This window comes from Synechococcus sp. CC9605 (assembly GCF_000012625.1).
Lineage (GTDB): Bacteria > Cyanobacteriota > Cyanobacteriia > PCC-6307 > Cyanobiaceae > Parasynechococcus.
In genome coordinates this window covers 829522-940095 of the sequence record NC_007516.1, presented here as the reverse complement: position 1 = coordinate 940095, position 110574 = coordinate 829522, and the positions used below count along the sequence as shown (strand labels likewise).

Annotated in this window: 122 protein-coding genes, 5 tRNA genes and 2 pseudogenes (1 of these 129 only partly in view); 60 read left to right on the top strand and 69 right to left on the bottom strand. The window is 58.8% G+C overall.

Annotation, left to right across the window (positions count from 1 at the left end):
- The 8 genes from SYNCC9605_RS04960 to SYNCC9605_RS04925 all read left to right on the top strand — a co-directional run.
- Nucleotides 1–951 carry the 3' portion of a calcium/sodium antiporter gene (locus tag SYNCC9605_RS04960; RefSeq protein ID WP_011363966.1) on the top strand. The gene continues 135 nt to the left of window position 1, outside the view, so only the last 951 of its 1086 coding nucleotides appear in the window; its start codon lies off the left edge, out of view; it ends in the stop codon at nt 949–951.
- Nucleotides 952–1062: 111 nt separating this feature from the next.
- Complete coding sequence (locus tag SYNCC9605_RS04955) at nt 1063–1563, top strand: DUF2231 domain-containing protein (RefSeq protein ID WP_041435545.1); 501 nt, start codon at nt 1063–1065, stop codon at nt 1561–1563.
- A complete protein-coding gene (locus tag SYNCC9605_RS04950) occupies nt 1560–2180 on the top strand; it encodes a DUF2231 domain-containing protein (protein WP_011363964.1) in 621 nt (206 codons plus the stop codon). The genes SYNCC9605_RS04955 and SYNCC9605_RS04950 overlap by 4 nt, the downstream gene beginning before the upstream one ends.
- Nucleotides 2177–3112: a cytochrome c oxidase subunit II gene (locus tag SYNCC9605_RS04945; RefSeq protein WP_011363963.1), complete on the top strand. Its 936-nt coding sequence runs from the start codon at nt 2177–2179 to the stop codon at nt 3110–3112. Before SYNCC9605_RS04950 ends, SYNCC9605_RS04945 begins: the two co-directional genes overlap by 4 nt.
- A gap of 3 nt (nt 3113–3115) precedes the next feature.
- Nucleotides 3116–4804 carry a cytochrome c oxidase subunit I gene (locus SYNCC9605_RS04940; RefSeq protein WP_011363962.1) on the top strand — a complete coding sequence of 563 codons (1689 nt, stop codon included), beginning with the start codon at nt 3116–3118 and terminating at the stop codon, nt 4802–4804.
- A gap of 4 nt (nt 4805–4808) precedes the next feature.
- Entirely contained in the window at nt 4809–5405 is a 597-nt protein-coding gene (locus tag SYNCC9605_RS04935; protein WP_011363961.1) for a cytochrome c oxidase subunit 3, read from the top strand.
- 4 nt (nt 5406–5409) lie between these two features.
- On the top strand, nt 5410–6918 hold the full coding sequence (locus tag SYNCC9605_RS04930) for a GMC oxidoreductase (RefSeq protein WP_011363960.1): 1509 nt from the start codon (nt 5410–5412) through the stop codon (nt 6916–6918).
- A gap of 53 nt (nt 6919–6971) precedes the next feature.
- The gene (locus tag SYNCC9605_RS04925; RefSeq protein ID WP_257929950.1) at nt 6972–7244 is read left to right on the top strand and encodes a hypothetical protein; all 273 of its coding nucleotides are present in this window, start codon (nt 6972–6974) and stop codon (nt 7242–7244) included.
- A gap of 118 nt (nt 7245–7362) precedes the next feature.
- Here SYNCC9605_RS04925 and gorA read toward each other — a convergent pair whose 3' ends face one another.
- The gene (gene gorA / locus SYNCC9605_RS04920; protein WP_011363958.1) at nt 7363–8721 is read right to left on the bottom strand and encodes a glutathione-disulfide reductase; all 1359 of its coding nucleotides are present in this window, start codon (nt 8719–8721) and stop codon (nt 7363–7365) included.
- A 114-nt stretch (nt 8722–8835) separates the two neighbouring features.
- Between gorA and SYNCC9605_RS04915 the strand changes: the two genes are divergently transcribed.
- From SYNCC9605_RS04915 to SYNCC9605_RS04905, 3 genes are read left to right on the top strand one after another with little or no spacing between them, the layout of a single operon-like run.
- Complete coding sequence (locus SYNCC9605_RS04915; RefSeq protein ID WP_041434546.1) at nt 8836–9081, top strand: hypothetical protein; 246 nt, start codon at nt 8836–8838, stop codon at nt 9079–9081.
- Nucleotides 9056–10288, top strand: coding sequence for a glutathione S-transferase family protein (locus SYNCC9605_RS04910; RefSeq protein ID WP_041434543.1), 1233 nt, complete (start codon nt 9056–9058; stop codon nt 10286–10288). Before SYNCC9605_RS04915 ends, SYNCC9605_RS04910 begins: the two co-directional genes overlap by 26 nt.
- Before the next feature lie 23 nt (nt 10289–10311).
- Nucleotides 10312–10980 carry a ParB/Srx family N-terminal domain-containing protein gene (locus SYNCC9605_RS04905; protein ID WP_011363956.1) on the top strand — a complete coding sequence of 223 codons (669 nt, stop codon included), beginning with the start codon at nt 10312–10314 and terminating at the stop codon, nt 10978–10980.
- Here SYNCC9605_RS04905 and dnaA read toward each other — a convergent pair whose 3' ends face one another.
- On the bottom strand, nt 10981–12378 hold the full coding sequence (gene dnaA, locus SYNCC9605_RS04900; protein WP_041434542.1) for a chromosomal replication initiator protein DnaA: 1398 nt from the start codon (nt 12376–12378) through the stop codon (nt 10981–10983).
- Between the two features lie 83 nt (nt 12379–12461).
- Between dnaA and SYNCC9605_RS04895 the strand changes: the two genes are divergently transcribed.
- The 3 genes from SYNCC9605_RS04895 to SYNCC9605_RS04885 are packed head-to-tail and all read left to right on the top strand — an operon-like array spanning nt 12462 to nt 14909.
- A complete protein-coding gene (locus tag SYNCC9605_RS04895) occupies nt 12462–13589 on the top strand; it encodes a trypsin-like peptidase domain-containing protein (RefSeq protein ID WP_041435543.1) in 1128 nt (375 codons plus the stop codon).
- A 1-nt stretch (nt 13590) separates the two neighbouring features.
- Entirely contained in the window at nt 13591–14232 is a 642-nt protein-coding gene (locus SYNCC9605_RS04890) for a TIGR04282 family arsenosugar biosynthesis glycosyltransferase (RefSeq protein WP_041434541.1), read from the top strand.
- Complete coding sequence (locus tag SYNCC9605_RS04885; RefSeq protein ID WP_011363952.1) at nt 14220–14909, top strand: TIGR04283 family arsenosugar biosynthesis glycosyltransferase; 690 nt, start codon at nt 14220–14222, stop codon at nt 14907–14909. The genes SYNCC9605_RS04890 and SYNCC9605_RS04885 overlap by 13 nt, the downstream gene beginning before the upstream one ends.
- Before the next feature lie 9 nt (nt 14910–14918).
- Here the strand turns inward: SYNCC9605_RS04885 and SYNCC9605_RS04880 are convergent, their stop codons facing one another.
- Genes SYNCC9605_RS04880 through hisG form a run of 3 tightly spaced genes read right to left on the bottom strand, consistent with a single transcriptional unit; the run spans nt 14919 to nt 17847 of the window.
- Nucleotides 14919–15404 carry a GNAT family N-acetyltransferase gene (locus SYNCC9605_RS04880; RefSeq protein ID WP_156782998.1) on the bottom strand — a complete coding sequence of 162 codons (486 nt, stop codon included), beginning with the start codon at nt 15402–15404 and terminating at the stop codon, nt 14919–14921.
- Nucleotides 15405–15418: 14 nt separating this feature from the next.
- Nucleotides 15419–17197 (bottom strand): ABC transporter ATP-binding protein, encoded by a 1779-nt coding sequence (locus SYNCC9605_RS04875; protein ID WP_011363950.1) that lies wholly within the window; start codon nt 17195–17197, stop codon nt 15419–15421.
- Nucleotides 17197–17847: an ATP phosphoribosyltransferase gene (hisG, locus tag SYNCC9605_RS04870; protein ID WP_011363949.1), complete on the bottom strand. Its 651-nt coding sequence runs from the start codon at nt 17845–17847 to the stop codon at nt 17197–17199. The genes SYNCC9605_RS04875 and hisG overlap by 1 nt, the downstream gene beginning before the upstream one ends.
- A gap of 40 nt (nt 17848–17887) precedes the next feature.
- Between hisG and gloB the strand changes: the two genes are divergently transcribed.
- From gloB to SYNCC9605_RS04850, 4 genes are all read left to right on the top strand, one after another.
- Nucleotides 17888–18637, top strand: coding sequence for a hydroxyacylglutathione hydrolase (gloB, locus tag SYNCC9605_RS04865; RefSeq protein WP_011363948.1), 750 nt, complete (start codon nt 17888–17890; stop codon nt 18635–18637).
- 31 nt (nt 18638–18668) lie between these two features.
- Entirely contained in the window at nt 18669–19094 is a 426-nt protein-coding gene (locus SYNCC9605_RS04860) for a RidA family protein (RefSeq protein WP_011363947.1), read from the top strand.
- Between the two features lie 45 nt (nt 19095–19139).
- Nucleotides 19140–19367, top strand: a complete 228-nt coding sequence (locus tag SYNCC9605_RS04855; protein ID WP_011363946.1) for a DUF3136 domain-containing protein — start codon at nt 19140–19142, stop codon at nt 19365–19367.
- Between the two features lie 274 nt (nt 19368–19641).
- The gene (locus SYNCC9605_RS04850) at nt 19642–19854 is read left to right on the top strand and encodes a hypothetical protein (RefSeq protein WP_011363945.1); all 213 of its coding nucleotides are present in this window, start codon (nt 19642–19644) and stop codon (nt 19852–19854) included.
- Between the two features lie 150 nt (nt 19855–20004).
- Here SYNCC9605_RS04850 and SYNCC9605_RS15670 read toward each other — a convergent pair whose 3' ends face one another.
- The 3 genes from SYNCC9605_RS15670 to grrA form a co-directional block, all read right to left on the bottom strand.
- Nucleotides 20005–20466, bottom strand: a complete 462-nt coding sequence (locus SYNCC9605_RS15670; RefSeq protein WP_041434540.1) for a hypothetical protein — start codon at nt 20464–20466, stop codon at nt 20005–20007.
- A 30-nt stretch (nt 20467–20496) separates the two neighbouring features.
- Nucleotides 20497–20643: a hypothetical protein gene (locus SYNCC9605_RS14560; protein ID WP_156782997.1), complete on the bottom strand. Its 147-nt coding sequence runs from the start codon at nt 20641–20643 to the stop codon at nt 20497–20499.
- Between the two features lie 156 nt (nt 20644–20799).
- On the bottom strand, nt 20800–21195 hold the full coding sequence (grrA, locus tag SYNCC9605_RS15785; protein ID WP_011363943.1) for a GrrA/OscA1 family cyclophane-containing rSAM-modified RiPP: 396 nt from the start codon (nt 21193–21195) through the stop codon (nt 20800–20802).
- A 255-nt stretch (nt 21196–21450) separates the two neighbouring features.
- On the opposite strand from grrA, the gene SYNCC9605_RS14555 reads away from it, so the two are divergent.
- On the top strand, nt 21451–21798 hold the full coding sequence (locus tag SYNCC9605_RS14555; protein ID WP_156782996.1) for a hypothetical protein: 348 nt from the start codon (nt 21451–21453) through the stop codon (nt 21796–21798).
- Nucleotides 21799–22174: 376 nt separating this feature from the next.
- Here SYNCC9605_RS14555 and SYNCC9605_RS04820 read toward each other — a convergent pair.
- Nucleotides 22175–22277: transfer RNA gene (locus tag SYNCC9605_RS04820), tRNA-OTHER, on the bottom strand.
- Between the two features lie 122 nt (nt 22278–22399).
- On the opposite strand from SYNCC9605_RS04820, the gene SYNCC9605_RS04815 reads away from it, so the two are divergent.
- Nucleotides 22400–22648: a hypothetical protein gene (locus tag SYNCC9605_RS04815; RefSeq protein ID WP_156782995.1), complete on the top strand. Its 249-nt coding sequence runs from the start codon at nt 22400–22402 to the stop codon at nt 22646–22648.
- Between the two features lie 314 nt (nt 22649–22962).
- Nucleotides 22963–23622: a tyrosine-type recombinase/integrase gene (locus SYNCC9605_RS04810; RefSeq protein ID WP_156782994.1), complete on the top strand. Its 660-nt coding sequence runs from the start codon at nt 22963–22965 to the stop codon at nt 23620–23622.
- 49 nt (nt 23623–23671) lie between these two features.
- Here the strand turns inward: SYNCC9605_RS04810 and SYNCC9605_RS04805 are convergent, their stop codons facing one another.
- Nucleotides 23672–24100 (bottom strand): hypothetical protein, encoded by a 429-nt coding sequence (locus SYNCC9605_RS04805; protein ID WP_041434532.1) that lies wholly within the window; start codon nt 24098–24100, stop codon nt 23672–23674.
- Between the two features lie 273 nt (nt 24101–24373).
- On the opposite strand from SYNCC9605_RS04805, the gene SYNCC9605_RS04800 reads away from it, so the two are divergent.
- From SYNCC9605_RS04800 to SYNCC9605_RS04770, 10 genes are all read left to right on the top strand, one after another.
- On the top strand, nt 24374–24709 hold the full coding sequence (locus SYNCC9605_RS04800; RefSeq protein WP_011363939.1) for a hypothetical protein: 336 nt from the start codon (nt 24374–24376) through the stop codon (nt 24707–24709).
- A 61-nt stretch (nt 24710–24770) separates the two neighbouring features.
- Nucleotides 24771–25016, top strand: a complete 246-nt coding sequence (locus SYNCC9605_RS04795) for a DUF3104 domain-containing protein (RefSeq protein ID WP_011363938.1) — start codon at nt 24771–24773, stop codon at nt 25014–25016.
- Between the two features lie 12 nt (nt 25017–25028).
- Nucleotides 25029–25337, top strand: a complete 309-nt coding sequence (locus tag SYNCC9605_RS04790) for a hypothetical protein (RefSeq protein ID WP_011363937.1) — start codon at nt 25029–25031, stop codon at nt 25335–25337.
- 129 nt (nt 25338–25466) lie between these two features.
- Nucleotides 25467–25766 (top strand): DUF3303 domain-containing protein, encoded by a 300-nt coding sequence (locus tag SYNCC9605_RS04785; RefSeq protein WP_156782993.1) that lies wholly within the window; start codon nt 25467–25469, stop codon nt 25764–25766.
- A gap of 92 nt (nt 25767–25858) precedes the next feature.
- On the top strand, nt 25859–26041 hold the full coding sequence (locus tag SYNCC9605_RS04780) for a hypothetical protein (protein ID WP_041434529.1): 183 nt from the start codon (nt 25859–25861) through the stop codon (nt 26039–26041).
- Between the two features lie 6 nt (nt 26042–26047).
- Nucleotides 26048–26179, top strand: a complete 132-nt coding sequence (locus SYNCC9605_RS15370; RefSeq protein WP_257929948.1) for a hypothetical protein — start codon at nt 26048–26050, stop codon at nt 26177–26179.
- Between the two features lie 1437 nt (nt 26180–27616).
- Nucleotides 27617–27865, top strand: a complete 249-nt coding sequence (locus SYNCC9605_RS04775) for a DUF3104 domain-containing protein (RefSeq protein WP_011363933.1) — start codon at nt 27617–27619, stop codon at nt 27863–27865.
- Between the two features lie 139 nt (nt 27866–28004).
- On the top strand, nt 28005–28151 hold the full coding sequence (locus SYNCC9605_RS15060; RefSeq protein WP_198002476.1) for a hypothetical protein: 147 nt from the start codon (nt 28005–28007) through the stop codon (nt 28149–28151).
- A 214-nt stretch (nt 28152–28365) separates the two neighbouring features.
- Nucleotides 28366–28575, top strand: a complete 210-nt coding sequence (locus SYNCC9605_RS14285) for a hypothetical protein (RefSeq protein ID WP_083757061.1) — start codon at nt 28366–28368, stop codon at nt 28573–28575.
- Nucleotides 28576–28595: 20 nt separating this feature from the next.
- Nucleotides 28596–28808: a hypothetical protein gene (locus SYNCC9605_RS04770; protein WP_041434527.1), complete on the top strand. Its 213-nt coding sequence runs from the start codon at nt 28596–28598 to the stop codon at nt 28806–28808.
- 6 nt (nt 28809–28814) lie between these two features.
- Here the strand turns inward: SYNCC9605_RS04770 and SYNCC9605_RS14550 are convergent, their stop codons facing one another.
- Both SYNCC9605_RS14550 and SYNCC9605_RS04765 read right to left on the bottom strand, forming a co-directional pair.
- Nucleotides 28815–29012, bottom strand: a complete 198-nt coding sequence (locus SYNCC9605_RS14550; RefSeq protein ID WP_156782992.1) for a hypothetical protein — start codon at nt 29010–29012, stop codon at nt 28815–28817.
- Nucleotides 29013–29598: 586 nt separating this feature from the next.
- Nucleotides 29599–30015, bottom strand: coding sequence for a hypothetical protein (locus SYNCC9605_RS04765; RefSeq protein WP_011363931.1), 417 nt, complete (start codon nt 30013–30015; stop codon nt 29599–29601).
- 588 nt (nt 30016–30603) lie between these two features.
- Here SYNCC9605_RS04765 and SYNCC9605_RS04760 point away from each other — a divergent pair.
- Complete coding sequence (locus SYNCC9605_RS04760; RefSeq protein WP_257929996.1) at nt 30604–31149, top strand: tyrosine-type recombinase/integrase; 546 nt, start codon at nt 30604–30606, stop codon at nt 31147–31149.
- A 271-nt stretch (nt 31150–31420) separates the two neighbouring features.
- Here SYNCC9605_RS04760 and SYNCC9605_RS04755 read toward each other — a convergent pair whose 3' ends face one another.
- From SYNCC9605_RS04755 to SYNCC9605_RS14540, 5 genes are all read right to left on the bottom strand, one after another.
- Nucleotides 31421–31651, bottom strand: a complete 231-nt coding sequence (locus tag SYNCC9605_RS04755) for a hypothetical protein (protein WP_041434525.1) — start codon at nt 31649–31651, stop codon at nt 31421–31423.
- A 644-nt stretch (nt 31652–32295) separates the two neighbouring features.
- On the bottom strand, nt 32296–32736 hold the full coding sequence (locus tag SYNCC9605_RS04750) for a VapE domain-containing protein (protein ID WP_071813012.1): 441 nt from the start codon (nt 32734–32736) through the stop codon (nt 32296–32298).
- The gene (locus tag SYNCC9605_RS15055) at nt 32630–33238 is read right to left on the bottom strand and encodes a VapE domain-containing protein (protein WP_041434521.1); all 609 of its coding nucleotides are present in this window, start codon (nt 33236–33238) and stop codon (nt 32630–32632) included. The genes SYNCC9605_RS04750 and SYNCC9605_RS15055 overlap by 107 nt, the downstream gene beginning before the upstream one ends.
- Entirely contained in the window at nt 33228–34241 is a 1014-nt protein-coding gene (locus SYNCC9605_RS04740) for a hypothetical protein (RefSeq protein WP_041434519.1), read from the bottom strand. The genes SYNCC9605_RS15055 and SYNCC9605_RS04740 overlap by 11 nt, the downstream gene beginning before the upstream one ends.
- A gap of 831 nt (nt 34242–35072) precedes the next feature.
- Nucleotides 35073–35141, bottom strand: a tRNA-Ala gene (locus tag SYNCC9605_RS14540).
- A gap of 191 nt (nt 35142–35332) precedes the next feature.
- Between SYNCC9605_RS14540 and SYNCC9605_RS14535 the strand changes: the two genes are divergently transcribed.
- Nucleotides 35333–36538: a hypothetical protein gene (locus SYNCC9605_RS14535; RefSeq protein WP_041434517.1), complete on the top strand. Its 1206-nt coding sequence runs from the start codon at nt 35333–35335 to the stop codon at nt 36536–36538.
- Between the two features lie 619 nt (nt 36539–37157).
- On the opposite strand, the gene SYNCC9605_RS04730 is transcribed toward SYNCC9605_RS14535, so the two are convergent.
- Nucleotides 37158–37556, bottom strand: coding sequence for a hypothetical protein (locus tag SYNCC9605_RS04730; RefSeq protein ID WP_156782990.1), 399 nt, complete (start codon nt 37554–37556; stop codon nt 37158–37160).
- 1280 nt (nt 37557–38836) lie between these two features.
- Between SYNCC9605_RS04730 and SYNCC9605_RS13775 the strand changes: the two genes are divergently transcribed.
- Nucleotides 38837–39313 (top strand): tyrosine-type recombinase/integrase, encoded by a 477-nt coding sequence (locus SYNCC9605_RS13775; protein WP_257929947.1) that lies wholly within the window; start codon nt 38837–38839, stop codon nt 39311–39313.
- 217 nt (nt 39314–39530) lie between these two features.
- Here the strand turns inward: SYNCC9605_RS13775 and SYNCC9605_RS14530 are convergent, their stop codons facing one another.
- The 11 genes and pseudogenes from SYNCC9605_RS14530 to ftsH all read right to left on the bottom strand — a co-directional run bounded on the left by SYNCC9605_RS14530 (nt 39531) and on the right by ftsH (nt 48415).
- Entirely contained in the window at nt 39531–39692 is a 162-nt protein-coding gene (locus SYNCC9605_RS14530; RefSeq protein ID WP_156782989.1) for a hypothetical protein, read from the bottom strand.
- A gap of 306 nt (nt 39693–39998) precedes the next feature.
- Nucleotides 39999–40331, bottom strand: coding sequence for a hypothetical protein (locus tag SYNCC9605_RS15365; protein WP_257930045.1), 333 nt, complete (start codon nt 40329–40331; stop codon nt 39999–40001).
- Nucleotides 40332–40358: 27 nt separating this feature from the next.
- Nucleotides 40359–41267 (bottom strand): annotated as a pseudogene (locus SYNCC9605_RS15780) (VapE domain-containing protein); the annotation flags it as partial.
- A 269-nt stretch (nt 41268–41536) separates the two neighbouring features.
- A complete protein-coding gene (locus tag SYNCC9605_RS14525; protein ID WP_156782988.1) occupies nt 41537–42169 on the bottom strand; it encodes a hypothetical protein in 633 nt (210 codons plus the stop codon).
- Nucleotides 42170–42277: 108 nt separating this feature from the next.
- Nucleotides 42278–43234, bottom strand: a complete 957-nt coding sequence (locus SYNCC9605_RS04695) for a hypothetical protein (protein WP_011363917.1) — start codon at nt 43232–43234, stop codon at nt 42278–42280.
- Between the two features lie 924 nt (nt 43235–44158).
- A tRNA-Ala gene (locus tag SYNCC9605_RS04685) sits at nt 44159–44231 on the bottom strand.
- A gap of 60 nt (nt 44232–44291) precedes the next feature.
- Nucleotides 44292–44915 carry a transcriptional repressor LexA gene (lexA, locus tag SYNCC9605_RS04680; protein WP_011363915.1) on the bottom strand — a complete coding sequence of 208 codons (624 nt, stop codon included), beginning with the start codon at nt 44913–44915 and terminating at the stop codon, nt 44292–44294.
- Nucleotides 44916–44982: 67 nt separating this feature from the next.
- A complete protein-coding gene (locus SYNCC9605_RS04675) occupies nt 44983–45207 on the bottom strand; it encodes a hypothetical protein (RefSeq protein WP_011363914.1) in 225 nt (74 codons plus the stop codon).
- A gap of 11 nt (nt 45208–45218) precedes the next feature.
- Nucleotides 45219–45542 (bottom strand): hypothetical protein, encoded by a 324-nt coding sequence (locus SYNCC9605_RS04670; RefSeq protein WP_083757057.1) that lies wholly within the window; start codon nt 45540–45542, stop codon nt 45219–45221.
- On the bottom strand, nt 45539–46495 hold the full coding sequence (gene argF, locus SYNCC9605_RS04665; RefSeq protein ID WP_011363912.1) for an ornithine carbamoyltransferase: 957 nt from the start codon (nt 46493–46495) through the stop codon (nt 45539–45541). The genes SYNCC9605_RS04670 and argF overlap by 4 nt, the downstream gene beginning before the upstream one ends.
- 45 nt (nt 46496–46540) lie before the next feature.
- Nucleotides 46541–48415: an ATP-dependent zinc metalloprotease FtsH gene (gene ftsH / locus SYNCC9605_RS04660; protein WP_011363911.1), complete on the bottom strand. Its 1875-nt coding sequence runs from the start codon at nt 48413–48415 to the stop codon at nt 46541–46543.
- Nucleotides 48416–48499: 84 nt separating this feature from the next.
- Between ftsH and SYNCC9605_RS04655 the strand changes: the two genes are divergently transcribed.
- Complete coding sequence (locus SYNCC9605_RS04655) at nt 48500–49156, top strand: SOS response-associated peptidase (RefSeq protein ID WP_011363910.1); 657 nt, start codon at nt 48500–48502, stop codon at nt 49154–49156.
- 48 nt (nt 49157–49204) lie between these two features.
- On the top strand, nt 49205–49933 hold the full coding sequence (locus SYNCC9605_RS04650) for a potassium channel family protein (protein ID WP_011363909.1): 729 nt from the start codon (nt 49205–49207) through the stop codon (nt 49931–49933).
- Between the two features lie 2 nt (nt 49934–49935).
- On the opposite strand, the gene ribD is transcribed toward SYNCC9605_RS04650, so the two are convergent.
- Nucleotides 49936–51000 (bottom strand): bifunctional diaminohydroxyphosphoribosylaminopyrimidine deaminase/5-amino-6-(5-phosphoribosylamino)uracil reductase RibD, encoded by a 1065-nt coding sequence (gene ribD / locus SYNCC9605_RS04645; protein WP_041434508.1) that lies wholly within the window; start codon nt 50998–51000, stop codon nt 49936–49938.
- Nucleotides 51000–51488, bottom strand: a complete 489-nt coding sequence (locus SYNCC9605_RS04640) for a DUF3122 domain-containing protein (protein ID WP_041434507.1) — start codon at nt 51486–51488, stop codon at nt 51000–51002. Before SYNCC9605_RS04640 ends, ribD begins: the two co-directional genes overlap by 1 nt.
- A 224-nt stretch (nt 51489–51712) precedes the next feature.
- Between SYNCC9605_RS04640 and SYNCC9605_RS13760 the strand changes: the two genes are divergently transcribed.
- Complete coding sequence (locus tag SYNCC9605_RS13760) at nt 51713–51970, top strand: helix-turn-helix domain-containing protein (protein ID WP_156782986.1); 258 nt, start codon at nt 51713–51715, stop codon at nt 51968–51970.
- Here SYNCC9605_RS13760 and SYNCC9605_RS04630 read toward each other — a convergent pair.
- The 3 genes from SYNCC9605_RS04630 to SYNCC9605_RS04620 all read right to left on the bottom strand — a co-directional run bounded on the left by SYNCC9605_RS04630 (nt 51889) and on the right by SYNCC9605_RS04620 (nt 55778).
- Nucleotides 51889–54387 carry a GH116 family glycosyl hydrolase gene (locus SYNCC9605_RS04630; RefSeq protein WP_011363906.1) on the bottom strand — a complete coding sequence of 833 codons (2499 nt, stop codon included), beginning with the start codon at nt 54385–54387 and terminating at the stop codon, nt 51889–51891. The genes SYNCC9605_RS13760 and SYNCC9605_RS04630 overlap by 82 nt on opposite strands.
- Before the next feature lie 79 nt (nt 54388–54466).
- A complete protein-coding gene (locus SYNCC9605_RS04625; RefSeq protein WP_011363905.1) occupies nt 54467–54709 on the bottom strand; it encodes a hypothetical protein in 243 nt (80 codons plus the stop codon).
- 130 nt (nt 54710–54839) lie between these two features.
- Nucleotides 54840–55778 (bottom strand): sulfotransferase family protein, encoded by a 939-nt coding sequence (locus SYNCC9605_RS04620; RefSeq protein WP_011363904.1) that lies wholly within the window; start codon nt 55776–55778, stop codon nt 54840–54842.
- Between the two features lie 32 nt (nt 55779–55810).
- On the opposite strand from SYNCC9605_RS04620, the gene SYNCC9605_RS04615 reads away from it, so the two are divergent.
- The gene (locus SYNCC9605_RS04615) at nt 55811–57070 is read left to right on the top strand and encodes a bifunctional cobalt-precorrin-7 (C(5))-methyltransferase/cobalt-precorrin-6B (C(15))-methyltransferase (RefSeq protein WP_011363903.1); all 1260 of its coding nucleotides are present in this window, start codon (nt 55811–55813) and stop codon (nt 57068–57070) included.
- A 7-nt stretch (nt 57071–57077) separates the two neighbouring features.
- Here SYNCC9605_RS04615 and SYNCC9605_RS04610 read toward each other — a convergent pair whose 3' ends face one another.
- Genes SYNCC9605_RS04610 through SYNCC9605_RS04600 form a run of 3 tightly spaced genes read right to left on the bottom strand, consistent with a single transcriptional unit; the run spans nt 57078 to nt 59110 of the window.
- Complete coding sequence (locus SYNCC9605_RS04610) at nt 57078–57521, bottom strand: DUF192 domain-containing protein (RefSeq protein WP_011363902.1); 444 nt, start codon at nt 57519–57521, stop codon at nt 57078–57080.
- A gap of 6 nt (nt 57522–57527) precedes the next feature.
- The gene (locus SYNCC9605_RS04605) at nt 57528–58205 is read right to left on the bottom strand and encodes a winged helix-turn-helix domain-containing protein (protein WP_011363901.1); all 678 of its coding nucleotides are present in this window, start codon (nt 58203–58205) and stop codon (nt 57528–57530) included.
- Nucleotides 58202–59110 (bottom strand): NAD(+) kinase, encoded by a 909-nt coding sequence (locus SYNCC9605_RS04600; RefSeq protein ID WP_011363900.1) that lies wholly within the window; start codon nt 59108–59110, stop codon nt 58202–58204. Before SYNCC9605_RS04600 ends, SYNCC9605_RS04605 begins: the two co-directional genes overlap by 4 nt.
- A gap of 180 nt (nt 59111–59290) precedes the next feature.
- On the opposite strand from SYNCC9605_RS04600, the gene SYNCC9605_RS04595 reads away from it, so the two are divergent.
- Nucleotides 59291–60280: a hypothetical protein gene (locus SYNCC9605_RS04595; protein WP_011363899.1), complete on the top strand. Its 990-nt coding sequence runs from the start codon at nt 59291–59293 to the stop codon at nt 60278–60280.
- A 9-nt stretch (nt 60281–60289) separates the two neighbouring features.
- Here the strand turns inward: SYNCC9605_RS04595 and SYNCC9605_RS04590 are convergent, their stop codons facing one another.
- From SYNCC9605_RS04590 to SYNCC9605_RS04570, 7 genes and pseudogenes are all read right to left on the bottom strand, one after another.
- Nucleotides 60290–61297, bottom strand: coding sequence for a flavin monoamine oxidase family protein (locus tag SYNCC9605_RS04590; RefSeq protein WP_257929946.1), 1008 nt, complete (start codon nt 61295–61297; stop codon nt 60290–60292).
- 20 nt (nt 61298–61317) lie between these two features.
- Entirely contained in the window at nt 61318–61584 is a 267-nt protein-coding gene (locus tag SYNCC9605_RS15355; protein WP_257929945.1) for an FAD-dependent oxidoreductase, read from the bottom strand.
- A gap of 82 nt (nt 61585–61666) precedes the next feature.
- A complete protein-coding gene (locus tag SYNCC9605_RS04585; protein ID WP_011363898.1) occupies nt 61667–63220 on the bottom strand; it encodes a DUF1254 domain-containing protein in 1554 nt (517 codons plus the stop codon).
- Nucleotides 63221–63262: 42 nt separating this feature from the next.
- Nucleotides 63263–64812 (bottom strand): annotated as a pseudogene (locus SYNCC9605_RS04580) (DUF1254 domain-containing protein).
- A 183-nt stretch (nt 64813–64995) separates the two neighbouring features.
- A complete protein-coding gene (locus SYNCC9605_RS15350) occupies nt 64996–65286 on the bottom strand; it encodes a hypothetical protein (protein WP_257929944.1) in 291 nt (96 codons plus the stop codon).
- Nucleotides 65287–65307: 21 nt separating this feature from the next.
- Nucleotides 65308–65853 (bottom strand): DUF1254 domain-containing protein, encoded by a 546-nt coding sequence (locus tag SYNCC9605_RS15345; protein WP_257929943.1) that lies wholly within the window; start codon nt 65851–65853, stop codon nt 65308–65310.
- Between the two features lie 333 nt (nt 65854–66186).
- Nucleotides 66187–67215 (bottom strand): hypothetical protein, encoded by a 1029-nt coding sequence (locus SYNCC9605_RS04570; RefSeq protein WP_011363897.1) that lies wholly within the window; start codon nt 67213–67215, stop codon nt 66187–66189.
- 645 nt (nt 67216–67860) lie between these two features.
- Here SYNCC9605_RS04570 and SYNCC9605_RS04565 point away from each other — a divergent pair.
- The gene (locus SYNCC9605_RS04565; protein WP_257929942.1) at nt 67861–69741 is read left to right on the top strand and encodes a hypothetical protein; all 1881 of its coding nucleotides are present in this window, start codon (nt 67861–67863) and stop codon (nt 69739–69741) included.
- Nucleotides 69742–69788: 47 nt separating this feature from the next.
- Nucleotides 69789–70709, top strand: coding sequence for a hypothetical protein (locus tag SYNCC9605_RS04560; protein ID WP_011363894.1), 921 nt, complete (start codon nt 69789–69791; stop codon nt 70707–70709).
- Nucleotides 70710–70735: 26 nt separating this feature from the next.
- Here SYNCC9605_RS04560 and SYNCC9605_RS04555 read toward each other — a convergent pair whose 3' ends face one another.
- Nucleotides 70736–71347, bottom strand: a complete 612-nt coding sequence (locus SYNCC9605_RS04555; protein WP_011363893.1) for a ferric reductase-like transmembrane domain-containing protein — start codon at nt 71345–71347, stop codon at nt 70736–70738.
- Between the two features lie 111 nt (nt 71348–71458).
- Nucleotides 71459–72466, bottom strand: coding sequence for a phenylalanine--tRNA ligase subunit alpha (pheS, locus tag SYNCC9605_RS04550; protein WP_011363892.1), 1008 nt, complete (start codon nt 72464–72466; stop codon nt 71459–71461).
- A gap of 71 nt (nt 72467–72537) precedes the next feature.
- Here pheS and surE point away from each other — a divergent pair, with 71 nt between their 5' ends.
- Nucleotides 72538–73347 carry a 5'/3'-nucleotidase SurE gene (gene surE, locus SYNCC9605_RS04545; RefSeq protein ID WP_011363891.1) on the top strand — a complete coding sequence of 270 codons (810 nt, stop codon included), beginning with the start codon at nt 72538–72540 and terminating at the stop codon, nt 73345–73347.
- On the opposite strand, the gene SYNCC9605_RS04540 is transcribed toward surE, so the two are convergent.
- A complete protein-coding gene (locus SYNCC9605_RS04540) occupies nt 73332–73892 on the bottom strand; it encodes a DUF3611 family protein (protein ID WP_011363890.1) in 561 nt (186 codons plus the stop codon). The genes surE and SYNCC9605_RS04540 overlap by 16 nt on opposite strands.
- Before the next feature lie 54 nt (nt 73893–73946).
- Between SYNCC9605_RS04540 and SYNCC9605_RS04535 the strand changes: the two genes are divergently transcribed.
- From SYNCC9605_RS04535 to SYNCC9605_RS14520, 5 genes are all read left to right on the top strand, one after another.
- Nucleotides 73947–74888, top strand: a complete 942-nt coding sequence (locus tag SYNCC9605_RS04535) for a bifunctional riboflavin kinase/FAD synthetase (protein WP_011363889.1) — start codon at nt 73947–73949, stop codon at nt 74886–74888.
- A gap of 134 nt (nt 74889–75022) precedes the next feature.
- On the top strand, nt 75023–76081 hold the full coding sequence (locus SYNCC9605_RS04525) for a thiamine phosphate synthase (RefSeq protein ID WP_011363888.1): 1059 nt from the start codon (nt 75023–75025) through the stop codon (nt 76079–76081).
- A gap of 3 nt (nt 76082–76084) precedes the next feature.
- Entirely contained in the window at nt 76085–76303 is a 219-nt protein-coding gene (gene thiS, locus SYNCC9605_RS04520; protein WP_011363887.1) for a sulfur carrier protein ThiS, read from the top strand.
- Nucleotides 76304–76321: 18 nt separating this feature from the next.
- Nucleotides 76322–77281 (top strand): DUF1517 domain-containing protein, encoded by a 960-nt coding sequence (locus tag SYNCC9605_RS04515; RefSeq protein ID WP_011363886.1) that lies wholly within the window; start codon nt 76322–76324, stop codon nt 77279–77281.
- 98 nt (nt 77282–77379) lie between these two features.
- The gene (locus SYNCC9605_RS14520; protein WP_156782983.1) at nt 77380–77538 is read left to right on the top strand and encodes a hypothetical protein; all 159 of its coding nucleotides are present in this window, start codon (nt 77380–77382) and stop codon (nt 77536–77538) included.
- Nucleotides 77539–77542: 4 nt separating this feature from the next.
- Here SYNCC9605_RS14520 and larB read toward each other — a convergent pair whose 3' ends face one another.
- The 6 genes from larB to era form a co-directional block, all read right to left on the bottom strand.
- Entirely contained in the window at nt 77543–78217 is a 675-nt protein-coding gene (larB, locus tag SYNCC9605_RS04510; RefSeq protein WP_011363884.1) for a nickel pincer cofactor biosynthesis protein LarB, read from the bottom strand.
- Nucleotides 78214–78594, bottom strand: a complete 381-nt coding sequence (locus SYNCC9605_RS04505; protein ID WP_156783160.1) for a TIGR03792 family protein — start codon at nt 78592–78594, stop codon at nt 78214–78216. The genes larB and SYNCC9605_RS04505 overlap by 4 nt, the downstream gene beginning before the upstream one ends.
- Before the next feature lie 63 nt (nt 78595–78657).
- Nucleotides 78658–79863, bottom strand: coding sequence for a tRNA (guanosine(37)-N1)-methyltransferase TrmD (gene trmD, locus SYNCC9605_RS14270; protein WP_011363882.1), 1206 nt, complete (start codon nt 79861–79863; stop codon nt 78658–78660).
- A gap of 6 nt (nt 79864–79869) precedes the next feature.
- Nucleotides 79870–80331: a phycobiliprotein lyase gene (locus SYNCC9605_RS04495; protein ID WP_011363881.1), complete on the bottom strand. Its 462-nt coding sequence runs from the start codon at nt 80329–80331 to the stop codon at nt 79870–79872.
- A 21-nt stretch (nt 80332–80352) separates the two neighbouring features.
- Nucleotides 80353–81255: a phytanoyl-CoA dioxygenase family protein gene (locus SYNCC9605_RS04490; RefSeq protein WP_011363880.1), complete on the bottom strand. Its 903-nt coding sequence runs from the start codon at nt 81253–81255 to the stop codon at nt 80353–80355.
- A 38-nt stretch (nt 81256–81293) separates the two neighbouring features.
- Nucleotides 81294–82229: a GTPase Era gene (era, locus tag SYNCC9605_RS04485; RefSeq protein ID WP_011363879.1), complete on the bottom strand. Its 936-nt coding sequence runs from the start codon at nt 82227–82229 to the stop codon at nt 81294–81296.
- 75 nt (nt 82230–82304) lie between these two features.
- On the opposite strand from era, the gene SYNCC9605_RS04480 reads away from it, so the two are divergent.
- Complete coding sequence (locus SYNCC9605_RS04480; RefSeq protein WP_011363878.1) at nt 82305–82826, top strand: hypothetical protein; 522 nt, start codon at nt 82305–82307, stop codon at nt 82824–82826.
- An 86-nt stretch (nt 82827–82912) separates the two neighbouring features.
- Here SYNCC9605_RS04480 and SYNCC9605_RS04475 read toward each other — a convergent pair whose 3' ends face one another.
- From SYNCC9605_RS04475 to SYNCC9605_RS04455, 5 genes are all read right to left on the bottom strand, one after another.
- Nucleotides 82913–83644 carry a Bax inhibitor-1/YccA family protein gene (locus tag SYNCC9605_RS04475; protein ID WP_011363877.1) on the bottom strand — a complete coding sequence of 244 codons (732 nt, stop codon included), beginning with the start codon at nt 83642–83644 and terminating at the stop codon, nt 82913–82915.
- A gap of 68 nt (nt 83645–83712) precedes the next feature.
- The gene (locus SYNCC9605_RS04470) at nt 83713–84708 is read right to left on the bottom strand and encodes a PhoH family protein (protein WP_011363876.1); all 996 of its coding nucleotides are present in this window, start codon (nt 84706–84708) and stop codon (nt 83713–83715) included.
- Between the two features lie 8 nt (nt 84709–84716).
- Nucleotides 84717–85124 (bottom strand): 30S ribosomal protein S16, encoded by a 408-nt coding sequence (gene rpsP / locus SYNCC9605_RS04465; RefSeq protein ID WP_011363875.1) that lies wholly within the window; start codon nt 85122–85124, stop codon nt 84717–84719.
- 78 nt (nt 85125–85202) lie between these two features.
- The gene (gene ffh / locus SYNCC9605_RS04460) at nt 85203–86681 is read right to left on the bottom strand and encodes a signal recognition particle protein (RefSeq protein ID WP_011363874.1); all 1479 of its coding nucleotides are present in this window, start codon (nt 86679–86681) and stop codon (nt 85203–85205) included.
- Between the two features lie 68 nt (nt 86682–86749).
- Nucleotides 86750–88741, bottom strand: coding sequence for an IMS domain-containing protein (locus tag SYNCC9605_RS04455; protein WP_011363873.1), 1992 nt, complete (start codon nt 88739–88741; stop codon nt 86750–86752).
- 101 nt (nt 88742–88842) lie between these two features.
- Here SYNCC9605_RS04455 and pdhA point away from each other — a divergent pair, with 101 nt between their 5' ends.
- On the top strand, nt 88843–89928 hold the full coding sequence (gene pdhA / locus SYNCC9605_RS04450) for a pyruvate dehydrogenase (acetyl-transferring) E1 component subunit alpha (RefSeq protein ID WP_041434499.1): 1086 nt from the start codon (nt 88843–88845) through the stop codon (nt 89926–89928).
- A gap of 45 nt (nt 89929–89973) precedes the next feature.
- Here the strand turns inward: pdhA and SYNCC9605_RS04445 are convergent, their stop codons facing one another.
- Both SYNCC9605_RS04445 and SYNCC9605_RS04440 read right to left on the bottom strand, forming a co-directional pair.
- Nucleotides 89974–90912: an RpoD/SigA family RNA polymerase sigma factor gene (locus SYNCC9605_RS04445; protein ID WP_011363871.1), complete on the bottom strand. Its 939-nt coding sequence runs from the start codon at nt 90910–90912 to the stop codon at nt 89974–89976.
- Between the two features lie 179 nt (nt 90913–91091).
- Nucleotides 91092–92615: a bifunctional ADP-dependent NAD(P)H-hydrate dehydratase/NAD(P)H-hydrate epimerase gene (locus SYNCC9605_RS04440; RefSeq protein ID WP_011363870.1), complete on the bottom strand. Its 1524-nt coding sequence runs from the start codon at nt 92613–92615 to the stop codon at nt 91092–91094.
- A gap of 51 nt (nt 92616–92666) precedes the next feature.
- On the opposite strand from SYNCC9605_RS04440, the gene mnmA reads away from it, so the two are divergent.
- Entirely contained in the window at nt 92667–93818 is a 1152-nt protein-coding gene (gene mnmA / locus SYNCC9605_RS04435) for a tRNA 2-thiouridine(34) synthase MnmA (RefSeq protein WP_011363869.1), read from the top strand.
- Here mnmA and SYNCC9605_RS04430 read toward each other — a convergent pair.
- Nucleotides 93770–95185, bottom strand: coding sequence for an apolipoprotein N-acyltransferase (locus SYNCC9605_RS04430; protein WP_011363868.1), 1416 nt, complete (start codon nt 95183–95185; stop codon nt 93770–93772). The two genes, mnmA and SYNCC9605_RS04430, sit on opposite strands and share 49 nt — an antisense overlap.
- A 53-nt stretch (nt 95186–95238) precedes the next feature.
- Between SYNCC9605_RS04430 and SYNCC9605_RS04425 the strand changes: the two genes are divergently transcribed.
- Genes SYNCC9605_RS04425 through sodX form a run of 4 tightly spaced genes read left to right on the top strand, consistent with a single transcriptional unit; the run spans nt 95239 to nt 97118 of the window.
- Entirely contained in the window at nt 95239–95568 is a 330-nt protein-coding gene (locus SYNCC9605_RS04425; RefSeq protein ID WP_006850663.1) for a phasin family protein, read from the top strand.
- Nucleotides 95569–95619: 51 nt separating this feature from the next.
- Nucleotides 95620–96219 carry an FKBP-type peptidyl-prolyl cis-trans isomerase gene (locus SYNCC9605_RS04420; RefSeq protein WP_011363867.1) on the top strand — a complete coding sequence of 200 codons (600 nt, stop codon included), beginning with the start codon at nt 95620–95622 and terminating at the stop codon, nt 96217–96219.
- A 42-nt stretch (nt 96220–96261) separates the two neighbouring features.
- Nucleotides 96262–96735 (top strand): superoxide dismutase, Ni, encoded by a 474-nt coding sequence (gene sodN / locus SYNCC9605_RS04415; RefSeq protein ID WP_011363866.1) that lies wholly within the window; start codon nt 96262–96264, stop codon nt 96733–96735.
- A gap of 50 nt (nt 96736–96785) precedes the next feature.
- Complete coding sequence (gene sodX, locus SYNCC9605_RS04410) at nt 96786–97118, top strand: nickel-type superoxide dismutase maturation protease (RefSeq protein WP_011363865.1); 333 nt, start codon at nt 96786–96788, stop codon at nt 97116–97118.
- Here the strand turns inward: sodX and SYNCC9605_RS04405 are convergent.
- The 6 genes from SYNCC9605_RS04405 to SYNCC9605_RS04380 all read right to left on the bottom strand — a co-directional run bounded on the left by SYNCC9605_RS04405 (nt 97101) and on the right by SYNCC9605_RS04380 (nt 101411).
- Nucleotides 97101–97769 carry a hypothetical protein gene (locus tag SYNCC9605_RS04405; protein WP_011363864.1) on the bottom strand — a complete coding sequence of 223 codons (669 nt, stop codon included), beginning with the start codon at nt 97767–97769 and terminating at the stop codon, nt 97101–97103. The two genes, sodX and SYNCC9605_RS04405, sit on opposite strands and share 18 nt — an antisense overlap.
- Before the next feature lie 53 nt (nt 97770–97822).
- Nucleotides 97823–98710, bottom strand: coding sequence for an indole-3-glycerol phosphate synthase TrpC (gene trpC, locus SYNCC9605_RS04400; protein ID WP_011363863.1), 888 nt, complete (start codon nt 98708–98710; stop codon nt 97823–97825).
- Between the two features lie 40 nt (nt 98711–98750).
- Nucleotides 98751–100193, bottom strand: a complete 1443-nt coding sequence (gene lpdA / locus SYNCC9605_RS04395) for a dihydrolipoyl dehydrogenase (RefSeq protein WP_011363862.1) — start codon at nt 100191–100193, stop codon at nt 98751–98753.
- Nucleotides 100190–101020, bottom strand: coding sequence for a TrmH family RNA methyltransferase (locus SYNCC9605_RS04390; protein ID WP_041434497.1), 831 nt, complete (start codon nt 101018–101020; stop codon nt 100190–100192). Before SYNCC9605_RS04390 ends, lpdA begins: the two co-directional genes overlap by 4 nt.
- A 26-nt stretch (nt 101021–101046) precedes the next feature.
- Nucleotides 101047–101295, bottom strand: coding sequence for a hypothetical protein (locus tag SYNCC9605_RS04385; protein ID WP_011363860.1), 249 nt, complete (start codon nt 101293–101295; stop codon nt 101047–101049).
- Nucleotides 101296–101327: 32 nt separating this feature from the next.
- Nucleotides 101328–101411, bottom strand: a tRNA-Leu gene (locus tag SYNCC9605_RS04380).
- 151 nt (nt 101412–101562) lie between these two features.
- Between SYNCC9605_RS04380 and murA the strand changes: the two genes are divergently transcribed.
- The 5 genes from murA to SYNCC9605_RS14510 all read left to right on the top strand — a co-directional run bounded on the left by murA (nt 101563) and on the right by SYNCC9605_RS14510 (nt 105713).
- Nucleotides 101563–102864: a UDP-N-acetylglucosamine 1-carboxyvinyltransferase gene (gene murA / locus SYNCC9605_RS04375; RefSeq protein ID WP_011363859.1), complete on the top strand. Its 1302-nt coding sequence runs from the start codon at nt 101563–101565 to the stop codon at nt 102862–102864.
- A 413-nt stretch (nt 102865–103277) separates the two neighbouring features.
- Nucleotides 103278–104390, top strand: coding sequence for a hypothetical protein (locus SYNCC9605_RS04370; protein WP_156782982.1), 1113 nt, complete (start codon nt 103278–103280; stop codon nt 104388–104390).
- Nucleotides 104391–104411: 21 nt separating this feature from the next.
- Nucleotides 104412–104493 (top strand) — tRNA-Leu (locus SYNCC9605_RS04365).
- A 458-nt stretch (nt 104494–104951) separates the two neighbouring features.
- Nucleotides 104952–105149: a hypothetical protein gene (locus SYNCC9605_RS14515; RefSeq protein ID WP_156782981.1), complete on the top strand. Its 198-nt coding sequence runs from the start codon at nt 104952–104954 to the stop codon at nt 105147–105149.
- A gap of 237 nt (nt 105150–105386) precedes the next feature.
- A complete protein-coding gene (locus SYNCC9605_RS14510) occupies nt 105387–105713 on the top strand; it encodes a hypothetical protein (protein ID WP_011363856.1) in 327 nt (108 codons plus the stop codon).
- 2642 nt (nt 105714–108355) lie between these two features.
- On the opposite strand, the gene SYNCC9605_RS15340 is transcribed toward SYNCC9605_RS14510, so the two are convergent.
- Nucleotides 108356–108535, bottom strand: a complete 180-nt coding sequence (locus SYNCC9605_RS15340) for a hypothetical protein (RefSeq protein WP_041434495.1) — start codon at nt 108533–108535, stop codon at nt 108356–108358.
- 121 nt (nt 108536–108656) lie between these two features.
- On the opposite strand from SYNCC9605_RS15340, the gene SYNCC9605_RS13740 reads away from it, so the two are divergent.
- Nucleotides 108657–108947 (top strand): hypothetical protein, encoded by a 291-nt coding sequence (locus SYNCC9605_RS13740; RefSeq protein WP_011363854.1) that lies wholly within the window; start codon nt 108657–108659, stop codon nt 108945–108947.
- Between the two features lie 420 nt (nt 108948–109367).
- On the opposite strand, the gene SYNCC9605_RS14505 is transcribed toward SYNCC9605_RS13740, so the two are convergent.
- A complete protein-coding gene (locus tag SYNCC9605_RS14505; protein WP_011363853.1) occupies nt 109368–109826 on the bottom strand; it encodes a hypothetical protein in 459 nt (152 codons plus the stop codon).
- Nucleotides 109827–110574 lie beyond the last annotated feature (748 nt).

Genomic DNA, 110574 nt, shown 5'->3' with positions numbered 1-110574 from the left:
ACGGTGGTTTCCCTGGGCACCAGCGCCCCGGAACTGTTCGTGAGTCTGAACTCAGTGCTGCAGGGGGCTGACACCCTCGCCGTGAGCAATGTGGTGGGCAGCAACATCTTCAACGTGATGGTGGTGCTGGGCAGCAGCGCCCTTGTGCTGCCGTTGCGCGTCGAAAGCCGTCTGGTGCGGCGCGATGTTCCTCTGATGATTGCCATCTCGGCGGCGGTCTGGGGCATGGCCTCCGCAGGACGGGTCACCTGGCAGGCGGGCCTGGCCTTGCTGTTGGGGCTTGTGATCAACACCATCTGGGAGATCCGCACCGCCCGCGAACAACCAGACGACAGCGGCAGCGCTGAACCCGAGATCGAAGAGGACGCGGCGAGCGGCGGCTGGACCCTTGCCATCCTGCGGCTGATCGGAGGGATTGGAATCCTCACCATCGGATCCCGGGTGCTGGTGAGCGGCGCCACAGCAGCAGCCACCTACCTCGGGGTGAGTGAGGCGGTGATCGGTCTGACGATCGTTTCCGCCGGAACCTCAATGCCGGAATTGATCACCTCCCTGGTGGCAGCCCTGCGCGGGCGCACCGATCTGGCCATTGGCAACGTGGTGGGCAGCTGCCTGTTGAACCTGCTGCTGGTGCTGGGTGGTGGAGCCTTGGCTGCCGCTGGTCGTGGCCTGGAGGTCAGCCCCGAATTGATTCAGGACGACCTACCTGTGATGTTGCTCACCAGCCTGGCCTGCATGCCGATCTTCTGGACGCGCGGACGGATCAGCCGACTCGAAGGTGGACTGTTGCTGGGCTTGTACATCCTCTACATCGTTGACAACGTCCTTCCCCGAACAACCCTCGCCAGTTGGTCGGACGAGTTCAGGCTTTTGATGCTCTGTTTTGTACTGCCGGTGGTGTTGATCGTGATCATGACCCAGGCGTTGGTGTTCTGGCGCACCAAGACCTAGCGGCATCTCTAGTGCAACCCGTGATGAGACGAATGGAGTTGCAATTGCACATCTGGTGATGACCGTCTGATCCAGCGTGGTCATCCTTGGTGGGTGTCGATCGGCTTGCCGATGCTTGAGCTGCTTCCACCGCTCAACGACAAAAATCTGCCCTGGCTCGACGTCATCCATCCGATCGTCGTTCACTTCGTGATCGCCATGGCCCTGATCACGGTGGTGTTCGACGTCATCGGTGTGATCAGTGGCAAGAAGAATCTGTTTGAAGTCAGCTTTTGGAACCTGATCGTCGCCACCGTGGCGATCTTTGTGGCGATCATCTTCGGCCAGGTGGAGGCCGGTCTTGCCAATCCCTATGGCGCCTCGCGGGACATCCTCAACATTCACAGCACCATCGGTTGGTCCCTGGCCGGCGTGCTGGCCCTGCTCACGGGCTGGCGCTACGTCGCCCGGCAGAAAGATCCGGCGAACTTGCCCAGGGGCTTTCTGGCCCTTGATGTGGTGCTGGCGGGGCTTGTGATCACGCAGGTGTACCTCGGCGACAAGCTGGTGTGGGTTTACGGGCTGCACACGGTCCCCGTGGTGGAAGCCATCCGTCAGGGGGTGGTGTCGTGATCCACTTCGCCGCGATCGCATCGCCGATCAACGACATCGCCGACTCCCTCGGCGCCAACAACCTTCCCTACGCGATTCCGCTGCACCCCAACCTGGTGCACCTCACCATCGGCCTGTTTGCGATCGCCATCGCCTTCGACGTCGCCGGTGCGTTCTACCCGCTGGAAAAACGGGTGTTCCGCTACTTGGCTCTGCCGGTGACCCGCAGCGGCTTCCACGACGTGGGCTGGTACAACCTCGTCGCCTGCAGCGGCATCAGCTTTTTCACCGTGGCCGCAGGGTTCTACGAAATGCTGCTGGCGGTGCCGTTGCCAGGCATCCGCAGCATCCTCGGCCAGACCGCCATCGACACCATGCTCTGGCATGCCATCGGTGGCGTCGCGATCCTGCTGGTGATCGTGGCCATGACCATCTGGCGTGGTTACCAACGCTTTGTCTTGCGCAAGGACCTGGGCCGTCAAGTGAGCTGGCTGTATCTGCTCTGCGGCATCGGCATGCTGCTGTTGATGGGGCTGCACGGAAGCCTCGGGGCGTGGCTCGCGAGCGACTTCGGGGTGCACATCACCGCAGACCAGTTGCTGGCCGCTGGTGCCGATCTGCAGGAGGCATTGCCATGACCAGCACAGCCCCCAAGAAAGGCCCCAACATCGGCTCCATTGTGGTCATCAGCATCGCGATCGCGATCAATCTCGCCATCGCCAAACTGATGGCGACGTGGTCATACAGCTGGTTTCCGCCGCAGGCCTCCAGCGCAGCGGCCTACGTCGACGATCTGTTCGCCCTGGAAACCGGCATCGGCTCCTTTATCTTCTTCGGCTGCACCGGCGTGATGGGCTGGGTGCTGCTGTTCAACCGGGCCGGTAAATACGACGAAAGCGACGGGGCACCAATTGAGGGCAACACCAGATTGGAGATCATCTGGACGGTGATCCCTCTGCTGCTGGTGTTCGCCATTGCCTTCACATCGATGAAGGTGAATGACAGCTTGAACGCCTTGGGGCCGAAGCAGAAGTACGCCATCGGTGCCGACACCAGCGCACTGCTCTCGGCCGATCCCTTGGCGCAGGTGGGACCGATCCAGGTGATTGCACGGCAATGGAGCTGGGAATTCCGATATCCCGATGGCGTTCGCAGTTCAGAACTGCACCTCCCAATCGATCAAAGGGTCAACCTTCAGCTGCAATCCGAGGACGTGATTCACAGCTTCTATGTGCCGGCCTTTCGGCTGAAGCAGGACATCGTTCCCGGCAGCCTGATCTCCTACAGCCTCACGCCCACCCGGGAGGGGCGCTTCCGCCTGCGCGACGCCATGTTCAGTGGCGCCTACATGTCGTTGAATCAATCGAACGTGATCGTCGAATCGGAGCAGGCCTACTCCGATTGGCTGAAGCGTTCGGCCAAGCAAGCCCTGCAACCCGGCCTCGACCCCGGCCGCGTGCTCTACGACCGTCGCATCGCCCGTGGTGACAAAGGCTGGGCCACGGTGCCACCGGCTCCTGCCCCGATGGTGAACGACCCCGGAGATCCCTCCATCCCGCACGACGCCTGAGCCATGACCACCACCAACTACGACCCACGCATCCTCAAGGCGCCGCACCCTGTCCCCGGTGCCCCGGACAACTGGAAGCGCTTCTTCAGCTTCAACACCGATGCCAAGGTGATCGGGATTCAGTACATCGCCACCTCGCTTTTCTTCCTGCTGGTGGGTGGATTGCTGGCGATGATCGTGCGCGGAGAACTGATCACACCGCCGGCGGATCTGGTGGATCCGAGTGTTTACAACGGCCTCTACACCATGCATGGAACAGTGATGCTGTTCCTGTTTCTGTTCCCGATTCTCAACGGCTTCAACAACCTGTTGATCCCCACGATGATAGGTGCGCCGGACATGGCGTTTCCCAAGCTGAATGCAGCCGCCTTCTGGTTGGTGCCGCTGTTCGCGGTGGTGTTGATGGGGAGTTTCTTCGCCCCCGGGGGTCCGGCGTCATCGGGGTGGTGGTCCTACCCACCGATGAGCCTGCAGAACCCCCTGAACCACTTCATCAACGGTCAGTTCCTCTGGATTCTGGCGGTGGCTCTTTCAGGGATTTCTTCGATCATGGGCGCCGTCAATTTCGTGACGACGATCATCCGGATGCGGGCCCCTGGCATGTGCTTCTTCAAGATGCCGATCTTCGTGTGGACCGCCTGGGCCGCTCAGACCATCCAGCTTGTGGGCCTGCCCGCTCTGACCGGTGGTGCTGTGATGCTGCTCTTCGACCTCAGCTTCGGCACCAGCTTTTTCAGGCCTGAAGGCGGCGGTGATCCCGTGCTGTTTCAGCACTTCTTCTGGTTCTATTCGCACCCCGCCGTGTACGTGCTGGTGTTGCCGGTGTTCGGCATTTTTTCTGAGCTCTTCCCGGTTTATGCCCGCAAGCCCCTGTTCGGCTACCGCTTTGTGGCGATCGCCTCCTTCGGCATCACCTTCCTCAGCCTGATCGTGTGGGTGCACCACATGTTCTATTCGGGCACACCGATGTGGATGCGCAATCTGTTCATGGCCACCACGATGCTGATCGCCGTTCCCACTGGCGTGAAAGTGTTCGCCTGGCTGGGAACCCTTTGGAAAGGCAATCTGCGCCTCAGCACCCCGATGCTGTTCTGCCTCGGTGGCCTGTTCAACTTCATCTTCGCCGGCATCACTGGCGTGATGCTGGCCACCGTGCCGATCGACGTGCACGTGGGAAACACCTACTTCGTGGTGGCCCACTTCCACTACGTGATCTTCAACACGATCGGCTTCGGTGTGTTCGCCGGGATCTACCACTGGTTCCCCAAATTCACCGGCCGCATGTATTACGAGGGCCTAGGCAAGGTGCACTTCGCACTCACCTTCATCGGCGCCACCCTCAACTGGTTGCCCCTGCACTGGGCTGGGTTGCTGGGGATGCCGCGCCGGGTCGCCTCCTATGACCCTGAGTTCGCCATCTGGAATGTGATCGCCAGCATCGGTGCATTCATGCTCGGCGTCGCCTCGATCCCCTTCATTCTCAACATGGTGAGCTCCTGGGCCCGGGGGCCTCAGGCTCCTCCCAACCCCTGGCGGGCCATCGGCCTGGAGTGGCTGCTGCCCTCGCCGCCACCGGCTGAAAACTTCGAGGACGACATCCCCACCGTGATCAGCGAGCCCTACGGCTATGGCCTGGGCCACCCCCTCGTCGAAGACGAGGAGTTCTACGTGCGACGTTCCCAGGAGGCCTGAGCCAATGACCAGCGTCAATCCCGATCTACAGCTGAATCACACCCCCGGCCATGTGAAGCACGACGGCCACAACATGACCGGTTTCGTGATCTTCCTCTGCTCCGAGAGCGTCATTTTTCTGGCCTTCTTTGCCGGCTACGCCGTGCTCAAGCTCACAGCCCCCCAATGGCTACCGGACGGCGTCGAAGGGCTGGAGGTACGCATGCCGCTGATCAACAGCGTTGTCCTGGTGAGCTCCAGCGTTGTGGCCTATTTCGCTGAGCGCTATCTGCACAAGGGCAACCTCTGGGGCTTCCGTGCTGTGTGGTTCCTCACCATGGCGATGGGCTCCTATTTCGTGTACGGCCAATACATCGAATGGTCGGAACTCACATTCAGCCTCAGCAGCGGAGTGTTCGGAGGGATGTTCTATCTGCTCACCGGCTTTCACGGCCTTCACGTGATCACCGGCATCCTGCTGATGGGCCTGATGTTGGCGCGTTCGTTTGTTCCCGGGAACTACGACAAAGGCGAGATGGGCGTTGCTGCGGTGAGCCTGTTCTGGCACTTCGTTGATGTGATCTGGATCCTTCTGTTCCTTCTGATCTACGTGTGGCAGTAATTCCATGATCATCGACGACAACCACTACGACGTGATCGTGATCGGCAGCGGTGCCGGAGGGGGAACCCTGGCGGGAGCCCTGAGCCGCAAGGGCAAGACCGTGCTGGTGCTGGAGCGCGGCGGAGCGATGGCCCTTGAAGACCAGAACGTCGCCGACGTGGATCTGTTCCGCAAGGATCGCTACCACCCCAAGAGTGAACGCTGGTTCGGCCCTGACGGCGATCCCTTTGCCCCGCAAACCACCTACGCCCGAGGTGGCAACACCAAGATCTGGGGCGCGGTGCTGGAACGCATGCGCGAAAGAGATTTTGAGGAGGTTGCGCTTCAGGACGGCATCTCACCGGCATGGCCCCTGGATTACGCCGAGCTAGAGCCCTACTACCACCAGGCCGAACAGCTGTATCGGGTGCATGGCGAAGCGGGGGTTGATCCCACCGAACCCAAACGCAAGGGAGATTTCCTGGCTCCACCCAAGCCCATCGAACCCTTTCTCGAACCCCTGCGTGGCGCCCTTCAGCGTCAGGGCTGCCAGCCCTACGAGATCCCGATCAGTTGGTCGGACGACGCTGACGATCCCAGCGGTGATGCCCAGCTGTTTGGGCTGCAGGTGGGTGAACCCAAACGGCTCAACGTGCGTGACAACGCACGGGTGTTGCGCCTGCACGTGAATCCCAACGGCCGAGCCATTCGGGGTGTGGAAGCGGAACTGAACGGCGATTTCTGGCTGTTCAGTGCCGATTTGGTGGTCCTTGCTGCCGGTGCCATCAACACGCCGGCCATCCTGATGCGCTCGGACAATGCCCACCATCCCAAGGGCATCGGCAACGGGTCTGATCAGGTGGGCCGGAACCTGATGAATCTGCAGCTCACCTCAATCCTGCAGCTGGCCACGGAACGGAACAGCGGCCGCTACGGACGTTCACTGGGAATCAACGACTACTACTGGGGAGACAAGAACGTCAGTTTTCCACTGGGCCACATTCAGGCCGCCGGTGGCGTGCTGCAGGACGCACTGTTTGCCGAGTCACCACCGGTGCTCTCGCTGGTGACCAAGCTCATCCCCGACTTCGGTTTGGAGCGCCTGGCCTCCCGCTCGGTGGCCTGGTGGGCCATGACCGAAGTCCGACCGGATCCCCACAACAAGGTGTGGCTCAACAACGAGCAGATCAGGATCAACTACATCCCCAACAACCGCGAAGCCCACGACCGGCTGGTGTATCGCTGGATCGACACCCTTAAAGACGTGGAAAACGACCCGATCACGAAGGTTGTGCTGAAGGCTCCCACCCATGCCCGAGGAGAAGCCCCGCTCAGCGTGGTGGGCTTTGGCTGCGGCACCTGCCGCATGGGTGAAGACGCCGCCAGTTCCGTGGTGGACCCTCAGGGCAAATGCCATGAATTGGAGAATCTCTACATCGCCGACAGCAGCGTGTTTCCCAGTTGCCCGAGCGTTGGCCCTGGCCTCACGGTGATTGCGTTGGCGCTGCGGCTGGCCGATCACCTTTGCGGCTAGCGACTCCTGCAGAATTCCTTTCTGATCAAAGGATGCACCGTGATCCGATTTGTTTGTCCACTTCGTTAGGGATTGGCCTGGCCACCGGACTTGGCCTGCTGGGGAATGCTGCTCTCTCTCAAATCTGGGTCAACAACGTCAACGCCATCCACGAGCTGTACAGCGAAAATCAGCTCGCTGTAAAAAGCGAATACCACAATCAATTCGCGATTGTTGATGGTCGTGTGGACCGCATTGACAGCAACGATCTGATCATCGAGGGCTACAGCGAGTTCGGCAGACTCTTCTGCAAATTCAACAGTGACGACACCAACAAAATCCTGTAGTTAAGAGAAGACGATCGTGTCAGAGTTCAGGGAACCTTGAAAATCAGAAGCTTCCTTTTCGGCATGCGTCCGTATATGAATGACTGTCGGGTCCTCTAGATCAATAGGACCAGAACTTTTACATCGTCACGAACTCTTCGGAGACGGAGGGATGCAGCGCCATGGTGCGATCGAAATCAGCCTTGGTGGCGCCCATCCCCACGGCAATCGCCGCCATCTGAATAATTTCCGCAGCATGCTCACCCACCATGTGGCAGCCCAGCACCCGATCGGTGTGCTTCTCCACCACCAGCTTGAGCAGACAGCGGGGACCCGAGGCGGGCAGGGCCCTCGCCATGGAACGGAAGCGGGCGCGATGCACAACAACACCATCCACACCGTGGCGTTCGATGGCCTGTTCTTCCGATAGGCCAACGGTCGCCAGCTCTGGATCGCTGAACACGGCACAGGCCACCAGATCGTGGTTCACCTGGCGCTGACGCGAACCAAAAACGCTGTCGGCGAAAGCACGACCTTCATCAATGGCCACAGGCGTGAGGTTGACCCGGTCGGTGACATCGCCGACGGCATGGATGTGGGCAACCGAAGTGCAGGAGTTGGCGTCGACAGTGATGCGGCCGTTGTCCAGCGCAACGCCAGCAGCGTCCAGCCCAAGATCCGAAAGCCAGGGGCGACGCCCGGTGGCCATCAACACTCCCCCGCAGTCCAAGGACTGACCATTCCCCAGACGAGCCGTCAGCGAACCGGGCTCACCCTCCACAGCCACCACCGTTTGCCCCAGAAGCACGTCGATGCCCTGTTCACGCATGCCATCAAGCAACGTGTCCGCCAACTCGGCATCAAATCCCCGCAGCAAGCGCGTACCACGCACCACCTGAGTGACCGCAACACCGAGGCCTCGCAGGATGCAGGCGAACTCACAAGCGATGAAACCGGCCCCCACCACGACCATCGCTGGAGGAAAATCCTCGCGCAGGAACATGTCATCACTGACCCAGGTTTTTTCAGTGCCTGGAATGTCCGGACGCTCCGGACGACCACCAACCGCCACCAGAAACCGCGGGGCCGTGAGTTCCTCCCGCACGGGCCCACCACGTTGATCGGAAATGCCGATGCGATCTGGTGCCGTGAAGCGTCCCCAACCGGAGAGCAACTGAACGCCGGCCTTCTCCAAGAATCCGAGATGGAGTGCATTGAGCCGATCCACCTCGGCGCGAACCCGACGCAGGAGATCAGGCACATCCGAACGCACCGCACCGATCTCAAGGCCATAGGCCGATGCATCCGCCAATTGATGGCGGGCCTGGGCGCCATACACCAAAAGCTTCTTGGGAACACAGCCGCGGATCACGCAGGTGCCGCCGACGCGATCTCCCTCCACGATCGCGACACGAGCTCCATGACGGGCCGCACGTTTCGCAGCGGCCAGTCCACCGGACCCCGCCCCGAGAACAACCAGATCTAGATCAGCGCCCATAACGGCAGAGTGCCAAAGACGACGGGCGTCATCGTAAAGATGGCGTTATGGTCCGGGGAAGAAGGCCGTAAAGCCCAAGACGAGTCGGTCGTACTTCAACCGCGTCCTTAGACCATGAACCGTTCTTCCAAGCGCCGCAGGCAGCCGCCTGAACCCGAGCTGCGCCTCAAACGATCACAACGCCGCGAGATCGTGATGATGATCACCAGCGACGACATGAAGCTGCGGCTCAAACAGCTGGCTGATCAGGGCCGCCAGCAGGACTGTCTGGCACTGATGCACGAATTGGGCGACTGGCAGTCCTATGGACGGGCAACGCTTGCGCCAATCCTGCATGCCCCTTTCATCGGAATCAGCTGAACCCCTGAGTTGGTCGGAACTGGCCAGCCTGGCAACGCCGGAACCGAATCGGATTGAAGGGCCGACCAGTGCCCAGGCCACGTTGCGCCTGTTCGGACAGCCTGAATCCAAGGTGATGGTGACGCTGTACCGCGACCACCATGCCTGGTGCCCCTACTGTCAAAAAATCTGGCTCTGGCTGGAGTTCAAGCGCATCCCCTACAGGATCCGCAAAGTCACCATGCGTTGCTACGGCTCGAAGGAGCCGTGGTTCCTGGAGAAAGTGCCTTCGGGAATGCTGCCGGCTTTGGAGCTCAACGGGCGGCTGATCACCGAAAGCGACGACATCCTGCTGGCCCTCGAACAGCAGTTCGGCCCCATGGGCATGGCAATGACAGCACCGGAAGCTCTTGAACTGCGCCGTCTTGAACGGCTGCTGTTTCAGGCCTGGTGCATCTGGCTGTGTTCACCACGGCTGAGCCGGAGGCAACAGGTTCTGGCCCGAGAGCAGTTTCATGGCATCGCCCAGCGCTTTGAAAGCGAGCTCACACGCATGGAAGGCCCATGGCTACGGGGACCGGAGCCACAGACCGTGGATCTGATCTTTGTTCCCTACGTGGAACGGATGAATGCCTCGCTGGCCTACTACAAGGGATACCGGTTGAGGGCTGAGCATCCAGCCATTGACCACTGGTTCCGTGCCCTGGAGCAACTGGGGACCTACCGCGGCACCCAAAGCGACTTTCACACCCATGCCCATGACCTGCCTCCCCAGATGGGCGGCTGCTGGTCGGACGATTGTGAAGAAGCGAAGCGCCTGGCCGAACGGATCGACAGAGGTGATGGCCTTGACGAGGACGAAGCCTGCTGGGATGCAGACCATCAAGCCGATCCGGCCATCATCGCCCTGAGCCGGGTGCTGCGTCACCAGCAGCGGCTGCGCGCCGTGAACCCCATGGGTTCTGCAGCCTTTGACCAGCCCCTGCGCTGCGCCCTCACCCGGTTGGTTCGCAACACACCCTGCCCGCCTCCAGCGGGGAGTGCCGCCGGGCTGCGCTATCTGCGCGATCGCATCTCGGTTCCAAGGGATATGCCACTCCCGGCAGCGCGACTGCTGCGTCAGGCCCTCGAAGCCACCGCCCAGCTGGATGGTCCTGAGCAGGCCAATCCCTTGCCGGTGAGGGATCGCTTTGATCAGGATCCCCGACCCTTCTTGATTGGGTCATAGTGCGGGGGCGCCAAGAGTGAGTCGTGCCCCTGCGGCTGCCCGCCTACCAACCGATCCCAGCCCCCGATCGGGGAACTGAACTGATCGAGGTGTCTGCATCGCAGCTGCGGCCTACCCAGTGGTGTGTAGGGCTGGCGGAAATCTGGTCGCGCGAAAAAGATTTCGCCCAGGACACCCGTCAGCAGCGTCTTGACTACCTGCGCGGCAAACCGGTCCCATTGATCCGATCTGCCGATGGCGCCATGTGGATGCTGGACCGGCACCACCGGCTGCGAGGCCTGATCGGCATTGATCCAGGTGCCACGACCTGGGCTTACGTGGTGCAGGACCTCCCAACAGCCGACCGAAGCAGTGTGCTGACCTATCTGCACAACCAAGGCTGGCTCTACCTCTACGACGGACGCGGCAACGGTCCGCGCCCTGCCGAGCAGCTGCCCATGAGCCTGCTGGGGCTGGACGACGATCCCTACAGGAGCCTTGTGTGGAAGCTGAAGCAGGAGGGTTGGATCAAACCTCAGCCCCTGATCCCGTATCACGAGTTTCGGTGGGGTGCCTGGCTGCGCAGCCGCCCACTGCCCCCCTTCAGCTCCAGGCGACTGGAACCAGCTCTAGCAGCAGCACGCCAACTGGTGTGCTCTGCCGCTGCACAAGACATGCCGGGCTGGAAAGGCGACAAGAAAGCCTGCCGCTGATCAGCGCTTCTTACGGGAATCGATCTGCAGCAGATCTTTCACCTTCTGCACCTGACCGGCGAGCTGGGGGTCGGAAGCCAGTTTTTTCTCCACCTGCTCGATCGCATACATCACCGTGGTGTGGTCCTTTCCGCCGAAGTTGTCGCCGATCCTCGGCAGGCTGAGGTCGGTGCCCTGGCGCATGAGGTACATCCCCACCTGACGGGCCTGGCTCACGGCGCGGCGACGGGTGCTGCTGCACATCTCCTCTGCCGTGACATCAAACACCTCAGAGACCTTGTCGATCACCTGTTGCGGCGTGACCTCCACCCCCTGACCTGTGGGGTCGAGCATCGGTGCCACCGATTCCACGGTCATCGGCAAGCCCGTGATGGAGGCGAAGGCCACGGCTCGGGTCAGGGCCCCTTCCAACTCGCGGATGTTCGAAGTGAAGCGGCCGGCGATGTACTGGATCAGATCACGGGGCAGCGACATGCGCTCCTGCTCCGCTTTCTTCTGAAGAATCGCCATGCGTGTCTCCAGGTCAGGCGACTGAATGTCAGCGATCAGGCCCATCTGGAACCGGGAGATCAGGCGCTGCTGCAACCGCGGTATCTGACTGGGGGGGCGATCACTGGCGATCACCACCTGACGTCCTGCCTCGTGAAGAGCATTGAAAGTGTGGAAGAACTCCTCCTGGGTGTACTCCTTGCCTTCGATGAATTGAATGTCGTCCACCAGGATCAGATCGGCGGCGCGGTAGCGATCGCGGAAGGCCTGCATCCCGTCCTTGCGGATGGCCTGAATCAGGTCATTGGTGAAGGTTTCTGTGGAGACGTAGGCCACCCGAGCCCCGGGGTCGATTTCCAGCCGGTAATGACCAATGGCTTGCATCAGGTGGGTTTTGCCCAGGCCCACACCGCCGCAGATGAACAGAGGGTTGAACTCCCGGCCCGGTGCTTCTGCCACAGCCAGAGCCGCCGCATGGGCCATCCGGCTGTTGGGGCCGACCACAAAACGGCCGAACACGTAGCGGGGATTGAGCCCGGGCAGGTAGCGCCGTTGGAAGCCGTTCCGAGCCGGAGCCGATGCCGACTCCTGGGCCGCTGGAGGCGGAGCCGCATCTGCAGCGGCTGAGGCCTCATCGGTGGCGTCCGGCAGCGGCAGGGCGGTTTCCGCCAGAACCGTCACCTGGACGGGCTGACCGCTGATGCTGCTGGCCATCTCGGCGATCGTGGGCAGCAGCTGCTCCCGCAGACGAACACTGGCAAAGGGATTCGGGGCCAAAAGCTTCAGCTCTCCATTGGCAAAGCCGCTGCAACCCGTGGGGCGAATGAAGGTTTCGAAGGTGGGCTTGCTCAGCTTGGCCTGCAACCCATCCCGCACCTTGATCCAGAGCTCTTCGCCCGTCTGCGCCAAAACCGCCCATCGCCCGAGCGCTGAATCTACGCATGCCGATCCGCTCAGGCCGTCTTAAATGCATCAGCACACATCTCGTCGTGATGCCCAACGCCCAGCATTGGCTTGCCATCGCCCTGGCCGGAAGCGCACTCTCCGGTTGCAGCCTGGTGAGAGACCAGCTGGGCCTGACGCCCAAGCCACCGATGACAGCGCCGCCGGTAGTGCACGATCAGCCCCGAAGTGCTCCGCTGCAGCCGGGGGACAACGTGATCGTGAAGGCGGTGGATCGCGTCGGCCCTGCCGTGGTGCGCATCGATGTGGTGAAGGAGATCTCAAACCCCTTCGGAGAGATTTCCGGCATGGGTCCCTCCAGCCAGCGGCAGCAGGGCCAGGGCTCCGGTTTCATCACCCGGACCAGCGGCCTGATCTTCACCAATGAGCACGTGGTGCGTGGTGCTGATCAGGTGGCCGTGACCCTTCCGGACGGTCGCAACTTCAAAGGCAAGGTGCTCGGCACCGACCCCCTCACCGACGTCGCGGTGGTGAAAGTGGTGGCTGACAAGCTGCCGGTGGCGGCCTTGGGCAACTCCGACCAGCTCAAGCCAGGCGAATGGGCCATTGCCATCGGAAATCCGTTTGGGCTCAACAACACCGTGACCGCCGGCATCATCAGCGCCGTCGATCGCACCGATGCCCTCGGCTCCGGACGACGGGTGCCCTACATCCAGACCGATGCAGCGGTGAACCCCGGCAACAGCGGCGGCCCCCTGATCAATGCCAGCGGTCAGGTAATCGGCATCAACACCGCGATCCGTACTGCCCCCGGCGGCGGCTTGAGTTTTGCGGTTCCGATCAACCTGGCCAAGCGGATCGCGCAACAGATCGTTAGCACCGGTCAAGCTTCCCATCCCTTCATCGGCGTGCAGCTGATGCCCCTCACCCCGCAGCTAGCCCGGGAGATCAATGCCACCAACAGTGCCTGCAGCGTTCCCGAGGTGAATGGTGTTCTGGTCAAGGAGGTGGTGAAAGGCACACCGGCCGCCGCAGCTGGCATCCGCCAGTGCGATCTCATTCTCAAGGTGGAGAACAACCCCGTTCAAACGCCCACCGACGTTCAACTCGCCGTTGACCGCGGCCAGGTAGGAGAACCGATGCAGCTCACCCTCCAACGCAACGGAGAGGACCTGACCGTGGAGGTGCGCCCGCGAGAACTGCCGCGCAACAACTGAAATGGTGGAGATCGTCGTGATGGCCCGCTGGCCATCACCGGGCCGATGCAAACGCCGCTTGAGCTGCGATCTCAACAACGGGCTGGGCTTGTCCAACAGCAGCGAGCGCGCCACAAGGATTCAGCGGCGGCTCACGCATCACACCGCTGCGGTGGTGCGCGGCCTGGCCGGCGCCATGGAGATGAAGCCGGTACTGGCGGTGAGCGGGCTCGGGCCCCGGGCTGCCACGCGCTGGGGGCAGCAGCTGGGGCTGGGGCTGGTGCGGTTGCAGGGGAGGGGGCAACTCGGCACCCGATTGCGACGGCAGTTGATGCACGGCCATCACCAGCACAGGCCCTGCCTTGTGATCGGCACGGATCTGCCCGAACTCAATGCTGATGATTTGAAGCAGGCCGTTGAGCACCTGGAACGCCATGATCTGGTGCTTGGACCAGCCTCCGATGGGGGGTACTGGCTGCTGGGGATCGGCGCATCCCTGATCCGCAGCCCGCAGCACTGGCCGCTGACCGGCATTTCCTGGGGCGGCCCGACCGTGCTGGAGGCAACGCTGGAGGCGGCGCGCAGACGGCAGCTGTCATGCGCCCTCGTCCCCCAACGGAATGATCTGGATCACTGGAGCGATCTCAAGCCATGGCAGGGCTAAGCGTTGTGATTCCAACCCTGGAGGAAGCCAGCAGGCTGCCACTGCTGCTGGCGGATCTGCAGCGATGGCCAGGAGACTTGGAGGTGATCGTCTCCGACGCAGGCAGCCGGGATCAGACCCGAGTGGTGGCGCAGCTGGCCGGTGCCAGCGTGCTCGACAACCCGCAATCCGGACGGGGGCCACAGCTGCGCTGGGGCGTCGACCACAGCTCCCATGCCTGGGTGCTGGTGCTGCACGCCGACAGCCGCCTCCCGGGCAGCTGGCATCAAAAGGTGGCGAGGGTTCTCGACAGGCCGGAGTCTCACCTGAGCGCCTGGTTCTTCAACTTCAACGTGGATGCAGACGGGCGGCCGATGCTGTGGCTGCTGAAGCGGATGGTGAACCTGCGCAGCCATTGGCTGCAACGGCCTTACGGCGATCAGGGCCTGTTGATTCAGCGCCAGCTGTATGAGCGGGTGGGCGGCTACCGGCCCCTGGCGCTGATGGAAGACCTGGACCTGGTGGAACGCCTGAGCAAGGTCGCTCCCCTCCGTTCATTGAACTGCTCCCTGCTCACCAGCGGGGAGCGCTGGCAGTCGCGGAGAGTGCTGATGCAGGCCTGGCGCAATGCCCGGCTGCGCTGGCTCTGGCGGCAGGGCCGATCAACGGAGCAGCTGTTGCGGATCTATCGGCGTTGAAGGATCCGATCAGTTGGCGTACCAGAAGGCACAGCGATGGCCCTGGGGCTCGAGATCCCAGCCCTGGCCCTGGTAGAAGCTGACGACGCCCGGATCGGCGAACAGGCTGACCCGCTCGGTTCCCATCTGATCGAGGGCCTCGAGGATGTAGGCCATCAGCTGCTTGCCCAGACCATTTCCCTGGTAGAGGGGGTGCACAGCCACGTCCCAGACCGTGGCTTCAAACACACCATCGCCGGTGCAGCGCGCAAAACCCACCAGACGGGGAACCCTGGGGTCGTGCCGCCAGAGCCCAACTTTGAGCAGGCTGTGGCTGAGAGCTTTCCGCACCCGGCGAATCGGGCGGCGACTCCAGCCCACCGCTTCCAGCAACTGCTCAAGCTCCACCAGATCGAAGGGGTACTCCTGGCTGAACACCAATGTGATCTGGTCATTGGCACATGGGCAAAGGCGCGCCCCCTGGCCGTACTGCTCCAACAGCGGCTCAGCTGGCATGGGCAGAGGAGCGATCACAGACGCGCCAACCCCCGTTCCTGCAGCTCAGCGAGCTGGGCATAAAGCCCACCGCGGGCCCTGAGCTCTTGATGGGTGCCCTGTTCAATCAGTTCGCCGCGGCCCAGCACAAGGATGCGATCCGAGGCCTCCACCGTGGCCAGGCGGTGGGCGATGACAATGGCGGTGCGCTTTTGCAGGACCCGGTCGAGATCGGCTTGGAGCGTCGCCTCCGTTGAAGGGTCCATGAAGGCGGTGGCTTCATCCATCACCAACACCGTTGGCTGGCGGATCGCCACCCTGGCCACCGCCAGCAGTTGGCGTTCACCTGAGGAGAGGTTGCCTCCCCGCTCGCGCAGCTTCGTCTCCAGACCCTTGGGAAGCTTCGAGAGCAGCTCGTTGAGGCCGAGCTCAGCACAGACCTGAGCCAACTCACCGTCGCTCACCGAAGCACTGAGCCGGAGATTGTCGGCCACATTGCCGCTGAACAGAAACGTGTCCTGAAGCACGACGCCCAGCTCACGCCGGAGATCCGCCATGGGGATCGTTCGGATGTCCCGTCCATCGAGAAGAATGCGTCCCTGCTGTGGTTCATAGAGGCGGCAGAGCAGACGGATGATCGTGCTTTTGCCGGAACCCGTGGGGCCCACCAGGGCGACATGCTCGCCGGGGGCGATACGGAAGGACAGGTTGCGGAGGATCGGGTCATCCGGCCGGTACGCAAAGCTCACGTTCTCGAAGATCACCTCGCCGCCTCCGCCGCTCAGGTGAGGAAGGACGTTCTTGGCCTCGGCAATCTCGAGGGGCTCCTCCATCAATTCGCCAATGCGTTCGACGGCCGTCAGCCCACCCTGAATCTGGGTGAAACGCTCGGCCAACTGACGCAAAGGGTCGAACAGACGCTGGGAGGCCAGGATGAAGGTGGTGAGGGTGCCCAAGCCCATCGCACCATTGGTCACCATCAAGCCGCCAAGGGCCAGAACCAGGGCAATGGCGGCCAGGGCCACCCATTCCAAGAAGGCTGAAATGCTGCTGTCGTAAAAGATGGTGCCATTCACAGCGCTGCGGTAGTCCCTGCCCGTACGCAGGAAACGGGCGCTGTTGACCGTTTCACGGCCGTACATCTGCACCACCTCAAGGCCTTGGAGGTTCTCCTGGAAATCAGCATTGAGCTGGGAGAGCTCTTCCCGTACGCGGTAGTTGGACTTCCGGTAACGGCGCTGCAGCCAAAGCACGGCCAAGGTGACGGGCACCTGTGTGAACAACAGCAGCAGCCCCAGCCTCCACTCAATGAACAGCATCGTTGAGGCCAGCACCAGCAGGCTCACCAGATCATTGAGCACCCCCACGGCACCACTGCCAAACACCTCAGCCAGGGCATCCACATCGCTGGTGAGCCGTGTGAGCAACTTGCCCACCGGCATGCGGTCGTGGAAACGCAGGGACAGCGACAACGCATGTTCAAACAGGTCGTCGCGGATGCGGGCGGTGAGCCGTTGTCCGACGGCGAGGATGCTGAATTGCTGCACGCCCTGCAGGGCGAACCGCAGCAACACCGAGCCGAAGTAGAGCCAGATGATCACGCGGATCGAAGCGGACAGGCTCAACCCCGACAACCAGGGAAGACTGGGCTCTCCGCGCAGAACGCTGACAGCCTGCCCCAATAGAACGGGCTGGAGTGCTCCCGCAAAGGCCAAAGGAAGCAAGAGCAGCAGGGCGACCAAAAGCCGCCGGCGATCCCGCACGAGGTAACGGCCGAGACGACGGACCCGGCGCCAGTCGGCGACGGCTCCCATCAGCTGAAGCTCCCGACGGGTGTTGCTGCGCGGATCGCATCGACGATGGAGGCCAAGGGGCCGTTGTCCAGACGAACGGACAGGGGGTGCCCGACCAGTCGAGCTGTGGAGTGAAACAGGTCTTCGATGGCGATCAGGCCGTTCTCACGCAGAGTGCGACCGGTGGCCACCAGGTCGACAATCGCTTCCGACATTCCTGTGATGGGACCCAGCTCCACCGAGCCATTGAGGTGAACCAACTCAACGGGAAGGTCGAGGGCATCGAAATATTCCCGAGCGCATTGGGTGAACTTGCTGGCAACGCGGCAGTGGGCGGGCAGATCAGCGGCACGGGTGTAACCACTGCTCTCCTGAACCGCCACAGCCATGCGGCAACCACCAAAGCCCAAGTCCACCAGTTGGGCGACAGGCAGTTGATGCTCCTTGAGCACGTCGAAGCCCACAACCCCTAGCTGGGCCTGGCCGTAGGACACATAGGTGGGCACATCACCGTTGCGAACCAGCAGGGCCCGGGCGCGCCCACAAGGGGTGGGCACCATCAGCTGACGGTTGTCCTTGTCCAGAACAGCGGAAAAATCAAGCCCCGCCGCCGCAAAGCGGGCCACCGAATCTTTGAGCAGCGCTCCCTTGGCCAACGCGACGGTGATCATGGGTCGAGCGCTGACCGGTTAACCAGGCAGGACTTTAACGATGCATTCCTCACTTCATGCCTTGCCGGTGCTTCAGGACAACGTGATCTGGATCTGGGTGAGGGGCGCGGAGGCCGTGGTGATCGACCCTGCTGTTGCGCCACCGGTGCGGGCGTGGCTGGAGAAACGCCAGTTGAGCCTGGCGGCCGTTCTGCAGACCCATCACCATGCCGACCACATCGGCGGCACACCGGAGTTGCTGCAACGCTGGCCGGAGGCAGAGGTGATTGCCTCCGCGGATGACCGGGAGCGGATTCCGTTCCAGACCATGCCGGTGCGGGGTGGAGACCACGTCACAGTTCTTGGAGAAACGGTGGAGGTGATGGATGTGGCGGCCCACACCAGGGCCCACATCGCTTTCTTCCTTCCGAACCCAAAGGGCGCCGAGATCAGGCCACTCTTGTTCTGCGGAGACACCCTGTTCAGCGGGGGCTGCGGCCGACTGTTTGAAGGCAGCGCTGAACAGATGCATCAGGCCCTGCAGAAGCTGGCCGAACTTCCCGAGGCCACCCAGGTGTGTTGTGCCCACGAGTACACCGAGGCCAACCTGCAATGGGCCGTGGCACAACAGCCAAACAACACGGTGCTGGTTGAGCGCTACCGGGAGGTGCGAAGTCTCCGCGCCAAAGGCGAGCTCAGCCTGCCCAGCAGTATTGGGTTGGAGCGCCGCACCAACCTGTTCATGCAGGCCAGCTCAGCGGCCGAATTGGGCTTTCTGCGCTCACACAAGGATCAATGGCGACCGACGTGATCGATGGCGAAGAACGGGATCACCAACGGCGATGATCGAGGTGACTGCTGTTCAGAACCACCCCATGAGCGCCAAGGCCATCACCACACAAGACGCCCCTGCACCGGTTGGGCCCTACAACCAGGCGGTGCTTGCCGGCGAATGGCTCTACTGCTCCGGACAGATTCCACTGGATCCAGCAACCGGCGAGATGGTGGGAAACGGTGATGTGGCGGCGGAAACGCATCAGGTGCTGAAAAACCTCTGTGCTGTGTTGAAAGAAGCCGGCGCCACGCCTGCTCAGGTGGTGCGCACCACGGTGTTCCTGGCGGACCTGGGCGATTTCCAAACCGTGAATGGCATCTATGCCGAGGTGTTTGGTGAGGGGGTCAGTCCAGCTCGCGCCTGCGTTCAGGTGGCAGCTCTCCCCAAGGGAGCACGGGTGGAAATCGACTGCGTCGCCTGGCTCGGCAGCTGAGCCTGGCCCGCGGGGGCATAGGTTGGAACTGGCTTCAGTGGTCCTATGCCTCAGGCGAAACTCACCATCGGTGAACTAGAGGCGGGCTATCCGATGTATTGCAAGGCGCTACGGCGTCTCCTCCAGCAGGGAAAAACCGCTCAGGACATTGAGCGCACGGTTTGCTGGGGGCATCTGGAAACGCTGAACCGCTGCCTGCCCACCCGCTACAAATCGCCCTCCTACCTGCTGGCATTGATCCGTCGCGACATAGAGAATCCAAAAGAGGATTGAGACCGGTTTTCTCAGCGTTTTCCCAGCGTTCTCGTGGCCAACGCTTCAATTTGAACTGAAAGAAAGGGTTAAACCAGGTTCAGAAGCAAGGTCTTGGTATGACCCGCTGTATTTTTCGCAAGCCCAAAAGGCAGCTAAAGCTGAGCCAGGGGCTTGGAGTGATCACCGTGATGCTTGGGGCGGCCCTCTGCCTGGAGCTGCGGCCACAGCTGAACCAAGACCCGTCAACACTCAAGGGATCGTCCTTGCTCGGGGAAAGCGGGACAATGCAGGGATGGACATCGAACAGCTGGAGCAGCTCGCTGCGGTGATCGTGACGGCAGGGCTGGTGGCCGGAAATTTCCTGTTGTTCACCCCCTGGCGCAATGGAGAAGATCCGAGGCATCGACAACCTGAGAGCTTGATGCCTCAGAACGAATCGATTTACCAATCCGAACTCGGATCTTTCAAAGAATCATTCATCAGGCTGATGGCGAACAGATCCTGATCAATGCAAGCCTAAAGGTTGTTGATTAAGGCGAGAAAGAATGAGATAAATACTTTTATCAAGCAGAATAGTTTGCGACTGTCAAGCAGAAGCAGGCACGAAAGATCGATAGCCAGTTCCTATTCATCATCACGCTGGAAAACAATGCAACTATTGCTTCAAAGGAGGAAGCGGAAGCGGTGGCAGGACGACTGGTTGCTGCATCCCGACGAGACATGAATCGAGCTGGCGCAACTGCTCATCATGTTCGCTGATGTCTGATGGATGCGAATGATTGAAAAGGAAATTGTCTACATTTCCATCATCCAAACCGTTAACACCAAAATGCCATGTGACATCCCAGGCAAAGCGCGTATCAAGGGATTCGTCGTAGGAAAGGCTATCGCTGATCGATAACACCTTGTTTGCATCAGCAAGCCAACCAAAGGCCCCAGAACCAGCATTGGCAACCTGCAATGCGCATTGGTCAGCGAAAATGGTATTGACCACATCCTTGAGACTAATGTTCATGACTTCACCAAGATCTTCGGCAGAGCCGTATTGAGCCTTTGCGGGCAACGGGACGATGAAGATCGCTGTCGCCAGCAGTCCGATAGAGAGTCGGTGGAGCATCGGACAGGTACGACTCCGTGAATGATGCCGTCAATGCCCTCGTTCGTCACGAGGTGGTGCCCCCTGCTGCAGCTGCTCCACCGCATCCCTCAGTTGAGGGATATAAGCCGTCGCAAAGATCACCCATTTGGGGATGTCGCCAGGCTCCAGAAAGAGGGGTCGTGGTGGAATCAGCATGCTGCCCTCTTGCACGTCGCCTCTTAGCCGAGGAACAGATTCACCTGCGCATGGACCGGGTGTGATGACCCGGCTTTTTATTGCGTCCGCTCAAGCAAAAACCCCGCTTTTACTGACGGGGTGATTGTTCTGTTGGGAGATGGATTAGTAGCAGTTTCACCAATTCACAAAGCCACGCCGACCGCCACCGTTGCCCCAAGCACCGCTTCCGTTGCGCCAGCCGCCACCGTTGCCCCATCCACCTCCATAGCGGGCATTCGCGAAGCCACCACCGCCTCCACCGCCGTTAGCCCAGCCACGTCCGCGACCGTTACCCCAAGCAGCGAACTCCAGCGATTGGTGCAGCTTTGACTTCAACAGGTGCGACCAGCCTTCGTCACTCCGTGCAGCAGCAATGCGTTCTTCGACGCTGTTGTCAGCTTTTTGGATTGAATATGTTCCAGCCTCAGTGCCACCAACACTGCTCCACGTGCGGAGGAGGACCAGAGTTCCAAAAGGGTGGTTGGCTTCATTCGCCGAATTGAGCAGCTGAAATTCTGAAGGTCTTGCCACGATGAAAGCGGCGAGTCATCGGTAAGTCGTGACTGCAAAAATTTTCCCGCTCTGCTCAGGCAATAAAAAACCCAGGAGGGAAGAGAAGGTCTCCTGGGCCTGGTTCCGTGTGTGCCCTCGAGCCCTGCCAGTTAAACGGTGTCCCTCTGATTAGTTCTGAGGCTCTGCTGAGAGTTTCTAAGCACGGCACAAGCACTAAGCCTTGTTCTTCTTGAGCTTCTCGAAGGCAGCCATCACGTTTGCCCTGACTACCGCTTGAGACTCTCCCGTGTTCTGCATCCGTCGATCGACGAGCTTTTCTACAAGCTTCTGAATGGAGTCCATTCAGCGGTGAACCAGGAACGCCAGGACGTAGCCGATCACCAGACCTTTGCCAAAGGTGATCCAGAGCATTTGGTATTTGCTCAAACCAAAGCGTTGCCTGATCCGTTTGATGCACGTCTTGTGCCAAATCAGGGGAGTGAAGGTCTGCTGCGCCTTCTTGGCCTTTTTGGATTTCTTGCCCATACATCCATCCTGCCCTCAACCAGCCTTAGAAGCCCAGCCCATCCATTGACCACATCATTCGACTTGGGCATGTTGACCCTGAGTCATCTCAGTTGATGATCAGCCACTTTCTAAAAGCTCTGCCTTTTGCAATCCTCGTTGGGGTCTTCTTCGGCGTTAAAGCACGCATGGGCCGCAATGACGAAGGCACCTTTTGGATCTACTCCTGCAGCTGCCATGCTGGAGCGTCTGTCGGTTCTGAAGGGTTCAAGCGTTGGGTATGGAGTCAAGAGCCAGACCCTCTTATTGGCAGTGAGGCCGCCTTTGGGAACAAGGCAATGGGATGCAAATAACGATCAGCCCAGGTTGATGACCAGAGCTTGCAACCCACCATGTCGTGGCAGGACTGATCAACGCCATAGATGGAGTGCTAGGAGGCCAGCGTAAGAACGCGCATTAAAAAACCCCAGTCAAAGACTGGGCTCTTTTTGAATGGAGCCAAGGAGACTCGAACTCCTGACCCCCTGCATGCCATGCAGGCAGTGCTTTCCGCGAGAACGCCTGAGACAGCAAGAAAAACCTGTTGCCGCAAATGGACTTTGAAGGAATTGAGTCTAAGCCGCCTACCCCAGGACGCACCAGCACGGAACAAAATGCCCTAGAAAATGCCCCAAGCTAGGGCGCAGTTCCGACACCCTGCTTTTGATGTATGTGTTCAGTGCCGAAGACCACCTGGATCGATGACACCCGAACGATGCTTCGGCGTGAGCACGGCAAAGAGTGGCGGCTGGAAGAACAGTCGGAACGCGTCAGGTTGGTGCGTGTTCTCCCAGGCCTAGGGAAGCAAGCAGTCACGACTCAGTTGCCGTGGCGATCCAGCAGCCAAACCAAACTTTTGGCGCTCGTCATCGAGCTGCGCCAACGCATGGATGACCTTGCTCCCTGGCTGAGGCTTACGACTTACTAGCGGTTGTCCCCGAAGCCGTTCCAGGTCAGTTGGATTGGGATGAAATCGCCGCGCGGTACGAGCAATTCCGATTGAACAGTGGCTGCAAGCAAACCACTTACGACAGAGATGAGCGATACAAGATCACCAATGCCCTGAAGCTGCTTGGCAAGCCAAAGCGAGCGCCAAAGGATGGAAGAGCGCTACTTGCGGTGTAAGCAGTGGAGCATCTGGCAAATCTTGCTCCTGGTGGCTCTGGCCGTAAGCGGCATCTTTCTGACGTTGCCCGCCTACTGACCTTTGCCGTCAAACGATATGGCGCAGATCAGCAGTGGTTGCCGACAGACAAAGAAGAGATGGCTCTACTGGTGGGACAACGAGAAGACCCCAACGCCGACACCGTTCCAATCAAGCCAGAACAGCTGCATGGACTGCTGCTGTCCTTGGACGAAAACCCCGAGTTGCGACTAGCCGTCGCCCTTGTGGGTCTCTATGGATTGCGACCATCAGAGCTCATGGCTCTCAAGGTTGAAGACGGTGAGCTGAAGGCAGGCAACGTCAAACGGAACAAGCAGATGGCCAAGAACCCAAAGAAGCCGCGATTGCTCCAACCGTTGGATCTGCAAGAGCTTCCCGGCGAAGGAGCTCGCTGCTTGCAGCTTTACGCCTCTGGCTTGATCAAGCTTCCAACGGCCATCGCCAACGCCAAAGACTTCAAAACTTGTGGCGCAGCTTTTCGTCAGTACCTGGATCGACATCCCTACTGGCAATCACTCCAGGGGGAAACCAACGGGTTAGTGCCGTACTCACTTCGCCACGGGTATGCCTGGCGGGGAGCCAAGTACTACACACGTGCCGTTCCAGTGAGAGACCTAGCCAGCCTGATGGGACACGACGTCAAAACCCATCAGAAGCACTACGGCCAATGGACAACTGACGAGGACACCAAGGAGTCAGTACGGCGAGCTGTTGGCGACCTGGCGAGGGCGAGCTGATTGCAGATTGAAAGAGATGCTCAAAATCTCATTGCTATCTAGGTTCAAGTCAATGAGGGGTCGATGTGAGTTGGAGTACTCCTGCTTGAGTTGGGAAAAGCGATAAGAATGCAGCGAACTGATCCAGCGGAAGGCTGTAGCGGTCACCAGGCGCGACAAGAAGCGAGGTGGCGAATACAGCGTCAAGAAAGCAATAGAGGCCATCGACCAGGCATTTCATCGCTGCACCGGCTTTGATCCCTACGACGGTTCCAAGCTCAATCCAAAACTGATTGGCGAGTACGACAACAAGGCAAGGGCAAAAGGGGCTGCCTACAAAAAAGAGATGGCGATGCTGCCGACCATTGATCACGTCAAAGCCGAGCCAGTTGCTGACTTTGAAATCGTCAGTTGGCAGACCAATGACGCCAAGGGGGACATGCCTCCTGATGAGTTCATCGCCTACTGCCGCCGAGTTGTTCAGATCGCAGATCAGCATTGACTTACAGCAACCCCGCTGAGATGAAGTGCTTCTCGACCTAGGCAAGCCCTGCATCGTCGAGGTCCTCAGCCAATGTTTCGTGCTTGCACGGAAGACTGATCTCAGATCTGCTCGTTGTTCCTCGGATTTGCACGCAGTCCACCAAAGGAAACCGGCGGCACCGCGGCGGCGTGACCCCTGTGACCAACATCACACGAGCGGATAACTGGCGTCATCAGTTGAGTCGTTGATTGCGGAGATGGTGCATGCATCGAAAGGGAACAACCCTCCATGGCACGTTGCTTTGTTTTGTCACTGTTGTTGCCCTGGTTGATGGGCGGATCTGCCTTCGCCAAGCCTCAGCCGAATGGACCGCAACTCAGTGCCAAGCAGACCATCCTTGAGGCGAATCGCCACCTGATTGCCGATGGGTGGCGTCCCGCCCCAGAAACATTGCCAACGCCTGAGGCGCGGGGCTGGGCATCTGTTGGGTTAACAAGCCTCTCGACCTGTTCCGGCACGGGCGTTGGTCTTTGCCGTTTTGATTACCGCCGTGGTCTGCAGCGACTGTCGGTGGTGACGGTGCCAGATGACCCGGGCTGTCCTCGCGTTAAGAGCTGGTGGTGATCCTTCGCCTTGCTGCCAAACACCACCCCACTCGAGATACACACCTGTACTCAAAAAAGGCATGTCTGTTGATCACAAGAGTGGCGTTTCAACGCCACAGACGGATCCGATCTTTCTGCACGTCAAAGCAGGAATGACAGTAATCGTTGAAGACGGAAGCGACTGGAGGATGGTGGACGTGCTCTGGGTCGATGGAGGCGCCAGAAACCCCAAGGTTCCAACGTTGTTTCAGGTGGCTGACGTCGACACGGGCGTCATCAACTGGGTCAACGCCGATCTGGTGACTCACATCTGCCCCAGGGTCTGAACTGCCGCCCTGATGCCTTCGCATCATGCTGAATACAGCCAGGCCAACTCAATGAGCAAAGCCAGAGACCTGATCAACGCCCACCTGTATCCGGTGTTAGCCACCTTCGCGGTGATCTACGGAGCCATTCAGATCGCCCCCATCGCGCAGCAGGCACGGAACTTCAATACCTGCGTTCAGCAAGGTGTGGAGAGGAACAGAAAGGACTCCAAGGATCCCAATACCCCTCAGCTTCGAGCACTCAGCGTTGCCTTCTGCAACGGCGAAGGGAGAGCCCCAAGACCCCCACTCCCCCAAGTTGAAGGGGACGTGTTCTTCTGATCTTCAACGGTGGTTCTTGGTGATCCGCATTTGCCCAAGGGTCTGACCGACATCTCTATTGGGGTAACCAGCACGACATCGTTTTCGTACTTGGCGTCCCAAAGTCCTGCGCAATTCGGACGCTTTCTGATGGCCCGCTTCATGATCCATTGGTGCGCCCCAGATCCCACCAACGAGAAGTACACGCAGGCGATCGTTGACTACATCAAAGGCGGAAAGCCTATGGATGAGTACGCGGGCTTCAAGGTGTTGGCACGTCAGATCCACCCTCACCTCGGTGGTGGCTGTCTTTTGGTGGAGGCCGACAACCTCGTAACAGTCCAAAAGCACACTTACCCCTGGACCAAGGGTCTCGGCGTTACCGCGACGATCACTCCTGGTCTCAGCGATGAGGAGTATGTCGAGCTTGAAGAGAGCATGAGCAGCTGACCTGGGACTTCAGCTAAGAAGCGACGGCTACCAATCGTCTCCAAGGACTGAATTGAGTCGATAGGGTTCGCGGACTCTTAGGTCCATCTCTCATGAACCGTCATCCGAACATTGCTTTCTTCGGCGGCACCGTGGTCATCGCGATCATGGTTATGGCTGCCTTCGCCAACGTCGCCAACGCTGGGGGCTGCTCCTACAGCAAGTCCAAGTCAGCCGAAGCAACCACTGAAGAAGTCAAAGACACAGCTGATAAAAAAGCTGAAGTCGAAGCCTGATCAGCAATGGAGCTTCTTGGCTTTCTGCTGGGCGCCATTGCGATTGCCTTAGTCATCGCAAAGGTGATCTTCAGCAGTAAGGCGAAGACGCTTGCATCCACAGACCCGCCGAAAGACAAGGGCAAGGACGACGGCTGATTCATCGACATGCCAACCGCAGGAGGCACGCTATTGCGCTTCCTCCTCGGTCAGCAGTTGAGGTTCAAACATCATCGGTTGTCCTTGCTCCAGCTGGGCCAGAGCAACAAGGCAGCACCCTCCAAAGGGCTTAACGGCTCCTAAGGAAGGGAGGCTACTGAGGCCGCGAGAAGAACTCTGTCCTTCCCGAGCGATGCGGCATCGGTGATTACAAGTTCGCTGCGCTACTTTGTTTCTCCACGAACGCACCAACTTTCTTCGGAATTCCGTTGCACAGAACGGTGCCTCCCGCGATCGCTCACGCAGGAGACAGGGGTTCTGCCAGCTATCGGATCGCTCTTCCGAAGCCGACGCGTGTGGATGAACTCCCCATTTCCGCGCACACTAAATATGGGGGTATCCAGCGTGTTCCGCAACGCGTCTTTTGGTCATTTTTTGATTCCAGAAAATGCCCCGTGAAGTCTTGTGAAGTCGGTAGATACGACACCAAACGCAGTACTCTCATACGTCAGATCAGTGTTTGTGACTGACTTCTCATAAGTTTGGATGATGTGGGTCATGGGTTGTGGTCATCAGTATCTCCAGACAGCGACTGGCTTCCATCCGCGCCATGAGGTTTGTAGAGGCCTAAGGCATTTCAAACACATTGTTATGACTGGGTTCTAGCGGAGTAGTACGACAGGGTTCTACGACAGTAAAACGACAGCAGAACTGCAGAAGGGGGGATGGGGAGTTTGCTCAGTGATGTGTATGTAATTAGGGCTCGGAAATTTCTGTTGGAATTTCTGATGCGATGCAACCTCAGGCAGAAACAACTGCAACAGGGGCTGCATATGAATAGGCGATGCAAGCTTTGGTCACCAACGTGGCGACCTTAGGCTGCAGCAGGACAGGGGAAGTACCAAGCCTGCAGCTTCACGATGACGGCACCGCCAGCTGCCTGACGATCAAAACCAAGCTGTCCCTGCCGGAAGAGCGCACCTTTTTTGCCTGCCCAGGGGAGTGGATTGAACGTTGGGATCTACATAACGTCGACATCCCAGGAGGTGTCCGCTGGCAATCGCCTCAAAGCTGGGACGCTAAGCGGAGTGAAAATTGGGTCGCAGCATGGCTGCAGTGGAGATGCAGGTCAGCCTTCAAGACCGTTTCTGACGAACTCACGCCCGGCTTCGACCTCTACTCTTCGCCAACGCTGGGCAATGCGCTCCATCGAGGCGAACATCAACCAATCCCTTTGTGCTCAAGCGATGGGTCACACCCTCAAAGAGCATTAGCAGACCTACCAACGTGAGATGAAGGGGAACACCCTGAGAGCTGCCATGGCGAAGCTCACCTCACCACGTAGCTCCGCAGCACCTCGAAAATCGAACGCTTAAGGATCCGTTCCTGGACCCTCCGCCTATTCTTGCGCTAATACAGCTGTACTATCAATGGTAGATGTTGATGGATCATGTAAGCGCCGTTGCAGCGCCCAAGTCGGATCCCGTTTTCCTGCATGTCAAACCAGGCGATGCCGTGATCATTTCCGACACGGATGGAGCCTGGCGTATGGCTGATGTGATCTGGGTGGATGGCGGTGCCAGAAACCCAAAGGCTCCAACGTTGTTCCAGGTGGCTGACGTCGATACAGGCGTAATCAACTGGGTCAACGCTGACCTTGTGACTCACATCTGTCCGAGGGTCTGAGCGGTCAGGGGTTCCTGACTCTAAGTATTTCTGCTCACTGGTCGTCTGCCGTGCGCTCCTTAGGGTTCCGACTTACTCAGATCCGTAGCCTCCTTTCGACAGCGCTAGGCCCTGCGCCCGCTGTTGGAAACGCCACTCGATGACTGACCCCTCTCTCGACATCTCCGCCGCACTGCGTGAAGCGCAGCTGCAGCGTCTCGAGGCCTCCCTGGCTTCAAAGTCAGTGGTCAAGTACCAACCTCAAGTCGAGGCACCCAAAGACAAGGACGAGCAAGTTCGCGACTGACCGTTAATAGTCGCTCTCCAACCCCTTGGTCAGCACGGCATATTGAGGACATCCAGCTTCGGCTGATGTTCTCTGAATACTTGTTGTGGAGGCGCTTGTCTCGATAGCTCTGGGCGTTTTGCTCGCCTGGTTCACCACCCGGCTGATCATTTGGTTTTTCAGCCCTGCACGGTATGAGCGTGATGTCAGCTCAGAAGACTGAACCTCGTATCAAATGACTCGATCAGGTTCTGAGAACGCCGTTAGCTTCACCGGCATGAAACACCTGAACACGGCTGACTTCAGTGCTTCGTACGGCATCTTGCGCGTCCGTGCCGCTGTGGCGATCGCCGCGATCATGGCTGTGCTGGTTTTCGTTGGCGGCGCCAACGCTCACCACAACGGTGAGACCGAGGTTCCTCAGAAGACTGAAATCGAGACCTGAGCTGCTGCCATCCCTGGCGCATGAGAAAGCTTCTGCTCCTCCTGCCGCTGATCGCTCTACTGACTGCCTGCCAGAACCCGTTAGAGATGGATTACTGCCTTCGCTGGATAGCGGTTGGCAACAAGGTCGAAGCGGAGACCAAAACAGCACTCGGCCTAGGCGAAACCGACGACCTAGAGGCGTTTTGCAAGAAATACGAGGACAGCGCTCCGAGCAGTGGAATGTTTTTTTGACGTCGATCACGCTGGGCGTTCCACCAAAGGCTCGTCAGTCGGAATCACGACTGATGGCAGCAACAACTCCCGTTCCAGCCGTGGGTAGCGCTTCCGCTGGGCTGAGCACATAGGCCCTGGCTCAGGCAGGTCGACGTGCCACCCGGCTGCAAGACGGTCGTCGGCCTCATTAAACGTCACTGATATGCACCAGCAGTGGGACATGACCCAGTTGCGGCGAAGTCGGCTAGCAATTAGATCAAGGAATCTTAAGCTCCAATTGAGTCATCAATTTCGCGTCAAATGCCAGTCGCAAACGCGAGTGCATTCGGCCATGCACTAAGCAGCGACATAACAAACGACAATCATCTCCAAAGCTTTTAACATTCATTAGTCATGACTATTACTAGCTCGCTGCCATTTTTCCGCTCCCCAGGAACAGCTTGATAACTCAATTTGCTCAGGCTTGCTAGGTTTTTCTACCGATAGCAATAACTGGTCAGCAACAGCCTGGGAATGATGCAACGATTCAAACCAAGCGAGAATAGAGACATAGATGAGCAAAGAAATGAAATTCATTTAACCAGAAGATATCAACAAATTAAGCATCAGCCTTTTCGTATTGTATGGATATGATTTGGATCTCAGCAGCCTGTGTTCAAGATCACAGGTGTTGCATTAGTAACCGCGATCGTTGGGATGGTATTCAGTAAATACTTGCCGGTCGTATGACTGATTTGCGCCAGGCAAACGGTCGCAACACGCATTACGGACTGCTCCTGATCCGAGAGGCGACACCAAAACCAAGTCCCTAGACAGTGACTGTCTTGCTGTCCTCGAGGGACTGCAGTGTCTGCCGGATCTCTTGCAGCTGCCGCCGCTGCTCAGCCTCCAAGACGTTCTCACGCAGGATCTTGAAGCTCTCGCTGATGGCCTGGGTTCTGGCGTAGGCCTTCACATTGGGATCCAGCGCGATCTGGATCAGCTCATCCGCAAGACGTGGCGCTGCTGATGTCAGCAGATTGTTGGCGACATTGAGATTCTCGCGAACCAGTGATTCGATGAACTCTTCAGCCCTGCGGTCTCGATACCACTTGCGTAGGCAGGGGGCTTTGATGCCGACAGCAGCTGCCGCATCAACCCAGGTGGAGCCATTGGCGCAAAGCGTCAGCGCCTTGATGATGTGCGGCGGCATTGCGTCATAGCGGTTGATTTTGTGGTTACTCATCACACTCCAGCGATTAAACCTTTGGCTTTCAGCTGCTTCCATTTGCGCAGCCTTCGCCTGTCACTCATCCCAGGAGCCCCGCGGTCCCTAAGTTCTTCTGGCGCGATGCCTTCTATCGTCGAACATTGATATTCAAGGCGAGCAAATTTATCGGCTCGATGATAGTTTTGTCCGAATAGCTGCTTTCCCAAAAGATTGCAACAGGGCATAACGAGCCATTCGTAAATTGTCAGGTTCCAAGCCATCAGCAAAGACTTCTTTATTAAATACTACCAGTGTTTTATCTAGCAGCTGTGCTACATTAGGCCTATCGAGAATTAGTGCCGTTTCAGAAGGTTCCCTAGGGGTTGCTGATAACATCAGAAATCCGAACCTTACCCCCCTAAGTAATCAGCAAATCTGATAGCAGCAAGTTTCATCTAATAGGCAAATAGCATAAGAAATAGTTAGCAAAGATCATTGGCCGCTAGTAATAGCCAGGCAGGAACTCCGCGTAAAATGTCAATAAGACGCGGTGGCAGACCAGCACTGCGTTCTTGGCTAATTAAAACTAAAAAAATGAAGTCCAATCGACACGGGCAGTCGCGTGTGTTGAGCACCGACGAGCTCGATTTATTGATTTCAAAGCTGCCTGAGCAGCATCACAAGATCGTTGCCGAGATTTGTCGCCGTACTGGCTGCCGTATTGGTGAGGCAACGCAGCTCACCTGGGGGATGGTTTCGGAATCTGCCGTTACGTTCCAGAAAGGAATCACCAAAGGAAAGCTGGCGAGTCGGTCGGTGCCAGTTACGCCAGCGTTGTGGGAAGCCCTGCGCTCCTGGAGAGGTGCTTGGGTGGTGCGGCAGGGTCGTGAACCTGCGGCTGGTGACCATCTCGTGCCAGGCAGATTTGCAGGTTCTTGCCTGAGTACGCGCAGCTTTATGGATGCCCTTGAAAGGGCCGCGGCTGAATCGGGCCTAGAAGGCGTTTCTAGCCACTCTTTTCGGCGTTCGGCTTTAACTTCGGCGCACAATGCTGGCGTGCCGTTGAGGGTGCTTATGGCCCTGTCTGGGCACAAATCGATGTCAGCCCTGCAGCGTTATCTCGAAGTGACGCCTGCTCAACGTGAAGCTGCCGCTGCTGCCTTTGCTTGAGCCCCTTTACCCAACTACACAAATAGGTGTAGTTGGGTGACGCTTTCACGTGTAAATTTCTGCCGGTTTTTAGTTTCTGCACATGTAATTGCTCAATCTCAATGTCTTTTGTATCTTCACAAGACCAAAAGCGCACAAATGCTCAACTTGAACATTTGGCGCGTGAGGCTGAGATTGAAACCAATAGAAGACGTCTAGAGATTGTGGAACTAAGACGTCTTGAACGCTGGCAGTTCAAGGGAGATGCTTCTGACTCGCGATAGCGACCAATTCACTGCAATGGGCAGAGTTTGCCGATGGGTTGGCCGGTGTCGCCTTCTGGGCGCTCGCCTTCGCAGCTGAATACAAGCCAAGGCTCGAAAACTGCAACGCCATCTGGTGGTGATGGTGTTTCTTCGCCTTGGTACTTGTTTGTCACCATCCAAATCGGTGGTCGTGTTTTCTCCAGATGCACTTGTTGTGCTTTGCGCAGCAATCGCGCCAGTTCGCGTAAATTGTCCATGTTTATGTGAGCCCTGCTGCTCTTGTTCTACCGGCAGTAAACGCTCCAGCTGGACTTTTCCCTGTGGAGATACGCGGCTTGGACAACGCGAATTTTCAGGGCAAGTGGTTCGAGCGGCATCCTCCATGCCCAATCCCGTTTGGCTTATCGGTTATCTGGTCGGTCATCTGGCACAGGTGGCACAGGTGATTTGCCCATCAGTGCGGCAGCGTCAGCTGTTTCTCTTGGGGGTGACTCTTTTTAAAAGAATCACTAGTGCCTTGTGCCAAATCGCTCGAACCCGCTGCCGCTGCTGCGGTTTGAGCTGACACAGGGTTAACTCACTGTCCTGTGCCACTTGTGTCGGGGGGATGCCACCATCGACGACGTATTTCTGTGGGCCCCAATTTTTTCCGTTGAGGGTGTTTGTCCTTCACGCAACCCAGTCGACGCAGGATTCGGCCAGCCTCCACACTTTCTTTCTGGGTTACAGGGGGGAAACGCGACTCCCATCCCCAACCTTGCTGTTTCTCCAAGCCAAGTAGGTAGAGACATTGCTCAGTGGTGAAAAGTCTTCCGCAGATAGCTGTCTCAAGCCAATCGACGATGTAATCCTCCCAAGGGTGTTTCAACTCAAAGCCGAGGTTGCGACGATTGGATTCAGCCTAGTGCTCTTGCGATAAGCGCGGCTCTTCACCGTCGCGGTATGCAAGAACAGCACCCTTCCAGATCGCATCACGGTTAGCCCGCAGACGATCCAAATCAATCACGAAGCCATCGTCGGCATTGTGCGGAAGCTCGACGACCCAAAACCGAGAGGCACCCGTTTCATCACGCAGGAAATCATCTCGATTACTGGTGCCGACAAAAATGCTCTGACGGGCGAACGTGTCATGTGCGCGCCCGTACGGAACACGAATGTTGTCTTTCGGAGAGGAGAGGTCGTTCTTCAAGGCACCTGCCTCCTTCTTGCTGGTGATGCTGTCCAACTCGGCCAGCTCATAAATCCAGCAACCGTGAATAGCAAGGAGAAAATCCTCGTGCTTGTCCTGCGCTGTATCGGTCAACCACGCAGGACTGGCAAGAACTCTGAGGCTGGTTGACATTTCCAATGTCCTGCCCGCCTTTAAAGACGAGACAAGTGCGGAACATGCAGCCAGGTTCATAGGCCCGCTTAACCGCGCCAATCACCTTTTTACGGATCATGGCGTCGTACAGCGGATCTTTGGTGTACCAGAACAGAGCTCCCAACTGGTCGAGTTCGGCGGGAACGATGTTGTCGTCAGAGGCAACACGATCCAGATACTCAACGACGGGATGAAAGGAATGCGCCATTGCTGTGGCTTTGGCGGCATCAATCGCCTTCTCTTTGGAGATGGTGAAACCGCGTTGAGACAGATGGCAGTACAAGTTCTCCAGCTCAAAGACTGGAATCGGCTTGCCATCAAGCTCGATCTTTTTTGAGAGCAGGTTGAACCGCCAACGATTGCCGAGCTGTCTACTCAGCAGGTTGACCAAATCACCAACCTCAAGACGGAACCGGTCTTCTTGCTTTTCGTCGATCCACCCCAGCAGGAGTTGGTCAACGGGTACCAGGTCAGTTGCCATTGGCCCGCCCCCGCAGCATGGATTTGACCTGCTGGTAACGACTGGATTTGTCCTTCACAAACGTGAGGAACTCACCCCAACCACTGGAACTGACACAACTAAACGCCCACTGAGTACCGGGAGCTAGTTCACCCGGTTCAAGGTTTGAAGGTGGGCTAAAGGTCTGACCTAAGAAACAGCGCAGTGTTTGACCATCACTGTGGATCTGGCAAAGAGGGTTGTCGTCAGGGCCCCGGCCACAGATAGGGCAATGTTCAAGCCGTTGCCAATTCCCACTGGCGAAGCGACTGGTGCTGACAGTTTTGTCTGCTCCTGCAGCTGGGTGTGGGTAGTCACGCGCCAACGTAAGGACGTGACCCCACCATTCCGCTGGCGGTGCTGACAACGCTTCAGGTCCAGACCCATTGGGCCAAAAATAATGTCCACCGCTTGCTGGGTGAGCACCCGCAACGATGACTTGGCGTCCTGGGTGGCAGAAGATTTCTTCCGCCTCACCTTTCACAACAAAAGTCATCTCCTCGTAGGGGTAACGCTCAGTACTTGGTCGCTTAGTCCGATGGGTATTGGTGATCTGACCGTTAGGAAGCTGCGCTAACTGCTCTTTGCTGGGCAAGAAAAGCAGCTTGAAGCGGTTTTTATCGGTGGTCCTGTTGATGCGCCAAGTGTTGACGTCATCAGGATCCCGCCCGTCAAGGACCGCATGATTCACAGCGGTGGCGCCGTCAAAGTCAAAGCACAACAGCGGCTGGGTGATGACACCAATTGACTTCGCGCGAGGGAACTGTTCGATCAGTTCTTTGATAGTGAAGCCAGGGTGTTTACTCCACTCGCTGATGAGCGGAGCTTTGCCTTCTTTGCCGCCACCGGTAGGAATAAAGCGAACAAGGTTTTCGAGCGGCTTAAGCCGTTCAATCTCGGCAAGGAACCGAGAAGCGTTTATAGCTGTGTGAGCCATTAAAATGCAGGTGTAAAGAATAAGAAAGCTGCGGGGCTTTACGTTCAAAGAGAGGTCACCGTTGTGAGCAGTGGCCTTCTTTTATGAGCAGTGTTCGGAGTAACCCTGTGCTGTTGCCCACTGCTCCAGGGCAAAGCGAAGAACCGTCGACTCACTAACACCCTCAACGAGTGCTGAGGTCTTCACGAACGATACAATCGGCTCAGGAAAGCGTGCGTGTAGCACGCCATTCAATGGGCCATTGTGTTTCTCGTGCTTAGCGAATATCTGGATCGACATCTTTTGCGCGACAGAAGAAACTGTTACACAAATAATAGCCGGCGATGCAGAAACCACCATGATTATTTCCCCGCTATTTGATATCTATTGTGCTTCAATAGTCATTTTCCGGGCACAAACACCACGCCGGTGGAACGCTTCGCGCACCGCCTGAACGTTCCAGGTGATCGCACTATTCAGCGTTGGGCCGTACGCCCAATGAACAGTGGCGTCGAGAAAGCCACCACATACGTCGCGTTGTGCTCTCAGGTGCTTCGGCGAGCAACCCAAGGCTTCTGCTGCTTTTGGTGTGGGCAACCAATTGGTTGCTTTAACTGGACTGGACACGAGGACCTCCTCTTAAGGGAAGCCACTTCGTCGGTACTAACGGCCTTTAGTGGGGCTGCTCTTGCGGTTTCCGCGTCCGAGGTGACACTCGCCTCCTACAGGAAACCTGGAGGCCGTGGCACCCCCTAGATCACCCAGAGACGACGAAGGTGGAGCCCACGATCGCCGAAATCGACTGCATCAGCTGAAAAACGCCCTTAAGAGACTTGAGACTGGGTGGCGCGACAAACCCCAGACACAAGAAAACCCAGTCAGAAACTGGGCTTCAGAAAATGGAGCCAAGGAGACTCGAACTCCTGACCCCCTGCATGCCATGCAGAAGACTTTAAGATTGAGACTTCCCGAAAACACTAGAGAAACCCGTTGCTGTCACAAGTCTTGTATAGCTCAATCGTCTCAAGCTTACGACCAGTCATGACTGTTCAGGAACAAATCCCCCTAGACATTCCCCTAAACTAGGGGGAACAGTTGACCACCTGCACAGCAAGCAGGAGTTCATGCCGAAGACTGATTGGACAACTGACGTTCGTTCCGTGCTCCGGCGTGAGCATGGAAAGGGTTGGCTGATCGAGCAACAGTCCGGTCGCATCAAAATCTGCCGTGCTGTTCCTGGTCAGCGAAGACAGGCAATAACTACAAATCTGAATTGGGCACCCAGCTCAGCAACCAAGCTCACATCTCTGGTTGGCGAAATTCGCGACCGGATGGAGTCGTTGAACCTTGGCCTGGCTGAGGCGTACAACCTCCTGGTTGATGTTCCAGAGACCACTTCTCAAGGACAGTTGGATTGGGTTGAGGTTGCCAAGCGCTACGAGCAATGGCGCATCAGCGGTGTCCCGACTCAAAGCACTTACGACAGGGATGAACGCCCCCACATCAACAACGCTCTGAAGTTGTTGTCGTTCCCGAAGCGAGCGCCACATGATGGCCGCTCTCTCATGACGGGTTACGCGCTCAAATTCTTTGCCAACTGCGCTCCTGGTGGTTCAGGCCGTAAACGACACCTGCTGTCAGTTGAACGATTCCTCGGTTTTGCGGTCAAGCGTTGCGGCGCAGCACAACAATGGTTGCCGCCAGAAAAAGCAGACATTGATGAGCTGATCGGCAGCCGTGAGCTTCCTGTTGAAAAAACAGTACCGATCAAGCCAGAGCAGCTTCATTCGCTGCTGGTGTCCTTGGACAGCAAACCAGAGGTGCGCTTAGCCGTTGCACTGGTTGGGTTGTACGGACTCAGACCCTCTGAACTGCAAACGCTGTCGTTTGAAGACGGTGATCTTTACGTTGCTCCAACCAAACGCAACAAGGCCACAGCAAAGACACCACGCAAACCAAGGTTGGCGCTGCCGTTGGATTTGGTTGAACTACCTGGTGAAGGGGCCAGGTGCGTTCAGTTGTGGGAGTCGGGATTGGTCAAACTCCCCGCTTCCATCGTCAACGCCAAAGGCTTCAAAGCAGCCGGTAATGCGTTTGCAACGTGTCTTGCTCATCATGACTACTGGAACTCTCTGAAGGCCAATACAGAGGGTCTGGTGCCGTATTCACTGCGTCACGGTTACGCGTGGCGAGCGGTCAAATACGAGCATTACGACAAGGCCTTTCCGCTACGAGATCTCTGTGACCTCATGGGTCATGACAGCAGGACTCATCTCAAGCACTACGGCGCTTGGACTAGCGACAAAGACAAGAAAGATTCAGTCCGCGGAGCCGTTAGCGATCTTCTCTCGCCAATCGGGACCTAGCTCTGATGCGAGGTCGTTCTCAAGGGATTTCAAGTAGCGCTTTCTTTGTCCCGACTCCCAACCTCCAAAGACTGGGATTTTTCTGGTGTTCTGACTCATGCATGCACCATACAAAAAACTCTTTACGTTGCTTAATGCGGATTTCCGAAGGCCTTTGTTGTGTCAGTCTCCACTCAAAATCTGATCGTCTTCTTCTGTTGCTTCGGCGTGGCTCTCGTAGCCGTGAACATCTACAGATTCTCGCTGCCGACTAACGACTGAGTAATCGACTTACCAGCCAGCACGATTTCTTGCCTCAACCTCTTCAATATCGTGGCAAGAAACGGTCATTTAGAAAAACTAGGCAACTTGCTGATCTTCAGAGAAATCAAGCTCCTGCTGAAGTATCTCTATTTTACGCAAAAGGGGTGCACAATGTAGACAGGTACTTGGGTCTGGAGGAAGAAACTCCTCTCGATAAAGCATCAATCGATAGATCTCGATCTGTTCTTGCAGATACCAGTTCACAACAAATAGGGCATGATGCTGAGATTGTGGCGACTTCCGCTGGTGTCTGCGGCATTAGAACCGAACAAGAACCGAACAATGTCCAAGACTCAACAATAAAAACCGTATTCAGTTACACGTCTATCGGTGCACCTGCCTCAAGCCTCTCCAGTTGCTGCTTCAACTCAGCCATCTGCTCTTGTTGCGATTGGTCGATCAGATGTGTTGCAACCGTCTGGAACACCAGAGCCATCGCGTTAACCCGCGAATACGGCTTGTTCCGGCTGTCCATGGCTAGCGAGATCAATTCCTTCGCCAATAGTGGTGTTGCATCAACCAGCGTTGCTGTGGCGCCAGCGAGCTTGTCGCGCACCATCTCGTTCAACGTGTCGCGAACGATGGCGTGCTTGCGCCATTCCCTCAATGAGGTGACAGCAACCCCAGCAATCTCAGCCGATTGCTTCCAAGAGTTACCAGCAGCACGAGCTTCCAACGCAATCATCACTGGCGCTGGAATGCCTTCGCTGTCCAAGACCAGCTCTCGTGTTGGTCGTCCTATTGGCGCTGGTTGTTCTGTCATTCCTGCACTGCCCCGCCATAACGCCTGCGATTTGCAGCGATCTGATCTGGCGTTAATGGGTTGTTCAACATGCGCGCCAGAAGACTTTGCTCACAGAAAGCCGCGTTACGAGCCCTCGACTCCTCAAAGATCTGACGCGACGCCAACGTTTGATCGGCAATGCGCTGATCCGTCTGGATCTGTTGAAGCCGCTCACAGTATTGAGCTTGCTCTTCAAGACCAGAAGCACGAAGCGCAGCAGCGTCGCCAGGATGCAATTATCCTGAGTTCAAACGCACAGACACATCAGCGGGCAGCCGCACCTGATTCGACCCAGCAAACAAAGCTGTGTAAAACTGAGGATGCGTTGCTTGCATCGCCATCTGAGCAGTCATCGTCAACTCACTCAGACTCCGTGGCACCGGGGGACAAGGAATACCCTTCATCTCCTTTTCCCACCAGTTGGCGAAGGCGACTTCGTTGCTCATCTGTACCTCAAGAAGTTGGATTTGGGTGGACGGCGCATGTGCAGTTCTTTTATCCCTGGGCAACGTTGGTCTCTCAGCTGCTCGGGGGTCTTACCAGTCATCTTGTATTGCTTAAAAGCCCAAAGAGACCAGGCTTCAGCTTGACGACCGCTGTATGGGAAAAGCATCTCAGCAGCACGATTGCAGCGGCCCAGAAGACCCCAATCTTCCTTGCTGAGTTGCCAATCGCTGTCCAAGAACAGTAACAAGAACTTACCCCTATTTTACGCTCTTTTATGTCATCATGTCAGTGGTGTTAGCGTGCGGTCGCACCAGTTGCTAGCCATGGTCAATGAGCCCCTTCAGCCGTGGCTTCAACTCCCCTCTTAAAGTACTACTTGACGATTACTAACTCCCGTATGTATGTTGTCTAAGTAAGTTCTCCGCGCGACGATTACATAAGCAAAAGTTGCAACTCTACCCCCACTAATTTGCCTTACCGATATTCAGATCTCATATGATAAGTATTACGAAACAACAGAACATAAAATAGTTAGATGTCTCATCATGATTGCGATCTCCGATAAAAAATACTGTCAGTGATTCAGGTGTAGTTGCTGTTCAAGTACAGATCTCTTCCTCTACGGTAAGGAAGAGGATATCGCAATCTGTGACTGGCCTCAACCGCACCTTAAAAATTACAAATGAAGATCAATCGCTTCAACCGAGCGAGGGTCTTGACCACTTCTGAGCTTGATGCGTTGCACGCTCATCTGTCTGGTCCGCATGCTGTCTTGGCTTCTCTGCTCAGACGCACTGGCTCCAGAGTTTCAGAAGGTTTACCTCAAGTGGAAGTACGTCACACCCAGCTCGATTGTTCTGATCGCACCAACGACAAAAGGTAAAACCAAGACGCGAGCAATCCCACTTCACCCGTTGCTTGCCGAAGAGCTTGATGCTTGGAAGCTTGTTGTCAATCCAGATAACAATCCAGAGCAATGGGTATTTCCAGGTCGTCATGCTTCAACGCATCTGACGCGACGTGGGTTTGACCATACGCTGCGACGGGCTGTCGAAGAACTTGGATTGCAGGGAACTTCAACTCATGGCTTCAGACGCAGCTTCCTGACCAGTTGCAGTCAGAACGGTGTGCCGCTGCGGAATATCCAATCAATCTCCGGACATTCCAATCTTCAGGTTTTGGCAAATTACATTGAAGTCTCTGACTCCGATAAGAGCGCTTGCGTTCTTGCCGGTGCATGAATGGCTTCTATGAATGGGCGCATAGATCACACAATCTGTGGCTTGCTCTGGTTAAGGTCGTTATCTCAGGCGTCGTACCAATGCCAGAAACCACCAAGAAGGACGAAGAGTCTGAAGCCAAAGCTCAACTTGAGCGCTTGGTGAAAGACGGTGATCAGATCGCTAATAAGCTTCCACCCTTTACGCCCCAACGGCGTAGAGGCGGAGCGCTTAGCGACTAATCACGGCGCTCGATCATGATTTGCAGCTGCCAAGGCTTTGGGTCTGGCGGTACGTCACCCTCGTGCCAGAGAGCAACGCTGATGAACGGTGCTTCGGCTCGCTGCCTCAATGCTTGAACGCGAGCCTTGAGGCGGTCTAGTTCACGTGAAGAGGGCATCAGGTTTTTTCCCTGGTGAATTCGGGGCTTTAACGATGCGAAAAAATCGTGTCAGGAACTGGGTTTTGGTCATGCACCTTCCCAGCCATAGCCGTCGTAATCGGTGTCATCTTCGACATCGTGTCCGCTACCCAAGAACAGCGCCTCAGGTGCCTCAGGTGTTTTTCCCAACAGTGCGTCAGCAGTCAACTGCTCCTCTTCTTGTCCCTGCTCTTTTTCAATAAAAGAACTAGAGACATGAGGCGGATCACTGACTTCGCTTCCGCCTGTTGGGGTTTGACCCGCCTCAGGTAGTGATGCAGGTGTTTAGGCGCTTGAGGCGTCAACACGACGCCACATGCGTCTCTTCTTTTTCCCATTGACTCGGCGTTGGTGTTTGTCCTTCTCGTATCCCAAACGGCGAAGGATCTTGCCTGCCTCCACGCTGTCCTTTTGAGACGCGGGAGGAAAGCGAGTTTGCGTGGCTGGGGCTGAATAGCCCAACTCCAAACAACTGGAGAGATAGAGGCATTGCTCAGTGGTGAAAGCTTCCGGCGTTCCCGGCTTCTCAAGCCACTCAACGATGAAGTCCTCAAACGGGTGATCGACCTCAAACCCGAGGTTGCGCCGGTTGGATTCCGCCTGTTGCTCAATCGTCAACAGCGGTAACTCACCCGCCCGGTGTGCAAGAACAGCAGCTTTCCAGATCGCGTCAGGGTCTTGCCGTACGCGGTCATGGTTAATGCAGAAACCTTTGTCGGCGTTGTGAGGCAACTCAACAACCCACCATCGACATGCACCGGTTTCATCGCGAAGGAAGTCATCACGATTGCTCGTACCGATGAAGATGCTTCGCCGTTTGTGCGCTTCCATTCTTCTGCCATAAGGCGGACGGAAGTTGTCCTTAGGCGATGAGATCAGATTCTTGAGCTTGCCCGCTTACTTCTTGGAAACAATGGAATCAAGCTCGGCCAACTCATAAAGCCACCCGCTGTGTATGGCCTGCAAGAAGTCCTTGTCGTTGTCTTGGCTGGTGTCACACACCCAATCAGGACTGGCAAGGTTTCTCACCACTGAACTCTTGCCTATGTCTTGACCGCCCTTCAAAACGAGAGCGGTCTTGAACATGCACCCAGGGTTGAAACCGCGGGCAACAGCGCCAATTAGCGTTGCTTTCAGCATTGCGTCGTAAAGATCGTCCTTGGTGTCCAAGTACGTCGTTGCGATCTTGCTGAGATCAGCGGGCTCGATGCTTTCATCAGCCGCAATCCGATCCAAATACTCTTGGACCGGGTTGAAAGCGTTGTTGTAAGCAGCCGCCAGCGCACCATCAATGGCTGCGCTCTTTGCTACCTGCCAACCCCTCAGCGAGAGGGTAACCCATAGGAGATCAATCTCCTTATCTGGGACAGGAACACCATCCAGCTCAATCAACGTGGTGAGCTGGTTGAACCGCCATGTGGTTTTAAACGCCTTGAAGAAGAGGACAGTTACGTCACCAACGTTCAAGGTGCTGCGCTGTTTGCCCTTCTTACTGTCGATCCAACCCTCAGGGATCTTCTCTGTTTCAACAACAGCGAGTTGGTTGTCAGACATTGCGATGGCTCCAGCTTTGGAGCTTTTGCAGCGGTGACGGCGTGTCCTTCACGAAGGTCAAAAACTCACCCCAACCACTGGAACTGACACGGCTAAACGCCCAATCAGTACCGGGCACCAGCTCACCAGGTTCAAGGTTTGTTGGCGGGCTAAACGTCTGACCTAAGAAGCAACGCAGCGTTTCACCATCGCGGTGAAGCTGACAGAGCGGGTTGTCATCAGGACCACGGCCACAGATTGGGCAATGTTCAATCCGTTGCCAGTCACGACTAGAGAAGCGGCTGGCGCTGACAGTTTTTGTTTGCACCGGCTGCTGGTCGTGGATAGTCCCGCGACAACTCAAGAACGTGAGACCACCATTCTTCTGGTGGTGCACACAGTGCTTCAGGCCCAAACCCAACAGGCCAGAAATAATGTCCACCGCTTGAAGGGTGCTCACCAGCAACGATGACTTGGCGACCGGGATGGCAGAAGACTTCTTCCGCCTCACCTTTGGCAACGACAGCGCCCTTTTCGTAAGGGGGACGACGAACGCTGCTGGGTGGCCGTGTTTTAAAGCTGTGAGTGATCTGACCGTTAGGAAGCTGCGCCAACTGCTTCTTGCTGGGCAGGAACAGCAGCTTGTAGCGGTTTGGATCGGTGGTTCTGTTGATGCGCCAGGTGTTGACGTAATCAGGATCGCGGTCGTTTAAGACTGCATGCTGAGTAGCCGTCTCACCATCGAAGTCGAAGCACAGCAAAGGCTGTGTGATGACACCAACGGACTTTGTTTGAGGGAACTGTTCTAGCAGTTCTTGAACAGTGAATTCGGGGTGTTTACTCCACCCGCTGATGTACGGAGCTTTGCCGTCCTTACCGGCACCAGTTGGAATAAAGCGGACAAGATTTTCGAGCGGCTTCAACCGTTCAAAAGTGTCCACTGAAAGTGAACTACCAGGCAGCAGTACCATAATGATGATGACTCAATTCGGGGTCGGGTTTGCAGTGGTCGAGTTAGCGGCTCGGCCTTTTTACTTTTCTCCGGCGCACAATGTGCTGGAGAATTGTTCTTTCTTCAGAGCAGCGAGAACTTCTTTTATTTTCGCTCTTTGTTGAGCCAAAAGTTCACTGTCCTTGGATAGATTCCAGTGCGGATCGTCTACAATCCGCGTACCTTCGTAGATTGACTGCAAACGCTTTCGAGCCTTATTAGGAGCTAAAGCGTCCATCTCGACTACGTTTTCATCATCCACGCTGTAGCAGAAATCACTCAACCAGTTTGCTGTTCTTGGATCGCTGGGTTTCGCAGCCTTTACCCCCACAGAGTGTCGGAGCCGGGCCATATCGTCCTGTGTGACAAGGATTCGTCGAAAACGAATCTGATAGTCAGCCCCGCTGAGTAGATCATTTAGACCTTTCTCAGCAGCACGGGGCCAATCACAACCGCTTGGATCCCAGTCAGCACAGACGAGCACATCAACATGCTGTTTCAGCGATTTGATGTGTTCGGCCAGTGCTTGCAGATTTGAAACCGAGGAGTAACCCTTCCAGGCCCATACATCAACGCCGTACGTTGCAGCGTGCTGTTCATAAACAGGGATCTGTCCCTCTTTTTCCAACAGCACCAGGGGCCGCACTTGGTAGCCAGCCCAAACGTCGTGCACATAAATCAACGGAGCATCCTGAGCAAACTGCTCTGGACTTGACCAGCGATTGCGTGCCCGCGCTGAGTAACCAGGATCAACAACAGCATCAGTCGCGATAACACCAACCTTCCTTAGATGTTTGAGCCTGGCCTGCACCAGAACGTAATTTCGTTTGCTGCCGCCACTGTCCTTGGATAGGAACGGCAGCTTTTCAGAAAGTACGCACTGGTAATAAACGCCACGCACCGTGATCGGTGCTTGCTCCTTAACGATGCGGATGATTTCTTCCTTGACCTGCCGGTCTTGAACAGTGGTGAGCTTGTAGGCGTTGAAGTTGGTCATGCCTCACCCCGTGCCTGAAGGCCACGACGGTGAAATGCAGAACGACAATTCTCAACGTCCCAGGTGATCGCAGCAGTAACGCTGGTACCAAGGTTGTAGTGAACGCCTGCTTCTAAAAATCCACCGTAAATATCGCGTTGTCGTTTCAGGTGCTCAGGAGAGCAACCCAGCGCTTCAGATGCTGGGAGTGTCGGTAACCATTGGGCGCTCATCAGAGGAGTTGGGGATAAACCCCTCCTCAATCAGAAGTTGCAGCAACCATCCACCAAAGCCACAGGCCTTAGCGGACTCGATGCTTCTTATGTCGTGCATGAGATGAGCATCGCCACGGGCTAGCTCAAGCGCAGCACGCTATCCATCTGGAGTACGTGGAAATGACTTCCACACCAGCTCACCATCGAACATGAACATGAACATGAACATGAAGGCTAGCTCATGTTCTGAATCGAGCTGACGCTTAGGCAGGGTTATTGGACAGCCACTTTTGGTGGTTCCAATCCGATTAGCGTTCAGTTGGGTGAAACGACGGTTCTGCTTCTTCACGATTGAAGAGGAGCGTGATCAGAACCAATTCCTTTTCCCATCCCCAACCGCCAAAGCAGTCAGTCCGACCTCAACACGGTTGAGGCGCAACCACGTGCTGGGTACCCAGGGAGCGTGGCGCGTTCAAAGTTTTGGATGAGTTGAACGTAATGGAACCCCCTTGTTGGGTCAACTCATAACTGCTCATGACACGCCACCTGTGGTGTCCGTGAACAGCGAAAACTTTCCCCCTAGCACTAGGGGAAATTGGCCGCAGACAAGAGCAAAGCGGGACAGCTTGGGATCAAATCCCCCTAGAAATCCCCCTAAGACAGCTCTCAAGGAAATTGAGACGCTGAATCAGACACTAAAAAACCCTTCCAGTGGAAGGGATTTGAAGAATGGAGCCAAGGAGACTCGAACTCCTGACCCCCTGCATGCCATGCAGGTGCTCTACCAGCTGAGCTATGGCCCCATATCGACGTGGAGGCTTCAGAGCCGCCGCTGTCGTGTCAAATCTTACACCGCGGGAGCCTCAGACCTGCCGCCACACGGCAACCAAGCGACCCTGCACATCCACCTGTTCGGCGGCGAGCTCAATCGGTTGATAGGCGGGGTTGGCAGCTTCGAGAACCACCGTCGCCCCATGGCGATGGAAATGCTTGAGCGTGGTGCCACTGCCGGCCACCAGAGCACTCACCACCGTGCCGTTGCGCAGCCGCTGCGGATCCTGCACCGGCTCCATCAACACCACATCACCATCGGCGATGTGGGAGTCGACCATCGAGTCACCGTTCACCGTCAGGGCAAACAGGCCACGGGTCTCCAGCACCGGCGCCAGATCGAGATGCTCCTGAACATCATCGAAAGCCGTCACAAGGCCACCGGCGGCAACGGCGCCCAGCACGGGGATCCCGGCAGCACCCACCATGTCGCCCAAGAGCTGCAAGGTGCGCGCCTGGCCTTCCTGCCAGGTGATCCATCCCTTCTGCTGAAGATGGCGCAACCGGCTCTGGATCGGCGCAGGAGAGCGCAGTCCCATCGCCTGCATCATCTGGCGAATCGAGGGACTGTGGCGATGGGTGCCGATATAGTCCGCTATCCAGTCGTACAGCTCTTGCTGAGCAGTGGTGAGGGGCTCTTGGGGGGCACGGGTCACCGCAAGAATAGGTTCAGGCAATACATTTGTACCGCTCCTTGCCGTATGCTGCAAGCGAAGGCTCAATTCATACCAGCTTCCACACCGCAGCCTCGGGAATGCTCGGCGCCAGGTTCAGGTCTTTGGGCTCCTTGAACACCACACGCCATTCCGGAACCCGGCAGGAGACATAGCCAGGATGCTCAATCAGCAGCCCCGGCTGCTCGGTTGTGCTGGCCACCCAGCCCGACATCCAGTGCCCCTCCTCCGAGAGGCCACCTTTGAACCAAACCCAGCAGCGTTCCTTGCGCATCGCGATGCTCGTCAGCGGTTTTTGTAGAACTCAAGCTGTTGCGGACAGGCGGCCATCAGATATCCCATCAACTGCCCGGTGATACGGGACTTTTCCTGATCAGTTGGTGCGTTGGGCACATCCTCGTAACGCATCGACGTGTCGCGCTCAAACATGGTTTTGAGCTCAGGATCCGGCAACGCGTAAAAGGCATCCACACCCATTTCACAGATTTTCTCGGCCGTCCATCGGGCAATGGTGCTCTGCTGTTGTTTGTCGGTGGCCTGATCCGCTGATGCTGCCACCGCATGGGCGGTGACGATCAACGGCACCAACCAGCGGTGGATCACCGTCACAGACCGCCCATGAGTACAGCCAGCAGAGCCTGCTGCGCATGCAAGCGGTTTTCCGCCTGATCAAAGATGCGGCTCGCACTGCCCTCCATCACCTCGGCACTGATCTCCTCACCGCGGTGGGCCGGCAGGCAGTGCAAAACGATCGCATCGGCAGCCGCCTGCTCCATCAGGACATGATCCACACAGAATCCAGCAAAGGCCTGCTCCCGCTGCGCTTGTTCGGCCTCCTGGCCCATGGAGGCCCAAACATCGGTGTAGACGGCCTGGGCACCCGCCACCGCCTCACGAGGATCGCTCATCACCTCAATCGAGGCACCATGCTGTGCCAGGGATTGGGCCTGCTCAAGCACCCCCGGCAACGGCTCAAAGCCCTCTGGGCAGCCGATCTGCACATTTACCCCCAGCAACGCACCGCAGAGCATCAGGGAGTGGGCCACGTTGTTGCCGTCGCCCACATAGGCCAGGGTCTGGCCAGGAAGCGCGCCATGGGCTTCCCGCATGGTTAGGAAGTCCGCCAGGGCCTGACAGGGATGCTCCAGATCGGTGAGGGCATTGATCACCGGCACCGAGGCCCAGTGGGCGTAGTCCACCAGTTCCTGTTGAGCGAAGGTGCGAATCGCCAGCACATCGCAGTAACGGCTGAGAACCCGGGCCGTGTCTTCCAATGGCTCGCCGCGGCCGAGCTGGGTGACGGAAGGATTGAGATCCACCGTCTGGCCGCCGAGGCGGGCCATGGCCACCTGAAAACTCACACGTGTTCTGGTGGAGGCCTTGCTGAAGATCAGACCCAGCACACGGTTGCCGAGATCGATCCGACGATCGCCGCTCTTTAGCTGTTCAGCCAGGTCCAGCAACGCTGCTGTTTCCTCGGCGGAGCAATCCGCTGAGGAAAGGAAGTCACGTCCGCACAGGGGAGAGAGGACAGCAGCAACGCCCGCAGAAGCGGTAGCCATCGCGACGGTTCAAAGGACTGTTATCAGGGATGAGGCCCGCTGCCGTCAAGCGGTCACGCCGGACGGCAGCACACTCGCCTCGAGCATCTGCTTGAGGTCATCCCCTTCGATCACCTCTTTTTCGAGGATCTTCTGGGCGATCGTCTCGAGCAGCGCCATGTTCTCCCGCAGGATCGAGAGGGCGTCGTCGTGGGCCTGGTCCACCAGCCCGCGCACTTCCTTATCAATGGCCTGGGCCGTGGCATCACTCACCGAGCGGCGTGGGTTGTTGCCTCCACCAAGGAAACGGCCACCGCCCTGCTTGTCGTAAGCCAGGGGCCCCAGGGTGTCGCTCATGCCATAGGTGCCTACCATCTGCTCGGCCAAATCGGTGGCTCGCTGCAGGTCGTTGGCAGCACCCGTGGTGATTTTGCCGAAGACGATCTCCTCAGCCGAGCGACCACCCAGAAGCGTGGCAATCTGGCCCTGGAGTTCCTCCTTGGAGTTGAGGAAACGTTCCTCGGTGGGCAGCTGCAGGGTGTAGCCCAGAGCGCTCATGCCGCGGGGCACGATCGAGATCTTGGCCACCTTGCTGCCGCCAGGCATGAGATGGCCCACAATCGCGTGGCCCACTTCGTGGAACGCCACCACCTTCTTTTCGTCGTCCTGCAGGACGCGGCTCTTCTTCTCCAAACCGGCCACAACCCGCTCGATCGCTTCACCGAGGTCCTGCTGCTCAACGCTGGTGCGCTGGGCCCGTGCCGCCAGCAGGGCAGCTTCATTCACCAGGTTGGCGAGATCAGCGCCGGCGAAACCACTGGTGGCCTGGGCAACGCTATCGAGATCAACGCCTGCAGCCAGTTTCACCTTCTTGGCATAGATTTCAAGGATGGTCTTGCGGCCGGAGAGGTCTGGACGGTCCACCAGCACTTGCCGATCGAAGCGGCCTGGACGCAGCAAGGCTGCATCCAGCACCTCGGGCTGGTTGGTCGCTGCCAGAACGATCACCGGCTTGTCCTGGGCGGTGAAACCATCCATCTCAGTGAGCAGCTGGTTGAGGGTCTGCTCCCGTTCGTCGTTGCCGCCGACAACGCCCATGGACCCTGAACGGCTCTTGCCGATGGCGTCGAGTTCGTCGATGAAAATGATGCAGGGCGCTTTTTTCTTGGCTTCCTCGAACAGGTCGCGGACCCGTGCAGCGCCGGCACCAACGAAGAGTTCAACGAACTCCGAACCGGAAATGATGAAGAAGGGCACCTCGGCTTCACCAGCCACGGCTTTGGAAAGAAGGGTCTTGCCGGTGCCGGGAGGTCCGACCAACAGCACACCCTTGGGGATGCGAGCACCGATCTCAGCGTACCGCTCAGGGCGCTTGAGAAAGTCAACGATCTCAGTGAGTTCCTGTTTCGCCTCATCCACACCTGCCACGTCGGCGAAGGTGATCCGCGACTCCTCATCGGGCACGTAGACCTTGGCCTTGCTCTTGGTGAAACTCAAAGCCCCCTGTGCACCACCGCCCATCGAGCGGCGGGCGAAGAACTGCAGCACCAAGATGAAGATCAGGGGCGGCACCACCCAACTAAGGATGGTTGTGAAGATGTTCGGCTTCTTCGGAGGAGCTGCCGCGAATTCAACGCCCTTGTTCTCGAGGCGTTGGGGCAGATCCATGTCGAAGATCGGCGTGGTGGCCAGCACTGGAGGCGTGCCCTCCTCGGGTTCACTCAGCTCGTAGCGAATCTGGTCTTGCGTGATGAAGGCCCGCTTCACCGCACCGTCATTCACCTGATCAATGAACAGGGAGTAAGGCACCCGCGGCACCTGCTGCATGCCATTGCTGGGGAGGAAGCTGCTGGCCAGGAGCAGCACCCCAAAACCAATCAGCACCAGGTTGATGATCCCGAAGCGACGGTTCGGCTGGTTGTCGTCCTGGCGGATCGGCATGGATGGCCTGAGAGTCCCGACACGCTACGAGGGATCTCTGGCAATCAACTGGTGTAAGAACCGAACGGCGCCTAGCTTCTGCCCATGTGTGGTCGCTATTGCCTCGAAACGCCTCGCGCGGACTTGCAGCAGCTGCTGCGCAGCTGGTTGCGGCCTGACGACAGCGACTGGCTGGAGCATTACGCCCCCCGCGCGCTGATCCGCCCCCATGAACCGGTGCTGGCGGTGCGGCATGAGCACGGTGAAGACCGTCTCTCTCACATGCTTTGGGGTCTCCTGCCTGGCTGGGTCAAGGACCCGCTGCAGGCGCCGCGACCGATTAACGCCCGCGCCGAAACCATTGCGGAGAAAGCCTCCTTTCGCGGGCCATGGCGTCATCACCGCTGCCTTCTGCCCAGCACAGGCTTTTTTGAAAAGGGGCATTTGATCCAGCGCAAAGACCGGCAGATGTTCTGGCTGGCCGGTCTCTGGGACCGCTGGATCGGCCCCGATGGCAGTGAAGTGGAAACCTGCTGCGTGATCACGACGCAGCCCAACAGCCTTGTAGCGCCGTTGCACGACCGAATGCCGGTGATCATTCCCGAGGGGTTGGAGAGCGTCTGGCTTGAACCGGGTGATGGGGCCCACCGACGCGCCCTCAAGCCGATGCTTACCCCATCACCAGCGGAGCCATGGGACTGCCGAGCACGCAAGCCAGCCACCCCCACAAACAGTCACCAACAGCTCTCCTTGCTCGATTGAGCAAGGCTTGACAGCCGCAGCTCACTGCCGAACCTGGGTGCAGAGACAGTGGCCAAAGTGCTGGTGGGACTGGTTCAGCGGCTCCTGCAGCGTGATGACACCCAGCTGAAGCTGCTGCTGCTCTGCACTGTGATCGCCACCGTGGGCTTCGCCTTCCCCCGCTTGGTCTGGGCGACCTACATCGGCTACAGCCTTGTTGCCTTGCTGCTCACGCAGGTGATGGTGGGGAGCAGCAACGCTCCGAACTGGAGTGATGCGCTGTATCGGGGTCTGGGGTTAATGGCAGTGGTGACCATGTGGCTCTGGCTGCTCACGCCCCTGGAGCTGATCTACAGCGGCATGCCGCTGGCCATGAGCTGGAGCGTGCTGGTGGGCTGGAGCGTGATCCGCCTGGTGACACGCTTCGCCAGCACCAAGCGCGTCACCGAGGCGCTGCTGATGGGTGCGACTGCGGGATATCTGCACATCGGACTCGCCGCTGGCCTGGTGATGAGTGCGCTGGAAACCATCCAGCCGGGCAGCTTTCAACCCCTGGAGATGGCCAACGTCGGCGATTCGAGCGTTCTGGCCAGCGCTCGCCTTTTTTCGGCAATCAACTACTACGCCTTCGTCTGCCTCACCACCGTGGGCTTCGGGGACATCAGCCCTATGCTTCCCTTCTCACGGATGGTGAGTGTGGCTACCAGCGTCGCCGGACCGCTCTACCTCGCTGCCGTGATGGGGGTGCTGATCGGCCGCTTCGCTAGCAGCCTTGATCGTCAGAGCCGGGAACGCTGAGCTCAGCTGCCGTTGCGCCAACGCAGCAACCAGTCGTTGCCCACGGGCTCGCTCTGATGCCACTGCCCCTGCAGCACCTGATCCATGGCGCTGAAGTGCAGATCCCCAAGAGGGGTGCGGGCCGGCATGCCCCCCATCAGCTTCGGAGCCACCACTGCCGCGATCTCCTGCACGCAGCCCTGGCGAATCACCGCGGCCGCCAGCTCAGGCCCGCATTCCCAAAGCACCTGGTTGCACCCGCGTTGCGCCAGGGCCTCCATCAACTGCTCCGGTTCACAGGCCGAAAGCACCAGTTCATCAGGACCGGATGGCAAGCGCTGGGGGTCAGCCTCGGGCCCGTGGGCCACGAGGGTCGGCGCCACCGCGGTGTCCCAGAGCTGGGCCTGATCCGGCAGATCCAAACTGCGGCTCAGCACCACCCGCAGCGGTTCCGGTGAACGCCGGCCCCTGCTGGTAAGCAGCGGATCATCGCCGCGCACCGTGCCGCCCCCAACCACTACGGCATCCATGCCGCTGCGCAGCCGATGCACCCAATCGCGGGCAGGTGGGCCGCTGATCCATTGGCTGGCGCCATTGGGCAAAGCGGTGCGGCCATCCAGGCTCATGGCCCACTTCAAGATGCCGAACGGGCGGCCGGTGCGAACACGGTGCAGAAAGGCCCGGTTCTGCTGGCGGGCCTCCTCGCGCAGCACACCACTGATCACCTCCAGCCCCGCCTGCCTCAGCTGGCGGATGCCGCCCCCGTCCACCCGGGGATCGGGATCCTCCAGAGCGATCACAACACGGCCAATGCCTGCCCGCAGCACCGCCTCACTGCAGGGGGGCGTGCGGCCGTGGTGGCAGCAGGGTTCAAGGGTGACCACAAGGGTTCCGCCCTGGGCCGCATCCCCGGCCTGCCGCAACGCACCCACCTCGGCATGGGCGTCTCCAGCCCGCGCATGAAAGCCTTCACCCACAAGGCGGCCTTCGCAATCAAGAACCACGGCCCCCACAAGGGGGTTGGGGCTGGTGTGGCCTTCAGCAAGGGCAGCCAGGGCCAGGGCCCGCCGCATCCAGAGCTCCCACATCAGCTGAGGGGCAGCTCCTGCAGGGAGCGCCATTCACCGACGACGTAGGGAGGGATCGGCAACTCGGTGAAGACACCCGGCAACGCCAAACGCAGCGGTCGGTTGTTGCTGAGATCGTCCAGCAAAGGATCGAGGGCAAATTCAGCCGCTGCGTCACGGCCATCGGAGGCCAGCACCGGATTAGCCAGGGTGATGTCGTCCAGCTGCCATTCGCGCCGGCCCGCCAACACCTGAAGGCTCACCGGATGATCGAGCCGCAGTTTTCCGGGATAGCCCACCACGCGCAGCACCACCGGCTGGCCCGGAGGGCCTTCGCGGTAGACCACCGCCTGCCAGCTGTCGTAATCGAGGTCCCGCAGGCTCTCCAGCGAACGAACCATGGCAACACCGGCCTCGTTCTCGTGCTGATGAATCTGGGCCCAGGCCAGGCCCGGCGTGAGCAGCAGCAGCCCCAGAGCAGCAATCAAACAGCAGAGCAAACGGCGCATGGGGAGGAGATGAGTGAATGAATTCTCACAACAAACCTGCATAGAAGGCGATTCACGCCAACAATCAGCCCATGGAGGTTGCATTCCACTCTGCTCCGTGCCTCAGCAACAGCCTGCAGGCGGTTGGCTTCGAGTGGATGTCGCCCAATTGAGCCGGGGTCGACTCGAAGGGACCTTCCGGCTGGGTGGTTCACGTCAGCTGCCGGTTTTATCCATCCAAACCAATGCTGAAACAGATCCGGCTCAGCCAGGTGCAGCACGCCCTCAGCTCCCAAGAGGTGCAGCACAGCATTGGAGGCAACACCGTGCATGAGATTGCCTTCCATTACGGCTTCCAGAGCCGCAATCACTTCGCCAGGGACTACCGCAGCCAGTTCGGTGAATCCCCCAGCGCCACGCTTCAACGAGCATCCGCTCCAGGGATGAGCATCCAATCGGTCTCCGTGGCCCAGAGCCCCCAGATCGCCATGGCCCTGAGGTAGTGGCAAGCCCGGTAGGTGTTCACCGCGGTGATCGCCTCAGGCGTGCGGAACTGCAGACCGCTGGAATACACCTGCTCGACAACCGCTGAGCAGATCGATTGCGCCGTCTGCTTGTCCCCCATCAAGCGGTAATAACTGGCGATCCCGAAGTTGATCCCCGTCCACACCTCAAGCGGGTGGGTGGCGTTGGGATCCAACGGCGTGCCATCGCGGCGCAGGCCGTTGGCCACACCGAGGGAACCGCCATCGAAAGCCTCGAAGCAGGCCTCCTTCACGGCCTTCAAGGTGCTGAGGCTGTTGGCATCACTCACTACAGGCGGCAGGGCCAAAAGCCGTGCATAGAAATCGCCACAGAGTTGATCGGCCATCACCACCGGCGTGCCGCTCTCGGCATCAATGTCGTAGTACTCGCCGTTCCAGAGCAGCTTGTCGAAGTTGCCCCGGGATTGTTCCAGCCAACCGCTGAATTCCCTTTGCTCAGCGGAGGTGTCCAGCCCGGTGCTGAGCTGAAGCGTCTGAGCAATGGCAAGGGCTGCCTCGAGAGCCGCAATCCAGAGGGCACCGCAGTAGGCACTCACCCCTTTGAGGGGCCAGTCGTCGAAGGTCTGATCCGGAGCACCGCCGTTGTCGGGCAGGCCGTCGTTGTTTACATCGAACGTCTTCAGGTAGCGCAGCGCCTCCACGGCCGCCGGCCAGCAATCGGCGAGGAAACGGATGTCTTCACCACTGGGGGCGAGCTTGAAGGTGCGCCACACCTGCAGCACAAAATCACTGCCGAGGTCCTTCCAGAGGTTGCAGTCCTGATAAGCGGTGTAGTTGGTCGCATCCCAGGGGATCTCGTTGGGAGCCCCCAGGTCGTGGGGGGTGGCTCCTTTCACCTTGCGATCAGCCTCCACCCGGCCCTTGCCCTGGGTGAAGTACCAGCCGATCGGCCGCTGAGTGGCGTCCGCAGCCGGAATCGCCCGGGCAAAGCTGCGCAGCACGGCCTTGTCGAGTTCGGGCCAGAGCTGGAGCAGGGCCAGGGATCCGTAGAGGCGAACATCGAGGCTTTCGTACCAGGCATAGTCGAGGCACTCGAGAACACCGAAGCGGCCGTAGGGATCCTCAGGTGATGCCGCACTCCAGAGACTGCCGCCGCTGCAGAGGTCGTAGAGCTCATTGAACAGAGCCATCCGCAGCGGTTTAGGCAGGTCCTGGCGTTGCAGCACCGGCTGCTGCCAGGCCTCGATCTGCTGGCGCCAACGGCGCCAGTCACGCAGCGCTTCAGCGGCAATGGCAACCGCCTGATTGGCATCCGCAGCGAAGAAGTCGGTGTAGCGGCGCAGCGCCTGGCTGCCGGTGGCAAAGGCCGTCACGGGAAGGTCCCAGCTGATCACCAGCGGGATCTCAATGCTCTGCCCGGGGGCCAACTGACACTGCACCGCAAGCGCAGCACTGAGGGGATCATCCGATCCACTGCGCCGGTCGTTATTGCTTTCAGGGATAGAGCCATCAGCACTGAAGCTGTCCCACAGCTCACGCCCATCACCGCTGGGATTCCAGCGGCTGCAGCGCTGGATCGTCACACCGGGCTGCTCGGCTGTGGCAATGCACCACTGGCCCTCGCCCTCGGCAACGGGATCGGAGACGTTGCCTTCGAGCAACACTCCCTTGAGGGAGCCATCGTCAATACAACAGTTGCGCTGGCCGGCGGTGCTGCCGATGGCCGGGGCGTAGTTGTGCTCCGGGCTGCCGTCATCGCGGAAGTGAACCTCCGCCGAGGCATCGGTGTTGGTGAACCAACCAGTGGTGTTGCGCCAACTCAGCAGCAACGACAAATCCAGAGGTTGGTCGGTGGGATTGCGCAGCGTCCAGACGAACACCACCACAGGGTAGCTGGTGCGCTGGTAATCACCCGGCAGGATCGGGCTGAAGGCCTCACAACGCACCTCTGCGTCGTACACACCCTCATAGCTGGTCCAGCTGAGGGGGTAACGGGCGGCGTAGGTGCCGGTGCTGCGATCCGGCGTGCTGGCCGGGTACCACTCCCAGACCTTCAGCGGCTGGCCAGCCTCCGGCCGCGAAGCATCCTGCTCCGGCTGAACCGCCAGGGCGTGGGCGCGCTTGCCGCGACCATTCCCTTCAAACAGGGCGAACTGGCAATCAGGCAGCACTCCAAACCAGTGCTCACCGCCATCGAGGTGCCAGAGGTTGATGTTGCCGTCGGGCGCCCGCCCGAAGCAGCCAGCGCCGAAGCCCCCCAGCGGCATGCCGTGGTTGGGGCCGTCGTCGAGGTTGCTGGCATAGCGAACCGTGTAGGGCTTGTCCCAGCCCAGGCCGAAGGGTCGGCTCCAGGAGGCCTCCGGTGGCTGCCAGCGCTTGGCTTGCTTGCCGCGACCCAGCAGGGAGTTCAGAGCGTACCAACCGAACGAAGCCATGCAGGGGCCGAGAGTCGCCCCAGATTGCCAGGTTTGACGTGATCAGCCAGCCGTTGCGATCAGCCTGCGGACATCAGCATCAGCCTGCAGACAGTGGTGAGGGATTGTCTTCGGCATCCAGCAGGGCATCCAAGGTGACCGCCGTGCGGACCAAGGCTTGATAGCGATGCAGGCTGCGGCGGTTCTGATCCAGCCAACGGCCTGGGGCCGTCCCCTCCAGATCGGGCTGATCGGGATCGAGCAGGGGAAGATCATCCTGCTTAGTAATCAAGGCTACTACAAGCTCGTGCAAGCGTTGGCGGCGATCATGGGCTGGGGTCATGCCTCCTCCATCAGGTCGTTCAGGCGCTGTTCCGCCGCTAAAGGCAGGGTCACCCGATAAGCGGTGTAGCTGCGGGCCTGGCCAATCCGAGCCTGCAGCGGGGCCTGCGCCGGCTGCCAGCTGGTGAGCCCTAGTTCGTCATAGATTCGCTCACCGCAGCGAAGGGTTGGCGGATTAATTCCTCATAGGACACCTCCACCAACTGCCCCGCAGGAATCCGGTGACAAGACGCTTCAAAGGCCCCAAGCAGCTGGCGATGGGCCGCAACCGTTTCCTCCACCTGAGTGACGGCATCGGGCAGGGGCTGAAGCCCCACCAGTGAACCCAACCGCTGCTTCACCTGAACCAGCGAGCGGATCGAAGCCTGCCGATCACGGCGCAACAGCACAAAGCGCGCCCTGGGGAAGTGGCGCAGCACCAACTCCACCCGGGCGGAATTGGCGCTGTTCTTGATCAGCAGTCCCGTCTTCCCCTGGCCGTCATTGAGCCAGGTGAGCTTGGTGAAGTGCAGCCACTGCTGCTCGAAGGCAACGGAGGAACCCAGAACATTGCGCCGGAAAAACCAGGGATAGGCTAGGGGGAAGGCCATGCCCGCCATGTTGGTGTTGATGGTGAGTCGGGCCAGACCGAGCTCATCCTCCTGGGGGTCGTCCGGCCCCCAGGGGACCGCATCGATCGGCCGCTGCCGCGTCATCCACGATTGGAGTGCCCAGCGAATCCAGGGTTTGAGCAGCAAGGCCACCTGCGGCGCCGTGGTGAGCGAATTGCGCGCCGTCGCCAGCGTGGGGTAACAGGCCAGCAACTGATGCAGATAGGTGGTGCCACTGCGCCAGTGGCCAATCACCACGATCGGGTCGTCCGGCAGTTCAGCCTTTCGCAAGCGGCGAGCCCACAGCCACGACTGCAGCCAAGCCAGGGGCTCCACCAGCAGCCCACTGAGTCCCATCAACAGGCCCACCCTCCAGCAGGAAAGGGCCGGGCGACGGAGCTGCAAGCCTCGAAGCAGCACCGCAGGACGTAGGAAGCCCCCAGCCACCAAGCGATCCACCAGCAGATCACCCCCTGCCATGACCCCACGAACCCTGACACCAGAATGACGGGATGATCGATGTGATCGGCACCGACGCCGGGGCGCCCCCCTCGTTGCCCGCTCCACAGCAGACGTTGCTGCGGGCGGCCGCCGTGATTGCAGCACCGCAGCGGTTGCAAGCTGCCCTGCAGGACTGGCTGGGGGACGCCAAACCTGAGCTGATCAGCAGCGATGACCCGCGGGCTCTGGTGGACAACCTGCAATCGAAAGCTGCTGATCAATCTGTGGTGGTGCTGGCCAGCGGCGATCCGCTCTGGTTCGGCCTGGGGCGCATCCTTTGCGACCGCATCGGCGCAGAGCGGCTGCGGTTTCATCCGGCCCCCACATCGCTGCAGCTGGCCTTCGCCCGCATCGGGCGCCCCTGGCAGGACGCCGACTGGGTGAGCCTGCACGGACGGGACCCCAAAATCCTGACCAGCGCCTTGCAGAAACGACCGACGGCCCTGGCGGTGCTGACGGACCCGAACCAGGGGGGCGCCGGCAGCGTGCAGCAGATGTTGCGCAGCAGCGGCCTGGAGGCCAGCACGGACCTGTGGCTCTGCGAAAAACTTGGCCACCCCGATGAACGGGTTCAGCTGATCGCCCCAAACGCCGCGCTACCAACAGATCTGCATCCGCTGCTGATTGCACTGCTGATCGCCCGCGAACCCGCCGCGCCGGATCCGCATCAGCTGCCGTTGTTCGGGCTCGATGACGGGCTCTACCTTCAGCACAGCGATCACCCCGGACTGATGACCAAGCGGGAGGTGCGCATCCAACTTCTGGCCGAACTCGCCCTGCCGCAGCTGGGCGTGCTCTGGGATCTGGGGGCCGGCACCGGCAGCGTCGGTCTGGAGGCGCTGCGACTGCGGCCTGGCCTGCAACTGCTGGCAGTGGAACGCCGCGCCGGTGGCGCGCAACTGATCCAGCGCAATGCGCAACGGCTCGGTGTCAGCCCCGCAGCGGTGCTGGAGACCGACGCTACAACTGTGCTGAACGGAGGGCTCCCCGATGGCCTCAGCCAGCCCGATCGGGTTCTGCTCGGAGGCGGTGGCGCCCAGCGGGAGCGCCTGCTGCAGAACGTACTGACGCGGCTGCGGCCTGGTGGCGTTGTGGTGATTCCCCTGGCAAGCATCGAGGCGTTGGCCAGCGTTCGGCCGCTACTCGAGAACGCTGGGTTGTTGGTGCGAGTGCAGCAACTGCAGGCCTGGAGGGGACAACCGCTGGGGGATGGCACCCGCCTGGCTCCGATGAACCCCACGTTGATCGTGACGGGAACGAAGCCGGCTTAAGCCGGCTTCACGGCAAAAGCTGGGGCGGGGTGATCCGAACCGGATCCCCGATGCCAATGCCAAGCCGCTGCGCCTCGCCGGCACCGATCTCAATCACCGCTTCAACGAAATCAGCCCGTCCATTGCCATCCGCATCGGCGGCGTAGGAGCGACAGGGCAAGGCAGCACAGGTGGGAACGGCAGGCACCAGATCGAGCACCCGCCCATCGCGCACAAAGATCATGTCCAGAGGCGCAAGGGTGTTGAACATCCAGAAGCGCTGCGGCTGGGGGGTGGCAAAGGGAAACCACATCCCGCGCAAGGGCGGCAGAGCCGGCCTCTGCATCAAGCCCAGCCGCTGCTGCTCGGGGCTGCGGGCCACCTCAAGATCAATGCAACTGTGCTGGGCCACACACCAGCGGGCCCCAATCGGCAGCCACTGCGGGGGCGGTTCAGGGGGCAGAGCATCCATGGCCGCTCAAGCCTTCGGCAACACCTGGCCGAGGCAATACCCCCGGCCGCGCACGGTGTGAAGCAAACGGCGCTCACCACCGGCCTCCAGCTTCTGACGCAGGTAGCGCACATACACCTCAATAATATTGCTGCTGGAACGCTCCCCCTGCCACACCTCCTGAAGCAGCAGTTCACGGCTCAAAACCTGGCCACGCCGCCGCAACAGCACCTGCAACAGCATGAATTCTCTCGCCGTCAACGCCACCACACGTTCTCCCCGCCGCACCGTCCGGTTGGTGGGGTCGACACTGAGGTCATCGATCTGAAGCAGCACCGGTCGCTGCCCCGAGCGCTGTTGAATCGTGCGGTGCAGGCGCAGACGCAGCAACAGATCGCTGGGCCCGATCTCCGAGAGCCAGAAATCATCGGCACCGGTTCCGAGGCAGTCGGCGCGGGCCTCAACGCTGTCGCGTTCCAGATCCAACAGGATCGGCATGGCCCCAAAACGGCTGCGCAGGTCTTGAATCAATGCGGTCTGATCGGCCGCCAGCACAGCAGCCAGAGGGGATTCACCTGGTTCAGCGGCATGGGCCGAGGGCCCGGCACTGAGCCAATCGAGGGTTGCGTAGCCTGATGCGGCCAGACGGGGCGCAAGGGCGACCGCCGAAGAGCCTGCCAACAGCAACAAGGGATCAGCGTTCATTCCCGCTCGGGCTTGGCGATGTGGGGCAGGCCCCAACCCAATTTGTTGCGCAGCACCTGGAAAAACTCATGGTCAGCGAGGCGCACAAAGCGCACGGGGTGATCGCTGCGACGGATCAAGACCCGATCCTCGGGCCAGACATAGCAACCGGCACTGCCGTCCACCACCATCATCAGCCGCTCCGGCGTGGCCGGAAACACCGTGACGGGCTCACGGTCGCTGAACACCAGGGCGCGGGAGGCCAGGGAATGGGGCGCGATCGGGGTGAGTTGCAGCACCGGACAATCCGGCGTAATCACCGGACCACCGGAGCTGAGGGCATAGGCCGTCGAACCCGTCGGCGTGGAAAGGATCACACCATCGGCAGCGATGTCCACCGGGGCGTGGCGGCCAATGGCGATCTCGAAGTGACACATGCTCGTGAGCGGCTCACGGTGCAGGGCCATTTCGTTGAGGGACAGCGCCTCCCAGCGGCGCTGATCGCCCCGCATCACACTCACCACAAGGTTGCTGCGTTCCTCGATCGTCCATTGCTGAGTGAGCACCACATCGAGGGCCCGGTCCAGATCATCGAGATAGGCCTCAGCCAGGAACCCCAGATGGCCGGTGTTGATCGTGAGAATCGGAATCCCCACAGGAGCGGTCTGCCGCGCTGCGGAGAGCACCGTGCCGTCTCCCCCCAAAACGATGGCCAGCACCATCGATTGATCAAAGCCTTTGGGCACACAGGCGCTATAGCCCCGCAGCCGCAGGTGCTGATCGGGGTTGGCAAAGCCCACCATTCCCCCCGAACTGCTGGCCCGCTCCACGGGGTGGCCGGCTGCCTCCAGGCGCTGCTGAATCGTGTCCGCCGTCTGAACCGCCAGAGGCTTGCCGTCATTGACGATCAGTCCAATGCGGGGCACTGACCGCCTCAGGTGCAGAACGGTGCCACTTTATGAGTCTTGACGGGAACGGAATCAGGCTGGGCTGCATTCGACACAGAGCCTCTCAGTAGGCCTTGCGGTGCCTGGGACGATTCGAGCGTTTTTATTTGTCGACCATCAAAAAACCTCTAGTTTTCACACGATTTATCCCAAATCGGCATGCGTCGCCTTCTTCTCTCGTTCGCTTTTGCCATCCCTGCACTGATCGGTACAGGTGCTCAAGCATCGGAAGAACTGGCCTGGTCTTACACCCCTTGGGTGACTCAAGACTTGCTCGCACAAGCCGAGGCTGATAAGGCTGTTTCCGAGGCAGAAGAAGATGACAACGACTGGCGGTTTTACCTCGATCTCTACGGGTTCTTGCCAATCGATGCGAATGGCTCAACAACACTGGATGGCAACACCAACAACATCAACTGGGATTTAGGCGATGTAGTCGACAACGTCTCCAGCGTGTTGACATTGCGGGCAGGTGTCGAATTCGATCGTTGGGGTTTCCAAGCTGGAATTAATCACAGCAGTTTCGATTGTACGGAATCTGGCTCAATCTGGGGCACCAGAGAGCGGTCACGTATCCGTCGTCTGACAGGTGATGAAGTCACCCGAAGCCTCACTTTGAAAGGTGATGCTGATGCAGATATCCACCTGGATCAAACCTTGATCGATATTGCGGTGCGCTATCGCGTAGGGGACGTGCAACGGCCCAAGATGCCTCAAGGATCAGCCAGCTTTGTGGGTTTTGCCGGAGCTCGCATCGTGGATGGAACCATCAGCGCAGATGTCGACATTGAACTTTCTGCTTCTTACGAAGGCCCAATCCTCGAGCGCAAAAGGTCGGGCACCAAGAGCTTCAGCGAGTCCTGGTCCCACACCTGGGTCCAGCCGCTGATCGGCATGCACGCCACCTACGCCTTCAGCCCCGAATGGCAAGCCTTTCTTTACGCAGACGCCGCTGGTTTTGGTCTCGCTGGACATAAAGACATGAGCGGTACTGCACAGGCAGGCGTCGCCTATGCCATCGGCAATTCAACCCAGATCTCATTCTCGTACAAATACTTTGGCCTCGCTTATGCCGCCAATAGCAACGATCAGGGCTACGAAACAACAGCGCAGGGACCCAACCTGGGACTGCGATTCGTTTTTAACTAATGGCGTGAATCAAAGGCTGTCCGCCAAGGCAATGGCAGCCTTTGATCCGCTGGCGATCGCTCCCTCAATAAAGCCACGCCAGGCTTGGGCATGGTCGCCGGAAGAAAACAAAAGATTTCCCTCCTGTTGAGGAAGTGCATTGGCCAACCTTGCGATCGTGCCGGGCCGATACGTGCACCAGGATCCCTGGGACAAAACATCGTCACCCCAGTCGTGACCAAAGGTGGACAGCAGCTTGACGCCTGGAAGGAATTCTTCGAGAACGGCTTGCCATTCATCACAAGACTTGTCCAACGCACCGGATTCGAGGCTGAATCCAGCCAGAACGGAATGTTGTTCGCCGCGCTTGTAGGTGAAGCTGCCGATGAGGGAGGAATCCTTTGAACGGGAGAGGGTCATCACCGCACCGGGATCACCCTCCACCTCAAAAAACACCTTGTAGCCACCGCCAACATGCTTCAGCGTTGAGGCTTCCTGCTTCGCAGTAGACAGTGGCGGATCGCAGCTAACGCTGTTGAGCAGATTGAGCGGCAACGTGACGACCGCACGCTTGGCAGTTACGACATAGCCATTGGTTGTGGTGACCACAACCCCGGCCTCCGATTGCTGAACCGAAGCGACAGACTTGTTCAGCCCAACATCTAATCCACCATCCTGAGCGATGGCATCAACCAGCTCACCTGTTCCATTGGTGAACTCGTAACGGGCGGCAGTGTCGTTGAAGATCTCGTAATTCCAATCGGTCAGCGACCAACAACGCATCATCTCTACGTAGGACGCATTTTCGGGTTGGTTCATCGACAGGATCTCAAGGAATCCGCCAATCGATGTGCGTTGCAGGGGGGTGAGCTCCAAGGCGGCAAAGCGATCAGCAACTCTCTGCGCATCATGGGCACAGATCGCATCCCAACAGTGATCTTGGTCGTAAGGGCGCTCCCAAACTTGCTTGGCCTCCGCAAAGAACAGCTCAAAGCCCCGCAAAAATTCAGCGAGCTGGCCTTCCTGCAGGTCATTCACCTGCCCATCAACCTTGATGGCTACCCGCTCGGCGACACAACCGGGGTTTCTTGAACCTCCAAGCCGTAGCGCTCCTTTTCCGCCCAAACAAAAGGCTGGGTCCAGTGAATCCAGGTTCCGCCCAGCTCCACATGGAAGCCGTTCACCTCCTTGAACCAGGTACGACCACCCAGGCGATCGCGGGCCTCAAGCAGCAACACATTGAAGCCACGGTGTTTGAGATCACGGGCCGCCGTAATCCCAGCGAAACCACCACCAATGACAACAACATCAACTGAGCGAGACATGTAGCCAGGGGGAGAGGAGAAAAGGAGAACCAAAGAATCCTTCAGTGGAAAAGAACCCACTGAAAGAAGCCATGAGCAACAATCAGAGCTGTTCGATCTTGCCCAATTTCCAGGTGCGGTCAAACCACTCCTGGCCAGGACCGTAGAGCCGGAAGATTCCGAACCAGCCCTTGCCGGGAACCGTCTTCACCCAGTTGGCTTCTTTACCGGCTGGTGCTTCGGGGCCGAAGTAGAGGTCAATGCTGCCATCAGCATTTTTCGCCATCTCGAGATTGCGCTTGTTGTTTTTGCTGGGGTAAGGCATCTCCTTGCTCTGCAACATCGAGCGGGTCTGCGGGTCGTAGACGACAAACGACCAGAATCGCTGAGCCGGGGGATTTGCAGGGATGTTGAGTTTGTAGGTTTTCGAGACATCCAGATAGGCACCGCTACTGTCCCGGGCGCTGAAGGCGTACTGGGAGCCCACGCCAGGCAACTCCAAGGCCATGGCAGGGGTATTCACCGTGGCGAGGTAGAAGAAGAGGGTGCGGCCATCCATGTCGCGCCCACCATTGCCGCCATCCACGAGATATTCATGACTGCCTCCAGGGAAACCCGTTTGCCAGAAGCCTGATCTGTCGGAATAGATGTAGTTCTTGGCATCCTCCGGAGCAAAAAGAATCGACCGGGCCGTCGCATTGCCAATGGAGACTGCTTCAGTGAGCAAGGCCTTTTGTTGCCGCGATGACTTGAACGGCTTCCCTTTTTGGATGCCAATGGCCGATGCCATCCCCAGGAGCTCAGGAGAGAACATCTCAGAAGGCTCACGCTGAATCACCTCGTCTAGTTCTTCGTAGAACTTGAAATCGTTGGCATGGATGGTGTTGACCGTCCAATCCGTGAGGTTCTTGAAGGTGTTCGCAGGAGGATTGCTCCTCTGAGCGAAGGGATACACCTTGAGACTGTTTTGGAACGCCGCTTTGGCAGCATCAGGCTCACCGTTCTCATCCAAGAACCCTCGCAAAATCAACCAGTTGATTTTGCTGGGAGTCGTCGCAACGAAGTAGCCATCGGTATTCGCAGGGGCCCTATGGCCTGGACCAAGAATCAGATACTTGCCGCCTTTGCCTTTGTCTGGACCGGGGCCGCCCATGTCGACGACAAAACGGAAAAAGGCGTCATTAACCGTGCCAGGCCCCGTGCCCGGGGGCACCTCAACCACCACAGGCCCGTCACTGAGGTCCAAAAAGGCTGAGGCGTACACCGTGTCGGTGTTGCCGGTAAGCCAAAGGGATGTGGAGCTCATCAACTCCTCAAACAAGCCAATGTCGCGATTCGGCTGCGTGCCGTAGCCGTCACGGTGGCCGACATAGAGCATCTCAAGGGATGCAGCCGGCATGAAATTGAGGAAGGTCTGCACACCGCGCCCGAGATCCACCTGACGGCGTGCTGCCTTCTTGGTGGCATCATCCGGAAAGCCATCGAAATAGCGGAAGGTGCCGATGCGGGTGCGAATGACATCAGGCGTTAAGACGTCTTCAGGGATCGGCGTGTTGTATCCCTTGGGAGTGACATCCTTCGCTTGAACCGATAATGCAGAGCTTCCGATCAAGAGCGTCGAAGCCAAGAAAGCTGAAACAGGATTGAGGCCTTTCATGACAAATCAATGAATAAAAGCGTGAAGTCGTGAATTGTTCGCTCAGTCGAGCACTACGATGTTTTTCAGCTTCCAGGTTTGATCAAACCAGGGTTGCAATGGGCCATAGAGCCGAAAGGCCGTAAACCATCCTTTTCCAGGTACGGTTTCAATCCAATTGGCTTCCTTGCCCTCAGGTGCTTTGGGCCCGAAATACAAATCCACGGAACCATCAGCATTGGCGACCATATCTTTGTTGCGCTTGTTGTTCTTGGCGAGGAAGGGCTGACTAGTTTGTAACTGTGATCGCGTCTGGGGGTCATACACAACGATGGACCAGAAATCCTTAGCGGGTGGATTCTTGTCGATGGTTAATTTGTATGATTTGCCACCATCAAGAACAGCACCATTTTCATCCGTTCCGGCAATGGCATATTGAGAGCCAACGCCAACCATTTCCAGCACCATCGCCGGAGTGTTGACCGTATAAGCCCAGAAGAAGTTGTTGCGAGCATCAAGATTTCGGCCTCCCCGGCCACCATCTTTGAGCCACTCATAACTTCCACCTGCGAAGACTGTGAACCATTGGGGATTACCTTCATAGGTGTATGCATCGGCAGCACGGGGTGTAACCATGTCGGATCGCACATAGGCCACACCCACCTGAAAGGCCTCCTCCATCAGGGCTCGATCAGCCGCTGAGGGGTTAAAAGCTTTTCCTTTTTCCATCCCGATACCAGCGGCCAAACCACGGATTTCCGGATCAAGGAAATCGATGGGCTCCCGCTGAATCACACGATTGAGCTCGTTGAAAAATTCAAAGTTGTTGGCATGCACAGTATTAAAACCTTGTCCCCACCTTGGATGAAGGTCATCTTGGGCGGGTTGTCTTTTTGCGACAGCGGATACATCCGCAGACCATTCTCGTAGTTCTCAACTGCCTGATCAGGTTTACCCTCGTCATCCAGGAAGGCCCTCAGAATCAACCAGTTGAAATAGGTGGGTGAGCGGAAAACAAAGTAACCATCGGTGTTTGCAGGCTCTTTATCGTCAGGACCAAGAATCAAATACTTACCACCCTTGCCTTTGTCCGGACCAGGGCCACCGGTATCGGCCACAAAGCGAAAGTAAGCATCATTAATTGTGCCAGGTCCAAGACCAGCAGGCACCTCAATCACCAACGGACCCGTCCGCTGCAAGTTGAAAAAAGCTGAACCATAAACGGTATCTGTATTACCCGTTAAGAACAGGGGATTGGAATTCAAGGGTGACATCAAATTCACCTTGGTGTAATCGTCCACACCGATCTGTTGATGACCGTGGCGCAGCATTTCAATGCTCGCTGCCGGCATCAACGTGAGGAAGGTCTCGTAAGCCCGGATAAATTTGAGATTATCAAAACTCGCCTTCACCGTGGCAGCATCCGGCATGCCATCGAAGAAATTGAAGGTGCCAACCGACGTGCGCACCCGATCTGGCGTAAGCAACTCTGATGGAATCGGGGTGGTGAAGCCGCTGGGAACAGCATCAGCCTCTGCTTGGGCTCTGGTGGGCAGACCAAACAAAACACCTGACAGAGCAAGAACGGACAAGCCCTTAGAGGCACCCTTCATCCACGTTGCGCTCACCATGCGAAGCAATCGACATTTTTTCAAGCTAGGTAGGAACAAGCGATCGGTCAGCAGTCGATGGTCCGAAAAAGCCTTAATTCACTAGTGAGGTAAAAGCAGGCTTGCATGAGCTTGAAAACCCACGCAAGCCAAGCCCAAAAGGCGTTCAATCCCAGTAAGGATCAATCACGGAGACTCATTTGAGCTCCAACTCAGGCCGAACCCACGAACCATCGAAATAAGCGGGCTTTGGTTTGTAGATCCGGAAGGTGGCAAGGTGGCGTTCCAGCCCGGGTAAATCTCCAAATAATTGGGTTGTTTATTATCACCACCAAAATGAAGCGTCACTTCACCTTGCACGTCTGCCTCGGCAAATGCGCTGTTGACATTGAAATTCTCACCAACCGGAAATCCATCCTTGTCGTACACCGTCAGCGACCAAAAAGCATTATCGCCATTCGGAACATCTTTCAGCACCAGCGTTTGAGGCTCAGATGATTATGGTCTGTAGAACAGATAAACAGCACCTTCATTGGGTAATTCGCCAATTCCACCAGCCACACCCATGTTGTTTTGCTCCGGGGTGACTTCACCTGGCCGACCAAAGAGCGATTCCGACTTCACACCCTTCTCGTTTCGCTCTTCGTTGTAAGCCGCACGAAGAGCCATCATCTGCTCAAGATCCCACTGGTTGGGTTGCACATATTCGCCTGTATTAGCCTGATTTACCGACAACTTGGCCTGCAGAGCCTGGGCCTGCGCGACATCCTCAGGATCCTGAATGTTCACACCGGTGCGGAATGCCACCAAGGCATACCGAACACCCACCTCGTCCTCTGTAAGGGCGTAATCACCAGGTTCTTTTTCAAAGTAAACATAGCCCTGACCATTCACCACCATGGCGCTCTGGTTGCGACCATTGGTTTGCGGGAGCGTGAAGGTGGCCGGAGTGGTCAGGTCAAGAATCAACCAGGAATACAGGGTGTCAAAGTTGATACGAATCACCGTGCGATCCTTGGGGTCCGCTGCCTTCTGGAGATTCAAAATTGCTCCCAAACCCCCGGTTCAGGTAGTTTTAGCAACATCTGTGGTGTACTTGGCAAAGACCGTCTGCGTTTCAGCTTCGGAATAGTTCACCTTAGTGACAGGAACCACCGTGCTGCTCTGAACCGAAACAGCAGGCTGAGGACAATCAGAACCAGCGATAGCCGATCCTGGAGATGAAGCTAAACCGACAAACGAAACCAATAGTCCGGCAGAAAAAACGGACGCCGCCTTAAAAGATGATCCCAACATTGAGAAGCAATTTACTGGTTTTTAACAGCTAGAAACTAAAGAAGCGACTTGCTACTTAATGTTCTCTTCTTGTACAGAGGATCACTTCTTGGCCGTGGGAATCAGGAACTGGACCTGAGTGCGGATCGTCCAATCACCCAAAAGCTCCTCGCCACCGATTTCAGGCTTAATGGCGTTGTAGTAAGCATGCAATGAAACATTAATCGGCTGCTTGCCGAGAGTGAACACCCGTCCAACACCGGCACCAACAGGGACCATCCATCCGTTGTCTTCATTTTCCCAATCCGCCGTCATGATGGGGGAAACCGAGATGTACCAACCCTTGGGAAGGTTGTAGTTGATGAAGGGTTGAATCAACATCTTATTCACATCTTTGCGGTCTTCTTCCCCCGCAAAGGACCACATATTATTGACCAAACCACCCAAAACCCAAGGACCCTTGGTATAGACACCAACGAGTGCAGGGCCGACAGTCCACTTGCCGGTGCTCAGCGGAATCTTGTTGGAAGGAATACTGAGGGTAGGGCCAAAACCAAAGGTGAAATCACCCTCCATGGTGGGCACGAAGAAACCAGTGGGATTGACATCACCAACGCCAACGGTGTACTTCTCCCTCCAACCATCAAAGTAAGGTTCGCCTGCGGAGATGAGATCAAACTTTGGCTTGGCAAATGGGGCGCTAATAAAAGGAATAATGGTGCGCGTCACCAGCGTCCAATCGTCACTCAACTTGAAAGGGAAAACGGGCTGAACGTTGACCACATTCAAAGTCTTGTCATGCTTTGCATCGCGATCAACCGAATTCGGTGCCCACTGGGTCCCAGGCGTGGCATTCCACTGGAAGGGAATGCTGATCATGCTGGCAATGGGATTTTGTGCAGCTTTCGCCAAAACCTCTTGATCAGGCCCAGCTGCGTTGTCAGCACCAACTCCCGGAGCCTTCTCTTCTGCGGCAATTGGCTGGGCTTGTGCGATCTCGTCTTGAACCGTCAGCGTGCTGTAATCAAAAGTCCCTGTGCCAGCCTTGGTCTCACCAACCTCTTGCGCTACTGCACCAGTACCAGCAAAAGTAGTAAGTACAAAGCCCCCGAGTAGGAATCGACGAAGCATGGCAGGCACCAAAAGTTGGCCCATTCTGATCAGCAGAACAATCCTTGCGGTACAAATCGGACGGTTATCGCGAGACTCAGAAAGAGATCAAATATCGAACGGAGAGAGCCCACGTCCTTGAATTCGAGCCTCGCACTGAATCGAACGATGTAGAGCAAGATGATGCTGAAAAGCAGCGCGCCGAACGACAGGATGAGTGACCAGAGATATGGTGCGGAACTCAAAGCCGGAGCCTGCGACAAATCTGACATCAATCATCAACAGTTCAACGCAGACGAAAAGGCTAAAGACCTCAGCCGAAAAGTCATATCAATCTACGAATTCTAATTATTTAATCAGATTCACCAACGCAATCGAACGAAGCAAGTGGAATTCCAGGGGCACTGATCTCTACCAACCAACAACAGATTCAGTTCATCGAAGCTGGCATTCATGAGCCCATCTGTCCGTGATCGGGACCGCAACTCTGCCGGCATTCCGATTTCTCCCTAGAACACAGAAAACACATCGAGGTCCATGAAAGCCCTCAAAATGCTTGGCCAGACCCTCGCCCTCAGTGCGCTGGCGATTGGGACAACAGCAGGGTCTGTCGAAGCTCGAGGGCAATCAACATTGAAAGGGGAGATCTCCTTGAAGGGTCAGCCAGTGAGCGGCTCATCCATCACCCTCTGGCAAACCACAGCAGGGCAAACTCCCAAACAACTGAGCACCCAGCGCTCGAACAAAAGCGGTGCGTTCAGCGTCAAGGTTCGAGCCAGGCAAGGGGTCGTCCACTACCTCGTGGCAAAGGGGGGGGACATCGGGGGATCCAGCGCCGACCAGCTCACCATGCTCACGGTGCTCGGCGGGGATGAGCATCAGCAGGTGACCATCAACGAGCTCACCACCGTTGGTTCGGTTTGGCCCAATGCTCAGCTGCTTGAGGGCAACGCTTTGGAAGGAAGCCAAAGCGCCTTGATGATCGGTTCGAGCCAAGTTGAAAACCTGGTGGACCAGAGCACAGGACGGTTTGGAGCAACATTGCTGAAAAGCACCAACCTGCTGAATTCCGAGACAGCAGCTCGGATGAATATGCTCTCAGATCTAATTGCTTTGTGCGGGCAACCGCAGCAGTCTCAGGCGTGCTATCGGCTGCTAGCACTGACGAATTCAGAGAACACGCTCTCGGCAATGACGTCCATTGCCCGCCAACCCTGGAAGAACGCGGGCGCTCTCTATCACCTGTTCAAAAGCGCATACCCGATCAACAAATCGACAGAGCTGCGCACAACTGCAACTGCCCCCTATCTGCTGTTTCAACCCAAAAGCTTTTCCGTGTCCCTGGTTTTCAACGGTGGCGGTGCTTTAGGGCTCGGGAAGTTGATGTTTGACGGAAAAGGAAGCCTTTGGAGTGGAACCAACTGGATGCCGGGATCGCAATCCGGCGTGGTGAACAACATCGGCGGTGGCGTGACCCACTTCAGCCCCGGTGGCACGCCCCTCTCACCAGCAATTAGCGGTTACAACGGCCAAGGCATCAATGGTGTGGGCTGGGGAACCGGCGTCTCAGAAAAATATGCCTGGGTTGGTGCGTTCAACAACATGGTCGGGGTGTTCGACCTCAACGATGGCAAAGCTCTCGGGCCAGCCACCATTGATGGAGAAGTGGGTCAGCTTCAGGGCGTCGCCACAGCCGCCAACGGAGATGTGTGGATTGCCGACAACACGGCCAACCACATGATTCAGTTCCCAGGAGGTGATTACACCAAGGGGAAGCGCCACACTATTGATGGCCTCCAAGCCCCCTTCGGTGTTGCCGTTGACGCGCAGAACAGGGTGTGGGTGAGCAGCAGTTACAACAACAAGCTCACCGTGTTTCCGGGGGATGCTCCTGATCAGGCCAAAACGATCGAAGTGAACCTTGGGGGGCGTGGTGTTGCCGTTGACTCGACAGGGCATGTATGGATTGCCCAGCAATCCAATTCTCCCCAAGGGGCACTACCTCCCGGCGCGAAAATGCCGCCCAACATCCCCGCCAATGCACCACAACCCAAGACAATCATGGAGGAGTTTGAGGCCGGTGCTGAATACCTTCTGACCAACCCCAACATCACGCAGACTGGCATGGTTGGGTTGATTTCACCCGACATGAAAGTCGTCCAACAAAACATCGCCAAAGGCACCGCCTATATCCCCTGGGGCGTTTCCGTCGACGGCAACGACAACGTCTGGGTCGGCAATCTCTATGGTCAAAGCTTGACTCACATCTGCGGCGTCAATCCCGCCAATTGCCCCGAAGGGAAAACCACTGGGGATGTGATTCACAACTACCAAAGCGGCGTCATTCAAATGACCACCGACGTCATTGTTGATGACGCTGGAAACCTCTGGAGCGCCAACAATTGGTTCGACGGTGAAGTGGTCATCAACCCCACCTATCAGGGACGCACCTCCACCTTTGGAGGGGGGCAGGGATTCGTTGTGACCTATGGCGTTGCCGGACCGGTTCAAAACCCCCTGATGGGGCCTGTGCGCAAGCCACGCTGATGGCTTCGTTGTTCTCAATCGCCTGACTTCTTCCGTTCCAAATCCCGATGCGTCTCAACCGCCTGCTTTGCCTCGCCACCGCCTGTTTGCTCGCTCCGCTTGCACTGCCTTCACCCGCAGAAGAAATCCCAGACGAGGATGGCAACACCCGGGTGTATCTGGAGGCCTATGGGTTCTTCCCGCTGGAAACCCACTCCAAAACGACGCTGAACAACAACACCACCACGGAAACGCTGGATCTCAGCGATGTGCTGGACATGCTCACCGGTGTGTTCAGCGGCAAGGTGGCTGTTGAGAAAGGGCGGTTTGGCCTGCAGGCGGGGCTGGATCATCTCAGCTTCAGCACATCCGAGACGGTCTCGTCCTGGAACAGCTCGAACCTGATTCAGAACGACCGTCACCCGCGTTTACCGCAGCGCCGGGTTAACTCGAAAGGAACGATCAAGTCGGTCACCGACAGCGAGCAAACCATTTTTGATCTGGCCCTGCGCTACCGCGCTGGGGAGATTCAAAAGCCACGGATGACGCCGGGGTCGATGAGCTTCATCGGCTTCGCAGGCATGCGATTGATCGACGCCTCCTTGGACATGGACGTGTCGTTCAAAGACGACGTCACCATCGAGGGAATCCTTCCCTCAAGGCAACTCCAACGCGACATCGCCGATGAAGCCAGTGAGACCTGGCACAACACCTGGGTTCAGCCCCTTGTGGGCATGAACACCACCCTGGCACTGGGTGAAGACTGGCAGGCCTTCCTCGGCATGGATGCCGGTGGCTTTGGGCTCAATGGCAAACAGGACCTGTCGGGAACCGTCGAGGCGGGTGTGGCGTACGCCCTGGGCAATTCAGCTCAGATTTCCCTGGCCTATCGCTACTTCGGTATCGACTACTCCGCCGATAACGGACGCAACGGCTACTCCTCCACACAACACGGCGTTTCAATGGGATTTCGCTGGTTGTTTGACTGAGCCTTCAACGAGGAAAAGCGGAGCTTTTATCCGCTAACGGGGCTTAACGGGCTTTTGGGTTTGATGTGGCCAACCAAGCGGATCACCAGGAGAACCAGGGTGAAGAGAAGAAATGGTGCGTAGAAATCAGCTGGTCCTTTCTTCACATGGCTCACATAGGTGAGAGCGAATTCTGCCCAAATCCAATAGGAGCCAATTACATGCAGTCGCTTCCAATGCTTCATGCCCATCCATCGTTGGGCCGCATTCGTCGACGTGAGGGCCATCAAGGCAATCAACAGATACGCCACACCGCCAACCAGCCACTTCCCTGCGGGCTGCTCACTCAGAAATGGGTCAGGGAAATCCAGAGACATCGCAAGGATCAAGGCCAAATGAATCCCATGGGACGACGCAAAACTCAGCCCGATCCAGCGCCTGTTTTGCAGCATCCACTGGCTCACGGATGACGGCCAGAGGCGTTGCACACTCGAAGCCACAAAGGCCATCGAAAAGAGAACCAGGGAGCTACGGCCCGTGGCATCGATGTCTGCCGCGACTGACGTCGACGTCCATCCAGACACGCCGAAATGCAGCGCAAGACCCGCCACAATCGCGAGCGCCACCAAGGCCGTCAGTCGCCAGCCAAGACGGGCCATCGTCACTTCCCTAAATTTCTTCTTTAAACACGCTGTTCAGGCTTGCCAACAGCGCGTTTAAAAACAGCGCAGCCCAGGCAGCAGGGCCTGATTGTGCTTTTGCTGCGCTGATCAGAACTGTTCCAGGAAGCGCAGATCGCTGGTGTACAGCCGTCGGATGTCGTCAATGCCATGGCGCACCATGCAGAAACGCTCTACCCCCAGGCCCGCGGCGAAACCGCTGTAGCGCTCGGGATCGAGGCCCAGTCCTTCCAGCACTGCGGGATCGACCATGCCGCAGCCCATCACCTCAAGCCAGCGGCCGCGCCACTGCACATCCACCTCGGCGGAGGGTTCGGTGAAAGGGAAGTAGCTGGCCCGGAAGCGCACCGGTAGGTCGCCGAAGAAGGCCTTGACGAAAGCCATCACCGTGCCACGCAGGTGGCTGAAATCGAGCCCTTCATCAATGGCCAACACCTCCACCTGGTGGAACACCGGCGAGTGGGTGGCATCAACCGCATCACGGCGATACACCCGTCCGGGAGCCACGATCCGCACCGGCGGAGGGTTCTCTTCGAGGTGACGGATCTGCACCGGGGAGGTGTGGGTCCGCATCAACAGGTCACCTCCGAGATAAAAGGTGTCCTGCATGTCCCGAGCCGGATGGTCCTCGGGGATGTTCAGGGCGGTGAAGTTGTAATGGTCCCGCTCCACCTCAGGCCCTTCGGCCACGCTGTAACCGAGGCCCAGGAACAGATCAACGATCTCTTCGGTGGTGGTGATCAGGGGATGGCGATGCCCCATCGGCACCCCGGAAGCGGGAGCGGTGACATCGAGGCTTTCCCTTGCGATGCGCTCCGCCATGGCCGCCTGCTTCACGGCCTGCAGCCGCTCTCCCAAAAGTGACTGCACCTGCGTTTTCAGCACGTTGGCGCGCTGACCCACCAGTGGACGCTCCTCACCGGGCAACTTGCCCATCGCCCCGAGCACACCGGAGATGCGGCCCTTCTTGCCCAGCAGCCCAACCCGCAGTTGCTCCAGCGCAGCGGCATCGGCCGCCTCGGCGATCTCCGCCGCGGCCTGCTGCTCGAGGGCATCGAGTTGATCGGTGAGCTGCTGCAGGGTGACCGGTGCGCTCACAGGGATGAAACAGACAGCTGCCGACTGTAAGCAGCCACGCCGCTTAGGTTCACCACAGTGCGAATGACCCCATGGCCCCGCTGCGGATCCTGATCAGCAATGACGACGGGGTCTTCGCCGACGGCATCCGAACCCTGGCCGCTGCAGCGGCAGCCCGAGGCCATCAGGTGACGGTGGTCTGCCCGGATCAGGAACGGTCTGCCACAGGCCATGGCCTCACCCTGCAGACCCCCATCCGCGCCGAGCGGGCCGATGAACTGTTCGCCCCAGGGGTCACCGCCTGGGCCTGCAGTGGCACCCCCGCCGATTGCATGAAGCTGGCCCTGTTCGAACTGGTGAAAGAAAAGCCAAACCTAGTGCTCTCCGGCATCAATCACGGACCCAACCTGGGAACCGATGTGTTCTGCTCCGGCACCGTTGCTGCAGCGATGGAAGGCACCCTTGAGGGCATTCGCTCCCTAGCAGTAAGCAGCGCCTGCTTCCAGTGGCGGCAGTTCCAGGCGGCCGCCGATCTTGCCCTGGAGGTGAGTGAACAGGCCATCGCAGATCAGTGGCCCGACAACCTGCTGCTCAACCTCAACATCCCCCCCTGTGCCCGGGAGGAGATGGGTGCACTGCGCTGGACCCGTCTCTCGATCCGGCGCTACGACGAGCAATTCAGCCGTCGGGAAGACCCCCGTGGCCGCGCCTATTACTGGCTGGCCGGAGAAGCCGTGCAGGATCTGGAATCAGCCGGAGAAGGCCCCCGGGATTGGCCCAGTGATGTGGCCCAGATCCATGCCAATTCCCCCTCACTCACGCCGATCCAGCCCGACCTGTTCTGGCGGGGCCCCCTCAGCGGACTACCGCAGCTCAAGCTCAAGGATCAACTGGTGCGGTAAACCCGCTGCAGCAACCAGAGGGAGAACAACACCCCCATCAGGTGAGCGAACAGCACCTGGGTGTTGCTGAGCACCGACAGCATTTCCAGGGAGGTGATCGCCAGGTTGTCGGCCATGCCGCGGCCGCCGATGGCAATGCCGGGAGTCTGCATCGAGGCCTGCACGAACAGGCTGCCGGCGAGGGCCTGATAGCCAATGGTGGCGAAGGTGAGGCCCAGGAGATCCGCCAACAGCCCCCGTTTGATCAGCCGCGCCACCTCGCCCCGACTGGGACGAGCCGCGCTGTCGATGGCCCGTCCGGTACGGACGATCAGCCAGCCCTGCCAGAGGCTGAACAGCAACACGAGGAAGGCCAGGGACGTGAGCGAAAGGCCAGGCCCCAGGCCCACAGCACGTTCGGAATTGCGGGCCAGGCTGCCGCCGATGTTGTTGAACAGCAGAACGCCTACTACAACAATTCCGAGAACAACCTGGATCCAGAACCGGATCCATCCCATCCGACGCACGCCGAACGACAACTTCTGGAAATCGAGGCGGTCTGGCATGCCTTGGTGCTCTGTCGTTCAAACTTGCCACCAAAGCGCACCTTCTGCACCTCTTTGATCCCGCTCTGCTCTCCAGAGGAAGCCCGACGGCCCACTGCCCTAGCGCTGGGGAGTTTCGATGGCCTGCATGCCGGCCATCGCCGCGTGATCGCCGAGGCCATCCAAGGCAGCCCAGAGGATGCCGTTGCCTCGGTGGTGAGCTTCTGGCCCCATCCCCGTGAGGTGCTGTTCGGGGAGGCACGCCTGAGGCTGGATCTACCCAGCGAAAAACTCGCTCTGCTGGAACCGCTGGGAATCCAGCAACTCGTGCTGGTGCCATTCACCCGCGAGCTCGCTCAGCTGAGTGCGGAGGACTTCGTCACCAGCGTGCTGCTGAACACGCTTCAGGCCCGGCGCATTGCCGTGGGCACCAACTTCCGCTTCGGTCATCAGCGGCGCGGTGACGCCGAGATGCTGGAGCGGCTGGCGGCTCGCAGCTGCGTTGAGGTGAAGGTGGTGCCTATTGTTGAGGACGGGGAGGGCCGGATGAGCAGCAGCCGCATCCGCGCGGCCCTCGACCAGGCCGACCTCGCCACCGCCAAAGCCTTGCTGGGCCGGGCCTACCGCTTTCAGGGACGGGTGGTTCGGGGCCGAGGCCTGGGGCATGAACTGGGCTGGCCCACCGCCAATCTCCAGGTGGATGGGCGCAAGGCCTTGCCAGGTCTTGGCGTCTACGCCGCCTGGGCCCAACTGGATGGAGATGGCGATCAGCTGCCAGCCGTGATGAACCTCGGGCCCCAACCCACAATCGATCCCACATCTCCCTCAGCCGTGGAGGTGCACCTGCTGGATCAGAGCCTGGAGCTGGAGGGCCGGCAACTGGGTGTCGAGCCGGTGCAGCGCTTGCGCGGCCAGACCAAATTCAGTGGCCTCGAGGAGCTCAGCAGCCAGATTGGCCGCGACGCAGCCCAGGCCCGGGAGATTCTTCAGACCGGCTCTCAGGCGACGGTCGGATAGGCATTCACCAGCCCCCAGACGATGAACACGCCGATGCCGCCGAGAAGGACGATTCCCCAGACCAGAACGTGCATGGTGCTCTCAGAACCACCGTTCTCCATGACCGACGCCGAAACCGTTCCCCACAGGGTGCCATGAATCCAACCCCAAGCGAGACATCACTGGATCCACGAGTGGCACGCCTAATCGACGCCAACCTCGATCGTGCCCGGGAAGGCCTGAGGGTGGTCGAAGACTGGTGCCGCTTCGGGCTGGAGCAACAGGATTTGGTGGTGCGCCTCAAGGACTGGCGGCAACGGCTGGGGCGACTGCATCACGACAGCTACAAGCAGGCCCGCTCCACCAGCACCGACACCGGCGCCGGACTGAAGCATCCGGCCCAACTCGATCGCCACAGCCCCGATCGCGTGGTGGCGGCCAACTGCGCCCGGGCGCAGGAGGCGCTGCGGGTGCTGGAGGAATACGGCCGCACCATCGATCCTGCGCTGGCCGCTGAAGCCGCAGCGATCCGCTACGGGCTTTACGACCTGGAGGTGACCTGCCTCAACGCAACCCTGGGAGCAAGGCGACGCAACAAGCTCAAGGACGCTTGCCTTTGCCTGATCACGACTCCCTGCGATGACCTGACCGATCGGGTGGAGGCCGCCCTGCGGAATGGCGTGGGGATGGTGCAGTACCGCTGCAAAGCGGGGAACGATCGCGAACGCCTGCAGGAGGCTCAGCAGCTCAGGCAGCTCTGCAACAAATTCGGGGCGCTGTTGTTGATCAATGACCGTGTCGACCTGGCCCTAGCGGTGGATGCGGATGGGGTGCACCTCGGCCAGGAGGACATGCCCAGCGAGGTGGCCCGCGATCTGTTGGGCGTTGATCGACTCCTGGGCCGCAGCACCCACAGCATCGATCAGGTTCATCAGGCTCAGCAGGAGCCGATCGACTACCTCGGCTTCGGCCCGATCCATTCCACAGCCGTCAAACCCGAACGGAACCCTGTGGGTGTGGAGCTCTTGGCCAAGGCCACAGCGATCAGCCAACGCCCCGTCTTCGCCATCGGTGGAATCACTCCTGCCAACCTGCCGGCACTGCTCATGGCCGGGGGCCAGCGCGCGGCGGTGATCGGCGCGATCATGCATTCCGAAGACAGCGGGCAGGCCACTCGACACCTGCTCCAGCAGCTGGACCAAGCCACGATCTGAGCCATGCTTCTCACCCTGATGGTCAACGGTGAAACCCGCGTGCTGGATCCAGCACCGGAGCCCGCCAGCCTTGAGGCCGTTGTTGCCTCGCTGGCCAACAACCCCCAGCTGGTGGTCGCCGAGCACAACGGCGTGATCGCACCCCGCAGCCGCTGGGACAGCATCGTGGTGAAGAATGACGACACCCTTGAGATCGTCACCATCGTTGGTGGTGGTTCCTAAAGTCACCTAATCAATACTGTGGGCGCTGCTGTGGCCACTCCCCGACTGTTGACACGATCCCGACGACTGCTCGCATCACTGCTTTTGCCGCTGATAATTGTGGGGCTCTGCCTGTTCCAGGCACAGCCGGCTGATGCCGCCCGCGGTGGGCGAATGGGCGGGGGCAGTTTCCGCGCTCCCTCGATGCCGAGATCAGGTGGCAGCTACGGGGGTGGAAGCTACGGCGGCGGTTACCGCGGGGGTGGCTACCGCGGCGGCGGACTGGGCTTCCCCTTCCTCATCCCCATCTTCGGCTTCGGCGGTGGTGGACTGTTTGGTCTGCTGATCCTTATGGCGGTTGCAGGCGTGCTGGTGAACGCCCTTCGTGGCGTTGGCAATGCCCCTTCGATCGGTGGTGCTGCTGCGGCTCCGGCCATGCCGCGCAACGTGAACATGATTCAGGTGCAGTTGGGCCTGCTGGCCAGTGCCAAATCCCTACAGGAAGATCTGCGCTCCTTGGCCGCCTCTTCAGACACCAGCAGTTCCGCAGGTCTGCAAAGGCTGCTGCAGGAAACAACCCTGGCCCTGCTGCGCCAACCGGACCTCTGGGTTTACGCCAATGCCGAGAGCGGCAGTGTTCCCTTCAGTTCAGCTGAATCGACGTTCAATCGCCTCTCGATGAACGAGCGCAGCAAGCTGGACGCTGAGCTCACCAGCAACGTCGGCGGACAGCGGACGTCGGACTCGAGTAACAGCACTGGAGACGCTGATGCCACCAACGAATTCATCGTTGTGACCTTGCTGGTGGCCTCCGCGGCATCGGCCAAGCTCCCCGGGGCCGATACCGGGGAAGATCTGCGCCAGACCCTGCGCATTCTTGGTTCGACAGCCTCCAGTGAGCTCATGGCCCTGGAAGTGATCTGGCAACCGGAAGGCCGTGGAGATGTGCTGAGCGCTAACGACCTGGTAACGGCTTACCCCAACCTCCAGCACCTCTGAGACGCCAGAGCCCCACATGGCTCATCTACAGGTTTTCTGAGTATTTCTCCCCAGCGGTCAGGCCTAACTTTGCTTGATCAGATTGCGCACCTCCAGCGTTGGCTCCCGACCCCCGCTCCATGCAATGGCAACAGGACGGCGAGCTGGCGCAGGCTGATCTGGATGCTCTTGTGCATGCGCTTCAGCAGGTGGAGTGCGATCACAACAGTGCTGAGCTGCAGCGTCTCGGCCAGATCGACCCTTCCGCTGCGGCTTGAAGCCTCAGCTTGAAGCGTCCGGGGCACAGCCTCTGAGCATCCGCAATGCAGCCATCGCTGCGCCGTAGCCGTTGTCGATATTCACTACCGTAAAACCTGGGGCACAGCTGGCAAGCATTCCTTCCAAAGCGGTTCGTCCCCCTGCGCTGATTCCATAGCCAACGGAAACCGGGACGCCGATCACGGGTTGCGGCACCAGACCCGCAAGCACCGTCGGCAACGCGCCCTCCATTCCCGCGCAGGCGATCAGGATCCGCGCCGTAGCGAGACGGGGCAGTTGATCCAGCAAGCGGTGCAATCCAGCCACCCCCACATCCATCACAGGGTCCACGCCGATGCCATGGCAACGCAGGGCCAAGCTGATCTCCGCCACCACCATGCGATCACTGCTGCCTCCGCTGAGCACCGCCACCGCAGGCGGTGGCGCAGGCGCAGGAGGCAATGCACCCAGGGTGAGGCAGCGAGCATCGGCATGCAGCTCCACCGCCGGCAACGCCTCACACACCCGTGCCGCCTTTTCGGGATCCACCCGGGTCACCAGACCCAGTTCTCCTGCTGCGGCAAAGCTTTCAAGGATGGCGATGATCTGATCGGCTGTCTTGTGTTCCCCCCACACAGCCTCGACCATGCCCAAGCGCTGGCGGCGCTGCAGATCGAGGCGAGCGTCCGGCGTGGTCACTGCGGCAACAGTTCCCCTTCAAACACCAGCGGGAACGGGTTGCCCTGGCGCTGCCCCGTTGCCTCACGGGCCAGCGTCTCGAAGCGCTCCTGAACAATCTCCACCTCGGCCATGGGGATGGATTTCCAAGCCTTACGACTGCTCCAACGAATCAGCAGCGTTCCCTCTTCGGTGGCCGGATCCCAGAACAGATCACGGCCCAGAAAACCAGGCTGTTGCTTCAGCCAAGGCTCCCAGCTGCCGCGTTCCGATGCCATCCACTGATCACGGCTCTCCCGGGGGACCTGCAGCCGCAGGTGCTCAACCACAGCCTCCACGTCACCACGTGTTGGGTCGGACTCAGCCCGCACCTCTGTCTCCGAAAGCCCGCCCAACAAGAGAACCAGCGCCAAACAAGGTGCGATGACCCTAAGCAGTACAAACCTGAGGTGATGCACGGTTCAGCTCCGCTGCAGAAGAGCCACAGCCTGGCAACTGATGCCCTCTTCCTGTCCCTCCGGACCCAAGCCTTCATTGGTGGTGGCCTTCACACCCACGGCATCGGGGGCGATGCCGATCGCAGACGCCATCCGGCTGCTCATCTCAGCGATGTGCGGCTTGAGTTTGGGGCGCTCAGCAATCACCACAGCATCGATGTTCACCACCGACCAGCCGCGCTCCTTCACCAGCTTCACCACCTGATCCAGCAGCTTCAAGCTATCGGCCCCTTTCCACTGGGGATCGGTGGGGGGGAAGTACTTGCCGATGTCGCCGAGGGCAAGGGCCCCGAGCAGCGCATCCATCACGGCATGTACCAACACATCGGCATCGCTGTGGCCATCCAGACCAAGACCATCGGGATGGTCGAGGGTCACACCCCCCAGGATCAGGGCCCGACCGGGCACCAGCCGATGGATGTCGTATCCGTTGCCGATGCGCAGCTCCATGCCGGGATCTGAAGGGTCATTCATTGTCGCGGTCTGCCAGCGGGCAAACAGATCGGGCCGCCGCTCGCGGGTGCGCTGCTCCCGCTGCTCCTGGCGCCACCGGGCGATGGAACCGTGGTCGCCACTGCGCAGCACATCCGGAACGGTCATGCCGCGGAAGTCGGCGGGGCGGGTGTAATGCGGGTGTTCCAGGAGGAGTGCACTGTGGCTTTCCTCCACCAGGGAATCAGCGGTGCCAACCGTGCCGGGCAGCAGGCGCACAACACCGTTGATCACCGTCATCGCCGGCAGCTCACCACCGGTGAGGACGAAATCACCCATCGACACCTCCTCATCGGCCAGGCCGCGAATCCGTTCGTCGAAGCCCTCGTAGTGACCGCAGAGGAAGACCAGTTGATCGTGTTCGGTGGACCAACGCTGCAGATCGGCCTGCTGGAGGGGGCGCCCCTGCGGTGACATCAACAGCACCCGGCTGCGGGGACTTCGGGGAATCGCCTCCATCGCGGCGAACACCGGCTCGGGCTTGAGCACCATGCCGGCACCGCCCCCATAGGGCTCGTCGTCCACCTTGCGATGGCGATCCGTGGCGAAGTCCCTGGGGTTGTGCAGATGCAACTCGGCAATGCCCGCGTTGAAGGCACGACCGATCACCCCCAGCTCCAGCAGAGGAGCAAACGCCTGCGGCGCCAGGCTCAACACATCAAGGCGATAGGGCGCCATGCCGCCTCAGGCCGCGGGTTTGGACACCCTGCGGATGTCCGTGCAGAAACTGCCTTGCACCGGTGTTCCCTGCGCATCCACCGCCGTGGTGCTGCGCAGGCGCAGGTTGGCCCGCGTGAACCAGATCCGCTCCTGAACCTGCACACCGTCAGCCCGGCTGAGGTTCAGCTCCATGCTGCCGTCAGGCCAGAACCTCCAGTTACCTGGCGAATCACCATCGAGAATCAGCCGTCCATCAGCAGCGAAAGTGAGGCTGCTGCTGGTTCCACCAGGGGCCTGCACCTGCAGTTGGCCGAGAGCCCCTTGCTCGCTCACGCAGCGGACGGTGAGTTCACCCCGTTCGCTGCTGTGCCACTCGTCATCTCCACCAGCAGCCAGCTCAAAGCAACTGCGAAGGCTCATCCACTCCCCGTCGCAAAGGCTCAGAAAGGAGCCAGGGTCTTCCGGGGGAAAGGCTTGTTCACTCATACGCCCATTCTCTCAGCCGGATCACCAGCTGATAGGGAGGAAGGGATAAGGGCGGTTCCAGCCGTAAAGCGCTAACCGCTGCTGCCCCTGGGCGGCGGCACCGCGCCGGTGAAAGCCGAACACGTCCGCCAGCACCAGGGTGTTGGCAGGGCAGGTGAGGGCAACAGGCCTGGGCAGACCCAGTTCGGCCAAGGACTCTTCGCGAATGCGGAACGATCCAGACACATCCGGCTGCCGCCGTTGTTCTGCAGCTGCAACGGCTGTGGTCTGCTCCCACCGCAGGCGGGATGGATCGAGACGATGGCTGCCCGGCACGTATTCGAAGGGACCGTCCTGGGGTTGCACCGGCCGCAGAAAGAACCAGAACTTCAGAGCTCGGAAGAACGTGTCGCGATGCAGCACCTTCTGCAGATCGGGCGTGCGGGCCTCCTCGCCGTGAGCCGTGAGGTAGATGTCCAGCTTGCGCGGATTCATCGGCAAGCCGATGACCTGGCGCGATCCCGCACTGAGCCTATGGTCATGGGAGAAGGCAGTGGCCCGAGGCATCTGCTCGGGGTCGATGTGCAGAAAGCGGTTGAGGGTTCCTCCATCGAAACGATCAAAACCCCCGGGGAAGGGTTGTTTGGGGCGAAAACCAGGCATGTTGTTGTCCGGTGCCGGATGCAGGCGTGAGGCGCGAGCCACCACGGTCTCCACCTCATCGCGCAAGGCCTCAAACTCCGGCTGCGGCAGAAAGTTCTCGAGCACCACAAAGCCATCCCCCTCCAGGCTGGCCAGCTGAGTTGGTCGCAGCAGCCGCCTCCAGAGGCACAGCGTCTCCGCCAGCTGAACCCGGCGTCGATGCAGCTGCCAGCGTCGGTTCAGATCTGGGTGACCGACCCATGGGTCCCGAAAGCTCTTGGTGCGCGTCAGCAGCGAAAGCATGGGCGCGACATTACGCGCTGATGCCATCAAGCGGGCAGTTATTGATTTCCCGTGTAACCCAGCTCCGCCAAGCGGGCCGGTTTGCTGCGCCAATCGGGCACCACCTTCACGAACAGCTCCAGATACACCGGACCATCAATCAGCACCTGCATCTGCAGCCGCGCCCCCTGGCCGATCGTCTTGAGCATCGCCCCGCCTTTGCCGATCAGGATTCCCTTCTGACTCTTCCGTTCCACCAGAACCGTGGCCAAGACAGCCGTCCGACCCGCACCCTTGCCCTTGGCCGGCAACTCCTCAACGCGATCAATGGTGACGGCAACGCTGTGGGGCACCTCTTCCCGCGTGTGCAGAAGCACCTGCTCGCGAATGAGTTCCCCCAGCAGCACCCGCTCCGGTTGATCACTCACCATCTCGGGCGGATACAGCTGTGGCCCCAAGGGCAACTGAGCCGCCATCGCTGCTGTGAGATCTGCGCAGCCATCGCCTGACAGGGCGCTGCAGCGGTGCACCGGCCAATTCGTCTCCTGCAGCAGGGCGGCATAGGCCTCTTCCGCTTCAGCGCGGTGCTCCTCCGCCAGCTTGTCCCACTTGTTCAGGGCCACCAGCACCGGCAGGGACTGCTGCTGCAGCAAATTCACGATGAAGGCATCACCGCGCCCCGGGCGCTCGCACCCCTCCAACAGCAACACCACCAGATCCACTTCACCGATGGCGCTGCGGGCACTCTTCACCAGCCGTTCCCCCAGCAAGTGGTGGGGCTTGTGGATGCCAGGCGTGTCCACCAGCACCATCTGGGCCACCTCAGTGGTAAGGATGGCCCGCAGTCGGTTGCGGGTGGTCTGGGCCACGGGCGATGTGATCGCCACCTTCTCCCCCACCAGCTGATTCACCAGCGTGGATTTGCCCACGTTGGGGCGACCGATCAGTGCGATGAAGCCAGAGCGGTAATCCTCTGGCAGGGGAGTTGCGTGCATCCTCTAAGTCTGCGCCGCCGTTGAATCAATCCGTTGAATCGACCCATAGCCTGAGAGCAGGAATTGAACAGGTCCATGGCGGATCAGCAGCCCACCTTCCAGCAGGCCATGGAAATCACAGCGGCCTGGCTGCAGCAGTGGGACAACGAGGAGATCAGCGATGAGGTGTTGGCCGACCGCATCGGTGAAATGGTGGCCAGCCGCGATGGGGCCCGGGGATTTTTCGTGGTAAGCCTGGCGGGCGAGAGCGTGCTGATGGATCGGTTGCCCGACGCCGTCGTCGGTCAGCTGCGCGGCGCCGGTGCTGGCGTTGTGGATCTGAGCGTTCGCAATCTGGCCATGAGCACAGCCATGGCCGTTCATCACCGGCGCACGGGAGATGAGGTGCAGCAGGCAGGCTCGGAGCGGGTCAGCAGCCGCTGTGTTGAACTGCTCAGGCTGCTGGAACCAGCGGAGGTGAAAGAGCGCCTAGAGCAACTGCTGGCCGCAGCCCTCGACAACTGCGGTGAGGACGTCGCCTTCCTGGAGAAGTGGGGGTACGACGCCGAGCAGAAACAAGCGATTGGAGACAGCGTCTATGCCGTGGCGGAGGGCTGAAGGTTGAAGGCTGAGCCATAAGAAAAGCCCCGGGCAGGCCGGGGCAAGGAATGATTCGATTGAGTTGAAATCGTCAGTCGCGACGTTCAGTCGCGACGACCACCGCCGTTGAGCACGATGATCAGACGCAGGATGAAGATGAACAGGTTGATGTACGTGAGGTACATGCTCAAAGCGCCTGCCAGGTATTGGTCATCCCGGTAGGAGCGGGGCATCGTGTAAAAGTCGACAAAAGCGGCACCAATGAACAACACGGTGCCGAAGCCGGCGATCATCAGCTCAAAGCTGGTGCCATGGAACATCGCGGGGGCAAAGATGCCACCGATGAACTGAACGACCATCGCCAGGATCAGGCCGACCAGGCCGAGACCCACCACACCGGACAGGGCCTGACCAACGGAATCGCTCATGCGGCGGCCGACGATCGATGCAATCACGAAGGTGATGCCGGTGGCCAGTGCGGCGGTGCCAACCGCACCCACACCCGCAACGGCTCCCGCCAAAGCCACGAGACCACTCAAGGTGAACCCGGTGATCAAGCTGTAGATCGACAGCAGCGGCAAGGCTGTGGCGTTGTTGCCCTTCAAGGCGACGTTCTGCGCCACGAAGAACAGCACCAGGTTGCCGATCACAGCCACCCAGAACAGGGGCATGAACAGCGGAGTGGCCATCATCGAGAGACCACCAATCACCCCGATTGAGGTGAGCACCATGCCGCCGCCGACGTAGGGCAGCGCCTTGTTGACAACGTTGGGGCCGACGAGGGCACTCGATTGCGCCTCGCGGATCGCTTCCTGGAAATTGCTGCTTGCTGGCATGTCGACCAAGTCACCAAAGACTCATCACATCCTGCCAGCGGTGACAAGGGATTGGGGTGTGGATCTCCCTATCGACGTTGAACTTTTGGCGTTTTGCGTTCGTCCCGTCGGGCATAGGCCTCCACCACCCGCTGCACGAGGGGGTGACGCACCACATCCGCCGAAGTAAGGCGGCAGACGGCGACCCCTTCAACGCCCTCCAAAACCTCAGATGCCTCCACCAAACCGCTCTGCACAGTGGCAGGCAGATCCACCTGGGTGATGTCACCGGTCACGACCATTCGCGAACGCTCTCCCAGACGGGTGAGCACCATGCGCATCTGGGCCGGCGTGGTGTTCTGCGCCTCATCCAGGATCACAAAGGCATCGCTGAGAGTGCGGCCCCGCATGTAGGCCAGGGGAGCGACCTCAATCACACCCTTCTCCAGCAGCACGTGGGTTTTCTCCGCGCCGAGCAGGGAATGCAAGGCGTCATAGAGCGGACGCAGATAGGGGTCCACCTTCTGCTGCAGGTCGCCGGGCAGGAACCCCAGGCGCTCCCCAGCTTCAACAGCCGGCCGGGTGAGAATCAAACGCTCCACCTTGCGTTCGGTAAGCATCCGAACCGCGAGAACGGTGGCGAGAAAGGTTTTGCCGGTGCCGGCAGGGCCGAGGGCAAAGGTGAGGTCGTGGCGCTCCATGGCATCCACGTATTTCTTCTGGCGCAGGGTGCGCGGGCGAAGCAGATTGCCCTTCTGGCTCTTCGCCAACACCTGCTCGCCCATGGCGGCGTGGTCATCGCCGCGGCCGGTGTTGAGCGCTCCCAGCGCCGACTGGAGGTCCACCGGTGACACCGACTGGCCGTCCTGCCAGATCGGGCGCACCAATTCCACAACCGCAGCAGCCCTCTCAATCTGCGTTGGCCGCCCGGTGATCACCAGTTGAAGACCCCGCAACACCATGGAGGCTCCTGTCAGAGCTTCCAGGCGATGCAGGGTTGTTTCCGCTTCACCAGCCAAGGCCAGTGCAGCATCGGGATCAGGCAGGTCGAGAACGAAACGGCCGCGTTCGCCGTCGTCAGACACCGGAATGATCAGCCCTCGGTGGATTCGGATTCTGCGGAATCAGAAGCTTCAGCTTCTGCAGCTTTCTCATCAGCTGCTGCAGCCTTAGCCTCGGCAGCCTCCTTGGCGGCTTGCTTGGCATCAGCCTCACGCTTGGCCGCTTGCTTGGCCTTGCCGACGGTCTCGGCAGGACGCACGGTCTTTTCAAGAAGACCGCCGCGCTCGAGCAGGGTGCGCACCACATCAGTGGGTTGGGCACCCTGACCCAGACGCTCACGAATCGCCTCGGTGTCGAGACGGGTTTCCTTCGTCCGCGGGTTGTAGAAGCCCAGCTCCTGGAGGGGACGACCGTCCCGACGTGAGGTGCTATTGCAGGCCACGAGGCGGAAGCTCGCTTCCCGCTTCTTGCCAAACCGCTTCAGGCGGAGCTTGATCATCGTGGCCCTGGAGTGAAGGAAAGAGGTGGTCCGGCGGCGCCTAAACGCCTGCCAAACAACCACCATACCGTTCCGCCCTCACAGGTCCCCGAAGCCCTTCTTCTTCTTGGCGGGTCGCTGTCGCTTCGGTGGTCCCCCACGACCCGGACGACCACTACCTCCAGGCATGCCGCCCATGCCTGGCATTCCCGGCACGCCTCCCATTCCGGGCATCCCAGGCATTCCACCCATACCGGGCATGCCTCCCGTTCCGGGCATGTTGCCCTGGCTCATCTGCTGCATGAAGCCACGCATCTTCTGAAAGTCAGCCAGCACCTTGTCCACATCTGCAGCCTGATGACCGCTGCCGCTGGCGATCCGGCGACGCCTTGAGGGTTGACTCGCCAGAAGGTCGGGATTTTCCCGCTCCTGCTGGGTCATCGAACCGATCATTGCCTCGATGCGCTTGAGCTGCTGTTCCCCCTGCTTGAGCATGCCGTCATCGATCTTGTTCATGCCCGGGATCATTTTCATCAGACCCCCCAGCGAGCCCATGCGCTTGATCAGGCGCATCTGCTTGACGAAGTCCGAGAAATCAAACGTCGCCTCCTGCAGCTTCTTCTGCATCTTTTCGACGTCGGCGAGTTCGACCTCCTTCTGGGCCTTCTCCACCAGCGTCAGCACGTCACCCATGCCGAGGATGCGACTGGCCATCCGTTCGGGATGGAACGGCTGCAGGGCCTCAACCTTTTCGCCGGTGCCGATGAACTTGATCGGCTGACCGCTCACCTTGCGGATCGAGAGGGCGGCACCGCCACGGGAATCACCGTCGAGCTTGGTGAGCACCGCACCGGTGATCCCCACCTGGTCGTGGAAGGCACGGGTGAGTTCGGCCGCTTCCTGGCCGATCATCGAATCCACCACCAGCAGCACCTCATCGGGCTGCACAGCGGTGCGGATCCGCACCATCTCCTCCATCATCTCGGTGTCGATCTGGAGGCGACCGGCGGTGTCGACCAGGAGCGTGTCGAACCCTTCCTCCTTCGCCTTGGCCAGACCAGCGGCCGCAATGTCTTCAGGCTTGGCCTCAGCACCGAGGCTGAACACCTCCACATCGATCTGAGCACCGAGTGTTTTCAGCTGCTCGATGGCGGCTGGTCGGTAGACGTCGGCACCAACCATCAAGGCCCGACGTCCCTGATCCTTGAGGTGGAGGCCCAACTTAGCCGTTGCGGTGGTTTTACCGGCACCCTGAAGACCGGCCATCAACACGACGGTGGGAGCGTCAGCCGCCTTGGCCAGAGGAGCGTTATCGCCCCCCATGACCTCCACCAGCTGTTCGTGGACCACCTGGATGAACTTCTGATCCGGGCTGACACCGCGCACCACCTCGGCACCAACGGCTTTGTCGCGGACATCAGCCACGAATTCCTTCACCACCGGCAGGCTGACGTCGGCTTCAAGCAAGGCCCGACGGACGTCCTTCAGAGCCCCATCGACGTTGGTTTCGCTGATGCTGTCTTGGCCGCGCAGCCCTTTGACCGCATCCTCAAAACGGGCTGAAAGCTCGTCGAACATCGGCGTTACGCCCCTGGATCAATGGGGTGATCGTAAAAAGCGACGGTCATGCAATCCGATTCAGCAACTCAGGAGCCCGGGATGTAGTCGTGCAAACGCCATTGGGTTCCATCCCTGCCGAGTACGTAGGTGACAATGAAATCAGTCGGCGCTGTCTCTTCAATGACGGTTCCGTCGCCAGACTTCAGGCGATCGCTGTAGGCCACCTGGGCCAGCAATTCAATCCTTTGAGGCTTGCGGTCGACCACCTCAATGGTGGTAATTGATGCATCAATCGACTTGGATCGCCCTGCAGCCTGATCAGCTGCCCGCTCCTGCTCCACGCGCTTCAGTAGGGGCCGCCTCGCCACGACGGACAGATCGGCTGGCTGGCCAGACAGTGTCAACGCTTTGGCATCAAGCCATCCCTGGAGCAAGGCCTGAAGCTCGGCTTCCGTCGGGGCATCACTCACCAGTGGCTCAGAAGGTGCTGAAGGCTCAAGATCGGGCTTCAGACTCGCAATGGGCTCGTCATCCATGGGGTCTTCATCCACGAGCTCTTCATCCACGGGGGATGAAGCAGCGTCGAGCTCCAGCTTTGCTTCAACCTCCTCTTCCACAGCGGACGGTGAAGCGGTTTGCGCCGTCTGCGACGCGGGATTCCAGTTGCGTCGCACCAGGGCAAAACCTGCAACGGTGATTCCGATCAGTGCAAGCGCTGCAGCAGCGGGGCGGAGCCAACGTTGCTGCCAGAGCGGTGTGGCATCCGCGTCTTCGGAGTCAACCGTCTGGTCTGATTCAGCTGGTTCGCTCGGCTCTCCAAGGGATGCATCGCCTGCCGTTGCCCAGGCCAAGGTCATGTCGTCGGATCCGATCTGCCGCGACGCCTTGCGATCGAGACGATCGACAAAGCCCTGCACATCACGATCAGCGAACCAGGCATCGAGATCAGCAACCGAGGCGTCCACGTCGCGATATCCCGGCAAGACATCACGTTCAAGCCAGGCCCGGCAGTACTCGCACTGCGCGGCCAACCGATCACCCGGGTGATTGAGGAACCAGGCCTGCAGATCCGGATCCCGCAGGACGGCGAAATGCCGATCCGCATCCTTTACGTTGCCCAGCAGCAGATCCAGACACCCCAGCAGAGGCATGGGATCGAGGTCGGCATTGGCAACCGTCTGCATCCGCTCACGCGCCTGCTCGAGAAACTCGGGCTTGCGCCGGGAGAAGCCTGCGGCAGTGAGGGCCAGAACCGTGAGGAAACCGGCATCGGCGGCGCCCGCCTCAAACCAGCGGCTGAACAGATCGATCTGCTCCTGAACGGTCAGGAAGCGGCGGATCTGGTGAAAGAACGATTCGAAATCCTCCTGGCTGAGGCTGCCGGGCTGATCGTCATCAACATCAGCGGCCTCCAGGCCGCCCCGGGCCACGACCAACTCATCCAGCAGCTTCAAACCCTGTTGATGGGAGGCCTGATCGCCAAGATCACGACTCAGCAGATCGAGAATCCTGAAGGGAGTGAGCCCCTGCAAATCGTTTTCCAGCCGGCGCTGCTGGTCGGGCAGCTTGCCCATCCGCTGTTGCAGCTGAATGCCCTCGATTAACAGCTGGGCCGCCGACTCATAGCGCCGTTGCTCCTGTTCCTCCAAGGCAGCATCGCGGCAGGCCAGGGCGGCCAGAAGCGTCAGATCCGCTTCACGGCCACTGCCGAGGGCTGGAGCCTGGGGGGGCTGGAGCCCCTGCCTTGCCAGCTGAAAGGCCTCGAGAGCCCCATGGGCTTCCCAGAGCAGAATCAGACCCGCCACCTCACTGCTGGTAGGGAGGTCCAATCCCACCGTGCCGTTCGGATGGGATTCGCTGAGGCGCAACAGAGCGGCTTCGTACTCAGCCCTGTCCGCGGGATCGGTCAGCAAATCGGCGGAGCGACGCAGCAGATCGGCGCGTTGGAGCAGAGCCTCATGGGTGAAGCCCTGATCCGGTGGACTGTCACAGCGGGTTTCCAAGCGGCGCAGGATTGCCTCAGGGCCTGCCGATGGACTAATGCCCAGAAGTCGGAAATGATCAATGGGCAGATCCAACAGCGCCGCTGCGAGGAGACGCGGATCTTAGTCAGTGTCAGGGGTTTTGCCCATCGCTCATCGGTTGGCCCTTAAAGTTGATCGCAATCCCTCAGGTGGACATGGGTCAGGACCTCGCTGTCGATTCCGCTCCGATTGGCACTGCGACTGCTGGTCCCCACGCCGAACGGCTTTCCAAGCTGGTCACCACACAACGGGCCACTGTGGAGCGGGACACCGGCTTGGAGCTCTACCGGGACATGACCCTGGGCCGACGCTTTGAGGACAAGTGCGCCGAGATGTACTACCGGGGCAAGATGTTCGGCTTCGTGCACCTCTACAACGGTCAGGAAGCGGTCAGCACCGGCGTGATCGGTGCGATGAAACGACAGCACGACTGGTTCTGCAGCACCTATCGCGACCACGTGCATGCCTTGAGCGCTGGTGTGCCGGCCCGCGAAGTCATGAGCGAACTCTTCGGCAAGGAGACCGGTTGCAGCAAAGGCCGCGGCGGTTCGATGCACCTGTTCTCCAAGGAGCACCACCTTCTTGGCGGCTTTGCCTTCATCGCCGAAGGCATTCCCGTAGCGCTCGGATCTGCCTTCACCAGCCGCTACAAGCGCGACGCCCTTGGTGATGCCTCAAGCAACGCCGTGACGGCAGCTTTCTTTGGCGATGGAACCTGCAACAACGGTCAGTTTTTCGAATGCATGAACATGGCGCAGCTGTGGAAGCTGCCGATCATCTTCGTGGTCGAGAACAACAAGTGGGCCATCGGCATGGCCCACGACCGGGCCACCAGTGACCCGGAGATCTGGCGCAAGGCCAGTTCCTTCGGCATGGCCGGAGAGGAAGTGGATGGCATGGACGTTCTGGCGGTGCGGGCAGCGGCCCAACGCGCCGTGGAACGGGCCAGGGCCGGTGAAGGTCCGACCTTGCTGGAATGCCTGACCTATCGCTTCCGCGGGCATTCTCTGGCTGATCCGGACGAACTGCGAGCGGAGGAAGAGAAGCTGTTCTGGGCCAAGCGTGATCCCCTCAAAGCCCTCGAGCGGGACCTGACCGAAGCGGGTCTGGTGAACAGCGATGAACTGCGCGCCATTGAAAAGGATATCGACGACATCGTTCAGGACTGCGTTGACTTCGCCCTCTCCGCACCCGAGCCAGACCCAGCAGAACTCACCCGATACATCTGGGCTGAAGACTGATTCAGCTGACCTGGATCAACCGAATCAATCGACTCACGTGGCGGCTCAGATGCCGCTCGGAAGTCGTCGGGTGAGGTTGCGCAACTTCCGCAGCGCCTTGAGTTCAACCTGACGCACCCGCTCGCGGGACACCTCCATCAGGCGTCCAATTTCAGCAAGCGTGTGACGCTCGTTGCCCTCAAGCCCGAAGCGCATGCGCAGAACGTGCTGCTCCTGCTCGCTCAGGTGACTCAGCCAGCGGCCCAGCTGCTCGTGATGAATCCGCTGTTCAACGATGTCGAGCGGTTCATCGAGGGATGAATCAGCGATTAGATCCCCAAGGAAGCTGCGCCCCTCCTCACCGTTGACGGGAGCATCCAGGCTGCTGGTGGTGAGCGCCTGGCGCAGCAGCGAATCGAGCTCATCCAAGGGGATATCCATCGCTTCAGCGATCTCCACACGGCTGGGCATGGCGCCGAGCTTGTGGGCCAGATCAAGACTGACCTTGCGAATCGTGGTGAGCCGCTCACTGAGATGAACGGGAAGACGAATCGTGCGCGACTGGCAGGCAATGGCCCGGGTCATGCTCTGGCGGATCCACCAGAAGGCATAGGTGGAAAACTTGTAACCGCGAGTGGGATCAAATTTCTCAACAGCACGCTCGAGGCCGAGGGAGCCCTCCTGAATCAGATCGAGCAACTCCAGACCCTTGCCTTGATATTTCTTGGCGACGCTGACCACAAGACGAAGATTGGCCTTCATCATCCGCTCTTTGGCGCGGCGACCGATCCTCAGGAGACGGCGCTGTGCCGTGGTGAGTTCTCCATCCTCGATTTCACGGGAACCGTCTTCGGTGAAGGCCATCATCGCCTGCACCTGATTGCCCAGCTCGATTTCTTCGGCTGGGGTCAGCAGTGGAATTCTGCCGATGGTGGCGAGATACCAACTGACGGGGTCGCTGCTGCGCCGACGTTGCGTCTCCAGCGGCTTGGAAGCTGTGGACACCTTGGGTGCTGCGGAAGTGAGTTGACTTTCCTACGAACAGAAAGAATGTCGAAGTGTTTTCAGCAACCCTTCAGATTCAGAACAGCAAACCGCAACATTTCAGATTTGCGAAAGATTTAAAAATCAAGAAAAGCTCTTTTAGTACCTGCAAGCCGAGGCAATCAAAACAAATCATTTGTTCAGACTTCGTTGAACATCGTTGTTTGCTTTTTCTGACACCGCGCTGTATTGATTTTCAAACAATCCGCAATCGTTGAAGCATCACTGGAGCGAGCACGAGCGGCCGCCAAACCGTGCAAAGACGCAGCGGCAGCGAAGCTTTCAAGCCCGGGCTGCTGCTGTGACGCAACTGTCTGGGCGCCCCAACCGGTGGCAAAACCGGCCAGCAGATCACCCAGGCCGGTGCGGGCCACATGGGGGCTCGTGGATGTGAGCACCACCGCCGCACCCGTTGGATCAGCTAGCACGGAATGCGCACCTTTTAGCAAAATGCAGCAACGGCTGCAGCGGGCCGCGGCGATCGCCTTCTCAAGCGCATCACCCGCATCACAATCTGGAAACAACCGGGAAAACTCAGCCGCATGAGGCGTCAGCCATGTCGCCCCCCGCCGCTTCAACAACCAGCGCCACCCCTGAGGACTGGCCGCCAGGCCATTGAGGCCATCGGCATCGAGCACCAGCAAACCGGAGACGCTGAGCATCTGCTCCGACCACTGGCTCCACCAATGGGTGAGCTTCCCCAGCCCGGGACCGACCAAAACCGCATCCAGCCGCTCTGGAATCACCCCGTCCTCCAGTTGCATCACCTCCGGCAACACCTGCCACAAGGTGGATTGAAGACGGGGCGGCACAACGGCCTGAACGCAGCCGCAGCCACTGGCCATGGCACCCCGCAGCGCCAGATGTGCTGCGCCGGGGTAGCGATCACTGCCCGCCACCACCAGGCAGCGGCCCCGCTCGTACTTCATCGCCGTGGGCGGCAGCGGCGGTAACGGGGCCGAGCAGGCCTCTGTCACCGGCAGACGGCGCGGCAAGACCGCTGCGGCGTTGCCCATCACCGCAGGGGGCAACCCCAGATCAATCCGCACCAATGCTCCAACCCAGGAACGGGCCGGGTCCAGACACAACCCACGCTTCAACCAGCCAACACTGAGGGTGACCGAGGCACAGGCCGCCTGCTCGCCCAACACGGTTCCCTGGTCGGAGCAAAGGCCCGACGGCACATCCAGGCTGATCAAAGCTCCAGGCCGAAGATGCTGGCGGCGCCGGAAGAGGTCCGCCAAGAGCTCTGGCAGCGGCCGACTCTGGCCGAGCCCGAAGACCGCATCCAGCCACAGTTCGGCTCCGCCTGGATTGGGCTCTTCAATCCGTTGGCGCAGACCAAGCCACTCCCCGTGGCGCAGATGTTCAGCGGTGAGGGTCTTGCGAATCGGCAGGGGACACCACAACGACACCTCGATGCCAGCCAGGTGCAACTCCCGGGCCACCACCAGACCATCGCCACCGTTGTGACCCGGTCCCACCAGGACAACCACGCCATGGCGCAGCAGATCCCGGCGTGCCAGCAGCCAAGCCGCCATGGCCAGCCCCACCTTCTCCATCAAGGCGGCGACGGGCATTCCGCTCTCGAACAACCTCTGTTCCGCAGCCGCCATGGACGCGGCATCCACCAGCACGTGATCGGAATCAGCGGGAGGCCACACCAGTTGAAGGTTGCCGGGACCTCACTATGGAGAGAACTCCCTGCGCCGCCCATGGCCGTCGGATCCACCACAACCCGCGCTGGAGAGGCTGCTCTTGAGCGCCTCAGGCAATGGCCCGGGGAGCATCGTGTGGCCATTGGTCTCTCTGGAGGCGTCGACAGTTCCCTGACGGCGGCACTGCTGGTGGAGGCGGGCTGGGAGGTGGAAGGCCTGACGCTCTGGCTGATGAGCGGGAAAGGAGCCTGTTGCGCCGAGGGGCTGGTGGATGCGGCCGGCATCTGTGAACAGCTGGGCATTCCCCACCACGTGGTGGACATGCGCGAAACGTTCCAACAGGAAATCGTTCAACGGCTGGTGGATGGCTATCGCGATGGGATCACGCCATTGCCCTGCTCCCAGTGCAACCGATCGGTGAAGTTCGGACCAATGCTCGATTGGGCTCTGCAGGAGCGCAAGCTGCCCCGAATCGCCACCGGCCACTACGCCCGGATCCGCCATGGCGGCGATCGAGGGCGCCATCAGCTGCTGCGGGGCCTCGATACCCGCAAGGACCAGAGTTACTTCCTCTATGACTTACCCCAGGAGGTTCTGGGGCGCATCGTTTTCCCCTTGGGGGAGCTGACCAAACCCGACACGCGACTCGAAGCCGCCCGCCACGGTCTGCGCACCGCAGAAAAACCGGAGAGTCAGGATCTTTGCCTGGCCGACCACCACGGATCGATGCGGGCGTTCCTGGATGCTTATCTGCCACCGCGGCAGGGGGAAATCGTGCTGGCGGACGGGACTGTTGTGGGCGAGCACGACGGCATTGAACACTTCACCGTCGGTCAGCGCAAAGGGCTCGGTGTGGCCTGGGGCGAGCCCCTTCACGTCATCCGCCTTGACGCTGCCATGAATCGGGTGGTCGTGGCACCCCGGGCCGAGGCTGGCCGAGACAGCTGCGTGGTGGGCGCGGTGAACTGGGTCTCGATTGACCCGATCGAGGCACCGCGAACCGTTGAGGTACAGGTGCGCTATCGCAGTACACCAGTGCGTGCGGAGCTTTCACCCCTCCCGGCCATCGAAGCAGATCAGCAGCGGGAACGGCCCCACCGCTGCCGTCTCAGCTTTGAGGAGGAGCAGTTCTCGATCACACCAGGCCAGGCGGCGGTGTTCTACGACGGTGAAACCGTTCTGGGTGGGGGGCTGATCCAACGGGAATAGGGCGTGACGCGCTGGCGCACCTGAACGACGGCCTCGGCGACCCCCGAGGCTTCAGGCGCTAACAACCTCTGCACCGACCCGTTGGCCGAAATCAGCGCCGTGGGGCCCGTGTTGCCAACGCTGAGCAGATCCCGTCCTGTCTCGATCGCCCTTAACTGCGCCAGAGCCAGAAACTGCTCCTGCAACTGGAGCGGGTAGGGGTCGAGATTGGCGATGGCCAGGAGCCAGGTCGCTCCATCGGCAGCGGCGCGGGCCAAAGCCAGACCATCGGCGATCTCGTAGCAGATCGCAACGGCCGCAGGGGGTTCCACCACCGCCATCGTTCTCGGGGCCGGACCGGGGGACAATCCCCCCACCGCAGATAGTCCCGCCGTCAGCCCGGCAGGAAGAGGCGGAATCCATTCCCCGATCGGCACGAGACGGTGCTTGTCAGCCAGAGGAACGGGAAACCAATCGGGCGGCTCGTAGAGCAACAAGGAACTCCGTTGCTGACCCCGCACCCAACGGAATCCGCCACTGATCAGAGGCATGGCTGGAGCTTCGGCCGGCAGCTGAAAACGCGCCGGCAGCGCTCCCTCCGGAGCAACCACAGCAGCTGGATTGTTGGGCTCCAGCTGACGCATCGCATCCACCAGAGCCATTGGAAGCGCCTGTTGACGTTCCAGATCGAATTTTTCTCGGGTGGGAACGGCGGGTTGCCAGACCCCCAGAGCAACGGAGTCGACCGGCGGCGGCGGCGCCGACAACAGCCAGCTGCCCAAACCATGGGCCAGAAGCACACTGGCCAATCCGAGCAGGCCCCAGCGACGCCAGGAAGCGGGTTGCTCGAACAGCGCCAGCAGGCAGCAGCCCCAGCACAACTGCAGCCATGTCAGCCCTCCGGAACCAAACCAGCGGGCCAATCCCGCCAGGGGACGGTCCCAGGGCAGGGTGGTGCCGCCGACGCCGATCCAGAACAGCGGCGAACCCGAAAGCACCAGTTCGGCCAGGGCCCAGACCCCGGCCAGCAACATCAGCCGCACTGGACGCGGCCAGTGATGAGGCAACCGCCGCGCCAACACAGACCATCCGGCCAGAAGCAGAGCGGCAAGGCTCCCGCAGGCCAGCCAGAGCGCCAGTGCTACAGGCAGGCTGAGCCAGGCGGGGACGCCCATCCAGGTGAGTGGATGCAGGGCCAGCAGCCAACGGTGACTGATCAAAACGGCCAGCAGTCCCCAGCCCGCCGACCAGCGGGGACGCTCAGCCACGGACCAGAGCAGCGCCAGGGCGGGGACCATCAACAATGGCCCGCCAAGGCATGGAGCCACGCCGGCCAGAACGCCGCCAAGCAGCGCCCGCGATCCGGCCTGCAGTTGGTGATTGCCCATGGTCAGCAGTCCCGGCCGAAGGCATCCTGGATCGGACCCGCCCACCTGTCGCCATGGATGCCGCGAATCCTCTCCAGCAACTGCTGCTCCGCGGCCTGGGCACCACCACCCTCGTTGCTGAGCGTCTGCGCGGCGTCACCCAGAACTGGGTGAGCAGTGGCCGACTGGATCCGAATGAAGCATCCGCTCTGGTGGACGACGTGCTCAAGGCCCTGCGCGGTGAAACCCCCGAGCTGGAACAGCAGATGGGGCGCAACCTGGAACGCAACCGCGACAACCTGCTCCAGGACTTTGGCGTTCCCAGCCAGAAAGAAGTGGACGAGCTGCGCGGCCGCATTGATCGCCTCGAGCAACAGCTGCGGCAGATGAACCGGCCTGAATGAACGCCGACGCCGCGGACAGGAGGTCAGAATCAGCGCAATAGAAGCCTTTACGTGCGCGACATCATCATCAGCACAACGGTCTGTGTGGCCTGCCTGCTCCTGGCGCTGGTCAGCCAGATCGTGGCCCCCTCCACTGTTTCCGCAGCCCCGGTGCAGCCTGCTGCCGTTCGCAGCGAAGCTTCGAAACCCCAAAAGGCGTTGAGCTTCGAACTTGACCCTGACGACCCCAACCCGACTCTTTTCGCCATGGCCAACGATTCCGCATCCGCAGACGCCTCAGCCCTGGGTGGCCCCCTCGATGCCCCCGACACCACCATCACCGCCAGTGGTCTGAAAATCATCGAGCTGGAGGTGGGCAGCGGCGAAGAGGCCACCCCCGGCCAAACGGTGGTGGTGCATTACCGCGGCACCCTGGAAGACGGACTCCAGTTCGATGCCAGCTACGACCGGGGCACACCCTTCAGCTTCCCCCTCGGGGCTGGTCGGGTGATCAAGGGTTGGGATGAAGGTGTTGCCGGGATGAAAGTTGGTGGCAAACGCAAGCTGGTGATCCCCTCCGACCTGGCCTACGGAAGCCGGGGTGCCGGTGGCGTGATTCCCCCCAACGCAACCTTGATCTTCGAGGTGGAACTGCTCGACGTGAAGAAGTGAGCGGAAGCTAGGCTCAAGCCAAGACAATTCCGCTTTGAACCGATGCTGCGCTCGGCCCTTTCCACCCTTGCATGTGCCCTCCCTGCCCCCGTAGCAGAAGCCCATTGCGACGGTCCTTGTGGCGTGTACGACCCGGCTTCCGCTCGCGTGGCAGCCGAAGCCGTGCTGTCGATGACCAAAAAGCTGAAGGCGATGGAAGCTCCCGCCTCTGGTGACGCTGCTGCCCTGGCCGCCTACAACAACACCTTCGGCCGCTACGTGGCCATCAAGGAAGAGGAAGCTCAGAAGACCAAGAAAGAGCTGTTGATCCTCTGGACCGACTACTTCAAGCCCGATCACCTGGCCACCTTCCCCGACCTGCACGACACCTTCTGGAAAGCAGCCAAACTCTGCAGCGCCTGCAAGGTGAACATCGATCAGGCCAAGGCCGAGGAACTGATGGCCGCCGTTGAGAAAATCCACGGCATGTTCTGGCAGTCCAAGGGCCGTTCCGACGCCTGGGTCACCGCATCCTGAGTTCGAACAGAACCAATCCCCCCATCGCAGCAGCAGGTCTTCGCGACCTGTTGCTGCTTTTTTGTGGCCGACGCCTGCTGCTGCGCATCGAAGGACGATCGATGCAACCCACCCTTGAACCCGGAGATCGGGTTCTGGTCAGACGGCTGGGACGGAAGACCGCACCCTGCCTGGGATCCGTGGTCGTGACCTGGCATCCACAACGCAGCAAGCTGCGCCTGATCAAGCGCCTCAACCGATTGGACAGCAGAGGGTTTTGGTTGCTGGGGGACAACCCCTCTGAAAACACCGACAGCCGCCAACTCGGAGCGGTGCCAACCAATCTGTTGATTGGCGAGGTGGTGGGTCGGTTGCCGCGCGGGGAATCAGAACAGAGCCGGTGAGGTCTTTTGCAGCCAGATGGCCCCGGTGATGATCGAGAGAGCACCTGTCCCACCCACGAGGAAGGGCATCAGCCGGGCACCGCTGCGGAGCGTGAGGAACGACACCACAGACACCACGGCCACCATGGCGCCTATGGACCCAAGCAGGTAAGCCACCAGGTAGCCGACAGCGGCGTGGGGCGGCAGGGCCAAGGCTGGGATCACCGCGAGCAGGTGACTGGCCCCCGCCAGTCCATGCAGCAAGCCCAGCCCGGAGGAGGCGTGGACGTGGCGACGGTGGTTGCTGGCGCCGCGCACGTGCAGATGAAGATGACGATGCTCTGCGGCACCGTCGTGGCGGTGCTGATGGGTGTGCAGTTCCAGCCCGAACGCCGTGCGCACGGCCAGGGCACCCACCACCAGCAGGGCAACACCCACGAGAAATTCCGCCCAGGACGACATCGCCTCCACATGGGCCAGGTCTTTCAGACCAATGGCGATCAACGCAAGAACCACGACTCCGGTGGAGTGACCAGCACCCCAAGCCAGGGCGTGACGAAAGGCGGCCCATGGCTTGCTCAGGGAGAAGGGCGCCATTGCCACCAGGTGATCAGCACCACCCACCACATGAACGGCCCCGGCTGCAACACCGGTCAAAAGGCTAATCAGCACAAAGAACCGCCTGAATGTCCCAATTCTGCATCAGCAGTGAAATGGCAACGGCCTTAACCGGCCTGGATCAACTGCACCAGACCAGCTTCAACATCCTGCTGCCGCATCAGGGCTTCCCCCACCAGCACAGCCCCCGCACCGGCGGCTTGCACGCGATCGAGATCGGCCCGGCTGAACAGACCTGATTCACTCACCAGCAACACCCCCTGTTGCTTCAACCGGTCGTTGAAGTCGACCAGCAGCCGCTCGGTCGTGGCCAGATCCGTCTCGAAGCTGGTCAGATCACGGTTGTTAATTCCAATCAAGGGGAAGCCGCCAATGCTCAGCACCCGGTCCATTTCGGTGGCGTCGTGAACCTCCACCAACACGGTGAGGCCCAAAGCCGCCGCAGCCTTGTTGAGATAACGAAGATCCTGATCCGACAGGATGGCAGCGATCAGCAGCACCGCATCAGCCCCGGCCGCTCTGGCCTGGAACAGCTGGTAGGGGCTCAGCACAAACTCCTTGCAGAGCAGAGGCAGGTCAACGGCCTGACGCACCTCCACCAAGACATCAAAGCCGCCCTGGAAGAAGGTCTTGTCGGTGAGCACCGAGAGGCAGCTTGCACCACCAGAGGCATAGGCCTTGGCAATCGCCACCGGGTCGAAATCCTCACGGATCACCCCTTTGCTGGGGCTCGCTTTTTTCACCTCAGCGATCACCGCAGGTTTCGTGGCGGCCGCCTGAAGCGCCCCCAGGAAATCCTTGGTGGGAGGAAGCTTGGCAATCTGCTGCTTCAGGTTGTCGAGAGGAACCTTGTCGCGGGCGGCATCGATCTCACGGTCTTTTTCCCAGACAATTTTCTCGAGAATGTGACGCGGTTCCTCGTCGTCGTGGGGCACCGCATATTCGAGATGGGCCACCCGCACTTTGGGGTTGGGGGGACGACGGCGGATCTCCATGGAAGAGGGGAAAGACTGGAACGAAAAACGTGGGGCGGGATCAGGCGGCCACCTGGGCGGAAGCCTGCTTGTAAGCAACCTCCACCACCTCGCTGAGGGTTGGGTGGGTGTGCACTTCGGTGGCGAGCTGACGCACGCTCTGGCGCCTGGCAACGGCATTGGCCACCTCCTGGATCAGGTCGGCGGCGTGAAGCCCATAGATGTGGGCGCCAAGCACTTCACCACTGGTTTTATTGAACAGCAGCTTCATGAGGCCATCGCTATCCAGTTCAGCCAAAGCTTTCGAATTGGCCTTGAAGTAGCTGCGAACGGAACCGAGCTGGAAGCCATCCTTCTCTGCCAAAGCTTTGGCATCCGCCTCGGTCAGACCGACCGAGCTGATCTCGGGATGGGTGAAGGTGGCTGCCGGAATGCTGCGGTAATCGATCTCGCGCGCATGGCCAAGGATGTTGTCCACCGCAACGGTGCCTTGGGCAGCAGCCGTGTGGGCCAGCATCAGCTTGCCGGTCACATCGCCGACGGCCCAGAGATGAGGAACAGGCTGGTCGTTGACCAGAACGCGCATGGCGTCGTCGATCGGGACGAAGCCACGGTTCGTCTCCACGTTCAGCGACTCCAGGTTGAGACCCTTGCTGCTGGGAACACGTCCTGTGGCCACCAGAACGGCATCCACCTCAAGGCTCTCAACCAGTTCACGACTGTTGAAATCAGCCAGTTCGATCTGCACCGGACAGCCCGGGGTGACCTTGCGGGCCAGCAGACCGGAACGCGCATCGATATCGCGACCATCAATCAAATGACGCCCAGCGATCTTGGCGATGTCTGGATCAAAGGTGGGCATCACCTTGCCCATGGCCTCGATCATCGTCACCTCGCAACCGAGGGCGGTGTACACATCAGCGAATTCAAGGCCGATGTAACCGCTGCCGATGATGGCGATCCAGCGGGGCAGCCATTCCAGGTTGATGGCCTCGTCACTGGTGAACACCGTGCGGCCATCGGTTTCGATGCCTGGCGGCACAAAGGGATCTGATCCGGTGGCGATGATCACGTCCTTGGCGGTCAGCACCCTGTCGACCCCGCTGGGTTCCCGCAGTCCCACCTTCTGGCTGCCCTCAAGACGGCCGTGCCCACGAAGGATGGTCACCCCGGCCCGTTCGAGGGTTTTGGTGAGGTTGGTGCGGATGGTCTGAACCAGCTGATTGGCGTGATCAGCGATCTTCTGCCGCTCGAACCGCACGGGAGCAGCGTGAATGCCGAAGCTCGAGAGGTGTTTGTCGTCTGCCAGTTCCCGCACTTTTCCACTGGCGGCCAGCAGCGCCTTGGAGGGCACGCAGCCCCGGTTCACACAGGTGCCACCCATGTCGCGGGATTCAACGATCGCCGCCTTCAAGCCGTGCTCGGCGGCATGTTTGGCAGCATCGAAGCCGCCGTAGCCGGCTCCAATAACAATGACGTCGAAGTCGAAGCTGGCGTCGCTCACCCGAACTGCTGCGATTTGGCGGTCATTGTCGCTCTTCGCCGCTCCAGAAGGAGAGGAACAGCGGCAGACGCCACATTCAGGGATTCCACCCGTGCGCTATGGGGGAGCGTGACGGCATGGGTGCAGCAGGCCTGCAGATCAGGATGCAGACCTGCGCCCTCGGTTCCCAGCACCAGCGCCGTCGGCAGCGTCCAGTCGAGATCCCAGTAGGGAATCGGAGAAGCTTGGGTCGAATCGGGCACCAGGGTGGCCACCACTTGCACACCCAAAGCTGCTAGCTGCTTCAGTCCCTGCCGAAGCTGTGAAATCGCCATCGCTTCGCTGGGGCCAAAGCGTTGATGCGGCAGTTGAAGCAGAGCACCGGCAGAGGCCCGCAACACCTTCGTGCCAAGTGGGTCTACGCCAGCCCCCATCCAAACCGCGTTGACGTCAGCGGCCAGGGCCGTGCGCAGCAACGTGCCCAGATTCCCTGGATCCTGAATCCGATCCAGAACCAGGAGGAAGTCCAGCTCTGGTGGGACGGCGGGCAGTCGATCCAGGGGGCTCAGGCAGGCAACACCATCAGGTGTGACCGTTGTGAGTGCAGCCCGCAACACCTCATCGGTGACGATCCGCAATCGCGCCTGGACACAACGTTCAGCCAGGGCCGAATGACCTTGCCACCAGGCTTCAGTCGCGATGATTTCATCGGGTGCATTGCCCTGCCTGAGAACTTCTTGTAACAGGTGGGTGCCCTCGAGAAGCAACAGCCCCTCGGCCTCTCGCCCAGCACGGGTGGCCAGGGTTCGCAGCCGTTTGACCAGGGGATTGCGTCGGCTACTGATCAGGGGGAAAGAGGAATTCAGAAAACGACTCAGAACGCTGCGTGTTTGCGCACGTTCAGTCCCTTGTGAACGCTCAGATCCTCGCCGTCGAGCTCGAGGCCATTGATGGCTGCGATTTCCCCTTTAATTCCTTCCGCCGCCAAATTTTCAATCAGCTTTTTGATTACTTGATCCTCGACGGTTGCATGGTCGATGGAATCAGGGGTGAGAAATTCAAGAAACTTTCCCACCTTCGAAGCAACGACTTCAGAAGCGTTGGAAATTTTCAAAACAATCATGGTTGTCGGGTGTCATTACCCGACAAAGTTAGTGCGGATGGGGAGACTTGAACTCCCACGATGTTGCCACCACTAGTACCTGAAACTAGCGCGTCTACCAATTCCGCCACATCCGCTGGCGTGTCGTATTCGACGGGAAGAACATAGGCCATCGCCGATCCCTGACGGCCCCAGCCCTTCGCAACAAACTGTCCACTTTGAACGCCGGCCGTCTAGACGGTCTCAAAAACTGTTGCCAAACTCCGGACTTAGGGGATCAGCTCACCGATGATGGCCGTTGCAGAAGCGTCTCAGGAGAGTCTCAAGCAACGCCTCAATGTCAGCGGTGGTAATGGCTTAAAGGGGACACTTCGCGTCAGCGGTGCGAAAAACTCTGCTCTGGTGCTGATGACAGCCAGCCTCCTCAGCGAGGAGACCATTGAGCTGACCAACATTCCCTCTCTCACAGACATCGATGGCATGAGCGCCATCCTCGAATCTCTGGGGGTTCAAGTCGACAGGCAGTCGGATTGCATTCGCCTCACCGCAGCCGAGCTCAGTGGCTCAGCCCCTCCCTACGAACTGGTTAACAGCCTGCGCGCCAGTTTCTTCAGCATTGGTCCGCTGCTTGGACGCCTGGGACACGCTCAGGTCCCCCTGCCTGGAGGGTGCCGTATCGGGGCTCGTCCCGTCGTGGAACACATCCGCGGACTGAAAGCCCTCGGTGCCGTCGTCAATGTCGAGCACGGGATTGTCACAGCCTCAGTGCCCGGCAGCAAAAAACGCCTGACAGGCGCTCAGATCGTGCTCGACTGCCCCAGCGTTGGCGCCACCGAAACCATTCTGATGGCAGCGGTTCTGGCCGATGGGGTCTCCACCATTGAAAACGCTGCTCAGGAACCTGAAGTGCAGGACCTGGCCAACCTGCTCAACAGCATGGGGGGCCAGGTCAGCGGCGCTGGCGGCCCGTTGATCACTGTTCAAGGGGTAGAGCGGCTCCGTGGTTGCAGCAACTACCCGGTAATCCCGGATCGCATTGAAGCCGGAACATTCCTGATGGCGGCGGCAATCACGCGCTCACCACTGGTGGTGGAGCCCGTCATTCCCGAGCACCTCAGCGCTGTGATCCAAAAGCTTCGCGATTGCGGCTGCTCCATCCAGATCAAGGGAAGGGCCGTGACGATCACCCCAGGCGAGATCACGGCCGTGGATATCACCACCCAACCGTTCCCCGGGTTTCCAACCGATCTCCAGGCACCGTTCATGGCCCTGATGTGCACCGCGAAGGGCACCAGTGTGATCAGCGAAAAGATCTACGAAAACCGTCTGCAGCATGTGGCCGAACTGCAGCGCATGGGGGCGTCGATTCGACTCGAGGGCAGCACCGCCATCGTGGAAGGCGTGGCTCAGCTGAGCGCAGCTCCCGTCACCGGTACCGACCTCCGTGCAGCCGCAGCCATGGTGCTGGCTGGCCTCTCCGCCAAAGGAATCACCGAAGTGGCTGGTCTGAAGCACCTGGACCGGGGCTACGACGACCTCGAAGCCAAGCTCAGCGCTGCTGGCGCTGAGGTGAAGCGCAACATCCCCTGAAGAGGGGCCTTTCAATCAATACAAGCAGTGGGCGGGAGCCTGGCGGAATTGGTAGACGCAGCTGACTCAAAACCGCAAAGTCAGTTCTTGTCTACACAGGCGTCTCAGCAAGGGATCACCTGAGAAGTCAGCTATAGAGGCAGACCTTAGGCAAGAGAGGCGAACCCGTGATGCACGTTGAATGAGCCGTTAGGGCACTTCGGCAGACAATCTTGGTAGACAAGGTTGACTTGCGTGCATGGTGGTTGCATCGAATCCAGCTAGCCGACGTGGCACCTAAATCCACCTACCCATGGACCCCTGAAGTGGCTCGACTGAACGAGCTGCTCAGCGATGAATCCATCAATGGGCACGCGGTCCGAATCAGGACCAGACCCCGACCACTCGCTGGCGGGTTTCACATGATGGAACTGATGGCTGAGTGGAAGCCCGAAGCGCTGACCAAAAGCGGACGAGGGACTCCCACAGCAACCGACATAAAGCTTCATCCAACTGACTGGATAACGACCTGGGGACAGCTCGAACCAATCGTTCGGGACATGATCCGCCGAGCCAACAACGGAACCTCTTGCAGGGTCGCTGACAGGCGAAGCAGCGCTGTTGTCATACCGACCTCAACCCCCATCGGTAAGCAGATCGCCGAGGCACGAGAGATCGTGATGAAGAAAGGGAACCCGAACGCCACCCTCAAGGACGGAACCAAGGGGAGGAAGTGCAATCAGAAGCAGCTGAACAAGCACCTGGCGGTGATCAGCAAGATCGGTCAGGTCTTGGTGGACAACAAGAAATCGTTATCGGTGGAGAGTGCTGCGCGGGTCCTGCTGCAGACCAACAAACGGGACGGCAAGTACACCCTTGATCAGGTCAGAGCCTCGAAGCTCTATAAGGACGAGCTGGACATCCTGAAGTTCGCCTGTCGGGAGATGGGTTTGCCGATGCAGATGCCCAATGAGGTGGTGCCGACCTGGGAATCGAAGCCGAAGGACCGTCTCATCCCTTCTGACGCAATCCTCTGCAAGCGGTTCAAGACCATCAAGGACCCGTACGAACAGAAGCTGCTGTACGCCTGTGTCACCTTTGGTCGTAGGAACCGAGAGATCTACTCAATGGACTACGACAACATTCAGAAGAAAGATGGAATCACGATGATGTATGTCTACTCAAACAAAACAAAATCAAACGGAATTACTTGGTGTCTTCCCTTTGGTGATGAGCAAGTAGACCTCTCAGGATTCGAGCCACCTGAATGGGAGACGTTGAAAACTATTGACCGTGAAGCTGATGAGTCTTTGGAAAGTATGTACGCCACACAGTCAGCAAAGATCACCGAACTATGCAAGGACCATCTGGGTTGTTACCCCTATGACCTTCGCCACCGCTGGTGTTGCAAGGCACTTATCGATGGAAACAATGAGTTCCACGTAGCGGAGGCTATGGGTACATCACCAGAGATGATCCGAAAGACCTACGCCCGTCAGATTGCACAGGGCAAGATGAAGAAAGGGTGGACCCCACAGGTCTCTTGATAAGATGGTTAGGTCACACCTGCAGGCGTGGCGGAATTGGTAGACGCAGCGCACTCAAAATGCGCCGGGGCAACCCTTGTCGGTTCAAGTCCGACCGCCTGTACTCAAAGGAATAATCCGACCCATCCGGTGGGCGAGTCGGTGCATCTGTTCCATGTCGTATCGGTGGGTGCGGGTACCGAAGACTCGGTAGTGCTTGCCCTCGACCATCTCCCCAGCGTCAATCCATGACCGCTTGAGGTTCTTGAACTGACGGGTAGAGACGCCGAGATATTCGGATATGCCCTTGGTATCGAGCCAAGGAGTAGGAGCCTTAAACATATGTAGGTTTATCGATCGAATCGGTTGGGACTAGCAACCGTCTGGCAGTAGGGGACTGCGCGATCCGATGTACCTGCATGGTGTCAGTTAAGGGAAACCATGGCTGCGGGGGACACGACAAGCCCAGATGGGGGATGAACCCCGCTGAATAAATCACTCGTTTGGGGGAAGTGATTCCCAGCTGGAACGGAGATGATGAAGAGGTCCAGGAGGGATGACCTCCACAACACCAAAACTCAAATGAAACTCTTCACTGCAATCGCTACAGCTGTTGTTCTCGGCGGCTCACTTATCGCTGCCGGTACTCCTGCTTCTGCCTATGAAAGCTATCGAGTTACTCCCACCTATAACGGCGGTTATCGCATCAACGGCTCGAATCGTTACAACGGCCGCTATACGCCTAACTACACCGGTGGTGGCACCTACACCTTCAACTGATATTCCTAGTCGGGACGCCTGATGCCACCGCAGAGCGGCTGAGAGCTATACAAAACCCGAGAGGGAAAAGCAGGGGGCGTTGTTGTCGCTATCCATCTCCCGACAAAACCTCACACACATAACCGCGTCAGCAATGGCGAGAATCTTTCTGCGACTAACCTCACAAGCCCGAGTGATTTGAATCACCTAAGATTGATGCGTGGTTGATCATATTTCAAATGTTCTGCATTCCTTCTCATGCAAGTTCAATCGTTTTTTCAAGCCAAAGACTCACAGAAGTCTCAACCATTCTTTTCCTACAAAGGCTCCTCCAAGGACTCTATTACTGGCTTTGACAAACTTGATACAAGAAAGTATCAAGAGCCTGATGAGTTTCCTATGGGCGAATGGAGCCCTTCCGGGCAAGATGAATACCCCATGGGCGAATGGAGCCCTTCGAGCGAATCAAGCTTCATTGCCGAAGCAGTTCTTTCTACTTTAGGGCAAGCTTCTATCATTGACCCGAATACTTCGCCAACCGCAGATGATTTGTGCACGACCTGTTTCCCTATGAGTGAATGGTGACTATTGATTCAGCCCCCGTCAGCGATGGCGGGGTTTTTTATTTCTGGTTAGTTACTCCTCATCCATTGGTTTTCCGTCGACACCCTCATTGACAAGCTCAGCCAGTCTCAACAGGCTCTGAATGCTGCATAGCTTCCGCTTTAGCTGCCGTGTGTCTGCCTTCCTGCCGTTCATCTCCTCTCGTGTCTTCAGTACCTCAAGCTCCTCTAATGCCATCTCGTGGCACTGCTGACCCCTTCAGTGAGAAGTGACCCTGACCGTCATAACGACCCTTCGATACTCCACTTCGGCTGCCTCTGAGGGATCCACTGGGTGGGCGAGTGTCCTTCGTCTCATATGGAATCAATGGACGGCAGTTGAGATTCGCAAGGTCAGTGGGTGCGGCTCCACAGCTGACCGAGCTTTGGCCTTGTCGGCTTGATCACCAAAACTGGGTAGCTATAAAACGCTCGGTGCAGACAAAAAAAACCACCCCAGATATGGAGTGGCTCTAAAAGCCGTAGTAATCCCCATCACCCGGCCGAATCACTACATCTGCAGCGATGTGACGAGCTTAGTTCAGCCTTACGTCACCTTTAGCGTTGTGCGGATTTAAACAAGACTCACCTTGAGAAGGCTATTTTGTTCAGCAGAGCACTGGATCTAGCGTTTTGTGCGCGATACGCTTTGAATTCCCCCATCACCCGGCCTGCCCTACGGCAGGCTTTTTTGTGCCTGGCACTAGGGGTGGTGTTCGGCACAGCAAAAGACGTTCACTCGGTGATGAGTCTTAATTTCTTCCTTTTGACGACGCAGCCAGCGACACCACAGATCACTTCGTGGGTCTCGTCGCTCAGTCGGCTGATGGCTGGTGGCTCCAGTGACGCGAGGCGCTTTCCAATCCTCCGAGCTGCCATCAACCACTGCATCGTCATCGTCTTAGAGAAATAGCTGGTGAATAGAAAAGGCAGGTTCGTTCCCCTGCGTCGCTTTCTCACGACACGGGCAAGCCCCCAGGCTCACCCTGCCTTCAGTGTGTGCTCTATCGATACCAAAGAAATCAGCTCTTCAGCTTATTGCCAGGAGGGCCATCAGTCAGATCCGTATAGGCCTGGCTACTAAGTCAGCGATGCCCAGTCGTTGCGCGGCTTTGGCAGTTTGAGATTCTCCTCCAGTGAGAAGTGACTCTGAGCGTCATAACGACCCTTTGATATCCCATGCCTGGCTGCAAGATCCAGAGCCTGCTGATGGGGCTTGGATGAGGGCTCGCTGACCCAACTTCACGCCTCTCCTTTTCACTTGCCAGCATGGCTGCTCGGATCAAGACGGAGTCCCTGCTTGAGAGAGAAGGGGCTCTTTTTTTTGCAAACGAAACCACCGGCCAAGCCGAAGGATGGTGGTTCCGTCGCTCCAGAGGTGTCGGTCTGAAGCTCCTCTGTAGTAACCCTGTCCGAGCAAGGCGTAACCCATCACCGACTACCAATGCGGATGCAGGGAGGTCTACCTAACCAAGAAAAAGACCGTAATGGTCTGTAGGTATCAGACAAAACATTTACCTCACTTTCTGTAATCTCTGCTACTTCTAAGAGGAGATTTATATCGATACCAATAACTTTATGGACAAAGTTTCACGCGTCGCCAGCATTTATACAATGGATGTTTTCCGATGTTGACCACAAAGACAAGACTGAAACTTCAAGACATCTTGACTCGCTTATCCAAAAATGAGGTGGTCAGCCTTGAGGAAAGAATTCTCGTCCAGAAGTATGCTGACAGGAATTCGACTGTTTGGCATTGGTTGCGAAAAGCGAGATCGATCCAGGCAAAGGGAAACCTAGAGCAGAGTTCTATGGGTGGTTTCATGCAGCAGATGAATCTGCCAGGGCAAACAAGCGAGGATCATTTCAATGGGTCACAAGATGATATTGGTGAATGGTTTCAGGGCTCACCACAATGGGTTCGTAGAAGCTGATTTTCAGGTCGTGGAAAAGGGTTGTGTTTTGTACAGACCGTGGCTTGAAAAGTCGTCAGCACCGTGCGTGAGAAATGGAGATGCGTCCCTGGAATCGCGAAAGAACTATGTCGCAACTTGATTAGATTTGTGAAGCTTACTCTGGTTATCATCTGCTCAGGCAACCGCCCCAGCCTGAACTAATTCTGACAACATAACATTATTCCCAAACATATGTAACGGTCGAAACTACAAAAGAAAAGAGAACAGATTGAAATTGGATTGAATGTGATCCAAGAACAAGAGAGACGGTGCTCTCGCCTCTCCATGCCGGTGGTGGTGACATTGGTAGACCAAGGCTGATAAGAGGTCAGCGCTGAGAGGGCTAGACCCCTTGCCATCACTGCAGTTCTGGCTGGTTAGTATCTACCCTGAACCAATAAACCTTGTGCCTGGCAGGTCTAACACTTCAAATTCAGGCACTCCATGGGGGTCGTTTGTGTCCCTGTAGCCTCGATATATGACCTCACAAAATTATGTCAGAAATTTCTAGTTCTACTGTTGAGCTTTTCAAAAATGAGCCAAGCAATAAAAGAACCTATATAGACACAAGCAATTAGCAGATTGTTCAGTGGAAAAAAGATGTCCCAGACAACAGACACTGCTACTGTTATTAGCCCTGACCATCCAAAACCAGAAAGCCAATCCATTATCAGGACACAGCCTCTAAAGGGTCATCAAACTCATTAATTAAAGAAAGAGCCTCCTCAGCAAGTTCCTTGGATAGAAGAAGTTCAGACCTTGTCTTCAACCAATTAATAGTGTGAAGGGCCTCTAACTTTGGAGCCTCATCAACAGTAATCATCTTAAAATTACTTTCCCACGCAGACATGATAAATAGAAAAAGAGTTTAGATCTTATCCGAGACGTCCTTGTATTTCTGTTGCCTAGATAACCATTGTCAAAGGGTAATAGGCGTCACCTATCTCCAATAGCCATGAGATCTATCCTTAATGCAGGCCAACTTCGCAGCAATGAATTCACATGAGTCAGATGCCTACTCAAGAGCACTAAAGCTCTTCACAGCATCGGTAATAAAACCTGACCAAGATTTACGGAGACTAGCAAGTGAATATCATTGTTATGAGGAGTTAATGGAGATCAGATACCATTGCCTGACCTACCTACAAAGCTTGAAAGAAATTCACGAAATAGATTCTCCTGATGAAAGTGATGAACTTGAAGCAGAAAAAATAGGGCTTGAAAAAGCAGCTGCTACTGGAGACCTCTTAATAAGCCAATGAACAATGCAATCACTCCAATAGAAAAGTTGTTGATGGCTCAAATATGGGAAAAAACCAGGCTGTCTTATTTCAAGTCAAAAGGCAATGAAGACAAGGTAATTGAGCTTACCAAAAAGCTGAAGGTCATCAAGAAAGAAATAGAAGATGTCAACTGGGAAAAATAATTACACAGAGCTCTCTACAGCTTAGTAAAAATCATTATTAGTTCAGACTATAATTGGTTCGTCAGTAAGATCATTGGAAGAGTCTTTACAAGGCTTCAGACCACTACCAGTGGCTGTCGTTGAACCCATAGGTTCCATCCGATAGTAGTGATTTTTTTGTTATGGCGACCTAGTTTCTTGTGAGGCTTAGGTGCAGAAATGCCTGTGTTGTCTTCGTAGCTAACGCTTGTCTTCTGCACATTATATCCAAGGGCCATCACTTGGTCTCGAATGCGCGGTCAGCGATAAAGCTGTTCACGTCTTCAACACGAGCTTTCAGAGCGCTCGCAATATCTTTCTCAGACACAGCTTCAATACCGGTGACGCTTTGGAGCTTGATGACCATATCGAGGGGAATACCACCACGTTGAAAAAGGACAGCAGACCGAAGGGTGTCGAGGGTCAGACCCAAATAGCTTTCGATTCCTGCATCGGCGTTAATAGAGGTCTCAGTGGAGATACCAGAGGAAGAGGTAACTTCACGCACAGTAGTTGCAGAAGCAAGTCGTCGAAGCTCATTGAGCCACTCCTTACGTGTCTCCTGAGAGATATTCACGTAGAGGGGTGCAGAGGTGCGAACACCAGACTTGGTGATGAAGTCTTGGCTGGAGGTATTGGGAGGGGGTGGTGAGTTGTATTGGCGGATTGTTTTTTTATATACAGGCGATTGTGTCATCTTTAGTCGTGGTGATCCTGTCTTTGCTCAGACCGCCACTGCTGACCCCCACGCCGGTTCACTAAGCCGCTTCCACCCTGGCTCTGTAACGCCTTCTACCTGCGCTCACGACGGTACCGCTCAGCTTCAACCGCTGCTGAGGTGCTCACTCAAGGGTCGCTCCGCTTCCACAGAGTGCCAAAAAAAGACCCCTGGGTTCTCACCCCAGAGGTCCCGTCCCCTCGTCTCTCGACCCGTCCACTCTCCACCAGATGCTCTTCTCCGAGGAGCAGGAGAACCGTCAGAACAGGTAGTGACGACCGTTCCTGGTTCGGTTGTCCGCAAGCAATAAAAAAGGCGGCAGGGAGTGCCGCCAGAAACAAGGGGACGAACGCGTCGAAAACACTGGGGGTACCAGCCGCACCACCCTCTTGAGACATCCAGGGGTGCCGTGGGTGCCCTTTACGAACTGCCAAAAAAAAGAGGGGTCGCACCCCCCCTTAGTTCGACGCATTGCCCCTTCACCGAAGAAGCATTCGAAGAATTACGCGGGGTTCACCTACTGGTCGTCGCCGTTACAACCAAACGGCTACTGGGGTCAGCAACCCAAGAAAAAGCAGAGGTCCCACCCCCTGCTCTGCTCGACGCATTCATCCCTTACGGATGATGCTCTTTTATGTTCGTCGCGTTACAAACCCGCCGCCATCGGTAGAACCGCTCATTAAAAGGGGGGTGAGCAGACACCCCCCTGAAGGTCCTTGAAACCTGG

Bases quoted from the DNA above. Each gene is read 5' to 3' on its own strand.
- SYNCC9605_RS15355 (WP_257929945.1), bottom strand. From the start codon at position 61,584: ATGTCTCGCTCAGTTGATGTTGTTGTCATTGGTGGTGGTTTCGCTGGG.
- trpC (WP_011363863.1), bottom strand. From the start codon at position 98,710: ATGGAGATCCGCCGTCGTCCCCCCAACCCCAAAGTGCGGGTGGCCCAT.
- SYNCC9605_RS04790 (WP_011363937.1), top strand. From the start codon at position 25,029: ATGCCTTCGCATCATGCTGAATACAGCCAGGCCAACTCAATGAGCAAA.
- SYNCC9605_RS04540 (WP_011363890.1), bottom strand. From the start codon at position 73,892: ATGCCAGACCGCCTCGATTTCCAGAAGTTGTCGTTCGGCGTGCGTCGG.
- SYNCC9605_RS04850 (WP_011363945.1), top strand. From the start codon at position 19,642: ATGGACATCGAACAGCTGGAGCAGCTCGCTGCGGTGATCGTGACGGCA.
- hisG (WP_011363949.1), bottom strand. From the start codon at position 17,847: ATGATCACCGTCGCGTTGGCCAAGGGAGCGCTGCTCAAAGATTCGGTG.
- sodN (WP_011363866.1), top strand. From the start codon at position 96,262: ATGCTGCGCTCGGCCCTTTCCACCCTTGCATGTGCCCTCCCTGCCCCC.
- SYNCC9605_RS15340 (WP_041434495.1), bottom strand. From the start codon at position 108,535: ATGTCTGCGTGGGAAAGTAATTTTAAGATGATTACTGTTGATGAGGCT.
- ftsH (WP_011363911.1), bottom strand. From the start codon at position 48,415: ATGCCGATCCGCCAGGACGACAACCAGCCGAACCGTCGCTTCGGGATC.
- SYNCC9605_RS04615 (WP_011363903.1), top strand. From the start codon at position 55,811: ATGATCGATGTGATCGGCACCGACGCCGGGGCGCCCCCCTCGTTGCCC.
- SYNCC9605_RS04930 (WP_011363960.1), top strand. From the start codon at position 5,410: ATGATCATCGACGACAACCACTACGACGTGATCGTGATCGGCAGCGGT.
- SYNCC9605_RS04800 (WP_011363939.1), top strand. From the start codon at position 24,374: ATGGCACGTTGCTTTGTTTTGTCACTGTTGTTGCCCTGGTTGATGGGC.
- SYNCC9605_RS15060 (WP_198002476.1), top strand. From the start codon at position 28,005: ATGACTGACCCCTCTCTCGACATCTCCGCCGCACTGCGTGAAGCGCAG.
- gloB (WP_011363948.1), top strand. From the start codon at position 17,888: ATGCATTCCTCACTTCATGCCTTGCCGGTGCTTCAGGACAACGTGATC.
- SYNCC9605_RS04385 (WP_011363860.1), bottom strand. From the start codon at position 101,295: ATGATTGTTTTGAAAATTTCCAACGCTTCTGAAGTCGTTGCTTCGAAG.
- pdhA (WP_041434499.1), top strand. From the start codon at position 88,843: ATGGGTCAGGACCTCGCTGTCGATTCCGCTCCGATTGGCACTGCGACT.
- SYNCC9605_RS15670 (WP_041434540.1), bottom strand. From the start codon at position 20,466: ATGCTCCACCGACTCTCTATCGGACTGCTGGCGACAGCGATCTTCATC.
- SYNCC9605_RS13775 (WP_257929947.1), top strand. From the start codon at position 38,837: ATGCTGTCTTGGCTTCTCTGCTCAGACGCACTGGCTCCAGAGTTTCAG.
- SYNCC9605_RS04770 (WP_041434527.1), top strand. From the start codon at position 28,596: ATGAGAAAGCTTCTGCTCCTCCTGCCGCTGATCGCTCTACTGACTGCC.
- SYNCC9605_RS04495 (WP_011363881.1), bottom strand. From the start codon at position 80,331: ATGAGTGAACAAGCCTTTCCCCCGGAAGACCCTGGCTCCTTTCTGAGC.
- SYNCC9605_RS04935 (WP_011363961.1), top strand. From the start codon at position 4,809: ATGACCAGCGTCAATCCCGATCTACAGCTGAATCACACCCCCGGCCAT.
- SYNCC9605_RS04490 (WP_011363880.1), bottom strand. From the start codon at position 81,255: ATGCTTTCGCTGCTGACGCGCACCAAGAGCTTTCGGGACCCATGGGTC.
- SYNCC9605_RS14560 (WP_156782997.1), bottom strand. From the start codon at position 20,643: ATGCTGATTCCACCACGACCCCTCTTTCTGGAGCCTGGCGACATCCCC.
- SYNCC9605_RS04480 (WP_011363878.1), top strand. From the start codon at position 82,305: ATGGCGGATCAGCAGCCCACCTTCCAGCAGGCCATGGAAATCACAGCG.
- gorA (WP_011363958.1), bottom strand. From the start codon at position 8,721: ATGGGCGCTGATCTAGATCTGGTTGTTCTCGGGGCGGGGTCCGGTGGA.
- SYNCC9605_RS04795 (WP_011363938.1), top strand. From the start codon at position 24,771: ATGTCTGTTGATCACAAGAGTGGCGTTTCAACGCCACAGACGGATCCG.
- trmD (WP_011363882.1), bottom strand. From the start codon at position 79,863: ATGGCGCCCTATCGCCTTGATGTGTTGAGCCTGGCGCCGCAGGCGTTT.
- SYNCC9605_RS04755 (WP_041434525.1), bottom strand. From the start codon at position 31,651: ATGGACAATTTACGCGAACTGGCGCGATTGCTGCGCAAAGCACAACAA.
- SYNCC9605_RS04555 (WP_011363893.1), bottom strand. From the start codon at position 71,347: ATGGCCCGTCTTGGCTGGCGACTGACGGCCTTGGTGGCGCTCGCGATT.
- SYNCC9605_RS14550 (WP_156782992.1), bottom strand. From the start codon at position 29,012: ATGTCCCACTGCTGGTGCATATCAGTGACGTTTAATGAGGCCGACGAC.
- SYNCC9605_RS04430 (WP_011363868.1), bottom strand. From the start codon at position 95,185: ATGGGCAATCACCAACTGCAGGCCGGATCGCGGGCGCTGCTTGGCGGC.
- SYNCC9605_RS04695 (WP_011363917.1), bottom strand. From the start codon at position 43,234: ATGACCAACTTCAACGCCTACAAGCTCACCACTGTTCAAGACCGGCAG.
- SYNCC9605_RS04880 (WP_156782998.1), bottom strand. From the start codon at position 15,404: ATGCCAGCTGAGCCGCTGTTGGAGCAGTACGGCCAGGGGGCGCGCCTT.
- SYNCC9605_RS04585 (WP_011363898.1), bottom strand. From the start codon at position 63,220: ATGAAAGGCCTCAATCCTGTTTCAGCTTTCTTGGCTTCGACGCTCTTG.
- SYNCC9605_RS14530 (WP_156782989.1), bottom strand. From the start codon at position 39,692: ATGCCCTCTTCACGTGAACTAGACCGCCTCAAGGCTCGCGTTCAAGCA.
- SYNCC9605_RS04625 (WP_011363905.1), bottom strand. From the start codon at position 54,709: ATGACCCCAGCCCATGATCGCCGCCAACGCTTGCACGAGCTTGTAGTA.
- murA (WP_011363859.1), top strand. From the start codon at position 101,563: ATGATGGCCGTTGCAGAAGCGTCTCAGGAGAGTCTCAAGCAACGCCTC.
- SYNCC9605_RS15370 (WP_257929948.1), top strand. From the start codon at position 26,048: ATGGAGCTTCTTGGCTTTCTGCTGGGCGCCATTGCGATTGCCTTAGTC.
- SYNCC9605_RS04915 (WP_041434546.1), top strand. From the start codon at position 8,836: ATGAACCGTTCTTCCAAGCGCCGCAGGCAGCCGCCTGAACCCGAGCTG.
- SYNCC9605_RS04780 (WP_041434529.1), top strand. From the start codon at position 25,859: ATGAACCGTCATCCGAACATTGCTTTCTTCGGCGGCACCGTGGTCATC.
- SYNCC9605_RS04750 (WP_071813012.1), bottom strand. From the start codon at position 32,736: ATGTCAACCAGCCTCAGAGTTCTTGCCAGTCCTGCGTGGTTGACCGAT.
- SYNCC9605_RS04560 (WP_011363894.1), top strand. From the start codon at position 69,789: ATGCGTCTCAACCGCCTGCTTTGCCTCGCCACCGCCTGTTTGCTCGCT.
- SYNCC9605_RS14515 (WP_156782981.1), top strand. From the start codon at position 104,952: ATGAAACTCTTCACTGCAATCGCTACAGCTGTTGTTCTCGGCGGCTCA.
- SYNCC9605_RS04570 (WP_011363897.1), bottom strand. From the start codon at position 67,215: ATGCTTCGTCGATTCCTACTCGGGGGCTTTGTACTTACTACTTTTGCT.
- SYNCC9605_RS04955 (WP_041435545.1), top strand. From the start codon at position 1,063: ATGCTTGAGCTGCTTCCACCGCTCAACGACAAAAATCTGCCCTGGCTC.
- SYNCC9605_RS04640 (WP_041434507.1), bottom strand. From the start codon at position 51,488: ATGCGCCGTTTGCTCTGCTGTTTGATTGCTGCTCTGGGGCTGCTGCTG.
- SYNCC9605_RS04785 (WP_156782993.1), top strand. From the start codon at position 25,467: ATGGCCCGCTTCATGATCCATTGGTGCGCCCCAGATCCCACCAACGAG.
- mnmA (WP_011363869.1), top strand. From the start codon at position 92,667: ATGGCCGTCGGATCCACCACAACCCGCGCTGGAGAGGCTGCTCTTGAG.
- SYNCC9605_RS04910 (WP_041434543.1), top strand. From the start codon at position 9,056: ATGCCCCTTTCATCGGAATCAGCTGAACCCCTGAGTTGGTCGGAACTG.
- SYNCC9605_RS04765 (WP_011363931.1), bottom strand. From the start codon at position 30,015: ATGAGTAACCACAAAATCAACCGCTATGACGCAATGCCGCCGCACATC.
- ffh (WP_011363874.1), bottom strand. From the start codon at position 86,681: ATGTTCGACGAGCTTTCAGCCCGTTTTGAGGATGCGGTCAAAGGGCTG.
- SYNCC9605_RS04370 (WP_156782982.1), top strand. From the start codon at position 103,278: ATGGCTGAGTGGAAGCCCGAAGCGCTGACCAAAAGCGGACGAGGGACT.
- SYNCC9605_RS14505 (WP_011363853.1), bottom strand. From the start codon at position 109,826: ATGACACAATCGCCTGTATATAAAAAAACAATCCGCCAATACAACTCA.
- SYNCC9605_RS04805 (WP_041434532.1), bottom strand. From the start codon at position 24,100: ATGCTGATCTGCGATCTGAACAACTCGGCGGCAGTAGGCGATGAACTC.
- SYNCC9605_RS04940 (WP_011363962.1), top strand. From the start codon at position 3,116: ATGACCACCACCAACTACGACCCACGCATCCTCAAGGCGCCGCACCCT.
- SYNCC9605_RS04945 (WP_011363963.1), top strand. From the start codon at position 2,177: ATGACCAGCACAGCCCCCAAGAAAGGCCCCAACATCGGCTCCATTGTG.
- SYNCC9605_RS14510 (WP_011363856.1), top strand. From the start codon at position 105,387: ATGCAAGTTCAATCGTTTTTTCAAGCCAAAGACTCACAGAAGTCTCAA.
- ribD (WP_041434508.1), bottom strand. From the start codon at position 51,000: ATGTGGGAGCTCTGGATGCGGCGGGCCCTGGCCCTGGCTGCCCTTGCT.
- rpsP (WP_011363875.1), bottom strand. From the start codon at position 85,124: ATGATCAAGCTCCGCCTGAAGCGGTTTGGCAAGAAGCGGGAAGCGAGC.
- SYNCC9605_RS04890 (WP_041434541.1), top strand. From the start codon at position 13,591: ATGGTGGAGATCGTCGTGATGGCCCGCTGGCCATCACCGGGCCGATGC.
- SYNCC9605_RS04630 (WP_011363906.1), bottom strand. From the start codon at position 54,387: ATGGCTTCGTTCGGTTGGTACGCTCTGAACTCCCTGCTGGGTCGCGGC.
- SYNCC9605_RS04425 (WP_006850663.1), top strand. From the start codon at position 95,239: ATGGATGCCGCGAATCCTCTCCAGCAACTGCTGCTCCGCGGCCTGGGC.
- thiS (WP_011363887.1), top strand. From the start codon at position 76,085: ATGCTTCTCACCCTGATGGTCAACGGTGAAACCCGCGTGCTGGATCCA.
- SYNCC9605_RS04855 (WP_011363946.1), top strand. From the start codon at position 19,140: ATGCCTCAGGCGAAACTCACCATCGGTGAACTAGAGGCGGGCTATCCG.
- SYNCC9605_RS04525 (WP_011363888.1), top strand. From the start codon at position 75,023: ATGAATCCAACCCCAAGCGAGACATCACTGGATCCACGAGTGGCACGC.
- SYNCC9605_RS04595 (WP_011363899.1), top strand. From the start codon at position 59,291: ATGCGTCGCCTTCTTCTCTCGTTCGCTTTTGCCATCCCTGCACTGATC.
- SYNCC9605_RS04475 (WP_011363877.1), bottom strand. From the start codon at position 83,644: ATGCCAGCAAGCAGCAATTTCCAGGAAGCGATCCGCGAGGCGCAATCG.
- argF (WP_011363912.1), bottom strand. From the start codon at position 46,495: ATGGCTACCGCTTCTGCGGGCGTTGCTGCTGTCCTCTCTCCCCTGTGC.
- SYNCC9605_RS04895 (WP_041435543.1), top strand. From the start codon at position 12,462: ATGCCCAACGCCCAGCATTGGCTTGCCATCGCCCTGGCCGGAAGCGCA.
- SYNCC9605_RS04875 (WP_011363950.1), bottom strand. From the start codon at position 17,197: ATGGGAGCCGTCGCCGACTGGCGCCGGGTCCGTCGTCTCGGCCGTTAC.
- SYNCC9605_RS04775 (WP_011363933.1), top strand. From the start codon at position 27,617: ATGTTGATGGATCATGTAAGCGCCGTTGCAGCGCCCAAGTCGGATCCC.
- SYNCC9605_RS14285 (WP_083757061.1), top strand. From the start codon at position 28,366: ATGACTCGATCAGGTTCTGAGAACGCCGTTAGCTTCACCGGCATGAAA.
- SYNCC9605_RS04610 (WP_011363902.1), bottom strand. From the start codon at position 57,521: ATGGATGCTCTGCCCCCTGAACCGCCCCCGCAGTGGCTGCCGATTGGG.
- SYNCC9605_RS04655 (WP_011363910.1), top strand. From the start codon at position 48,500: ATGTGTGGTCGCTATTGCCTCGAAACGCCTCGCGCGGACTTGCAGCAG.
- SYNCC9605_RS13740 (WP_011363854.1), top strand. From the start codon at position 108,657: ATGCAGGCCAACTTCGCAGCAATGAATTCACATGAGTCAGATGCCTAC.
- SYNCC9605_RS04860 (WP_011363947.1), top strand. From the start codon at position 18,669: ATGATCGAGGTGACTGCTGTTCAGAACCACCCCATGAGCGCCAAGGCC.
- SYNCC9605_RS04605 (WP_011363901.1), bottom strand. From the start codon at position 58,205: ATGAACGCTGATCCCTTGTTGCTGTTGGCAGGCTCTTCGGCGGTCGCC.
- surE (WP_011363891.1), top strand. From the start codon at position 72,538: ATGGCCCCGCTGCGGATCCTGATCAGCAATGACGACGGGGTCTTCGCC.
- SYNCC9605_RS04675 (WP_011363914.1), bottom strand. From the start codon at position 45,207: ATGCGCAAGGAACGCTGCTGGGTTTGGTTCAAAGGTGGCCTCTCGGAG.
- SYNCC9605_RS15055 (WP_041434521.1), bottom strand. From the start codon at position 33,238: ATGGCAACTGACCTGGTACCCGTTGACCAACTCCTGCTGGGGTGGATC.
- era (WP_011363879.1), bottom strand. From the start codon at position 82,229: ATGCACGCAACTCCCCTGCCAGAGGATTACCGCTCTGGCTTCATCGCA.
- SYNCC9605_RS13760 (WP_156782986.1), top strand. From the start codon at position 51,713: ATGCTGAAACAGATCCGGCTCAGCCAGGTGCAGCACGCCCTCAGCTCC.
- SYNCC9605_RS04620 (WP_011363904.1), bottom strand. From the start codon at position 55,778: ATGGCAGGGGGTGATCTGCTGGTGGATCGCTTGGTGGCTGGGGGCTTC.
- SYNCC9605_RS04885 (WP_011363952.1), top strand. From the start codon at position 14,220: ATGGCAGGGCTAAGCGTTGTGATTCCAACCCTGGAGGAAGCCAGCAGG.